Annotated in this window: 116 protein-coding genes and 3 tRNA genes (2 of these 119 running past the window's edge); 79 read left to right on the top strand and 40 right to left on the bottom strand. The window is 59.6% G+C overall.

What is annotated here, in order from left to right:
- On the bottom strand, nt 1–239 hold the start of the coding sequence (locus ACN0VH_RS06200) for a helix-turn-helix domain-containing protein (RefSeq protein ID WP_278921209.1). Its footprint begins 625 nt before the window's first position; 239 of the gene's 864 nt are visible here — the first part of the coding sequence; its start codon is at nt 237–239; its stop codon lies off the left edge, out of view.
- Between the two features lie 110 nt (nt 240–349).
- Between ACN0VH_RS06200 and ACN0VH_RS06195 the strand changes: the two genes are divergently transcribed.
- The 3 genes from ACN0VH_RS06195 to ACN0VH_RS06185 are packed head-to-tail and all read left to right on the top strand — an operon-like array spanning nt 350 to nt 2414.
- Nucleotides 350–556, top strand: a complete 207-nt coding sequence (locus ACN0VH_RS06195) for a DUF2061 domain-containing protein (RefSeq protein ID WP_278921208.1) — start codon at nt 350–352, stop codon at nt 554–556.
- Nucleotides 549–1493: a fatty acid desaturase gene (locus ACN0VH_RS06190; protein ID WP_417699929.1), complete on the top strand. Its 945-nt coding sequence runs from the start codon at nt 549–551 to the stop codon at nt 1491–1493. Before ACN0VH_RS06195 ends, ACN0VH_RS06190 begins: the two co-directional genes overlap by 8 nt.
- 18 nt (nt 1494–1511) lie before the next feature.
- Nucleotides 1512–2414 (top strand): EamA family transporter, encoded by a 903-nt coding sequence (locus ACN0VH_RS06185; RefSeq protein ID WP_278921206.1) that lies wholly within the window; start codon nt 1512–1514, stop codon nt 2412–2414.
- A 25-nt stretch (nt 2415–2439) separates the two neighbouring features.
- Here ACN0VH_RS06185 and ACN0VH_RS06180 read toward each other — a convergent pair whose 3' ends face one another.
- Entirely contained in the window at nt 2440–3171 is a 732-nt protein-coding gene (locus ACN0VH_RS06180; protein ID WP_417699928.1) for an NUDIX hydrolase, read from the bottom strand.
- Between the two features lie 36 nt (nt 3172–3207).
- Nucleotides 3208–3627: a DUF983 domain-containing protein gene (locus tag ACN0VH_RS06175; RefSeq protein ID WP_278921204.1), complete on the bottom strand. Its 420-nt coding sequence runs from the start codon at nt 3625–3627 to the stop codon at nt 3208–3210.
- A gap of 220 nt (nt 3628–3847) precedes the next feature.
- On the opposite strand from ACN0VH_RS06175, the gene ACN0VH_RS06170 reads away from it, so the two are divergent.
- The 4 genes from ACN0VH_RS06170 to ACN0VH_RS06155 all read left to right on the top strand — a co-directional run bounded on the left by ACN0VH_RS06170 (nt 3848) and on the right by ACN0VH_RS06155 (nt 6013).
- A complete protein-coding gene (locus ACN0VH_RS06170; RefSeq protein ID WP_417699927.1) occupies nt 3848–4366 on the top strand; it encodes an EF-hand domain-containing protein in 519 nt (172 codons plus the stop codon).
- 171 nt (nt 4367–4537) lie between these two features.
- The gene (locus tag ACN0VH_RS06165; RefSeq protein WP_417700006.1) at nt 4538–5149 is read left to right on the top strand and encodes an RNA polymerase sigma factor; all 612 of its coding nucleotides are present in this window, start codon (nt 4538–4540) and stop codon (nt 5147–5149) included.
- On the top strand, nt 5142–5552 hold the full coding sequence (locus tag ACN0VH_RS06160) for a hypothetical protein (protein ID WP_278921202.1): 411 nt from the start codon (nt 5142–5144) through the stop codon (nt 5550–5552). Before ACN0VH_RS06165 ends, ACN0VH_RS06160 begins: the two co-directional genes overlap by 8 nt.
- Complete coding sequence (locus ACN0VH_RS06155) at nt 5549–6013, top strand: periplasmic heavy metal sensor (RefSeq protein WP_417699925.1); 465 nt, start codon at nt 5549–5551, stop codon at nt 6011–6013. Before ACN0VH_RS06160 ends, ACN0VH_RS06155 begins: the two co-directional genes overlap by 4 nt.
- 99 nt (nt 6014–6112) lie before the next feature.
- On the opposite strand, the gene ACN0VH_RS06150 is transcribed toward ACN0VH_RS06155, so the two are convergent.
- Nucleotides 6113–7534: a diguanylate cyclase gene (locus ACN0VH_RS06150; RefSeq protein ID WP_278921200.1), complete on the bottom strand. Its 1422-nt coding sequence runs from the start codon at nt 7532–7534 to the stop codon at nt 6113–6115.
- Nucleotides 7535–7649: 115 nt separating this feature from the next.
- Between ACN0VH_RS06150 and ACN0VH_RS06145 the strand changes: the two genes are divergently transcribed.
- The 5 genes from ACN0VH_RS06145 to ACN0VH_RS06125 all read left to right on the top strand — a co-directional run bounded on the left by ACN0VH_RS06145 (nt 7650) and on the right by ACN0VH_RS06125 (nt 12643).
- A complete protein-coding gene (locus tag ACN0VH_RS06145) occupies nt 7650–7934 on the top strand; it encodes a DUF3572 domain-containing protein (protein WP_278921199.1) in 285 nt (94 codons plus the stop codon).
- Between the two features lie 125 nt (nt 7935–8059).
- A complete protein-coding gene (locus tag ACN0VH_RS06140) occupies nt 8060–8749 on the top strand; it encodes an HAD family hydrolase (RefSeq protein WP_278921451.1) in 690 nt (229 codons plus the stop codon).
- Nucleotides 8750–8997: 248 nt separating this feature from the next.
- Nucleotides 8998–10635, top strand: coding sequence for a trimethylamine methyltransferase family protein (locus ACN0VH_RS06135; protein ID WP_417699923.1), 1638 nt, complete (start codon nt 8998–9000; stop codon nt 10633–10635).
- A gap of 389 nt (nt 10636–11024) precedes the next feature.
- Entirely contained in the window at nt 11025–11624 is a 600-nt protein-coding gene (locus tag ACN0VH_RS06130; protein ID WP_278921198.1) for a heme NO-binding domain-containing protein, read from the top strand.
- Entirely contained in the window at nt 11621–12643 is a 1023-nt protein-coding gene (locus ACN0VH_RS06125) for a GGDEF domain-containing protein (RefSeq protein WP_278921197.1), read from the top strand. Before ACN0VH_RS06130 ends, ACN0VH_RS06125 begins: the two co-directional genes overlap by 4 nt.
- 179 nt (nt 12644–12822) lie before the next feature.
- Here ACN0VH_RS06125 and ACN0VH_RS06120 read toward each other — a convergent pair.
- The 6 genes from ACN0VH_RS06120 to ACN0VH_RS06095 form a co-directional block, all read right to left on the bottom strand.
- Nucleotides 12823–12897 (bottom strand) — tRNA-Glu (locus tag ACN0VH_RS06120).
- Nucleotides 12898–13075: 178 nt separating this feature from the next.
- Nucleotides 13076–13150 (bottom strand) — tRNA-Glu (locus ACN0VH_RS06115).
- A gap of 120 nt (nt 13151–13270) precedes the next feature.
- Entirely contained in the window at nt 13271–15016 is a 1746-nt protein-coding gene (gene recJ, locus ACN0VH_RS06110; RefSeq protein WP_417699922.1) for a single-stranded-DNA-specific exonuclease RecJ, read from the bottom strand.
- Between the two features lie 169 nt (nt 15017–15185).
- A complete protein-coding gene (gene glpX / locus ACN0VH_RS06105; RefSeq protein WP_417699920.1) occupies nt 15186–16172 on the bottom strand; it encodes a class II fructose-bisphosphatase in 987 nt (328 codons plus the stop codon).
- Nucleotides 16173–16405: 233 nt separating this feature from the next.
- Nucleotides 16406–17692 (bottom strand): homoserine dehydrogenase, encoded by a 1287-nt coding sequence (locus ACN0VH_RS06100; protein WP_278921194.1) that lies wholly within the window; start codon nt 17690–17692, stop codon nt 16406–16408.
- A 184-nt stretch (nt 17693–17876) separates the two neighbouring features.
- Nucleotides 17877–18140 carry a hypothetical protein gene (locus ACN0VH_RS06095; RefSeq protein ID WP_417699918.1) on the bottom strand — a complete coding sequence of 88 codons (264 nt, stop codon included), beginning with the start codon at nt 18138–18140 and terminating at the stop codon, nt 17877–17879.
- A 216-nt stretch (nt 18141–18356) separates the two neighbouring features.
- On the opposite strand from ACN0VH_RS06095, the gene ACN0VH_RS06090 reads away from it, so the two are divergent.
- Nucleotides 18357–18944 (top strand): TetR/AcrR family transcriptional regulator, encoded by a 588-nt coding sequence (locus ACN0VH_RS06090; protein ID WP_278921192.1) that lies wholly within the window; start codon nt 18357–18359, stop codon nt 18942–18944.
- Nucleotides 18945–19019: 75 nt separating this feature from the next.
- Here ACN0VH_RS06090 and ACN0VH_RS06085 read toward each other — a convergent pair whose 3' ends face one another.
- Nucleotides 19020–19946 (bottom strand): pirin family protein, encoded by a 927-nt coding sequence (locus ACN0VH_RS06085; protein ID WP_278921191.1) that lies wholly within the window; start codon nt 19944–19946, stop codon nt 19020–19022.
- A 236-nt stretch (nt 19947–20182) separates the two neighbouring features.
- Here ACN0VH_RS06085 and ACN0VH_RS06080 point away from each other — a divergent pair, with 236 nt between their 5' ends.
- On the top strand, nt 20183–20665 hold the full coding sequence (locus ACN0VH_RS06080) for a hypothetical protein (RefSeq protein ID WP_278921190.1): 483 nt from the start codon (nt 20183–20185) through the stop codon (nt 20663–20665).
- A 114-nt stretch (nt 20666–20779) separates the two neighbouring features.
- Here the strand turns inward: ACN0VH_RS06080 and ACN0VH_RS06075 are convergent, their stop codons facing one another.
- From ACN0VH_RS06075 to ACN0VH_RS06065, 3 genes are read right to left on the bottom strand one after another with little or no spacing between them, the layout of a single operon-like run.
- The gene (locus tag ACN0VH_RS06075; RefSeq protein WP_278921189.1) at nt 20780–21382 is read right to left on the bottom strand and encodes a TadE/TadG family type IV pilus assembly protein; all 603 of its coding nucleotides are present in this window, start codon (nt 21380–21382) and stop codon (nt 20780–20782) included.
- Between the two features lie 3 nt (nt 21383–21385).
- Nucleotides 21386–21931 (bottom strand): TadE/TadG family type IV pilus assembly protein, encoded by a 546-nt coding sequence (locus ACN0VH_RS06070; RefSeq protein ID WP_278921188.1) that lies wholly within the window; start codon nt 21929–21931, stop codon nt 21386–21388.
- Nucleotides 21928–23574 (bottom strand): pilus assembly protein TadG-related protein, encoded by a 1647-nt coding sequence (locus tag ACN0VH_RS06065; protein ID WP_278921187.1) that lies wholly within the window; start codon nt 23572–23574, stop codon nt 21928–21930. The genes ACN0VH_RS06070 and ACN0VH_RS06065 overlap by 4 nt, the downstream gene beginning before the upstream one ends.
- Before the next feature lie 445 nt (nt 23575–24019).
- Between ACN0VH_RS06065 and ACN0VH_RS06060 the strand changes: the two genes are divergently transcribed.
- The 16 genes from ACN0VH_RS06060 (at nt 24020) to ribD (ending at nt 40585) form a co-directional block, all read left to right on the top strand.
- Nucleotides 24020–25450: a Glu/Leu/Phe/Val family dehydrogenase gene (locus ACN0VH_RS06060; protein WP_278921186.1), complete on the top strand. Its 1431-nt coding sequence runs from the start codon at nt 24020–24022 to the stop codon at nt 25448–25450.
- 346 nt (nt 25451–25796) lie between these two features.
- Nucleotides 25797–27050, top strand: a complete 1254-nt coding sequence (locus ACN0VH_RS06055; RefSeq protein WP_417699916.1) for a sarcosine oxidase subunit beta family protein — start codon at nt 25797–25799, stop codon at nt 27048–27050.
- A 69-nt stretch (nt 27051–27119) separates the two neighbouring features.
- Complete coding sequence (locus tag ACN0VH_RS06050) at nt 27120–27389, top strand: sarcosine oxidase subunit delta (protein ID WP_417699915.1); 270 nt, start codon at nt 27120–27122, stop codon at nt 27387–27389.
- Nucleotides 27386–30334, top strand: a complete 2949-nt coding sequence (locus tag ACN0VH_RS06045; protein ID WP_417699914.1) for a sarcosine oxidase subunit alpha family protein — start codon at nt 27386–27388, stop codon at nt 30332–30334. The genes ACN0VH_RS06050 and ACN0VH_RS06045 overlap by 4 nt, the downstream gene beginning before the upstream one ends.
- Nucleotides 30327–30872, top strand: a complete 546-nt coding sequence (locus tag ACN0VH_RS06040; RefSeq protein WP_417699912.1) for a sarcosine oxidase subunit gamma — start codon at nt 30327–30329, stop codon at nt 30870–30872. The genes ACN0VH_RS06045 and ACN0VH_RS06040 overlap by 8 nt, the downstream gene beginning before the upstream one ends.
- 36 nt (nt 30873–30908) lie before the next feature.
- Nucleotides 30909–31247 carry a hypothetical protein gene (locus ACN0VH_RS06035; RefSeq protein ID WP_278921181.1) on the top strand — a complete coding sequence of 113 codons (339 nt, stop codon included), beginning with the start codon at nt 30909–30911 and terminating at the stop codon, nt 31245–31247.
- A gap of 144 nt (nt 31248–31391) precedes the next feature.
- Nucleotides 31392–33419 carry a DNA primase gene (gene dnaG, locus ACN0VH_RS06030; protein ID WP_278921180.1) on the top strand — a complete coding sequence of 676 codons (2028 nt, stop codon included), beginning with the start codon at nt 31392–31394 and terminating at the stop codon, nt 33417–33419.
- 126 nt (nt 33420–33545) lie between these two features.
- Nucleotides 33546–35537, top strand: a complete 1992-nt coding sequence (gene rpoD / locus ACN0VH_RS06025; RefSeq protein WP_278921179.1) for an RNA polymerase sigma factor RpoD — start codon at nt 33546–33548, stop codon at nt 35535–35537.
- A 99-nt stretch (nt 35538–35636) separates the two neighbouring features.
- Nucleotides 35637–36191 carry a thiol-disulfide oxidoreductase DCC family protein gene (locus tag ACN0VH_RS06020; RefSeq protein WP_417699910.1) on the top strand — a complete coding sequence of 185 codons (555 nt, stop codon included), beginning with the start codon at nt 35637–35639 and terminating at the stop codon, nt 36189–36191.
- Nucleotides 36192–36285: 94 nt separating this feature from the next.
- Nucleotides 36286–36603, top strand: a complete 318-nt coding sequence (locus ACN0VH_RS06015) for a hypothetical protein (protein WP_278921178.1) — start codon at nt 36286–36288, stop codon at nt 36601–36603.
- 157 nt (nt 36604–36760) lie between these two features.
- On the top strand, nt 36761–37171 hold the full coding sequence (locus ACN0VH_RS06010; protein WP_417699909.1) for a hypothetical protein: 411 nt from the start codon (nt 36761–36763) through the stop codon (nt 37169–37171).
- Nucleotides 37172–37268: 97 nt separating this feature from the next.
- Nucleotides 37269–37721 carry a hypothetical protein gene (locus ACN0VH_RS06005; protein WP_278921176.1) on the top strand — a complete coding sequence of 151 codons (453 nt, stop codon included), beginning with the start codon at nt 37269–37271 and terminating at the stop codon, nt 37719–37721.
- A 112-nt stretch (nt 37722–37833) separates the two neighbouring features.
- Complete coding sequence (locus ACN0VH_RS06000) at nt 37834–38265, top strand: hypothetical protein (protein WP_278921175.1); 432 nt, start codon at nt 37834–37836, stop codon at nt 38263–38265.
- A 29-nt stretch (nt 38266–38294) separates the two neighbouring features.
- The gene (locus ACN0VH_RS05995) at nt 38295–38717 is read left to right on the top strand and encodes a secondary thiamine-phosphate synthase enzyme YjbQ (protein WP_278921174.1); all 423 of its coding nucleotides are present in this window, start codon (nt 38295–38297) and stop codon (nt 38715–38717) included.
- 120 nt (nt 38718–38837) lie between these two features.
- Nucleotides 38838–39302, top strand: coding sequence for a transcriptional regulator NrdR (gene nrdR, locus ACN0VH_RS05990; RefSeq protein ID WP_278921173.1), 465 nt, complete (start codon nt 38838–38840; stop codon nt 39300–39302).
- A gap of 185 nt (nt 39303–39487) precedes the next feature.
- The gene (gene ribD, locus ACN0VH_RS05985; RefSeq protein WP_278921172.1) at nt 39488–40585 is read left to right on the top strand and encodes a bifunctional diaminohydroxyphosphoribosylaminopyrimidine deaminase/5-amino-6-(5-phosphoribosylamino)uracil reductase RibD; all 1098 of its coding nucleotides are present in this window, start codon (nt 39488–39490) and stop codon (nt 40583–40585) included.
- A gap of 134 nt (nt 40586–40719) precedes the next feature.
- On the opposite strand, the gene ACN0VH_RS05980 is transcribed toward ribD, so the two are convergent.
- From ACN0VH_RS05980 to ACN0VH_RS05970, 3 genes are all read right to left on the bottom strand, one after another.
- Nucleotides 40720–42765 (bottom strand): capsule polysaccharide biogenesis protein, encoded by a 2046-nt coding sequence (locus ACN0VH_RS05980; RefSeq protein ID WP_278921171.1) that lies wholly within the window; start codon nt 42763–42765, stop codon nt 40720–40722.
- A 4-nt stretch (nt 42766–42769) separates the two neighbouring features.
- Nucleotides 42770–43903, bottom strand: a complete 1134-nt coding sequence (locus ACN0VH_RS05975) for a polysaccharide biosynthesis/export family protein (RefSeq protein ID WP_278921170.1) — start codon at nt 43901–43903, stop codon at nt 42770–42772.
- Nucleotides 43904–43997: 94 nt separating this feature from the next.
- Complete coding sequence (locus ACN0VH_RS05970) at nt 43998–45290, bottom strand: capsule polysaccharide biogenesis protein (protein WP_278921169.1); 1293 nt, start codon at nt 45288–45290, stop codon at nt 43998–44000.
- Between the two features lie 231 nt (nt 45291–45521).
- Between ACN0VH_RS05970 and ACN0VH_RS05965 the strand changes: the two genes are divergently transcribed.
- From ACN0VH_RS05965 to ACN0VH_RS05945, 5 genes are all read left to right on the top strand, one after another.
- Nucleotides 45522–46109: a riboflavin synthase gene (locus ACN0VH_RS05965; RefSeq protein WP_278921168.1), complete on the top strand. Its 588-nt coding sequence runs from the start codon at nt 45522–45524 to the stop codon at nt 46107–46109.
- Between the two features lie 106 nt (nt 46110–46215).
- Complete coding sequence (gene ribB / locus ACN0VH_RS05960) at nt 46216–47337, top strand: 3,4-dihydroxy-2-butanone-4-phosphate synthase (RefSeq protein ID WP_278921167.1); 1122 nt, start codon at nt 46216–46218, stop codon at nt 47335–47337.
- 1 nt (nt 47338) lies between these two features.
- On the top strand, nt 47339–47890 hold the full coding sequence (locus tag ACN0VH_RS05955; RefSeq protein WP_278921166.1) for a 6,7-dimethyl-8-ribityllumazine synthase: 552 nt from the start codon (nt 47339–47341) through the stop codon (nt 47888–47890).
- Nucleotides 47887–48369, top strand: coding sequence for a transcription antitermination factor NusB (gene nusB / locus ACN0VH_RS05950; RefSeq protein WP_278921165.1), 483 nt, complete (start codon nt 47887–47889; stop codon nt 48367–48369). Before ACN0VH_RS05955 ends, nusB begins: the two co-directional genes overlap by 4 nt.
- Nucleotides 48370–48517: 148 nt before the next feature.
- Nucleotides 48518–48847 (top strand): hypothetical protein, encoded by a 330-nt coding sequence (locus tag ACN0VH_RS05945; RefSeq protein ID WP_278921164.1) that lies wholly within the window; start codon nt 48518–48520, stop codon nt 48845–48847.
- 514 nt (nt 48848–49361) lie between these two features.
- Here the strand turns inward: ACN0VH_RS05945 and ACN0VH_RS05940 are convergent.
- On the bottom strand, nt 49362–49550 hold the full coding sequence (locus tag ACN0VH_RS05940; RefSeq protein ID WP_278921163.1) for a DUF6324 family protein: 189 nt from the start codon (nt 49548–49550) through the stop codon (nt 49362–49364).
- A 262-nt stretch (nt 49551–49812) separates the two neighbouring features.
- Between ACN0VH_RS05940 and ACN0VH_RS05935 the strand changes: the two genes are divergently transcribed.
- Nucleotides 49813–49889, top strand: a tRNA-His gene (locus ACN0VH_RS05935).
- 78 nt (nt 49890–49967) lie between these two features.
- On the opposite strand, the gene ACN0VH_RS05930 is transcribed toward ACN0VH_RS05935, so the two are convergent.
- The 8 genes from ACN0VH_RS05930 to ACN0VH_RS05895 form a co-directional block, all read right to left on the bottom strand.
- Nucleotides 49968–51194 carry a recombinase gene (locus ACN0VH_RS05930; protein ID WP_417699906.1) on the bottom strand — a complete coding sequence of 409 codons (1227 nt, stop codon included), beginning with the start codon at nt 51192–51194 and terminating at the stop codon, nt 49968–49970.
- A complete protein-coding gene (locus ACN0VH_RS05925) occupies nt 51184–51450 on the bottom strand; it encodes a hypothetical protein (protein ID WP_417699905.1) in 267 nt (88 codons plus the stop codon). The genes ACN0VH_RS05930 and ACN0VH_RS05925 overlap by 11 nt, the downstream gene beginning before the upstream one ends.
- On the bottom strand, nt 51447–52166 hold the full coding sequence (locus ACN0VH_RS05920) for a hypothetical protein (protein ID WP_417699904.1): 720 nt from the start codon (nt 52164–52166) through the stop codon (nt 51447–51449). The genes ACN0VH_RS05925 and ACN0VH_RS05920 overlap by 4 nt, the downstream gene beginning before the upstream one ends.
- Nucleotides 52167–52173: 7 nt before the next feature.
- The gene (locus tag ACN0VH_RS05915; protein WP_417699903.1) at nt 52174–52434 is read right to left on the bottom strand and encodes a hypothetical protein; all 261 of its coding nucleotides are present in this window, start codon (nt 52432–52434) and stop codon (nt 52174–52176) included.
- Nucleotides 52431–52709, bottom strand: a complete 279-nt coding sequence (locus ACN0VH_RS05910) for a hypothetical protein (protein ID WP_417699902.1) — start codon at nt 52707–52709, stop codon at nt 52431–52433. Before ACN0VH_RS05910 ends, ACN0VH_RS05915 begins: the two co-directional genes overlap by 4 nt.
- 98 nt (nt 52710–52807) lie before the next feature.
- Nucleotides 52808–53062: a hypothetical protein gene (locus tag ACN0VH_RS05905; RefSeq protein WP_417699900.1), complete on the bottom strand. Its 255-nt coding sequence runs from the start codon at nt 53060–53062 to the stop codon at nt 52808–52810.
- On the bottom strand, nt 53052–53333 hold the full coding sequence (locus ACN0VH_RS05900) for a hypothetical protein (RefSeq protein ID WP_084300872.1): 282 nt from the start codon (nt 53331–53333) through the stop codon (nt 53052–53054). The genes ACN0VH_RS05905 and ACN0VH_RS05900 overlap by 11 nt, the downstream gene beginning before the upstream one ends.
- Before the next feature lie 309 nt (nt 53334–53642).
- Complete coding sequence (locus tag ACN0VH_RS05895) at nt 53643–53906, bottom strand: helix-turn-helix domain-containing protein (RefSeq protein WP_417699898.1); 264 nt, start codon at nt 53904–53906, stop codon at nt 53643–53645.
- Nucleotides 53907–53993: 87 nt separating this feature from the next.
- Between ACN0VH_RS05895 and ACN0VH_RS05890 the strand changes: the two genes are divergently transcribed.
- The 6 genes from ACN0VH_RS05890 (at nt 53994) to ACN0VH_RS05865 (ending at nt 56883) form a co-directional block, all read left to right on the top strand.
- Nucleotides 53994–54215 (top strand): hypothetical protein, encoded by a 222-nt coding sequence (locus tag ACN0VH_RS05890; protein WP_027242535.1) that lies wholly within the window; start codon nt 53994–53996, stop codon nt 54213–54215.
- Complete coding sequence (locus ACN0VH_RS05885) at nt 54212–54535, top strand: hypothetical protein (protein ID WP_417699897.1); 324 nt, start codon at nt 54212–54214, stop codon at nt 54533–54535. The genes ACN0VH_RS05890 and ACN0VH_RS05885 overlap by 4 nt, the downstream gene beginning before the upstream one ends.
- Nucleotides 54532–54777: a hypothetical protein gene (locus ACN0VH_RS05880; protein ID WP_417699896.1), complete on the top strand. Its 246-nt coding sequence runs from the start codon at nt 54532–54534 to the stop codon at nt 54775–54777. Before ACN0VH_RS05885 ends, ACN0VH_RS05880 begins: the two co-directional genes overlap by 4 nt.
- Nucleotides 54777–55424, top strand: coding sequence for a hypothetical protein (locus ACN0VH_RS05875; RefSeq protein WP_417699895.1), 648 nt, complete (start codon nt 54777–54779; stop codon nt 55422–55424). The genes ACN0VH_RS05880 and ACN0VH_RS05875 overlap by 1 nt, the downstream gene beginning before the upstream one ends.
- 185 nt (nt 55425–55609) lie before the next feature.
- Nucleotides 55610–56191: a hypothetical protein gene (locus ACN0VH_RS05870; protein ID WP_417699894.1), complete on the top strand. Its 582-nt coding sequence runs from the start codon at nt 55610–55612 to the stop codon at nt 56189–56191.
- Nucleotides 56188–56883 carry a hypothetical protein gene (locus tag ACN0VH_RS05865; protein WP_417699893.1) on the top strand — a complete coding sequence of 232 codons (696 nt, stop codon included), beginning with the start codon at nt 56188–56190 and terminating at the stop codon, nt 56881–56883. Before ACN0VH_RS05870 ends, ACN0VH_RS05865 begins: the two co-directional genes overlap by 4 nt.
- Nucleotides 56884–56898: 15 nt before the next feature.
- Here ACN0VH_RS05865 and ACN0VH_RS05860 read toward each other — a convergent pair whose 3' ends face one another.
- Nucleotides 56899–57327, bottom strand: coding sequence for a hypothetical protein (locus ACN0VH_RS05860; protein WP_417699892.1), 429 nt, complete (start codon nt 57325–57327; stop codon nt 56899–56901).
- 243 nt (nt 57328–57570) lie between these two features.
- On the opposite strand from ACN0VH_RS05860, the gene ACN0VH_RS05855 reads away from it, so the two are divergent.
- The 24 genes from ACN0VH_RS05855 to ACN0VH_RS05740 all read left to right on the top strand — a co-directional run bounded on the left by ACN0VH_RS05855 (nt 57571) and on the right by ACN0VH_RS05740 (nt 77309).
- Nucleotides 57571–57933, top strand: a complete 363-nt coding sequence (locus ACN0VH_RS05855) for an HNH endonuclease signature motif containing protein (RefSeq protein WP_417699891.1) — start codon at nt 57571–57573, stop codon at nt 57931–57933.
- Between the two features lie 139 nt (nt 57934–58072).
- On the top strand, nt 58073–58555 hold the full coding sequence (locus ACN0VH_RS05850) for a P27 family phage terminase small subunit (RefSeq protein WP_417699890.1): 483 nt from the start codon (nt 58073–58075) through the stop codon (nt 58553–58555).
- Nucleotides 58552–60387, top strand: coding sequence for a terminase large subunit (locus tag ACN0VH_RS05845; RefSeq protein ID WP_417699889.1), 1836 nt, complete (start codon nt 58552–58554; stop codon nt 60385–60387). The genes ACN0VH_RS05850 and ACN0VH_RS05845 overlap by 4 nt, the downstream gene beginning before the upstream one ends.
- On the top strand, nt 60387–61694 hold the full coding sequence (locus ACN0VH_RS05840) for a phage portal protein (RefSeq protein ID WP_417699888.1): 1308 nt from the start codon (nt 60387–60389) through the stop codon (nt 61692–61694). Before ACN0VH_RS05845 ends, ACN0VH_RS05840 begins: the two co-directional genes overlap by 1 nt.
- A gap of 12 nt (nt 61695–61706) precedes the next feature.
- Nucleotides 61707–62300: an HK97 family phage prohead protease gene (locus ACN0VH_RS05835; protein ID WP_417699887.1), complete on the top strand. Its 594-nt coding sequence runs from the start codon at nt 61707–61709 to the stop codon at nt 62298–62300.
- Nucleotides 62301–62387: 87 nt separating this feature from the next.
- Nucleotides 62388–63668: a phage major capsid protein gene (locus ACN0VH_RS05830; protein WP_417699886.1), complete on the top strand. Its 1281-nt coding sequence runs from the start codon at nt 62388–62390 to the stop codon at nt 63666–63668.
- A 66-nt stretch (nt 63669–63734) separates the two neighbouring features.
- Nucleotides 63735–63980, top strand: coding sequence for a DUF7302 family protein (locus tag ACN0VH_RS05825; protein ID WP_417699885.1), 246 nt, complete (start codon nt 63735–63737; stop codon nt 63978–63980).
- 4 nt (nt 63981–63984) lie between these two features.
- Nucleotides 63985–64563: a head-tail connector protein gene (locus ACN0VH_RS05820; protein WP_417699883.1), complete on the top strand. Its 579-nt coding sequence runs from the start codon at nt 63985–63987 to the stop codon at nt 64561–64563.
- Entirely contained in the window at nt 64563–64901 is a 339-nt protein-coding gene (locus tag ACN0VH_RS05815; RefSeq protein WP_417699882.1) for a phage head closure protein, read from the top strand. The genes ACN0VH_RS05820 and ACN0VH_RS05815 overlap by 1 nt, the downstream gene beginning before the upstream one ends.
- Before the next feature lies 1 nt (nt 64902).
- Nucleotides 64903–65388: an HK97-gp10 family putative phage morphogenesis protein gene (locus tag ACN0VH_RS05810; protein WP_417699881.1), complete on the top strand. Its 486-nt coding sequence runs from the start codon at nt 64903–64905 to the stop codon at nt 65386–65388.
- Nucleotides 65385–65747 (top strand): hypothetical protein, encoded by a 363-nt coding sequence (locus ACN0VH_RS05805; protein WP_417699879.1) that lies wholly within the window; start codon nt 65385–65387, stop codon nt 65745–65747. Before ACN0VH_RS05810 ends, ACN0VH_RS05805 begins: the two co-directional genes overlap by 4 nt.
- A gap of 85 nt (nt 65748–65832) precedes the next feature.
- On the top strand, nt 65833–66273 hold the full coding sequence (locus ACN0VH_RS05800; protein ID WP_027240267.1) for a phage tail protein: 441 nt from the start codon (nt 65833–65835) through the stop codon (nt 66271–66273).
- Nucleotides 66270–66641 carry a hypothetical protein gene (locus ACN0VH_RS05795; protein WP_417699878.1) on the top strand — a complete coding sequence of 124 codons (372 nt, stop codon included), beginning with the start codon at nt 66270–66272 and terminating at the stop codon, nt 66639–66641. Before ACN0VH_RS05800 ends, ACN0VH_RS05795 begins: the two co-directional genes overlap by 4 nt.
- A gap of 11 nt (nt 66642–66652) precedes the next feature.
- A complete protein-coding gene (locus tag ACN0VH_RS05790; protein WP_417699877.1) occupies nt 66653–66958 on the top strand; it encodes a hypothetical protein in 306 nt (101 codons plus the stop codon).
- On the top strand, nt 66959–72109 hold the full coding sequence (locus ACN0VH_RS05785) for a phage tail tape measure protein (RefSeq protein ID WP_417699875.1): 5151 nt from the start codon (nt 66959–66961) through the stop codon (nt 72107–72109).
- On the top strand, nt 72109–73020 hold the full coding sequence (locus tag ACN0VH_RS05780; RefSeq protein ID WP_417699873.1) for a hypothetical protein: 912 nt from the start codon (nt 72109–72111) through the stop codon (nt 73018–73020). The genes ACN0VH_RS05785 and ACN0VH_RS05780 overlap by 1 nt, the downstream gene beginning before the upstream one ends.
- Nucleotides 73021–73032: 12 nt before the next feature.
- On the top strand, nt 73033–73941 hold the full coding sequence (locus ACN0VH_RS05775; protein WP_417699872.1) for a pyocin knob domain-containing protein: 909 nt from the start codon (nt 73033–73035) through the stop codon (nt 73939–73941).
- Between the two features lie 12 nt (nt 73942–73953).
- The gene (locus ACN0VH_RS05770) at nt 73954–74277 is read left to right on the top strand and encodes a hypothetical protein (protein ID WP_417699870.1); all 324 of its coding nucleotides are present in this window, start codon (nt 73954–73956) and stop codon (nt 74275–74277) included.
- Between the two features lie 4 nt (nt 74278–74281).
- A complete protein-coding gene (locus ACN0VH_RS05765) occupies nt 74282–74716 on the top strand; it encodes a hypothetical protein (protein ID WP_417699868.1) in 435 nt (144 codons plus the stop codon).
- The gene (locus tag ACN0VH_RS05760; RefSeq protein ID WP_417699866.1) at nt 74716–75030 is read left to right on the top strand and encodes a phage holin family protein; all 315 of its coding nucleotides are present in this window, start codon (nt 74716–74718) and stop codon (nt 75028–75030) included. Before ACN0VH_RS05765 ends, ACN0VH_RS05760 begins: the two co-directional genes overlap by 1 nt.
- Before the next feature lie 69 nt (nt 75031–75099).
- The gene (locus ACN0VH_RS05755; RefSeq protein WP_417699865.1) at nt 75100–75825 is read left to right on the top strand and encodes a lysozyme; all 726 of its coding nucleotides are present in this window, start codon (nt 75100–75102) and stop codon (nt 75823–75825) included.
- Nucleotides 75822–76157 carry a hypothetical protein gene (locus ACN0VH_RS05750; RefSeq protein WP_417699863.1) on the top strand — a complete coding sequence of 112 codons (336 nt, stop codon included), beginning with the start codon at nt 75822–75824 and terminating at the stop codon, nt 76155–76157. The genes ACN0VH_RS05755 and ACN0VH_RS05750 overlap by 4 nt, the downstream gene beginning before the upstream one ends.
- A 4-nt stretch (nt 76158–76161) precedes the next feature.
- A complete protein-coding gene (locus ACN0VH_RS05745; protein WP_417699862.1) occupies nt 76162–76347 on the top strand; it encodes a hypothetical protein in 186 nt (61 codons plus the stop codon).
- A 155-nt stretch (nt 76348–76502) separates the two neighbouring features.
- Nucleotides 76503–77309 carry a DNA adenine methylase gene (locus ACN0VH_RS05740; protein WP_417700004.1) on the top strand — a complete coding sequence of 269 codons (807 nt, stop codon included), beginning with the start codon at nt 76503–76505 and terminating at the stop codon, nt 77307–77309.
- A gap of 141 nt (nt 77310–77450) precedes the next feature.
- Here ACN0VH_RS05740 and ACN0VH_RS05735 read toward each other — a convergent pair whose 3' ends face one another.
- The 3 genes from ACN0VH_RS05735 to ACN0VH_RS05725 all read right to left on the bottom strand — a co-directional run bounded on the left by ACN0VH_RS05735 (nt 77451) and on the right by ACN0VH_RS05725 (nt 82010).
- Entirely contained in the window at nt 77451–80444 is a 2994-nt protein-coding gene (locus ACN0VH_RS05735; RefSeq protein ID WP_417699860.1) for a TrlF family AAA-like ATPase, read from the bottom strand.
- Between the two features lie 188 nt (nt 80445–80632).
- Entirely contained in the window at nt 80633–81205 is a 573-nt protein-coding gene (locus ACN0VH_RS05730; RefSeq protein WP_417699859.1) for a hypothetical protein, read from the bottom strand.
- 145 nt (nt 81206–81350) lie between these two features.
- Nucleotides 81351–82010 carry an SOS response-associated peptidase gene (locus tag ACN0VH_RS05725; RefSeq protein WP_417699857.1) on the bottom strand — a complete coding sequence of 220 codons (660 nt, stop codon included), beginning with the start codon at nt 82008–82010 and terminating at the stop codon, nt 81351–81353.
- 496 nt (nt 82011–82506) lie between these two features.
- On the opposite strand from ACN0VH_RS05725, the gene ACN0VH_RS05720 reads away from it, so the two are divergent.
- From ACN0VH_RS05720 to ACN0VH_RS05710, 3 genes are all read left to right on the top strand, one after another.
- Nucleotides 82507–83655, top strand: coding sequence for an SH3 domain-containing protein (locus tag ACN0VH_RS05720; RefSeq protein WP_417699856.1), 1149 nt, complete (start codon nt 82507–82509; stop codon nt 83653–83655).
- Nucleotides 83643–85118 (top strand): hypothetical protein, encoded by a 1476-nt coding sequence (locus ACN0VH_RS05715; RefSeq protein WP_417699854.1) that lies wholly within the window; start codon nt 83643–83645, stop codon nt 85116–85118. The genes ACN0VH_RS05720 and ACN0VH_RS05715 overlap by 13 nt, the downstream gene beginning before the upstream one ends.
- Before the next feature lie 616 nt (nt 85119–85734).
- The gene (locus ACN0VH_RS05710; protein WP_417699852.1) at nt 85735–86175 is read left to right on the top strand and encodes a Rap1a/Tai family immunity protein; all 441 of its coding nucleotides are present in this window, start codon (nt 85735–85737) and stop codon (nt 86173–86175) included.
- A 903-nt stretch (nt 86176–87078) separates the two neighbouring features.
- Here ACN0VH_RS05710 and ACN0VH_RS05705 read toward each other — a convergent pair.
- Entirely contained in the window at nt 87079–87381 is a 303-nt protein-coding gene (locus ACN0VH_RS05705; protein WP_417699850.1) for a DUF6476 family protein, read from the bottom strand.
- Here ACN0VH_RS05705 and ACN0VH_RS05700 point away from each other — a divergent pair.
- On the top strand, nt 87380–88417 hold the full coding sequence (locus ACN0VH_RS05700; RefSeq protein ID WP_278921161.1) for an RluA family pseudouridine synthase: 1038 nt from the start codon (nt 87380–87382) through the stop codon (nt 88415–88417). The two genes, ACN0VH_RS05705 and ACN0VH_RS05700, sit on opposite strands and share 2 nt — an antisense overlap.
- 152 nt (nt 88418–88569) lie before the next feature.
- Entirely contained in the window at nt 88570–89466 is an 897-nt protein-coding gene (gene rpoH, locus ACN0VH_RS05695) for an RNA polymerase sigma factor RpoH (RefSeq protein WP_278921160.1), read from the top strand.
- 913 nt (nt 89467–90379) lie between these two features.
- Here rpoH and ACN0VH_RS05690 read toward each other — a convergent pair.
- The 3 genes from ACN0VH_RS05690 to ACN0VH_RS05680 form a co-directional block, all read right to left on the bottom strand.
- Nucleotides 90380–92200, bottom strand: a complete 1821-nt coding sequence (locus tag ACN0VH_RS05690; protein WP_278921159.1) for a M3 family oligoendopeptidase — start codon at nt 92198–92200, stop codon at nt 90380–90382.
- A 192-nt stretch (nt 92201–92392) separates the two neighbouring features.
- Nucleotides 92393–93358 carry an alpha/beta fold hydrolase gene (locus ACN0VH_RS05685; protein ID WP_417699848.1) on the bottom strand — a complete coding sequence of 322 codons (966 nt, stop codon included), beginning with the start codon at nt 93356–93358 and terminating at the stop codon, nt 92393–92395.
- The gene (locus tag ACN0VH_RS05680) at nt 93358–93648 is read right to left on the bottom strand and encodes an SCP2 sterol-binding domain-containing protein (RefSeq protein WP_278921157.1); all 291 of its coding nucleotides are present in this window, start codon (nt 93646–93648) and stop codon (nt 93358–93360) included. Before ACN0VH_RS05680 ends, ACN0VH_RS05685 begins: the two co-directional genes overlap by 1 nt.
- Nucleotides 93649–93777: 129 nt before the next feature.
- Between ACN0VH_RS05680 and ACN0VH_RS05675 the strand changes: the two genes are divergently transcribed.
- The 5 genes from ACN0VH_RS05675 to ACN0VH_RS05655 all read left to right on the top strand — a co-directional run bounded on the left by ACN0VH_RS05675 (nt 93778) and on the right by ACN0VH_RS05655 (nt 99020).
- Complete coding sequence (locus ACN0VH_RS05675) at nt 93778–94347, top strand: tetratricopeptide repeat protein (RefSeq protein WP_417699846.1); 570 nt, start codon at nt 93778–93780, stop codon at nt 94345–94347.
- Nucleotides 94348–94411: 64 nt separating this feature from the next.
- On the top strand, nt 94412–97399 hold the full coding sequence (locus ACN0VH_RS05670) for a helicase-related protein (RefSeq protein WP_417699845.1): 2988 nt from the start codon (nt 94412–94414) through the stop codon (nt 97397–97399).
- A 6-nt stretch (nt 97400–97405) separates the two neighbouring features.
- On the top strand, nt 97406–97780 hold the full coding sequence (locus tag ACN0VH_RS05665) for an RNA-binding S4 domain-containing protein (RefSeq protein WP_278921154.1): 375 nt from the start codon (nt 97406–97408) through the stop codon (nt 97778–97780).
- A 64-nt stretch (nt 97781–97844) separates the two neighbouring features.
- Complete coding sequence (gene fdxA, locus ACN0VH_RS05660) at nt 97845–98183, top strand: ferredoxin FdxA (protein ID WP_122072740.1); 339 nt, start codon at nt 97845–97847, stop codon at nt 98181–98183.
- Between the two features lie 324 nt (nt 98184–98507).
- The gene (locus ACN0VH_RS05655) at nt 98508–99020 is read left to right on the top strand and encodes a CarD family transcriptional regulator (RefSeq protein WP_232400241.1); all 513 of its coding nucleotides are present in this window, start codon (nt 98508–98510) and stop codon (nt 99018–99020) included.
- 112 nt (nt 99021–99132) lie between these two features.
- Here ACN0VH_RS05655 and cobS read toward each other — a convergent pair whose 3' ends face one another.
- The gene (gene cobS, locus ACN0VH_RS05650; protein ID WP_278921153.1) at nt 99133–99891 is read right to left on the bottom strand and encodes an adenosylcobinamide-GDP ribazoletransferase; all 759 of its coding nucleotides are present in this window, start codon (nt 99889–99891) and stop codon (nt 99133–99135) included.
- A 102-nt stretch (nt 99892–99993) separates the two neighbouring features.
- Between cobS and cobT the strand changes: the two genes are divergently transcribed.
- Nucleotides 99994–101010 (top strand): nicotinate-nucleotide--dimethylbenzimidazole phosphoribosyltransferase, encoded by a 1017-nt coding sequence (gene cobT / locus ACN0VH_RS05645; RefSeq protein ID WP_278921152.1) that lies wholly within the window; start codon nt 99994–99996, stop codon nt 101008–101010.
- A 185-nt stretch (nt 101011–101195) separates the two neighbouring features.
- Here cobT and ACN0VH_RS05640 read toward each other — a convergent pair whose 3' ends face one another.
- From ACN0VH_RS05640 to ACN0VH_RS05630, 3 genes are all read right to left on the bottom strand, one after another.
- Complete coding sequence (locus ACN0VH_RS05640) at nt 101196–103076, bottom strand: monovalent cation:proton antiporter-2 (CPA2) family protein (protein WP_417699844.1); 1881 nt, start codon at nt 103074–103076, stop codon at nt 101196–101198.
- A 188-nt stretch (nt 103077–103264) separates the two neighbouring features.
- Nucleotides 103265–104485, bottom strand: coding sequence for a PAS domain-containing protein (locus ACN0VH_RS05635; RefSeq protein ID WP_417699843.1), 1221 nt, complete (start codon nt 104483–104485; stop codon nt 103265–103267).
- Between the two features lie 62 nt (nt 104486–104547).
- Complete coding sequence (locus tag ACN0VH_RS05630) at nt 104548–105003, bottom strand: Lrp/AsnC family transcriptional regulator (protein WP_278921149.1); 456 nt, start codon at nt 105001–105003, stop codon at nt 104548–104550.
- Between the two features lie 159 nt (nt 105004–105162).
- On the opposite strand from ACN0VH_RS05630, the gene hppD reads away from it, so the two are divergent.
- Nucleotides 105163–106263 (top strand): 4-hydroxyphenylpyruvate dioxygenase, encoded by a 1101-nt coding sequence (gene hppD / locus ACN0VH_RS05625; protein ID WP_278921148.1) that lies wholly within the window; start codon nt 105163–105165, stop codon nt 106261–106263.
- 107 nt (nt 106264–106370) lie between these two features.
- Here the strand turns inward: hppD and ACN0VH_RS05620 are convergent, their stop codons facing one another.
- Nucleotides 106371–108968, bottom strand: coding sequence for a hypothetical protein (locus tag ACN0VH_RS05620; protein ID WP_417699842.1), 2598 nt, complete (start codon nt 108966–108968; stop codon nt 106371–106373).
- Between the two features lie 176 nt (nt 108969–109144).
- Between ACN0VH_RS05620 and ACN0VH_RS05615 the strand changes: the two genes are divergently transcribed.
- The gene (locus ACN0VH_RS05615) at nt 109145–109864 is read left to right on the top strand and encodes an SIMPL domain-containing protein (RefSeq protein WP_278921146.1); all 720 of its coding nucleotides are present in this window, start codon (nt 109145–109147) and stop codon (nt 109862–109864) included.
- Between the two features lie 136 nt (nt 109865–110000).
- On the opposite strand, the gene ACN0VH_RS05610 is transcribed toward ACN0VH_RS05615, so the two are convergent.
- On the bottom strand, nt 110001–110623 hold the end of the coding sequence (locus ACN0VH_RS05610; RefSeq protein WP_278921145.1) for an O-acetylhomoserine aminocarboxypropyltransferase/cysteine synthase family protein. 670 nt of this gene lie beyond the right edge of the window; 623 of the gene's 1293 nt are visible here — the last part of the coding sequence; its start codon lies beyond the right edge, outside the window; the stop codon is at nt 110001–110003.

Below are 110623 nucleotides of genomic sequence, written 5' to 3'. Positions count from 1 at the left end.
CGGTCCGATAGAGACAGCAGCCAGTCGGCAGAGACCCCCAGCACCGCAGCGCAGGCGCCGACCACATGGGCATTGGGCAGCCGGGCCCCGTCATTCTTGAGTAGCTGCGAAATGGTGGAGCGATCCACCCCGGTGTCGCGCGCCAGGGCGCTTTGGCTCAGCCCGCTTTCGCTCAGGGCCCGGTTGAGGCGGAGGCGAAACTGTTCGGCACGGCGGCGTTTGTCAATTTTTTGCGGCATATGCAGATAATTATCACCATTGATGGGAAAAGTTAACCATATTCGGAATTCTTCACCGTGGTCCGGGGCGCTACGACTGCTGGCATGGCATCCGCAGGAGAAAGAGCAACATGGAAACCCGCAGGCGATCACTGGTTAAGGCCTTGGTCTGGAACGCAATCGGGTTTGCGACCATGACGCTCGTCGGGGTGGTGGCCACTGGATCTGCCAGTCTTGGCGGGATCATGGCGCTGGCCAATACTGCGCTGGGGTTTACCTGCTACGTGATCTATGAGCGGGTCTGGACCCGCATCACCTGGGGGCGGGTAAATGTCTGATCCGCACCGGAGCGTGGATTGTGCAACAGCCCTGCCGCGCGGGGTGGAGTGGGGCACGCTTGTTCTGATACTGGCCTGTTATGGGCTGTGGCTGCTGGTGTTGTTCCTGCTGCCGGGGCTTGGGCTGGGGCTGAGCGTGCTCTGTCTTGGGGGGCTGGCGGCGCTGCATTCCTCGCTGAGCCATGAAGCGCTGCATGGGCACCCGTTTCGTCGCCCCGGTTGGAACGAGGCGCTGTTATTCTTGCCGCTGTCCCTGTTCATCCCCTATGGCCGGTTTCGCGACACCCATCTGGCGCATCACCGGGATGATCGCCTGACCGATCCCTATGACGACCCCGAAAGCAACTTTCAGGATCCCGAGGTCTGGGCCCAGATGCCGGGCTGGCACCGGTTGCTGCTGCAGGCGAACAATACCTTGCTGGGGCGGGTGCTGTTGGGTCCGTTTGTGGGGCAGATTTGCTTTATGATCGGGGATTGGCGCCTGATGCGGGGGCAGGACCGCAACGGGGAATATCGGGCTGTGCTGCGCGATTGGGGCCTGCATGGAGTGGGCCTGGGTGTGGTCATCACCATCACCCTGGCAAGCCCGACGCCGCTCTGGGTGCTCTTCCTTGGCGGCTATATCGGGTTGGCCTTGCTCAAGATCCGTACATTTCTGGAACATCGCGCCCATGCCGAATGCCACAGTCGCACCGTGGTGGTTGAGGATCGCGGCCCGCTGGCCTGGCTGTTCCTGCACAACAATCTGCACATCGTCCACCACATGTACCCGGGCGTCCCCTGGCATGCGCTGCCGCGGCTCTACCGCGAGAACCGCGATTTGTTTTTGTCGATCAACCAGGGCTATCACTATAAAAGCTATGGCCAGGTCTTTCTGCGGTATCTGTTACGCAGCAAGGATCCTGTGCCACATCCGCTCTGGTCATCAGAAGACTAGCGGATCATAAAGGCAGCCATGCTGACCTGGATTCCCGTGACAATTGCCGCTGCGACCTTTCAGACCTTTCGCTTTATGCTGCAAAAGGTGCTGAGCACGGTCACCCTGTCGCCGGGCGGTGCTACCTTTGCCAGGTTTGCCTATTCGGCACCCTTTATCATCGCAGGGCTTGCGGCCTATCTGGTTGCCAGCGGACAAAGCCTGCCGCATCTCGGCGGGCTGTTCTGGGGCTTTGCCCTGGTGGGTGGCCTGTCACAGATCCTGGCGACGGTCTGCGTGGTGGCCCTGTTCAAACAGCGTAATTTTGCGGTTGGCATCACCTTCAAAAAAACCGAGGTCATCCAGACAGCCCTGCTGGGGCTGGTGGTTCTTGGGGATGGGATCAGCGCTTGGGGCTGGGTCGCAATTCTGCTGGGGCTGGGCGCAGTTCTGGTGCTGTCCCGACCACCGGATGCCACCGGGGCCTGGTGGCGACATCTGACCAATTTGGCCTCTCGGCTGGGGCTGGGGGCGGGGGTGCTGTTTGCCTTTTCTGCCGTCAGCTATCGCGGTGCGGCGTTGCAGTTGGGGGATCTGCCGGCCGTGTTTCGCGCGGCGGTCACGCTGGCCTCGGTGGTCAGCCTGCAAACCCTGCTGATGGTGGTCTGGCTGGCCTGGCGCGAACAGGGGGAAATCACCCGTGTCTGGCGGGCGCGGCGGGTGGCGATCTGGGTGGGGTTGACCAGCCTGGGCGGTTCGTTTTGCTGGTTCTGGGCCTTTGCCCTGCAGAACGCCGCCTATGTCAAGGCGCTGGGGCAGGTAGAGCTGCTCTTGTCGGTGCTGGCGTCCCTTCTGTTTTTCAAGGAAAAGATCAGCCACCGTGAAATTACCGGTATGGCGCTGTTGATCCTGTCCATTCTGGCACTGGGGCTGGCCCTGTAATCCTGCCCCGGCCAGCCGCCCCGCGTTATTCTGAGCTGGGCATTGGTCTGCCCTTGAGACGCAGAAACAGGCTTTCTTCATCGTTGTTGCAGAAATAGGGCACACTGCGCGGTGGGGTGTGGTCCTTCAATCGGCCGGTGACTTCGGCCAGAACCACCTCGGTTATGAAGGGCAGATCAAAGCTGCGCACCTTGTTCAGCGGTATCCATTGCAGATGTGACAGTTCATCCGACGCACGCGAGAAATCATCCAGATCGCCGCTGATCTCATCCGCGTCGACCAGGAAGAACCGGGCATCAAACCGCCGGGGGCGGCCGGGCGGGGTGAGCGCGCGAAAGACAAACTGCAGCGCCCGAGCCGAGGGCAGATGGCCGGTGGCGGCAAAGCCGCGCCAATCCTCGGCGATCGTGTCCTTCCATGTGCCGGGATGGCCCAGAACCAGCCCGGTTTCTTCCCAAAGTTCGCGGATGGCCGCAATGGCCAGGGCATGATCCAGCCCGGTGCTGGCCTGATCGGCCAACCGGTCGCGGCAGATCGCGGGCAGCGGCTGGGCAAGCGGCACCGTGGCATCGGCCAGATCGACAGCGCCGCCGGGAAAGACGAATTTGTTGGGCATGAACACGGCTTTGGAGCCACGCTGCCCCATCAGAACCTTTGGATTATCGCCCATCCGGTCGCGCAACGCGATGATTGTTGCCGCATTGCGGATCGCGCTGCGGTCTTCGGATGTCACACCCTGCAATGCAGTCTTGCTCATCGGCCGGTTTCTCCCTTTTGCGTCTCCTAGGGGATGTTAGTCCTTGGTATCAAAGCCATACATCCGGCGGGCCCATTGATAGGCAACCACCACCCCTTTTAGTCTGGGCAAAAGATAGAGAGAAGAGACAATGCAGCCAATGGAGAATACTGAAAACGTTACGAGAGGTTCGGGACGCCAGGTGAAATAGACCACATGCAACAGCGGGGCCATGATATGGCCCACCAGCAAAATGGTCAGATAGGCCGGCCCGTCATCCGCCCGAGCCTGGGACAGATCCAAGCCACAATGATCGCAACGATCATTCATTTTCAGATAGGAATGCAGCACCGCGCCCTTGCCGCAATCAGGGCAGCGGCGCCGCCAGCCCTTGGCCAGGGCAGGCCAGGTGGCGCGGTCGGGGCGACTATGGACAGCGGCAGATACAGCAGCGGGGGAGGCCTGAGACTCGGTCATAGGTAATCCTGTTCTTGTGGCGCAATCATCGCCTGTCTGCCTGGCGATGGAAAGCCCGCGCAAATCGCTGCGGCCCGATGCCGCGGCGCCGGCAGGGTCGTATGCGCGCCGCCATTTTGCACAATTTTGCGCCGGGCGCGACGGAAAGCGCCGCATGGCGCGTTTAGTCTGGGTCTTGGGCAGCACAGGGCTGTCTTGGGCCAAACAGGAGATCAGAAACATGTCACGGATCAAGATTCAGACCAAACCTATTGTCGCCATTCTGGCCACAGCAGCGATGCTTGCGGCGACAACCGCCATGGCAAAGCCGGGTTTTGGTCCGATGGGACCAAAGGCTCAGTTCGAAGAGCTGGACAGCGACGGCAACGGCGAGATCACCAAGGCAGAGATGGCGGCACATAAGGCCGCGCGCTTTGGTGCAGCTGACAGCAATGGTGATGGCAAGCTTTCTGCAGAGGAGTTGCACGCCAGGGGCCAAGAGCAGCTGGCGAAACGGGTTGCGGCGATGATCCGCCATATGGATCAGGATGACGACGGTCAGCTGAGCCAGGCGGAAATGGGTAAGCGCGGCGATCATGGTGACATGTTTGCGCGGCTGGACCGCGACGATAATGGCAGCATCTCGCAAGAGGAGTTTGGCAAGATGAGTCATCATCGCGGTGGCAAGCAGAGGGCAGGACATGGTAGTGGCCATGATGGGTGTTCTGAACACAGAGCGGATGAGACAAATCAGGATTGATTGAAACAGGGTGTTGCACTTTCCCCCGATAGCTCTTGGCTGGTCTCTCTTGCGGGGCAGGGCCAGTCAGGGCCCTGCCCCGCAAAGGGGCGCGCGGTGAGCGGGCCTGCGACAGGGCCCGCGCCGCGCGCCGTTGCCGACCCTGTTGTGGACGCTGCCCCGTCAGATGCGATTTCTGCGGTGCGGTCGGCTGCGACGACGGGGGGGGCAACAGGGGCAACTGCAACGGATGACGCGTTGCTTGTGCTCTATGCCAATGGTGATCCTCAGGCCGCCGCCGATCTGCTGGCAAGGCTGGGGCCGCGTGCCTTTGGTGTGGCGCAGCGGGTTCTGGGAAACCGGGCCGAGGCCGAGGATGTCACCCAGGAGGCAATGATGCGTCTATGGCGCATGGCGCCGGACTGGCAGCCAGGGCAGGCACGGGTTTCAACCTGGCTTTATCGGGTGGTGATGAACCTGTGCATTGATCTGAAGCGGCGCCAGCGCGGCGGCCATGTGGATCTGGACGCCATTCCAGAACCGGTGGATCCGGCCCGCTCTGCGCCGGATCAATTGCAGGAAAACGCCCGCCAGGACGCGCTGCAACAGGCGCTGATGCAACTGCCAGAGCGCCAGCGCCAGGCCGTGGTCCTGCGCCACATCGAAGAACTGACCAACCCGGAGATTTCCGGGATCATGGAGATTAGCGTCGAAGCAGTCGAGAGCCTGACGGCGCGCGGCAAACGGGCGCTGGCAAAGATCCTTGCCAACCGCCAAGAGGAATTGGGGTATCGCGATGTCTGAAGGTGACAAAACTCTGAGTGAGATGGCGGATCTGGAGGATCTCTTTGCCGATGCCCGTCAGGCACGGCCCACCTTGCCGTCCGATTTGCAGGCAACCATCCTGGCTGATGCACATAGGATGCAGCGCGACCAGAGCATGGTCACGCCCAGCACCGGCAGCGCGAATGACCCCAGGACAAGACAGCAGCGCCTGTGGCGGCAATTCACGGCGGCGATTGGGGGCTGGCCCGCGCTGGGCGGGTTGGCAGCGGCGTGCCTGGTGGGGCTCTGGCTTGGGCTGGCGCCGCCTGTTTTCTTGCCCGATCCGGTGGCGGGCCTGGCCACGGCCTCCAATGCGCCGCAGCTGCTTGCGGATCTTGATTATGACGTGAGCTTTCTGATGAGCGATGAGGTATTCGAATGAGCCAGACACCAAAACCCGGCCTGCGCCCCTGGCTGAAAATCGTGTTGGCGCTGTCGCTGGCTTTGAACCTGGCGGTGATCGGGTTGGGCGCAGGGGCGGCCTGGCGGTACCATGATGCGCCGCATGGCTCCAAGCATCGCCGCGACAAGCCACCGATGCTGGGGCGCTTTATCTTCAAGGACATCGGCCGCCAAGAGATGCACCGGTTGCTGAAACAGCATGAGGGGGACAGCCAGAGCGCCGCAGATCGGCGCCGCGCCGAGATGGACCAGATGATTACGCTGCTTCAGGCAGAAAAGCTGGACCGGATGGCGGTTGCGGCGGTGCTCGAGGCACATATCGTTGAGACCCATCAATTTTTGCGCCTTGTTGTCGATGTCTGGGGGCAGCGCCTGGAGGGACTGAGCCTGACAGAACGGCGCAGGCTTGCCGAGCGGATGCAACATCAGTTGGAGCGCTGATCTCCAGCCCTTTGCAAATCATATGATGCTGCATCGCCAGATCCGATCCACGCCCGGCATGGTTTTGTCTGCGATTGCTGGCTTTACTGCTGCCTGCCGTCAGGCCGCCACTGGAGAGGGTTTGCCGAGGGTGACCTGATTGCGCCCGGCATTCTTGGCATCATACAGGGCCCGGTCTGCCTGCGAAATCATATCAGTGACGCTGATTGTGCTGCGGTCCTTGGCGGCGGAGGCGCCGCAGGCATCGCGGCCAATCACTGCGCCAATGCTGATGGTAACGTCGATCGGGGTGGCAAGGCCGGGCACATGAAAGGGTTGACTATTGATGGCATTGCACAGGGCCACAGCCGCCATGCCCGCAGTGATTTCATCGCCGCCGGGCAGCACAATCATGAACTCTTCGCCGCCGACACGGGCGACCAGATCGACGGGGCGCATCTGCGCCTGCAGCCGCCGGGCGGCTTCGATCAGGACGGCGTCTCCAGCGGGGTGGCCATATTTGTCATTGATCCGCTTGAAGTGATCCAGATCTGCCAGCATCAGGGCAAAGCTGCCATTGCTTTCGATGGCGCGTTTGGCAGTGCGGTCCAGAAAGGGTTTGGCATAGCGGCGATTATACAGCCCGGTCATCGGGTCCTGCACCGCAGCCCGTAGCCCGTTGCGAACGCTGTCGCGCAGTTGATCATTGCGGGATTTATACTGAAGCTGTGTGGTCAACCGCAACGCCAGTTCGTCAACATCAAACCCCGCCTGCAAGACGTCATGGGCACCACGGTCCAGCGCCTCGGCGGCGATGACCGGATCCGCCGGGTTGGGCACCGCGATGACCACCGATTTCCGGGTAGAGGCGCGGGCGCGCAGGTCGGCCAGCAGTCGCAGCCCGGGGCCCGCAGATGTTTCGTTCAGCTCGATGATAAAGACATCCGCGACCGGGGCGCTCATCATCAGTTTGATATCGTTCAATTGGTGGCACTGTAGCGTATAGGGTAGTTTTTCACCCAATCTTTCCGCCCAGGCCTGCGCGGTTTTGGTATCCTGCGCCACCAGGGCGACATTTGCCGTGCTGGGCTGTGCATGGCCTGCACGGTCCGACAGAGGCAGCACAAACCCATGCGAGGCATCGCGCTGCATGTGCAGTTCTTCGTTGGTGCTGCGGGCACGCAGCAAACTGCGAATGCGGGCCTGCAGGATGACATCATCGACGGGCTGTGGCAGCACATCGTCAATCCCGGATGACAACGCGTTCAGACGCTGTTCAATCGCATTGGACTGGGTGATGGCGATGACGGGAATATCGGCAAGCATATCATCCTGACGCAGCGCATTCTTAACATCCGCGGCGGTACCGTCGGGCAGGGTCATGGCGGTCAGCACCAGATCAGGGCAGCTGTGGCGCGCGGCCTCAAGGGCATCGGCAACGCAGTCGGCCTGTTCCACACCATAGCAGGCTTCCGTCAGCTGAACCTTCAGCATAATACGGTTGGTAGAAATACCATCTATGACTAGGATCGTTCCTTGCACGCGGGTCGCCTTTCAAGCCTTGTACTCGCTACACTGGAAGTTTCCGCTAGACAGGTTAATAAACTGTTTCGGATTTTTACTAATTTGACGAGACCATGTCAGGAATAGGACAACTATGCAGATCTCCGCTGATCAGGCCGAAGTCATTGGACTACAGGCTTTGGCCTGGCTGATGGCAAATGATGAATTGTTTCCGGTGTTTATGGGGGCAACCGGCGCCGCAGAGGCGGATTTGAAGGCGCAGGCCGGTGATCCTGAGTTCCTCGGCTCGGTGCTTGATTTCTTAACTATGGACGATGCCTGGGTGGTGCAGTTCTGCGATCAGGCCAATTTGGCCTATGAAACGCCGATGCTGGCGCGGATGGCGCTTCCGGGTGGCGCGCAGGTTCACTGGACCTGAGACCACTGTCGATTCTGGGCAAAATTCCAACATGGGCAAATTTCCAAAAGGTTGCGACTAAGGGCTTGCACCAGGGGTGTTTGCCGATACGGTTCGCGCCAGATCACAACGCGCAAGGATAAATGATGCCGGTAGATGCCTTTCTCTTTGACAAGGACGGGACGCTGTTTGAATTCAAGGCCACCTGGAATGCCTGGGCGGCAGATATGCTGGGTCAGCTGAGCCAGGGGGACGAGGCCCGCGCCGAGGCGATGGCCCAAGTGATCCGTTTTGACCGCGCCGCCGGCGGCTTTCATCCCGATAGTCTGGTGATTGCCGGTACCAATGGTGAGGTGGCGGCGGTGCTGGCCCCCTTTGTCCCGCAGATGAGCGAGTCCGAGTTGGAGCGCTTTCTGGCCAAAAGCGCCGGATCAGCCGCGCTGTGCGAAGCTGTGCCTCTGGCGGCGTTCCTGGATGATTTGCTTGCGCGGGGCAAGGTGCTGGGAGTCATGACCAATGACGCAGAGACCTCGGCCGTCGATCAGTTGGAGCGCGCCGGGGTGTTGGACCGTTTTGCATTTGTTGCGGGGTTTGACAGTGGCCATGGGGCAAAGCCGGACGCGGATCCGCTGTTGGCGTTTTGCGCCGCGACTGGTGTGGCGCCGGGGCGCACCGCCATGGTGGGCGATAGCCTGCATGATCTGGTGGCGGGCGCCGCGGCAGGCATGACCTGCATTGGGGTGCTGACGGGCATGGCAGAACACAACGATTTAGCACCCCATGCGGATGTGGTCTTGCCACATATTGGCGGAATCCCGGCCTGGCTCGACCGGTAGGGCCTGCCCTCAGATGACCTGAGAGATATATCGGCGGCGTCTTTCCCTTTGTCTGGGGGAGGGGCGATCTGTGTGGAACTGGGCACATCTGTACAGAAAAGGGATATCTCTGCGTGATATGGTTCATTTGCGACATGAAGTGTCGTAATTGGGCAGGTTCGCCGGGTCGAGATTGGGCCTGCTAAAGTTGCCCGGGGCGCAGCATTCAGCGGGCGATCCCAGCGCTGGCACTTGCACAGGAGGCTTTCATGACCCGCGAAACAGATCCATCAGGTGGCAGTTCCGGGGGCTCTGCGGCAGCGGGGCCCAGCGACAACCTGATCGCGCGTGCTACTGGAAAGCGCAACAGTCGACGCGGCGGCGGGCGCGCGGGCGCGGCGGCGCGGCGTGGGCAGGCGGCGCTGCAGCAGATGCCCTGGTCCATTCCGCAAAACATTGATCCCCCCATTGAGCCGCTCCGCCCCGAAGGGGTTGCAGCCATTCACGACGGGGCCATGCGCATTCTCGAAGAGATCGGCGTTGTTTTCCTCAACCCAGAGGCGCTGGCGCTCTTCAAACAGGCCGGCTGTCAGGTTGAAGGTGACCTTGTGCGCATGGATCGGGGCTTTGTGATGGAGATGCTGGCGCATGCGCCGCCCGAGTTCACCATCACCCCTCGTAACCCGGCACGCAGTATTCCTATTGGCGGCAAGAACCTGCTGTTCGGCAATGTCTCCTCGCCGCCCAACTACTGGGATCTGGATCTTGGCAAGAAGGTTGCCGGCTCTCGCGAGCAGTGCCAGAATTTGTTGAAATTGACCCAGTATTTCAACTGTATCCACTTTGCTGGCGGCTACCCGGTAGAGCCAGTGGATATCCATGCCTCGGTGCGGCACCTTGACGTGCTTTATGATAAGTTGACGCTGACCGACAAGGCAATGCATGCCTATTCGCTGGGCAAAGAGCGGGTGGAGGACGTGATGGAGATGGTGCGTATCGCTGGGGGGCTCAGCGATGCGGAATTCGAGGCCAAGCCACGGATGTACACCAATATCAATTCCACCTCGCCGCTAAAGCATGACTATCCGATGATTGATGGCTGTCTGCGACTGGTGCGGCGGGGGCAGGCGGTTGTCGTGACGCCCTTTACCCTGGCCGGGGCAATGGCACCGGTGACGATGGCGGGGGCTGTGACGCAGTCTCTGGCTGAAGCTCTCTGTGCGATTGCGTTGTTTCAATATGTGCGCCCCGGCACCCCCTGCGCCATTGGCACCTTTACCTCGAATGTAGATATGAAATCAGGCGCACCCGCCTTTGGTACACCGGAATATATGCGCGCTACCCAGATGACCGGGCAAATGGCGCGCTACTATGGGCTGCCGATGCGCTCTTCCGGGGTCTGTGCCGCCAATGTGCCGGACGGGCAGGCCATGTGGGAGACCTCCAATTCGCTCTGGGCAGCGGTGCAATCCGGCACCAACATGGTTTATCACGCGGCCGGCTGGCTAGAGGGCGGACTGATCGCAAGCCCGGAAAAATTCATCATGGATTGCGAGGTCTTGCAGCAGATTCAGCGCTATATGCAGCCAGAGATCTGCGCCACCGGAGAGGATGATATCGCCCTGGATGCAATCCGAGAGGTGGGACATGAGGGGCATTTCTTTGGCATCCAGCACACTCAGGATCGGTATGCGAGCGCCTTTTATCAACCTTACCTGAGTGACTGGCGCAATTATGAGGCCTGGGAGGCAGCCGGAGCGGTCTGGACGCCAGAGCGTGCCAACAGGCTCTATAAAGACATCCTGGCCGAGTTCGAACCACCCGACATGGAAGTCGCAACCCGAGAGGCGCTGCAGGATTTTGTCGCCCGGCGTAAATCGGAAGGCGGCGCACCCACCGATTTCTAGCTGGCAAGAGCGCCCAGCCCTGTGCGGCTGGCTGATCCGTTTCTGTATCGACACGGGTGTCTTGTCACTTCTTTGGGAGCGGGTGATTGTTTTTCTTTCTCAAACGAGTTTATCGCGGTATGACGCGTTCCAGTTGACGGGGCGGTCTGTTCTGCTTGCCTGGCCTAGGCTTATGGCAGCAGAGAGGAGCCCGGATAAGTATTTGCAATTTCAAGGTGATCTATTTTTTTCAGGTTGCAATAGAACGCTAGGATAAGGGGGCGTAATTACGTGTGCCAACCAGATGTTTTCGCAGGATTTCCCCCTGAAGTTCGGTAAAACTTTAGTTGTTGGGTGTATATTAACGATACGGCGCCATTTATGGGCGCAGTGTAACAAGGGGCCAATTTATGCATGGTCTGATCAACAGAGCTATTCAGGCGTTTGTCGTCAGTACCTACGGGGAAGACCGGTGGGCTAGTATTATGGAGTCCGCTGACCTTGGCTTTACAGAGTTTGAAGCCATGCTGTTCTATACGGACGCGCAATCCACCAAGATGCTCAGAGCGCTGGAGCGCTCGCAGGAGCGGCCCCTGTCTGAAATTCTGGAAGATACCGGTACCTTTTTGGTGTCCAACCCCCAGGTTGAAGCCCTGCGCCGTTTGCTTCGGTTTGGCGGGGTAAACTATGTTGAATTCCTGCATTCCTTGGATGATCTGCCTGATCGGGCGCGATTGGCGGTGGCGGATCTGCATCTGCCCGCGCTTGAACTGGTAGAAATCTCTCCGGGGCAGTTTGAATTGATATGCCAGCCTGGCTTGCCTGGATTTGCCTTTGTGCTGATGGGCGTGTTGCGGGCCATGGCAGATGACTACGGTGATCTGGTGATCTTGGACTATCGTGGCACCCAGGATGGCACTGACGAGGGCGCAGAGGTGATTTCGATCACCCTAGTGGAAACCGATTTTGCCGAAGGGCGGACCTTTGATCTGGGGGCACATAGCCTATGATGAATGACGCTGAACTTCTGAAGATCATGGATCTCCTGTGCCCAATGCATGCGGTCGTCGATGCTGCTGGGCGCTTGGTTTCCGTCGGCCCCACATTGAAGAAACTGCGCCCCGATCTAGACTGGTCGGGCAAGCGGTTCTTCCGTATTTTCGACATGACACGCCCGCGCCGGGTGCGTTCGATGGATGACCTGGTCAAGACGGTCGGCACGAAACTGCATCTCCAGTTTCGTGACAGCCCCCAAACCGGCCTGAAAGGCATGTTGATCCCGCTGCCGGATGGGAAGGGCGCGCTGATAAACCTGTCTTTTGGGATTTCAGTGCTTGAGGCGGTGCGCGACTACGATCTGACCAGCGCGGACTTTTCGCCCACGGATCTGACCATCGAAATGCTCTACCTGGTCGAAGCCAAATCTGCCGCGATGGAGGCGTCTCGTCAGTTGAACCTGCGCCTGCAGGGGGCAAAAATTGCTGCCGAGGAACAGGCCTTTACCGATACGCTCACCGGGTTGAAGAACCGGCGCGCCATGGATCACATCCTTGAGCGGCTGATTGGATCGGGCACGGATTTTGCCTTGATGCATGTGGATCTCGACTTCTTCAAAGAGGTCAACGATACGCTGGGCCATGCGGCCGGGGATGCAGTCTTGCAGAGCGTCGCCAGGGTCATGGTAGAATGCACTCGCCAGTCCGATACGGTTGCTCGTGTCGGTGGTGATGAGTTTGTCATTATATTTGAAGGTGTTAATGAGCCAAAAGTTCTTGCAGGGCTGGCGAAGAGACTGATCCGCCTACTGGAAGAGCCAGTGCCCTATGGTGGCAAGATGTGCAAGGTTTCAGCCAGCGCTGGCACCACTTTGTCGACGTGGAATTCTGGCACGGTGGAGGCTGCAGCCATGTTGCATCAGGCTGACCTGGCGCTCTATGCGGCCAAGCGGGCGGGGCGGTCGCAGCATCTCTTTTATGAAGAGGGCATGCAAAAAGGTGACCCAGAAACGGTGGCAAACGGCGTGCACTAGTGGCGAGGCGATGCCCAGGCAGCGCGTCAGATGCGGTCCGTTTTAATCTGACAGGTTGCTAGGCTTTGCTGCGCGTTGTCGTGGCCCCGGCTATGGCGTGCCGCGCAGCCCTGCAGGCAGGGGCAAAGCGCAATACAACACTGCTGTTACCGCGTTTATTCTTAATCAGAGTGGGGAAGTGGCAGCCCGTAGGGGAGTCGAACCCCTCTTTTCAGGTTGAAAACCTGACGTCCTAACCGATAGACGAACGGGCCACTGTTTCGTGTGGCTGTATTACTTAGTCATAGCCGGTGGCGCAAGGGGCAATTTTGGTAAATCGGCGTTTTTTCTGCAGCGCGGTAAGTGTTTGAATAAAAGCCATATATGCCAAGAAGCATGGCAAATATCATGCCAGGTGCGCCAGATTGGCATTTTGCTTCAAGGGTGGAATAGTGGCAGCCCGTAGGGGAGTCGAACCCCTCTTTTCAGGTTGAAAACCTGACGTCCTAACCGATAGACGAACGGGCCACTTGCTGTGGAGCGGTGTTTAGTTTCTCTATGCCAAAGCCGCAAGCTAAAAAAGGCATCAAAAGTAAGTTTTTTTGGTGTGGGTAGATTTCTTTCCGTTTAGCCCCCTTTGAGGCAGGATTATTGGGTTTCGGCGGCGTCTTCCAGGCGCAGTTGCGGGCTTTGGCGCCCGCCCCAAGAATTGATTTCAAGCCGACCGGCAAAATGGAATCGCGCCCCGCCATGGTCCAGCAGGCGCGGGCCAAGGGCGGTGTCAAAGGCACCAAAGCAGATCGCATCCAAAGTGCCGCCAACCCCATCCGTCAGCGAAAGCTTCAGGTGGGTCTCGCCGATGCGTTTGGCAAAGCGAATTGCCAGATCGGGAAAGCCGTAGCGCGGTGCCGCAGCACCTGCCCCAAAGGGGCCGGCCTGCTCGATCTGCTCGATCAGATCAATCGTGGCGGCCCCGGGCATCAACATGCCATCCAGCTTCAGATCCGACGGCCCAAGCTGATCCGCGCCCTGTTTCGCCAAAAGGTCGCTCAGCCGTGCCATCGCCGCCTCCAGCTTGTCCTGCGCAAGGGTAAGGCCCGCCGCCATCTTGTGCCCCCCACCTTTCAGCAGCAAATTTTCGGCTGCTGTGCGTTGGATTGCGGCGCCAAGGTCGATACCGCTGACCGACCGGCCAGAGCCCTTGCCCTCGCCATTGTGCAGGCCAATGACCACGGCGGGGCGGCCTGCGGCCTCTTTCAGGCGTGACGCAACGATCCCGACAACACCTGGATGCCAGCCTTCACCGGCGGCCCAGACCAGCGGCGCGTCAAAGCCGCGTGCCTCGGCCTGTTCCATGGCGGCGGCACGCACCGCGTTTTCGATATCCCGCCGTTCGGTATTAAGCTGATCCAGTCGCTCGGCCAGGGCGGCGGCCTCATGCGGGTTGTCCGTCGACAAAAGCCGCGCCCCAAGGTCCGCCTTGCCGATGCGGCCTCCGGCATTGACCCGCGGCCCAAGCAAGAAACCCAGGTGATAGGTCGAGGGGGCGGCATCCATCCGCGAGACATCCGCCAGCGCCACCAGGCCTGGGCGTTGCCTGGCCCCCAGCACCTTCAGCCCCTGACGTACCAGCGCCCGGTTGGCACCAATCAGCGGCGCCACATCCGCCACTGTGGCCAACGCCACCAGATCCAGCAGGCTCAGCAGGTCCGGCCCTGCCGCAAGTCCCTTTTCGCGGGCCTGGCGGCGCACCTCGACCAGCATCAGGAACACCACGCCAGCAGCGCAGAAATACCCCAGATCACCCGTTTCATCCTGGCGGTTCGGATTCACCACCGCAACGCAGTCAGGCAATGTTTCACCGCCAAGGTGATGGTCCAGCACGATGACATCTGCGCCCTTGGCGGCGGCAATCGGCCCATGCGAAAGGGTGCCACAGTCGACGCAGACGATCAGATCATGGTCCCGTGCCAGGCCAGACATGGCCTCATCATTGGGCCCATAGCCCTCGTCGATGCGATCGGGAATATAGAGCGTGGCCCGCAATCCCATGTCGCGCAGCCAAACCAGCAAGAGCGCAGCAGAGCTGCCGCCATCAACGTCATAATCGGCAAAAATGGCGATGCGCTGTCGCATCTCCACAGCCTGCAGAAAACGGGCGGCTGCCAGTTCCATATCCTTCATATGGCGTGGATCGGGCAGCAATTCTTTCAGCTGCGGCGTCAGAAAGCCGACCGCCTCATGGGCGGGCACGCCGCGCCGGGCCAGGACTTGACACAGCGGCGTCGGCAGGCCGGTCTGCTGTACCATATGTTCCGCCGCGCGCTCCAGATCAATGCCCAGCCCCAGCCAGCGACGCCCAGTCAGCGATGCCTCTACCCCAAGAAAACTCATGGATGGCTCCTCATCCTCGTCTATGAAAAAGGGCCGGACCCGCCTGGATCCAGCCCTTCATTTGGCCAAAAATATCCCCGCCGGAGGCCGTGGCGCAAGCCACTTCTTTGCTGGCGACAGCCACTCTGGACAGACCGCCCAACCTGGCTGCGGTGACGGGCCTGTTTTATCAGGCTTCCAGCGCGTCCACTGGCGTGCGGTATGACATGCGCCGTACCGATCCGGTTTTTGATCGCATCAGCAGGGTGGTGGTTTCCACCCAACCGGGCTGGCGTTTGATTTCCGGCAGCAAAGAGCCACCGGTCACGCCAGTCGCGGCAAAGATCACATCCTGGGTCACCATTTCGTCACGGGTATAGATCCGGTCGAGATCGGTGATGCCTGCCTTGGCGGCGCGGCCTTTTTCGTCCTCGTTGCGGAACAGCAGGCGGCCAAAAATCTGCCCGCCCATGCATTTCAGCGCAGCCGCAGCCAAAACGCCCTCAGGGGCGCCGCCCTGGCCCATGTACATGTCGATGCCTGTGATTGCCGATTCGGCGCAGTGCATCACGCCGGCAACATCGCCATCGGTGATCAGCCGGATCGCCGCGCCGGTTTCACGCACTTCGGCGATCATCGCATCATGGCGCGGGCGTTCCAGAATGCAGACGGTGATATCGGCAGGGGCGCAGCCCTTGGCCGCTGCCAGGGCTTCGACCCGCTCACGCGGGGACATATCCAGCGAGACAACGCCTTCGGGGTAGCCGGGGCCAATGGCCAGCTTGTCCATATAGGTATCGGGGGCGTGCAGCATCGAGCCGCGCGGCCCCATGGCAATCACGGTCAGCGCGTTGGGCATGTCCTTGGCGGTCAGCGTGGTGCCTTCCAGCGGGTCCAGCGCGATATCCACGCCAGGGCCGGTACCAGAGCCAACCTCTTCGCCGATATACAGCATCGGGGCCTCGTCGCGCTCGCCTTCGCCGATAACCACGACACCTTTGATGTCCAGCAGGTTCAGCTGTTCGCGCATGGCGTTGACGGCGGCCTGATCTGCGGCCTTTTCGTCGCCGCGCCCGATAAGCGAAGCCGAGGCGAGTGCGGCCTGTTCTGCCACTCGGGCAAGGCCAAGTGACAGCATGCGATCATGAAATGGGGCGTCTGTGGTGGTCGAGGTCATACTCAATATCCTGTTACAATCCGGGCGGGTTGCCTGTCGAATACCCCTTTGCGGGGGCGGCGGGCAAGGGATGATAGCGATAGCTAGGGCGGGAAGGCGCGCGTTGTGCCCCGAATGGAGCATTTTTGCGCGCCTTTACTAGGGGATGGGCCGGTTTGCGGCCCAATTGAATGTTTTATGACCTGGTTTTGGATCCAGGCTTTGACAACCAGACGCGCGCGCAGCGAGCCCGGTCAGAGCTCTTCGATGCGCAGGGCGACAGGCGCGCCGTCAACAACGCCGGTCTGGGCAAGGGTCTCGATTGCGACGTCCAGCGTGGCAGAGGTGGTCTTGTGTGTCACGATCAGCACCGGAGCTGTGGTTTCCGCGTGGCCGTATTGGCGCATCCGGTCGATGGAAATCCCTGCATTGCCAAGCGCTGCGGCCACTTTGGCCAGGGCACCGGGTTTGTCCTGCAGCGCCAGACGCAGGTAATAGGGGGCGGGAAGGCCGGTCTGGGCCGCTGGGATTTCCTGCAAAGAGCTGGCTGGCTGACCAAAAGTTGCGATGCGTAGCCCGCGCGCCAGATCGCAGATATCGCCAAGCACAGCGCTGGCGGTGGGGCCTTCACCGGCACCGGGGCCCTGAAGCACCACCTGTTCGATCGCGTCGCCTTCGATGACCACCATATTGGTGCCGCCTTCCAGCTGCCCCAGCGGCGAGTCAGCAGGCACCAGGCAGGGGGTCATGCGCTGTTCCAACCCACGGGGGCTGCGCTGTGCAACGCCCAGCAGCTTGATCCGATAGCCCATGTCGGCGGCATGGCGAATATCGTCGATGGCGATGCGCTGAATGCCCTGAAGTTGCACATCCTCAAAGGCAGGCTTGCTGCCAAAGGCAATAGAGGAGAGCAGCGCCAGCTTGTGGCCGGCATCAATGCCGCCAACATCCAGATTGGGATCGGCTTCCAGATAGCCCAGGCGACCGCATTCTTCGAACAGGGTGTTGTAGCCCTGGCCGGTGGCCTCCATCCGGGTCAGGATATAATTGCAGGTGCCGTTCATCACCCCCATGATCCGGGTGAACTGATTGCCTGCCAGCGCCTCGGTGAGCGTTTTGACAACCGGGATGCCGCCGGCCACGGCGGCTTCAAAGCGGATCACCTGGCCGGCTGCCTCGGCCTGTTCTGCCAGCGCCTGGCCGTGGATGGCCAGCAACGCCTTGTTGGCGGTAACCACATCCTTGCCAGAGGCCAGCGCGGCCTCGGTGGCATCTTTGGCGGGGCCGTCGTCGCCGCCCATCAGTTCGACAAAAACGTCAATATCGTCACGCTTGGCCAGGGCGACTGGGTCGCTCTCCCAGGCGTAGCCGGTCAGGGCAACACCGCGGTCCTTGTCGGCGTCGCGGGCCGAAACCGCCGTGATCACCACAGGGCGACCGGTGCGCATCTCCAGCATTTCAGCCTGGCGGCGGACGATTTTCACCACCCCCACGCCAACCGTGCCCAAACCTGCAATCCCAAGACGAAGCGGTTTTGTCATAGCCGGAGATCCTTTTCGTATCCATCTGTGTTGACCCGCCTTAGCGGGTTCAGGGAAGGGGTGCAACGGCGCTGGCGGGATAGCTGGGGAAATCAGGTCTCAAGCGGGATATAGACGGCGCAAATAGCGGCGCAAAGCGGGCAAGCCTATGCTGTCAGATCTTCGTTGTTCCTGGAGGGCCTGGTTACTGTGAGGCGCGGCGCAGGGCCTCGGCGCGGCGGTCCAGTCGGTCGCTGCGCGCCTTGAGTGTCTCTTGGAGCTGTTCTGCCGCGTCTTCTGGGGTGGCCTGAGGGGCGATCAGGTCTTCTATCGGGCGTAGGGGCGGGTAGGCTGCGGCGCGCAGCTCTGGTGTCAGGCGATTGTTCAGCTCGGGCACGTTGCTGCACCCGGCAAGAGATGCAAGTCCGAGGCTGGCGCCAAGCAGGATCAGGGGCAGGGGGCGATGCATGACATTTTCCTATTGCTTGCCTCTTGATGCACAATCAACCGACAAGGTACAAGCTGGCAGCGTGATTTATCCGCTGCTGCGGCCCACTGAAGTCTGCCTGTCCATTGGGCTGGCCTGCCCTTTGAACCGGCCTCAATATTGGGTCCCACCCAATGTCTTTGGGGTCGGAATGCAGCAGGGTCTTTTTTCTGAACAAATGTTCAGTTATCGTGAGGCATGGCACGTACGCAGGGTTCCCATTCTGACATCACCGGCCCGCGCATTCGTAGCGCGGCACTGCGGCTGTTTGCGCAGCATGGCTATGCAGCGGTGTCGATGCGCCAGATCGCCAAAGAGGTCGGTGTACAGGCAGGGGCCTTGTATAATTACACCCCCGACAAGCAAAGCCTGCTGCATTCTCTGATGGATCGGCACATGCGGGAACTGCTGGCGGCCTGGCAGGTCGAGGCGGGCGATGGTGACGCGCTGAGCCAGCTTGAGCGCTTTGTCCGTTTCCACATCCGCTTTCACATGCAGCGCCCGGATGCGGTTTTTATTGCCTATATGGAACTGCGGAATCTGACGGAAGAAAACTTCGCTGCCATTGAAACCCTACGGCGCGCCTATGAATACGCGTTAGAGGCAGTGCTGAAGCAGGGGGTGGCCAGTGGGCAGTTCACCATTCCCGATACCAAGATCGCGACCTTGGCGGTGATTGCCATGCTGAACGGAGTGATGACCTGGTATCGTAGCGGTGGCCGCCTCTCGCTGGAGGAGGTGGAAAGCGTCTATTGGGATATGGTGCGCAAATCGGTCACCGCCTGAACCGGCACATTGCACATGGTGCAAGGGCGAGGCAGCAGCGGCAATACCGCTGATCTTGCCGCTGCTGCTCTTGCATCAATGTGCGGGGGCGATGAAGGTGCCGTTGCGCAGATCCTTGAAAGCTTGCTGCAGCTCGGCGCGGGTGTTCATCACGATTGGCCCATGCCAGGCTACCGGCTCTTGGATCGGGGCACCTGAAATCAACAAAAAGCGCAGGCCTTCCGGGCCGGCCTGCACGGTGACCTCATCGCCGGTGCCAAATCGCACCAGGGTCCGGTTGCCAGACATATCCCGGATATTGAGTTCCTGGCCGGCAACCTCTTTTTCTAGCAGCACGCCCTGCGGGATTGCCGCATCGACAAAGGCCCCGGCCCCTTCGAAGACATAGGCAAAGGCGCGCCGGTAGGTGTCGATCTTGAAGGTCTTGGTCACCCCGGCAGGCACCGATATGTCCAGATATTGCGGATCCGCAGCGATGCCATCGACGGGGCCGCGTTTGCCCCAGAACTCGCCGGTGATCACCCGCACATGGGTGCCGTCGTCATCGGTGATTTCGGGGATCTCGCGGGCGGCGACATCCTGATAGCGGGGGGCGCACATCTTCTGGTCAGAGGGCAGATTTCCCCAGAGTTGAAAGCCATGCATCTGGCCCTGCTTGTTACCGCGCGGCATTTCCTGATGCAGGATGCCCGACCCGGCAGTCATCCACTGCACATCGCCAGCGCCCAGGCTGCCGGCATTGCCGAGCGAGTCGCTATGAGAGACCTCGCCGGACAGCACATAGGTGATGGTTTCAATGCCGCGATGCGGATGCCAGGGAAAGCCCTGCTGATAGTCTGCCGGGTCTTCGTTGCGGAAATCGTCAAACAGCAAAAACGGGTCCAGCTCGCTTGGGTCCTGAAAGCCAAAGGCGCGGTGCAGTTTCACGCCTGCCCCTTCGAGTGTGGGTTGGGCCTGACGGGTTTCCAGAATGGGTCTGGGGGATGTGGGGCGAAGCGACATGGGGGTTCTCCTGTACGGGACACTGCCGTTTCTGGGGCAGGGCTGGACTACATCTAGGCCGGGAACCTTTGTTGCAAAACACCCAAGAGACCACCGTTGCTGTGCAGGGATGCACAGACCGTCGGGCCCCGTCCGTGCCTGACTGTCGGCGGGGCTGTTCGTGGTGGCAAAAGCAGGCTATGTCCAACGCAACCAAAGGTCCGGGCAGGACCCGGACGATGGCAGGAGAGCGATAAATGACGGATGAAGTCTTGGTAACAGTAGAGGCCTCGGGGCTGCGCCGGATCATGGGGGTGGCCATGCTGGCGGTGATCGGCGTGACCCTGCTCTATGTGGCGGTTGCAACACCGCCGTCGCTGGCCTGGCTGGTGTTTCTGCTGCTTGTCGGACTGGGGGCGCTTTGGTTGTCGGTGCGGATGTGGCAGGCGACGGCCCACCAGATCGAACTGACCGAAGAGGTGCTGCGCTGCACCGATGGCACCGTGATCGCGCAGGTTGCCGATATTGAAACGATTGATCGCGGCTTTTTTGCCTTCAAGCCATCAAACGGATTTTTGATCCGTACCAGTGCGCCAGGCGCACGGATCTGGCTGCCGGGGCTGTGGTGGCGCGCCGGGCGACGGATTGGCATTGGCGGGGTGACGCCAGGGTCGCAGACCAAGACCATGTCGGAAATTCTGGCGGCGATGATCGCCAAGCGTAGCATGGGACCGCTGTAGGACATACTGCGCTAGAGCGGCTACCGGTTTGCGCATCGAATACATGCGCCATCATACAGGGAGAGCCAGTCGCACGACAGGAAGTCGCACGATAGGAAAGGGGCGTGAGAAGCCTTAATCCAGGGCATCCGAGCCATCATCATGACTGCCGCCCCCACCGTCGTTCTGGTTTTCGAACAGCACCTGCGGTGCAAAGCGGGGGCGGGTGAAGACAAAATTGTTGATGTCCAGGTTCGGCAGTCCAACGCGAAAGGCGGGAACCATCTCGTTGCGGGTTTCCACCAGGATAACGCGTTCCTGATCTGGCATGCTGGGCAGGCTCTCTTCGACGACACTGATGGTATCATCGGTCCATTCCACCAATGAGGTGCCGCGCACCTTGGACCAGTCGACATAGTAGCGGTTATCGTCTTCATTCCAGCGCACCACAGATACGCGCAGGGTGATCTGGGAATCCGAACGGATCAACAGCTTGGCCATTTCATGCATGCTGTCGATATAGGTTTCGTTCAGTTCGGCCGTCTCGCGAGAAATCAAATCCGAGATGGTATAGGCTGCCTTGAGGTTGACGGTTTCCTGCCGGAAGGCATCAAAGAAGGTGTAGATAGCGGTGAAGGCCCATAGCAAGAGTGGCGCGAAGATCACAAATTCGACCGTTACGGTTCCCTCTGCACGGCGGGCAAAGATGCGGAGGCGTTTTGTCAGGAAAGAATGCATGGTCTATCTCGGCTCCTGAACAAAGGCGGATACGGCGATAAGGCTGACCAACCCCTCCGGGTCGTCGTCGACGAGATCCTCGCCCAGGCCCCAGGCTGAAATCATCGGTCTAAAGCGCATGCAGGCGCGGATCAGCATCAGCTCGTTTGACGCTCCATCCTGAGAGAACCCACGTACCGGCAGGATTTCTTCGGGTTTGCTGATGCAGTCAGGCTGCGGGTCGACGCCTTCCCAGTCAAAGGGATCCAGCTGGACCAGTTCCAGCCGCAGCGAGGTTGCGCAATTCTCGGTATAGCCAGACAGTCGGCAGATCTGGTCGCGCACCACATCGTGCTGGGGCGCGGCGCCGGTTGTTAGGCGAATTTCGCGTACCGCGATATCCAGCGCGCGTTCCAGCTGGGATTGGCGCAGAATGACCATGCCCATCTCAACGGTGGAAATTAGGAACATGAAGAACAGCGGCATCAGCAGGACAAACTCGACCGTCACGGTCGCCTCGGAGCCGCTGCGGAAGCGGCGCAGGACGCGGGCTGTTGTTGCGGCGATCATTGTGTCAGCCTCAGCTGGCGGATGGAGGTCGCGATCGAGGCAAAGGCGTCTTTGATCTCCAGCCCATCTACATCAAAATAATGCGCACTGGTGCTGGCACAGTCGCGCAGGACCGCAACGCCGTCACTGGGTGCTTCAAAGCCGATGGTATAGACAATAATCCCTTTGGCCTTGGCGGCGGCGCAGATGTTGCGGGTGCGGGCATTCTTGGTCCCATTGCCGTAGGTGGAATAGATGCCATAGTACCATTTGTTGCGGGCGTCGTAGAAATCCATCCAGTCGTCAAAGATATAGCGGTAAAGGTATTTAAGCGAAGTGCGCGCAAAGAGCTCGCTGTACGTGAGGCTGGCAACAACTGGTGGATTGTCCTGGGGATCCGCGTTTTCTGACATCGTGCGGCAGCTATTGCCGTACCGGTCACAGTCATAAAAGGTATCATTGCCCGTGCCTATGGGGTGGTCTGCCCACTTGGCGCCATAGGGCAGGTGCCAGTAATAGCGACCATAGTATGCATCATAGGTGGAATACACCTTTAGCGAAGCGCTGTTGGTGCCATAGCGGATATCGTCGCGCCCCACGATGGTCGAGAAATAGACACCCGAGGCCCCATCGCGGTGATCGTCGTCGACATAATACTGCGAGGTATTTTGCCCATCGGTCATCAGCACGATAATCTTGATGGTATCTGAATCGGTATAATCTGCTGGCCGGGCGCTGAAATCATTTGGTACCGAAGCGTCCTGTCCCGTTGACAGATTCTGGATGGCAGGGCGGGCGCTGGGGTCCAGCAGGGTGGTGCCCCATTTCATGCCAATATCAATCGAGGTATTGCCGGCCGCCGAGAGGTTGCCAATGAAGGTCTTCAGCACATCAGCGTCTTTTTGCAGCGGCAGAATTTCGCGCGAGGCTCTGTTTTCGCAAACCGGATCCTTGATCAGGCGCGGTGTGCTGTAATAGGTTCGCCTGTCGCGATTGCTCTCGCCCCAGGGGGTGAAATGCATAGAGCGTTTCAATGTCTGGTTGGTGGGAAGCGCCGCCTGATTGAAATCAGACCCCTGAAAATTGATGCAGTTCGAATAGGGGTTTTCACCAACCGTTGAATATTCACCAATTAGATCATCAGGCAGCGACACCTGGGTGGCATAGGGCACAATTGAAATCGACATCTTTCCATCGGTGGTATTGGCCACCATGGTATCAATGAAGTCTTTGGCCGCGATCTTCAGATTGGTAAGGCGGCTGTTTGATCCCATCGAGCCAGAAACATCCAGCACCAGCGAAATCTCCAATCCGTCGATGCTCTCTTCTGCCTTTGAGGCAGCGTAGATCGGCATATCAGCGCCGCCGGAGTATTTTAGCCACTGGGCCTCGAATGTACTGTTGATGGTGGCTTTGACTCGTTTGTAACCCAGCCCGGATTCCACCTCTGGCGGGCTGTAGTGATCACCTAGGCCCGCCTTTGTCAGATAGTCCTGAACCACCACGGCAGGGGGCTGGGTCTGGTCAAGGTCGGCCGCAGCCAGCACCGCACGGTCGAGGGTGTATTGCAGAATGGTTCGGTCGCGTTCCAGTCGCATCAGGTCCACGCCGATACCGCCGATCGCCAACATCGCCACCAAAAAGGCCATGGTCGGGTAGGCCATGACGCCACTGTCCTGGCGGCGAAAGTCCCGCAATCTGTTGCCGCACTGGTGCAGGGCAACAAGCGGAAGTGCGGTAGCGGTTCTAAAACACTGGTGGGTCATCAACAACAACCTCTTCGCCCCCAAAATAGGGACATAGGAGTGGAACGGGGATGGTACTCTTCATATTTGGTTTGGGAAGATGGCGGAAATTGGGCGTGTCCAAGTCAATTTGGTTTCAATTTACTTAATGTGGGGATGGGTCTGCGACCTGATGACAGCCTCAACGAGGGGGCTGGTTCGAATCAGTGTGGCCCTAGATTTGCCAAAACCTAATCGCGCAACCTTCGAATATTGAATAATTTTTAGAATGAAATGGTCAAAAAGGTCGCACTCGTTAAACATCCATGCGTAGAGTTGCGCTAACGATGGGAATGAGTCGTTGGAAGAGTACGGAGAACCGCAAATGAGCAACCTGCAAGAACCAAGTTTCCGTGAGAGTGTTGACCTCATGTTCAATCGGGCCGTCGCCCTGATGGACCTGCCGCCAGGCTTGGAGGAAAAGATTCGGGTTTGCAATGCGACCTATACGGTGCGATTCGGGGTGCGTCTGCGCGGCGAAATGCATACGTTCACTGGCTATCGCTCGGTGCATTCCGAACATATGGAGCCGGTCAAGGGCGGCATCCGTTACGCCATCAACGTGCATCAGGACGAGGTCGAGGCGCTGGCGGCGCTGATGACCTATAAATGTGCTCTGGTCGAAGCGCCGTTTGGGGGCTCCAAAGGGGGCCTGTGCATTGATCCACGCAAATACGAAGAGCATGAGCTGGAGCGCATCACCCGCCGCTTTGCCTATGAGCTGGCCAAGCGTGACCTGATCCACCCCTCTCAGAACGTGCCTGCGCCCGATATGGGCACGGGCGAGCGTGAAATGGCCTGGATTGCGGACCAGTATGCGCGCATGAACACCACCGATATCAACGCCCGCGCCTGTGTCACTGGTAAACCGTTGAACGCGGGCGGCATCGCCGGCCGGGTAGAGGCAACAGGACGCGGCGTGCAATATGCCCTGCGTGAATTCTTCCGCCATCCCGAAGATATCGCCAAGGCGGGTCTTGAGGGCAAGCTGAAGGGCAAGCGCATCATCGTTCAGGGGCTTGGCAATGTGGGGTATCACGCCGCCAAGTTCCTTAGCGAAGAAGATGGCGCGCTGATTACCGGCATCATCGAGCGTGATGGTAGCCTGTATCGTGCCGAAGGTCTTGATGTCGAGGCAGTGCATAACTGGATCGCCAAGCACGGTGGTATTTCCGGCTACCCGGACGCCAAGCTGTCAGAGGACGGCGCTGAGCTTTTGGAGCACGAGTGCGACATCCTGATCCCAGCGGCGCTGGAAGGGGTGATCAACCTGACCAACGCCAATCGTGTGCAGGCCCCCTTGATCATCGAGGCCGCCAATGGCCCGGTGACTGCGGGCGCTGACGAGATCCTGCGCGAAAAGGGGACGGTGATTATTCCGGATATGTATGCCAATGCCGGTGGTGTGACTGTTTCCTACTTCGAGTGGGTCAAGAACCTGAGCCATATCCGTTTTGGCCGCATGCAGCGTCGCCAGGAAGAAGCGCGTCACCAGCTGGTGGTGGATGAGCTGGAGGCCATTTCGGAGAGCATGGGCAATAAATGGAGCCTGAGCGACAACTTCAAGCAAAAGTACCTGCGCGGTGCTGATGAGCTGGAGTTGGTACGCTCGGGGCTCGATGACACCATGCGGATTGCCTATCAGTCAATGCGCGAGGTTTGGCATGACCGGGACGATGTGACCGATCTGCGCACCGCCGCCTATCTGGTTTCGATCACCAAGGTGGCCGCCAGCTACCGGGCCAAAGGACTTTGAGGTCAGCCGGTCTGGCCTAGGTCGAAATCATCATGACGAAAAGCGGCGCGCCAATGGTGCGCCGCTTTTTTGTCTTGGTTTAGCGCGCTGCGCTGTGCCGTCTGCCTGCGGGGCTGGCCTGTTCTGTTTGTCTCTTTTGGTGGGCAATCACTACTGGACATAAGTGCCCATTATGGGGTCAAGTGCAGGCAGGAGCTTGCCGGTTGCCGGTTTCTTTCAATCGGGGGCTAGGCCTTTTGCGGTATTGGGGCTAGCAATATCACAGGCTTATCCTGGGTCGACCAGTGGCAGGCTGCCCGGGTATGGCACTGGGCAAAGCGGCGATAGCCAAGGGGAGAAATATGCGATGCGGTTTTCGGGATGGCGGGTGCTCAAAGAGGGGCTGACCGGCAACAGGGGCTGGGGCCCGCAGTGGCGCGACCCGGAGCCCAAGCGCGAATATGACGTGGTGATCATCGGTGGCGGTGGCCATGGGCTGGCCACGGCCTATTACCTGGCCGCGGAACACGGGATCACCAATATTGCGGTGCTGGAAAAGGGCTATCTCGGCGGTGGCAATGTCGGGCGCAATACCACCATCGTGCGGGCCAATTATTATTTGCCGGGAAATTCCGAATTCTATTCCCATTCGCTGCGGCTCTGGGAAGGGTTGGAGCAGGAGCTGAACTACAATGCGATGATGTCGCAGCGTGGCATGATCAACCTGTTTCACAACGATGGCCAGCGCGATGCCATCGTGCGCCGCGGCAATGCCATAATCAATCAGGGCGACGACGCCGAGCTGCTGGATCAAGATGCAGTGCGCAGGCTGGTGCCCTATCTGAATTTCGACAACAACCGTTTCCCGATCATGGGCGGAATGTTGCAGCGCCGTGCCGGGACCGCGCGCCATGATGCTGTGGCCTGGGGCTTTGCCCGTGGCGCCGATATGCGTGGCGTCGATCTCATTCAGAACTGCGAAGTCACCGGCATCGACGTCGAAGGCGGCAGGGTCACCGGGGTGCAGACCGCGCGTGGCCCGATCCGCGCCAAGAAGGTGGCGCTGGCGGCGGCTGGGCGCAGCTCTCAGGTGGCGGCCCTGGCGGGGCTGACGCTGCCAATCGAAAGCCATGTGCTGCAGGCTTTTGTCACCGAAGGGATCAAGCCGCTGGTGGATCATGTCGTCACCTTTGCCGAGGGGCATCTTTATATTAGTCAGTCCGACAAGGGTGGCTTGGTCTTTGGCAGCTATCTGGATTTTTACAGCTCTTACGCGGCGCGTGGCAATCTGCCGATGGTGGAACATACGATGGAAACCTGCCTGGCCATGGTGCCCGCCATCAGCAAGGCGCGGTTGTTGCGCAGTTGGGGTGGGATCATGGATATGACGCCGGATGGATCCCCGATCATTGATCACTCTCCGATTGCGGGGCTCTATCTCAACTGTGGTTGGTGTTACGGCGGGTTCAAGGCGACGCCGGGATCGGGCAATGCCTATGCCCATCTTATCGCGACAGACCGGCCACATGGGGCGGCGGCAAAGTTCCGGTTGGATCGTTTCAGCACAGGCCATGGATTGATGGACGAGGAGGGGACCGGTGCGCAACATAATCTCCACTAGGTTCTTGGGGCTTCGGCTGGATGCCTCCGGCGGAGGTATTTTGGGTAAGATGAAGCAGGAGCGTCAGACATGAGGATCCACTGTCCGCTATGCGGCGCGCGTGATCGCCGGGAGTTTTCCTATAAGGGAGCGGCGCTGGTACGACCGCTTGCGACGGCTGAGTCGGAGGCCTGGCACACCTATGTGCACCTGCGGGAAAATCCTGCGGGGCCTTTGGCGGAGCTTTGGTATCACGAGATGGGCTGTGGCAGTTGGCTGCAGGTGACCCGCGATACCGTGAACCATACGGTTTCAGAGGTGGTTCTGGCCCGGGATGCAGCATTGGGGGCGGGCGTATGAGGATTGCTGGCAAGGGGCAGGGCGCGGATGCCAAGACGGTGAACTTCACCTTTAATGGGCGGCATCTGATGGGGCGCGCCGGGGAGACGCTGGCGGCGGCTTTGCTGGCCAATGATATTCATCTGGTGGCCCGCTCGTTCAAGTATCATCGCCCGCGCGGCATTCTGACGGCGGGCAGTGAGGAGCCGAATGCGCTGGTCACGCTGGGCGCGGGGCCGGTGCAGGACCCCAATCAGCGGGCGACCACTCAGGAGCTTTATGAGGGGCTGGAGGCGCGCAGTCAGAATTGCTGGCCCTCGGTCGAGCATGACGTGATGGCGGTCAACAATCTTGCCGCGCCGTTTCTGGGGGCAGGGTTTTATTACAAGACCTTCATGTGGCCTGCGGCCTTTTGGGAGAAGCTTTATGAGCCGATGATCCGTCGCGCGGCGGGGCTTGGGGCCTTGTCGGGGCTGGCGGATACGGACCGCTATGAAAAGGCCTATGGGTTTTGTGATCTGCTGGTGGTTGGTGCCGGGCCTGCGGGGGTGATGGCAGCTTTGACGGCAGGACGCGCGGGTGCGGATGTCTTGCTTCTGGAGGAAGACAGCTGCCTAGGTGGGCGTCTTTTGGCGGAAGAGGAAGAGATTGACGGCAAGCCGGCGCAGATCTGGCTGCAGGAGGCCGAGGCTGAGCTGCAGCAGCTGGACAATGTACGGATCATGCGGCGCACAGCGGTGACCGGGGCCTATGATCACGGCACTTATGGCGCGCTGGAGCGGGTTGGGCATCATCTGCCACGGCAGCATTCGCTGAAGGGCAGCCAGCGCCCGCGGGAGTGTTTCTGGCGTATCGCGGCAAAGCACTGCATCCTGGCGGCGGGGGCGATCGAGCGCCCGGTGGCCTTTCGCAACAATGACCGGCCCGGCATCATGATGGCGGGGGCGGTACGCGCCTATCTCAACCGGTGGGGTGTCGCACCGGGAGAGCGGGTGACGCTGTTTTCCAACAATGATGATGCCCATCGTACCGCCCGCGACCTGGTCGCTGCCGGGGTGCATCTGGCCGCAGTCATCGACAGCCGTCATGATGCGCCCGACAGTGACCTGTATCCGGTGCTGAAGGGGGCGCAGGTCTGCAATACCAGTGGGTCCAAGCGGTTGGAGAGCATCACTGTGCGTTCCGTGCGGGGGGAAGAGCGGATCCAGAGCGATTGCCTTGCCATGTCGGGGGGGTGGAACCCTTCGCTGCATTTGACCTGCCACCTGAATGCGCGGCCCAGTTGGCGGCGAGAGCTGCTTGCCTTTGTGCCGCAGGTCGGCGCGGTGCCGGGGATGCGGGCAGTTGGTGCCTGCAATGGCAGTTTTTCCACCCATGCTGCGCTGCGCGAGGGGGCGGCGGCGGCTGATGCTGTATTGGCAGAGCTTGGGCTGCGAGTGACTGCGGCGGCGCAATTGCCAGAGGCCGAGGATCAACCCTACCGCATTGCGCCGCTTTGGGCGGTGCCGGGCAAGGGGCGGGCCTGGCTTGATTTTCAGAATGACGTCACCGTGAAGGATGTCACCCAGGCGGCGGATGAGAACTTTCGCTCTGTCGAGCATATGAAGCGCTACACCACCCAGGGTATGGCAACCGATCAGGGCAAGAATTCCAATGTGGCGGCCCTGGCGGTGCTGGCAGATGTCACCGGGCGTTCCATCCCCGAGACCGGTACCACGACCTTTCGTCCACCTTTTGTTCCGGTGGCCATCGGTGCCATGGGGGCCGGGGCGGCGGATCAGGGGTTCAAACCGCAGCGCTTTGTACCCTCGCATCTGGTTGCCGAGGAGCGCGGCGCCAGCCAGTTGGAGGTGGGGCTTTGGTACCGTGCGGCCTATTTCCCCAAACCCGGTGAAACCAACTGGCGTCAGGCCTGTGATCGAGAAATCATGTCGGTGCGCCAGTCGGTGGGGGTTTGTGATGTTTCCACCCTGGGCAAGATTGATATCCAGGGACCGGATGCGGCCAAGCTGCTGGATTTCGTCTACACCAACACCTTTAGCACGCTCAAACAGCGGCGCGTGCGCTATGGGCTGATGCTGCGTGAGGACGGGTTTGTCATGGATGATGGCACCTGCGCGCGGTTGGGGGATACACATTATGTGATGACCACCACCACGGCAGCGGCGGGTGAGGTCATGGCGCATCTGGAGTTTATCACCCAGGTGCTGCACCCGGAATGGGATCTGCGCTTTACCTCGGTGACGGAAAACTGGGCGCAGTTTGCCATTGCGGGGCCAAAGTCGCGGCTCCTGCTGAACGATCTGTTGGATCAGCCGCTGGCGCCTGCCGACTGGCCCTTCATGGCCTGTGGTGCGGTTACCGTCGGCGGTATCCAGGGGCGGCTGTTCCGGATCTCTTTCTCGGGAGAAGAGGCCTATGAACTCGCCCTGCCGGCCAGCTACGGCGACAGCCTGTTTCGCACCCTGCTGGAGCGCGCCGAGGCGCTGGGCGGTGGGGCCTATGGGATGGAGGCGTTGAATGTGCTGCGGATCGAGAAGGGCTTTGTCACCCATGCCGAAATCAATGGTACGGTGACGGCGCAGGATCTTGGCATGAAGGCGATGATGTCACAGAAGAAGGACTTCATCGGCAAGGCCATGGCACAGCGTCCCGGCCTGGTGGCGCCAGACCGCATGCAGCTGGTCGGACTGAAGCCTATCGGTGCGGTCCAGGAGCTGAGCGCGGGTGCCCATCTGTTTGACCCGGAGGCCCCGGTGGAGCGGATCCAGGATCAGGGCTATGTCACCTCGGTAGGGTTTTCGCCGCTGCTGGGGCATATGATCGCCTTGGGCTTTTTGAAACGGGGCGCATCGCGCATTGGTGATGAGATCCGGCTGGTGGATCACATGCGTGGAATCGATGCGCTGTGTCAGGTGGTGGAACCGGTGTTTTTTGACCCCGAAGGAGAACGGATGCGTGGTTGACCTGCTTGCAAAAACCGCTTGCGACGGCTTGGCGCCGTTGAACATTGGCACTGTCTGCCTGCGGGAGGGGCCGACTGTTCCCATGACGACCCTGGCACCCTATCGCGGCCAGCAGGCGGCGTTGGATGCCGCGTTGCAGGCAGCGCATGGGCTGGGTTTTCCGCCCATTGGTGGCTCTTGTCAGAGTGGCGATGCGCGCGCGCTTTGGTTTGGCCGGGATCTGGGGCTGCTTATGGGGATTGAGCCAGAGGCGACATTGGCGCAATATGCCGCCCTGACGGACCAAAGCCAGGGCTGGGCCGTGATGCGGCTAGAGGGCCAGGGGGGCGAAGAGGTGCTGGCGCGGCTCTGTCCGGTGGATCTGCGGCTTTCGGCCTTTGGTGTCGGTGCGGCCCTGCACACCGAGGCAAGGCACATGCAGGCGTCAATTTGTCGGATCGAGGAAGATTGCTTTCAGATCATGGTGTTCCGCTCTATGGCGCGAACAATGTACCATGATCTCAAAACAGCGATGGAAGCGTGGGCAGCGCGCGGGTAATCTGCCTCAACCATCAACTGATTCCGGGAGCGATCCATGATCCGCATCACCCTTGCCGCTGCTCTTTTGGCAGCGCCTGCCTATGCAGCTGAAAACAAAGAAGATAGCTGCAAGTACCAGGGCCAAGTCATGGCCGCAGTTCAGGCCGCGCGGCTGGACCGGGTTTCCCAGGCGGATGTGGAGCAGGTCATCCTGGACAGCAACCCAGAGTGGCCCGAGCAGTATTCCAAGGCGATCCCGCAGCTGACTGCGCATATCTATGCCATGAAGCGCCGCGATGTGAAGGCAACCGAGTTTGGCCCCCTGATGGAACAGCAATGTCTGGAAAACTGGGATCAGATTCAGGCGATGAAGCAACAACTCAAAACAAACTGATCCCCGGAGCCCGTTTTCCACGGCGGGCTGCCAACCGTGGGTGAAACTGGCAACTGCTGTTGTCGGTTTCTCAGAATGGCCCCTAATTCGCCGACAATACTGTCCCTGTACTGCCCCTGTCGGCACAGCTGAAAACGAACTGATATGTCTTTGACACCTGGATTCATGGATGAATTGCGCAGCCGCGTCAGCATTGCGGATGTTGTCGGGCGCAAAGTCATGTGGGATCAGCGTAAATCCAATGTCGGCAAGGGGGATCTTTGGGCTCCTTGTCCTTTTCATCACGAAAAAAGTGCTTCTTTTCATGTGGATGACCGCAAGGGGTATTATTATTGCTTTGGCTGTCAGGCCAAGGGCGACGCGCTGAAATTCATCCAGGAAACCGAAAATGTCGGTTTTATGGAGGCGGTGGAAATCCTGGCGCGCGAGGCGGGTATGGAACTGCCGGCGCGCGATCCAAAGGCCCAGCAGAAACAGGACCGCCGCACTCTGCTGATTGATGTGATGGAACAGGCCGTGCAGTTCTTCCGCCTGCAACTGAAGACTGGCAATGGCAGCATGGCGCGCAGCTACCTGCAGCGGCGCGGGTTGACGCCACCAGCGCTGGAACGCTGGGAAATCGGCTTCGCGCCGGACGGCTGGCAAAACCTATGGGATCATCTGCGCGGCAAGAATGTGCCCGAAGATCTGATCCTTGCCGCCGGTCTGGCCAAGGCCTCGACCAAGGGGGGCAAGCCCTATGATACCTTCCGCAATCGGATCATGTTTCCGATCCGTGATGCCCGCGGCCGCGCCATTGCCTTTGGTGGTCGCGCCATGGACCCCAATGATAACGCCAAGTATCTGAACTCCCCCGAAACGGATCTCTTTGATAAGGGGCGCAGCCTGTATAACCACGCGCCCGCCCGCGCCGCCGCCGGCCGGGGAACGCCGCTGATTGTTGCCGAGGGCTATATGGATGTCATTGCCCTGTCCGAGGGGGGCTTTCAGTCCTCGGTGGCGCCGCTGGGCACGGCGGTGACGGAAAACCAGTTGCAGATGCTGTGGCGCATGGCGGATGAGCCGATCATCGCGCTGGATGGTGATACCGCCGGGCTGCGCGCCGCGATGCGGGTGATCGACCTGGCGCTGCCGCTGTTGCAGGCGGGTAAATCGCTGCGTTTTGCCATCATGCCGGATGGGCAGGATCCGGATGATCTGATCAAGGCCAAAGGCCCCGAAGCGGTGCAGGCGGTGCTGGATCAGGCGATGCCGATGGTCAAGCTGCTGTGGCAGCGCGAAACCGAAGGCAAGGTGTTTGACAGCCCCGAGCGCAAGGCGGCGCTGGACAAGGCACTGCGTGAAAAGATCAAACTGATCCGGGATCCTTCGATCCGCAAACACTATGGCGATGATATTCGTGATCTGCGTTGGGAACTGTTTCGCGGTAATCGTCCCGAAGGCGCGGACCGTGATTTTCTTACCCCACCGGGCGGTGACAGCTGGAAGAGCGGCAGCGGCAAATTTGGCCGCAAGGGGGGCTTTGGCGATGGCACGCGCAAGCCCTGGAAGGGGCAGGGGGCAACACCTGCGCCCATGGCCAGCACCCGCAGTTCTGTCGTGGTGGCGGCTGATGACGCTGGCCTTGTTCGGGTGCGCCAAGCCGTGGTACTGGCGGTGGCCATTTCAACGCCAGATGTGATTGGGGAATTTGAAAGCAACCTGGAGAGGATGCCCTGCCAGGATCCCGATCTCGGGCGGCTGCGCGATCAGGTCTTGCGCTATGGTATTGATGCACCACAGACCCTGAAACAGCGCATCCTGGAAAACCTTGGCCCCCAGGCCCTTGAAAATCTGATGACCCTTGGCCATGTGGCTATTATCCCCTGCCTGCGCAGGCCCAGTGATTTTGACGCCGCGCGCCAAACCCTGGCCGAAGAATTCGCCAAACTGGAGGCCGTGCTGGGATTGGATGCTGAACTTGCCGAGGCCGAAGAGGACCTGACTGGCTTGGCGGATGAAGCCTTGACCTGGCGCCTGAAACAGGCGGCAGAGGCGCGAAACCGAGCCGTACGCAGTGAAAACGAGGACAAGGCCAACTTTGATGTGGGCGAAAACGGCGCGCGCCTCGACCGCGAGGAACTCGACGCTTTTGGCGCCCTTTTGGACAGGATTGGCTTCTCTGAGAAGTGATTCGTGGCATCCGCGAGTCGTTTTGCTAAGGAAGAGCCAAAGAAAATTCGCTAAACCGGGTGACGAATCACACGATCGCGCTAATGATTCGGCATCCGAATCGCCCAGCCTCTTAGGGAGCAATGAATGGCCGCCAAAGATAACGACGACCGTAAGCCTGACGATCAGGACGCTGAAATCACGCTGGATATGAGCCAGGCCGCGGTCAAGAAGATGATCGCTGAAGCCCGTGAGAAAGGCTACATCACTTATGATCAGCTGAACCAGGTGCTGCCGCCCGATCAGGTCAGCTCGGAGCAGATCGAAGATGTGATGTCGATGCTGTCCGAGATGGGCATCAATATCATCGAAGATGAAGAAGTCGACGAGGACGACCAGAAAGGGTCAACCGAACTGGTCTCTGCCGATAGCCCGCGTGAGGTTGCGGTTGCTGGTACTGCTTCGGAAAAACTGGATCGTACCGATGACCCCGTGCGCATGTACCTGCGCGAGATGGGCACCGTCGAACTGCTAAGCCGCGAAGGCGAAATTGCCATCGCCAAGCGGATCGAGGCTGGTCGCAACACCATGATTGCGGGCCTGTGCGAAAGCCCGCTGACCTTTCAGGCCATCACTATCTGGCATGATGAACTTCTGTCCGAAGACATTCTGCTGCGCGATGTGATCGACCTTGAGGCGACCTTTGGCAATCAGCTGGATGAAGAGGGAGACGCGGAAGAACCGGTGGTTCCGGTAACGCCGGGGGCTGCTCCGGCCGCCCAGCCTGCCAAGGATACCGGACCCGAACTCGACGCGGACGGCAACCCGATTGCCGATGACGATGAAGATGACGAAGACGAGCAGGCCAATATGTCCCTCGCCGCGATGGAAGCGGCGCTGAAGGATCGCGTTCTTACCACATTGGAGCGGATCTCGACCGATTTTTCCCAGCTATCGGAAATGCAGGACAGCCGGATTTCGGCCACCCTGAACGAAGACGGCTCTTTCACCAAGGGCGACGAGGCAACCTATCAGTCCCTGCGCTCTGAAATTGTTGAGCTGGTGAACGGGCTGCATCTGCATAACAACCGGATTGATGCGCTGATCGACCAGCTGTACGGCATCAACCGCCGGGTCATGCAGATTGACAGTTCCATGGTGAAGCTGGCCGACCAGGCCCGCATCAACCGTCGTGAATTTGTCGAGGCCTATCGTGGCCGAGAACTGGATCCGAACTGGCTGACGGAAATGGGCGAAAAGCCGGGCCGTGGCTGGCAGATGTTCATCGAGCGTTCGACCGAAAAGGTCGAAGAGCTGCGCGCCGACATGGCGCAGGTGGGCCAGTACGTCGGTCTGGATATCTCGGAATTCCGCCGCATCGTGCAGCAGGTGCAAAAAGGCGAAAAAGAGGCCCGTCAGGCCAAGAAGGAAATGGTCGAGGCCAACCTGCGTCTCGTGATCTCCATCGCCAAGAAATACACCAACCGCGGGTTGCAATTCCTCGACCTCATTCAGGAAGGCAACATCGGCCTGATGAAGGCGGTGGACAAGTTCGAATACCGTCGCGGCTATAAATTCTCGACCTACGCGACGTGGTGGATCCGTCAGGCGATCACCCGCTCGATCGCCGATCAGGCGCGCACCATCCGTATTCCGGTGCATATGATCGAAACCATCAACAAGCTGGTGCGCACCGGCCGTCAGATGCTGCACGAGATCGGCCGCGAGCCGACGCCGGAAGAGCTGGCCGAAAAGCTGCAAATGCCGCTGGAAAAGGTCCGCAAGGTGATGAAAATCGCCAAGGAGCCTATCTCTCTCGAAACCCCGATCGGGGACGAGGAAGACAGCCAGCTGGGCGATTTCATCGAGGACAAGAATGCCGTGCTGCCTTTGGACAGCGCCATTCAGGAAAACCTCAAGGAAACCACCACCCGCGTGCTGGCGTCGCTCACCCCGCGTGAAGAACGGGTTCTGCGGATGCGTTTCGGCATCGGCATGAACACCGACCACACGCTGGAAGAGGTCGGCCAGCAGTTCAGCGTGACCCGTGAACGGATCCGCCAGATCGAGGCCAAGGCGCTCAGGAAGCTGAAGCACCCCAGCCGCTCGCGCAAACTGCGCAGCTTCCTTGATCAATAAGTTCAGAAGGCGCTCCCGTTGGGGGCGCCTTTTTTCTATGAATGCGGGCGCCAACGAGTGGGCTAAGAATTGCCTGCTCAATTGGAAACGTTCGGCCAATTGAGCAGCCCAGCGTCGCCGCTGGGCGTACCTGGGGATAGCTGCCTGAACGATGTCGATACCCATATAAGTGTCTCCAGACCTAGCGCAGAGCTTCTGGCTACAGACCTCATCGTCTTTGATGGGGAATGTGTGCTGTGTTCGCGTTTCTTGCGCTTCATGCTGCGCCATGACAGGGCGCAGCGCTTTTCCTTTGCCACGGCGCAGTCAGACCTGGGCCAGCGACATTTCCGCGATCTGGGCCTGCCGCAGGACAGGTTTGAAACCATGCTGGTGGTTGTGGGTGGCCAGACCTATCAGCGGCTGGATGCCTTTGCTGCCGCAATGCGGGCTTTGCCGGGGGGCTGGCCTTTGCTTGGGATATGCCGCTTCCTGCCCGCCCGTGTTAAAGATCTGCTGTATCATGCTGTGGCCCGAAATCGGTATCGCCTGTTTGGCCGCCACAGCGCCTGTCTGGTGCCGGATGCGGATTTGCAGGCGCGGTTTCTCGATTGGGTCCCGGCAGGGGCGGTGCCGGTCGCAAAGCCCGGGCGCGACGGGGACACCTCAAGTTAACCATTCGTTAACCTTTCCCCTTGTCGCGGGGCCGTTGGCGCGTTTACACTCTTCTTGCACTTGTTGTCTTACATGCACCGCCTTTGGGGGACCGATGTCTGCAAATCAAAACCTGACCACGGCGCTGGAAGCGCTGGAAGCGCTGGAAGATCAGCTCAGAACGCTGCAAACTCTGACCAATGCCAATGAATTCATGGTTGCCGCGCTGAAAGAACAGGGCGATGCCCTCAAGTCGATGGAGCCGGAACCGGCGCGCGATTTGCTGCGCTCGCAGGCGCGTGAACGGTTCAGCCAGGATCATGGCAGCGCCCCGGATGAGGCAGTTCTGAGTATCCTGGAGCAAAGCCTGGGTAAGGGGCTGGGCGCAGAAATTATTCCGTTTCCCGGCCCGGCTGCGCGGAAAGCGGACTAGGCCTGAATTGTCGCGCGGCAAATGCCGGTTGAATGCCTCTTGGCGTGATGGCGCATTGCATGCGCATTTTGCCAGTCCTGCTGTGTTCTCGGGGGTGTTCCCCTTGGAACACGCGGGCTTTTTTCCTATGTATGTGGCAAGCAAGGGAAAATGATTGATGAAAAAGCAACTTATCGCCACCGCATTGACCGCAGCCCTATTGGTGCCCGTCAGCGCTGATGCCTTTACCACACCGCGTGGCGTGCGGGTGAACCCAGTGGATGATGTGGTCTTTGAAGTCATTCCGAAAAGCTCTGGCAGCTATGGTGATTTCTGGTGTGGCGCATCGGAATATGCCCGCCGGGTCAAGGGGGCAGGCTGGCGTGATCTGGTCTATGTGGTGCGCGGGCGCGGCGACAGTGTTACCACGGGGCGGCGTTCTGCAGCGCAATTCACCCTGTCACCCGACAAGGTCGATCTTCCCCCTGCGCCACAGGGATGGCTGGCCCTCGGGATCAAGCCGGGTGATCGTATGTCGGTGCAACAGGCCCGCAACTATTGTGATCAGTTTCCGGTTCGATCCAACTGATCTGGCCAAAAAGATGTTGAAATGATTTCCCACGCCCTAAATGATCAGCTGCAAGGGGAACGACGCAACGTGCCCCGGTGTTGATTTAGGGGCTACAATGAAATGTGCCACAACAACGGCTGTCGTCGGTTCAGGCGGTTGGTCAGTCCGCTTTAAGGTGGCCCTGTGCTGCGCGGTTGGCCTGACCCTTGCGGCCCCGGCAGAGGCCTTTACCTCCAGAGATGGCAGCCGGGTCAATCCTGTATCTGATGCGATTTTTGAAGTTATCCCGCGCAGTGGCGGCGCAGGGCGGCTGTACTGGTGCGGGGCGGCAGATTACGCCCTGCGTGCGCATAAGGCCCCCTGGCAGGCACAGCTGACCATTTCACGGGCGCTCGCTGCGAGCGAGACAACAAACCGGCGCTCGGCGGTGCAGTTCACCCTGCAGCCCGCGCTGGTTGATGGGTTGGAGGCGCGCCCATACGGCAGCGTCAATGGGTTGGCGCGGGGCGATACCATGTCGGTGCGCGATGCGTTTGATCTATGCAATCAGCTGCCGGTCGGATTTTGATGGCTGGCATGATGGGCAAAGGGGCAGGTGGCGCTGGCTGGACGTGCGATCTGGTCCTATACCGATCTGACACCAACTGGCGTGATGCCAAGGGGGAACTGTGAGAAACAACATGCGAACGAGGCTGCGCAAAGGTACAACGCGGGCAGCTATCCTGCTTTTTCTGGGCGGGGTTCCGATGGGGGCACAGGCCTGGTGGGCCTGGAACCGACATGAGGTCTTTCCGGTTTCCGAGGGCGTCTGGGAGGTCGTCAGTCAGGTTGGATCTGGGGCGCAGGATTATTGGTGCGGGATTGGCGATTTTGCCCTGCGCGAGCTGCGCACCAAGGCAACTCAGCGGATCTACATCTGGCAAGGCATCGGGCCTTCGGTGACCCGACCGGGCCGCAAATCGGTTCAGTTTTCGCTGACGCCGCCACCGGGCGGCGACACCCAGCCGCGCCTGTCGCTGAGCGTGAAGGCCGTTGGTGACAACCTGAATGCGGCGACGGCGCGCAACTATTGCACCGACCGGCTGGAAGATCTGTTCTATCCCATTAACTGACAGCGCGACCTGGGCAGTGGTTCTGTAGCATGCAGCATGAATTTGAAATCCGCACCCAGGGTGCTGGTCTCTACGAGTGTACCGCGGATCTGCGGCACTGGTTGGCCGGTGTTGGCGGGCTCCGTTCGGGGCTGCTGACGCTGTTTGTGCGCCATACTTCCTGTTCACTTCTGATCCAGGAAAACGCCGACCCCGAGGTGCAAACAGATCTGCAGGCCTTTTTTAGCCGGTTGGTGCCTCCTTCGGATCATCCCTCGATGCGCTATCTGCGCCATACCTATGAAGGCCCTGATGATATGCCTGCCCATATCAAGGCGGCGATGATGCCGGTGAGCCTGTCGATCCCGTTCAGCGACGGTAGCCTGGGCCTGGGCACCTGGCAGGGCGTATATCTGTTTGAACACCGCCAAGCGCCCCACCAGCGCAAAATTCTGGCGCATCTCAGCGCGTGACTTGGCTGATTTAGCGGTTGAATTTCTCCTCTACCCAATTCCTAGCGGCTGCCCTATAGTTGTGGATAAATGTGCGCAACTAAGCACAATTAACGGGTATTGGGATAAGGGGATCGGCAAATGCGCTGTCCGTTTTGCGGGAATATCGACACTCAAGTAAAGGACTCGCGTCCCGCCGAGGATCACGTTTCGATCCGTCGGCGCAGGTTTTGTCCGGCCTGTGGCGGTCGCTTCACGACCTATGAACGGGTGCAGTTGCGCGATTTGGTCGTGGTGAAAACCAACGGCAAGCGGGAAGATTTCGACCGGGACAAACTTGAACGCTCGATCCGTATTTCAATGCAGAAACGCCCCATCGACCCAGAGCGGATCGACCAGATGATCTCTGGTATTGTGCGGCGGTTGGAAAGCATGGGCGAGACGGATATCTCTTCCAGCAAGATTGGTGAAATCGTGATGGAAGCCCTGGCCCGGATTGATACGGTGGCCTATGTGCGCTTTGCCAGCGTTTACAAGAATTTCCAGGCTGCGGATGACTTCGAAGATTTTGTCCATGAGCTGCGCCCTGATGTCCCTGGTGATTAACCTAGGCTAAGAGGGCCGACACTGACGACACGCAGCAGGCCCGGGGCTTGCTGCGTTTTTTCTGCGGGCTATTGTTACCCCTATGATCCGGTTGCGGGGGCAGGGGAACTCGGCCTGATGCTGCACTTCTCATCACTGGGGTGTGGGGCTATGTAGGGGCAAGATCAGAAATAGGCGGTGATCAGGTGGCAGATACAGATACACGGTATATGGCGTTGGCGCTGTCGTTGGGGCGGCGGGGGCTGGGCAATTGCTGGCCCAACCCGGCGGTTGGCTGTGTGCTGGTGCGCGAGGGACGGATTGTCGGCCGCGGCTGGACCCAGCCCGGCGGCCGCCCCCATGCCGAGGTCGAGGCGCTGACCCAGGCCGGAGAGCTGGCACGGGGTGCTACAGCCTACGTCACGCTGGAACCCTGTTCGCATCAGGGCAAGTCTCCGCCCTGCGCTGACGCGCTGATCAAGGCGGGGATTTCGCGACTGGTCGCGGCGATTGGTGATAGTGATCCGCGGGTTTCAGGCCAAGGGTTTGAGAGGCTGCGCCAAGCCGGGATCGCGGTCACTGTCGGGGTTCTGGCAGAGGAGGCCGCGCGCGATCACGCTGGGTTTTTCTTCAAGACGGAACTGGGCCGCCCCTTGGTGACGCTGAAGCTGGCCAGCAGTTTTGATGGCCGTATCGCCACAGGATCTGGCCAGAGCAAATGGATAACCGGTCCCGAGGCCCGCCGTGAAGTCCATGCCATGCGGGCGCGTCACGATGCGGTCATGGTCGGGGCTGGTACGGCGCGGGCGGATGATCCGTCGCTGACGGTGCGCGATCTTGGCGCTGCCCATCAGCCGGTGCGGGTGGTGGTGTCACGGCACCTCGATCTGCCGTTGATCAGTAAATTGGCCACCTCTGCCGCAGAGGTGCCGTTGTGGCTGTGCCATGGCGCTGGCGCTGATGTTGAACGCAGGCAGGCCTGGGAAGGGCTTGGCGCGCGGCTGCTGCCCTGTGCCAGCCGCGGTGTTCAGTTGGATCCACAGGACCTGTTGCAACAGCTGGGCCACGCCGGGCTGACGCGGCTCTTTTGTGAAGGTGGCAGCGCGCTTGCGGCCTCGCTCTTGGCTTTTGATCTGGTGGATGAGCTGATTGGCTTTACCGCTGGGCTGGGTATTGGTGCCGAAGGTCTGCCGTCGATTGGCGCGCTGGGGCTACATAGTCTGGAGGCCGCAAGCCGGTTTGATCTGATCGAGACCCGCGCGGTTGGCGGCGATGTGCTGCACCGCTGGCGCCGCCCGACCTAACGCTGCCTGACCTGACACTGCCCTGCCTGTTGCGACGTGACCTGCGGCATCACAGGGGCTAGGGCATGGCGGGCAAAAGTGGGGATCGGATTTGAGCGGCCAAAACAGGTGACATCGGATGAACGCGGCTAGCTTTAGCCACGTCGCCATAGATGCGCATAGGTGGCAAAGGCCCCTTGAAGTTTGGCCAGCCCCCGGTTGCCCAGCCCCGCCTGTGGCAGGGCGCCAGATATCAGCCGCTCGACCACCACTTCGGGCGGGCAGGGTTGGCGTGTGACCGGATCAAAATAGCGCGGATAATCAATCAGAACCGCATGTGCCAGCCCCAACAGATCTGGGCGGGCCTGGCGCCAGGGCGGGGCGGGGCGGTGGTCCCGTGTCAGCCCCCAGCCGGCATAAAAGGGCAGACCCAGGGTGGTTACCTTGATGCCGCGCAGCAGTGCTTCAAACCCCAGCAATGAGGTCATGGTCCAGACCTCCTGCACCACATCCAGCAGCGCCATGGCATCGCAGTTGCTGGCCACCACATCGGCAAGCCCCTCGGGGATCCCTTTTGCTGTCAGGCCGCCGTTGCGCAGGCCTGCTTCGACATCGGGATGGGGTTTATAGATTATGATGGCCTTTGGGTTGGCCTTACGGGTGGCGCGCAGCAACGCCAGGTTGGTATTGATGCGGCCACATCCGGCAGTGATCGAAGCATCGTCTTCCACCTGACCTGGCACCAGAATGCAATGCCCGGCGGGCAGATCGGGCAGGTTGGTCTGCATATCGGTCAGGTTGTATTTTGACAGGCTGTGGCGGATCAGCTGCTGGACCAGGGCTTCGGCGCGCATGGCCTCAGCCGGGCCAAGATCGGCGCGTTGCGTGATCAGGTCATCCAGATCACTGGGCTGGCGCGGATCGTAGTAGATGCCCTGCCGGTCCACCACCAACGAGAGCGGCGGCACCAGATCGGCCCCCAACCCGCGCGAGCGCAGAAAGCCATCCTCGACCCGGCTGGCCCCGGCATGGGTTTCGGCATCGGCCTTGCTGGCCCAGACCATCCAGTTGCGGCCGGTCTTGCGTGCGGTTTCACAGTCTTCGGTGAAATGTAGTTTCTTGTGCTGGCCAAAGAAGCCCTGCAGCGGTTTGCGTTTCCACAGCCGCATGCCCGAGGCGCTCCAGCCGGCGCGATCCTGACGCCAGGCGCGGGTGCTGGCCTCCAACGTGTCGATCACCCGCTCCAGTTGACAAAGCTGATCACTAAAGGGGTCGTACCAGGTTGGATAGAGAAACATCGCACCAGAAAACAATTGCGCCCGCGTCAGCCTACGTTGGCGGCGCGCCAGGGGCTCTTCGTCTTCGGTCAGGCCCCAGCCGGCATAGAAGGGCTGGCCAAAGACGCGGGGCCTGTGCCCGGCCAGGATGGCCTCGAACCCCAGTTGAGACGAAACGGTATAGACCGCAATCGCCCCTTCCAGCAGCGGCCAGGGGGAAACCGGTGCGCTGAACATCTCTATCCGGCCCTGGGCGTCCTTGTTGGTGAAATGCCCCGGTCTCTTGCCGGCAGCTGTTTCCGGGTGGGTCTTGATCAAAATGCGCGCGCCGGGGTGTTCTTGCTGCGCAAAGACCAGCATCTCGCAAAAGCGGGCGCGGTTGGCCTTGGAGGCGGTCACGGAGGCATCGCCGCGCAGCTGGTCCACCACCAATACATAGCCGGGATCCGGCACCGGCGCGCTGGCGGAAAAGGCGTTGTATTTGCTGAGGTGGGCATCTTCTATACGGCCAATGGCGTTGCGGGCGCGGCGCATCATCTGGCTGTCGTCCAGCGGGTGCGTCGCCAGAATCTCCTCCAGATCAGAGGGTTGCGCGGGATCAAAATGCACCCCCTTGCGATCCAACAGCAGCCCCAGAGGGGGCTCTTTGCTGGCGCGGCCTGGGTGGATCGAGCGCAGGAAGGCGTCTTCGACATGCAGCAGGCTGACACCGCGTTTTTCGGCGACGGCCCGGCCGCGATGGGCGGTGGGAGAGTTGCCCCAGATGCCGACCAGATCGTCTTGCTGTGGCAGGCCGAGGCGGGTGTGATAGCCCGCCAGATCCAGAATGCGCCGAATTCGGGGTTGGGTGAGAAAGCCACCATTGTAAACAAAAAGCCGGGAGCCTTGGCTCCCGGCTTGGGGTCTGTCTGTCTGTCTGGTCATATGCTCAGCCGCCAAACAAGGTATCCACACTGGCAAGTGGCGTCAGCGGGCTGGCCAGGAGCGAGATCGTCTTGGTCCACTGTGCATAGGGCGCTTCGGTTACATAGAGCGTGTCTTCGTCGCGGACCACAAAGTCGCGCGCAATAAACAAACCGTTGGGTTGGGTTAGATTCAGCACGTAGACCATACGCTGGGCGCCGATCAGGTCGTCCCGGCCCAGCACCTGATTGGCAATGGCGGCTGGTTCGTTGCGGAAGATAAACACCCCAGTCGGATCAGAGCTGGTTGAAATCAATCCGCCCACCTGGGCAATCGCCTCAAGCGCCGAAAGATCCTGACTTTCAAATGGTACCCGCGCCTGGGCGCTGGTTGCCCCAAGGGCGGTGAAAGAGCGGCTGTCTGATTCCACCAGAATGCGGTCTCCGCCGCGCAGGGCGATGTCCAGCTCGGGGTGGTTGAACAGATCCTGGAACCAGATCTTGCCCTGCTGTTCGCCACGGATCACCGTCACTTGAGCAATTTCGGGTTCGATTGCGACGCCACCGGCGCGCGCCAGCATGGTCGACAGGGTGCGGGTGGGGCGTTCAATTGGATAGACACCCTGGCCACCGACGGCACCGGTCAGGCTGACGGTAGAGCCATCGCCTGCCACGCGGCGCACCTGAACCTGTGGGTCCGGTGTCTGATCTTCGAGCTTCGCGGTTATGACCTCCCGCAGTTGTTCGGGGGTATTGCCAGAGGCGCGCAGGCGCCCGGCATAGGGCACAAAGATATAACCCGCACTATCCACCTGCACCTCTTCGAGTGCGGTGGCATTGGTGGCTTCATTGGCTAGCAACCCGTCATCGACGTTTTCCCAGATGGTCAGCCCCAGCACATCGCCAGGGCGGATGGTATCGGAGGTGAGCTGACCAGCCGTCACAAAGCCGTCGGAAAATCCAAGGGCGGGAACCACAGCGGTGGCACGGGTAACACGGTCATTGACGGATACGATAAAGGCGTCGCCTTCTTTCTGAACCGACCCCGCAAATATTTGGCGTTTACTGGGGCCGACTTTTGGCAAGCTACAAGACGCCGCCAGCGTCAGTGCAGCAAGAATCGCCACGGGCCGCACCCAGGAAAGAGGGACGTTTTTCACTGCTCGGTCTCCTCGACCTATTATTGTTTTGCCTCAGTTTTTTGGAAAGACTAGTGCAGTTTTCTGATAAAATCCAGTGTTGCAGTCAGCGCGCTTAATTGACCACAGACAACTGTTGCCGAGGGGCCGCTGTGCCATGGCGCAGTGCATCATAGGGATCATGCGGCGACAGCATCATGTCCACCACATGACGCAGCAGTTGCCGCCGTCCTGAGCGCGAATAATATCCCCCCGGCACCTGCGAGGTTTCCAGCAGGTAGCGGCGATATTCTTTATAGGCGCGATTGTCGGGGCGGGCAGGGCCTGCAAAGAACTGTGCCAGTGGCTGATCCGAGGTGAATTCAGCCTTGTCATACACCGCCGCGCCAAACACCTTGAGCGGAATACCGCGCCACAGAACCTGCTGACCGGCGGTTGAGTTCACCGTGACGGCGGTGCGGGCCTCGTTCAGCAGCGCGGCCAGCTTGCCGCCGCGCACATAGTGGATCCGGTCTTGAATACCATGCATCCGCGCGAGGCGCCGCAGTTCCTGTCGGATGGGGCTGCGGCCATCCTCAAGCGGGTGGGCCTTGATCACCAGATGGTGGTGACGTGGTGCCCCGGCAGCAAAGCCGATGATCACCTCGGTCAGGAAATCGGTCATGCTGTCAAAGGGGGAATGCATCTGGAATGAACTGTCATGGGCCAGTTGCAGCAACGCCAGGTGATAGGGAAATCCACCATTGCGGATGCGGCGGGTGGCCAGCCGCCGTTCCAGTGCCTGTGCAGGCATCAGGATCAACCGTTTGAGGTGGAGCTGAAATTCGCGGGTAACCGGCAGCGCGCGATGCGGTTGAAAGTTTCGGTACTTGCGGTTCCAGAACATCACAAACCAGTGGTACAGCGCGCCGTAGAACACATGCTGGCGCATGTCCCCCCAATGGGCCGGTGGCAGCGGCGCCTCGAGGTCTGAACGCGCCAGTGCTGTCTGCATTTCAGCCACATCGGTTTGCATCAGGCGCGAATGCCCATTGGTCCCCTCGCGCTCATAGGTCACCCAATAGGGGCGCAGGTAGCCCTCTTCAAACACATGGACCCGCAGGCCGCAGGCGCGGGCGGCTGCGATGGCCTGGGCGTGGATCGGGCGCGTATCGCCATAAAGTACGATATCGGTGATGCCCTTGTCGCGGCAGGTCTGCTCAAAAAACGGCTGCCAGTCCGACAGCGTATCGCGAAAGGGAATGTATTGCGCGCGGTTGCGCCAGAAAGCCTGATCGCCGGCATTGAATCCAATGCGCCAGACGCCGCAGCCTGCGGTGCGCAGCATCTTGCCCAAAGCGTTGAAGAACGGTCCGTGCGGCCCCTGCAGGAACAGGAAAATGCGTCTATCTTGGCTATGGGCTTGCATCAGGGCACAATAACATTCTGAGTTTAGGATCTGGTTTGCCTAGCAGGGCACTGGGGCGAAACTATGGCTGGCACTACTGCGGCCTGCCCCGTGCCATAGCGGCTTGCGCGGGCCATCGCAATCTATTGCGCCGGGTGCCACGTGTTTGCAGGGGCAGGGGCCTTGTCGCGGCCTGTCGGCTCGGCTACCTCTGGGCCAGGATCCCTGCCGCAACCATAGGAGAGCAGCCAGATGTTCACCGGTATTATCACTGACATTGGAACCATTGCCCAGCTTGATCAGCAGGGCGACCTGCGCGCGCGGATCACCACCGGCTATGACACTGCAGGCATTGATCTGGGCGCCTCTATCGCGTCGGATGGGGTTTGCCTGACGGTGATCGAGCTGGGCTCTGATTGGTACGATGTGCAGATCTCGGCTGAAACGGTGTCCAAGACCAATATTGGAGCCTGGACGGTTGGCAAACGGGTGAACCTTGAACGTGCGCTCAAGGTCGGCGATGAGCTGGGCGGGCATATCGTTTCGGGCCATGTCGATGGTGTTGCCGAGGTTGTGGCGATGCAGGAGGAGGGTGATAGCACCCGTGTGACCCTGCGCGCCCCGGCTGCGCTGGCGCGGTTTATCGCCCCCAAGGGATCGGTTGCGCTGAATGGCACCTCGCTGACGGTGAACGATGTGACAGGCTGCGACTTTGGCATCAACTTCATCCCCCATACCAAAGAGGCGACCACATGGGGGGACGTGGCGCTGGGCGATCAGGTGAATTTGGAAATCGACACCCTCGCCCGCTATGTCGCACGTCTGAACGAGGCAGGCTGACGCCACCGCTTGTGGGGCTGGCCTTTGCATCACGACTGGGCTATTTCGCCTATGTACCCCGATGGGCGATGGGCTCTGCGGGCATCTGTAGTGAAAGGCTGTGAACATGAGCTTTGAAACACCGGGGCCGGTCGAGGCCCGTTTGCGCGCGGCGATCAGCCCGATTGAAGAGATCATCACAGAGGCCCGCGAGGGGCGGATGTTCATTCTGGTCGATCACGAAGACCGAGAGAACGAAGGCGATCTGGTGATCCCGGCGCAGGCTGCAGATGCAACTGCCATCAACTTCATGGCAACCCACGGACGCGGCCTGATCTGTCTGACATTGCCCGCCGAACGTATCGAGGCGCTGGGCTTGCCGATGATGGCGATGCATAATTCCTCGCGCCATGAGACCGCCTTTACCGTGTCGATCGAGGCGCGCGAAGGCGTGACCACAGGCATCTCTGCGGCGGATCGTGCGCTGACAGTGGCCACCGCGATTGATCCAGAAAAAACTGCGGCTGATATTGCCACGCCGGGCCATGTCTTTCCGCTGCGCGCCCGCCGCGGTGGCGTGTTGCAACGGGCAGGCCATACCGAAGCGGGCTGCGATGTGGCGCGCCTGGCCGGGCATTATCCTGCCTCGGTGATCTGCGAGATCATGAATGAGGATGGCACCATGGCGCGGCTGCCCGATCTGGTGGATTATGCGGAAAAGCACGGGCTGAAGATTGGCACCATTTCCGATCTGATCACCTATCGTTCACGCAATGACAATCTGGTGGTGGAAACAAGCCGCAGCACCGTGACCTCTGAATTTGGTGGTGACTGGGAGATGCGGCTGTTCACCGATCAGATTCACGGTGTTGAGCATGTGGTGCTGATCAAGGGTGATATCTCCAGTGGTGGTCCGGTGCTGACCCGCACCCATGCGCTGCACGAAGCCTCGGATGTTCTGGGGCTTGGCCCCAAGCCGGTGCGCGAACTGCCCCGCGCGATGGAACTGATCGCAGATGAAGGGCGCGGTGTCGTCTGCCTGTTCCGCGAGCCACGCCATGCGCTCTATGCGCCCGAAGATGAAGGCCCGCGTACCATCAAGCAAACCGGTCTTGGGGCGCAGATCCTGTCAGAGCTGGGGTTGGATGAGCTGGAGCTTTTGACGGATTCGCCTGCCACCACCTATCTTGGGCTTGATGCCTATGGGCTGTCCATCGTAGGCACCCGCCCGATCCTGAAGGAGTCCTGATATGGCCGGACACGAACAGCACTACATCATGCCGCGCCCCGAATTTGACAAACCGGTCAAGCTGGCCATTGTCATATCGCCCTACTACAAGGACATCGCCGACAATATGCTGGCAGGGGCGCAGGCCGAGATCGAAGCCGTTGGCGGCAGCTTTGAAGTGATCGAAGTTCCCGGCGCGTTGGAAATTCCAACCGCGATCGCCATTGCCGACCGGAAATCAAACTTTGATGGGTTTGTGGCACTGGGCTGCGTTATTCGCGGTGAAACCACCCACTACGATACGGTCTGCAATGACAGCAGCCGCGCCATTCAATTGCTTGGCCTGCAGGGGCTGTGCATCGGCAACGGTATCCTGACGGTGGAAAATCGCAAACAGGCCGAGGTGCGCGCCGATCCCGATGATCAAAACAAGGGGGGCGGCGCGGCTGCTGCAGCCTTGCATCTTATTGCGCTGACGCGTAAGTGGGGCGCCCAGACCAAGGGAGTCGGCTTCAAGGCGCCTTCCGAAGCCATTCAGCTGGCTGGCACAGAAAACGGACCCCGCACAGCATGACCCATTCGGACAGCGCCCCCAAGGGCAATGGCAAAACTCAGATGAAATCCGCCGCCCGGCTATATGCCGTTCAGGCACTGTTTCAGATGGAACACAGCGATCTGACCTTTGACAAGGTGATTGCGGAATTTGAAAATCATCGCTTTGGTGCCACCTATGACGGCGATGAAATGGCCGAGGGTGACACTGGCCTGTTTCGCAAGTTGTTGAAAGATGCGGTGAATTTTCAGGCGAAGATTGACCAGATGACCGATCGCGCCCTGGTGGCGAAATGGCCCATCGACCGGATCGACCCCACCCTGCGGGCGCTGTTTCGCGCTGCCGGGGCCGAATTCACCCAGTCGCAAACGCCGCCCAGGGTGGTGATCAACGAATTTGTAGATATTGCCCGCGCTTTCTTTCCCGAAGGCAAAGAGCCTAAATTCGTCAATGCAGTGCTGGATCATATGGCCCGCGAGGCAAAGCCCGAAGCTTTTTAACGGGCCGTTCACCCCCGGAAAAAACACACGGATGCGCGCCCCTTGGGGCGCGTTTTTGCTTTCGGCCATTTCCCGCCTGTATGATACAAGCGCTGGACCTTGCAGGGCAGAGTGCTAGAGTATCCATTGAAACATGGATGAGGTGGTCATGCCCAAGCTGGTGAAACTCTACATCAAGAATGTTGTCATTGGATTTGCGATCGCGGCAGGCTTTGTGGCGATGTTGCTCTGGTTCAATGTCATGAATCTCTGGGGGCTGGTCAGCCAGTCCAGCGACGGTATTCTGGCGGTCTTTCTGCTGTGGTTCATGAACGGAATCGTCTTTGCCGGGGTGCAGTTTGCCTGGGTGATCATGGCGATGGCGAAAAAGGACAGCGGCCCCCGTGGTGGCACGCCTATCGCCCATTCGTTTGAGCCGATCCGCATCAAGGCAGAGGCCCCATCGCCGCAAAACCGCCCGCGTCAGCGTCGCCGCTAGGCTGCCCTAGGGGCCAGCATCTGGACCGACTTGCGGGCGTTGCCTTTGTGTGGCGATGTTTGCTTGAAAATAAACCATGAAAACCGCGCATCGATGTTCCGGTGCTGCGGTTTTTTGCGGCTCGGCCGTGTGTTTCGCGGCGGTTGATCATGACTGGTCGCACCTTGCGCGCTGCCGTGATGTTCAATGCGGGATGAGGGAATGTGACGGGACCACCAAACAGACGTGCGGTTTTGATTCCCGGGGACCTGTATGTACAGGTGGGCACCAGATAAACGGACCAGGGTCCGAACAGAGCCAGCTCCCGTGGAATTGCTTAAGGCCACTGGAATGCTGCCGGTCACTGAAAGGGCAGAACCCGCCACGCCCTGTAGGTAGTACCCCGCTGTCGGCAAAGCAAGGGGCAGAGGGAAATCAGTTGATCACTATGGGCGCGCTATGGAAAGCCGCTGAGGCTGGACAGCTGGCTTTCTGGTTTGTCTGGTGCGGTCCTGGCCGACTGCGAGATTTCGTTTCAGCCAGTGACCAGGCGTGCTGCCTGGGCCGCCGCACGTAGTTCCTCGGCAATTTCTTCGGCTTCTTCCGGATCAAAATCCATTGGGATCTCGACGCCATCGGCCTCAATAAACAGTCGCACCATGCCCAGGTCGGTTGGACCGATCTGCATGTTTGCTTCGATGTCGCGTTCGCTATTGATACCCATTTTGCACTCCTGTCGCGGCGGCCTATTGCCAGTCTTGGTGCTAGCCCGCGCAAGCGTGAAAGGCAAGCCGCCACAGCGGGCAGCGCGGACAGGCAGGCTTGCGTCGTCAGTCACTTGGTCGCAACGGAAGGGCAAGCTGGGTTGAAAACTGGCGCGGGGGCGCTGCTTGGCCCCGTAGACGAGAATTTCATCAAACAAAGCTGGAAACTTGTGATATAATCCCCTTGCGCTTCGGTTTTCTCTAGGCTAAATCGCCCCCAGTGCCGCCTTAGCTCAGTAGGTTAGAGCGCCTGATTGTGGATCAGGAGGTCCCCCGTTCGAGCCGGGGAGGTGGTACCACCAAAACAACAACTTACCAGATCTTGCAAAAATAGTTGGAGAGTTGTTGGAACGTCTTTTCTAAAATTATGATCCAACTCATCCAGAGTTCCTGAGTCGCGCCACCTTGTTTGCGCTTTCTGACCTCAATCTAGAGTAGCGATTTGTGGTCTGCGCTTGCAAGTGCTGAGCCGCGTCGCGAAGTTCATGCTCGCTGACGCCAAGTGATTTTGCCTCGGTAACAGCACCGGCTCGAATATCCATCATCATGATTTCCTCGGGAACCTTCGCGATCTTGCGCATACGCTTCCACGCCTGGTTCCAACCGCTCGCGGTGTAGGGCAAGCCGCCACTGCGCTTGGCTAGGAGTATCGGCCCCACTGGGTTATCCGGTCGAATTTCCAGTAGGCGGGTTCGAACCTCTGGCACGGCAGTCAGGTCGAATTCGTAGGGTTCTGGCATAGAGGCCTTGGTTTTTGAAATGAGCTTGGTCATCGAGGTCAGGTCTGTATCGAACATTTCCCATGTCAGCCCGTCTTGCCACTGTCGGCCGTTGCGGATGATGCCGCCTTCGGTCTGGTCTGTTTTTAGCCACTGTCCTCGGACATCGACTGCGCGCAGCGCGAACTCGAACTGGATCATTATGCCCAGTGCAAAGTGATCATAGCCCTGTTCATCCGCTGCTTGAATGATCGCGTAGATCTGTTCACGGGTCGGGGATACCTGTCGGGCTGGGCTGTTTTTGATTTTCACCTCCGCCAGGACACTGGCCACCTGGGTGGCCTCGGGGATGCCCAAAGCTTTACCGTAGCGCGCAACGCGCCTCAGCGTGTTGAAGAACCTATGAATATAGTCCTGAGAGCGTTCTTTCTGCACCATGGCTCGTTGGATCATTTTGATACGCTCATAGGTCATATCACCGATCTTTGTGTGGCCTATGGCGTCTTCGATCTTGGTTAGCTGCTCATAATATCCGCCCCTGGTATTTGCCTGAACCTCCTGAATGGGCGAAAAATCGTCCGTCTTGTAGCGGGCAATCAGGTATTTCCATATTTGGGGGTCCACCTTGGGTTGGTCCTGCTCATCGTACCATTTGAGCAACTCGCGGGTCAGCTCGCGGCACCGTTGGGCGCGACTGGCTTGATGCCGATCGTTGGGGTTTCCTGGCGGATCTAGCTTCACGCTCTTTATGGCATATCCTGCCTTCACGTATTTGGGTGGGCACTTCCATTGCGCATATTTCCGCGCGGGATTCTTTCCGCTCCAGCTGATGCTAGGCGCATAGAGCGGGTCGGAACCGTCCCACAAAGCTTCTTTATAGAGCACTGAAGTTTACCTCCTTCTCGGGATTGCGAGCATCAGCACTGATAGCAATATCGTCGCTCAGCTGACGCCGCCGGTTTATCCATGCATCAACATCAGCTTTCACATAAAGGTTGGTGATCCGGTCGGTTTTGGGAAAGCCATCATTTTCCAGGATGTCCCGCTTTTGCCTGAACTTGTTGAGGGACCAGCCGATGCGGGCGGCTGCCCATTTGACAGACCCGTTCAGGCTGATTTGATCCATAGTTGGGTCGCTCAATTGTAGTTCTCCTGTGCCGCTGCGCTATTGGCAGCATCTATTCTCTGTTTGGATTTGGAGCTGTTGGGGTCTTGGCCTATTGCGTGATCGCCCCATTGGGTTGCCATTGCTTTGGCGATACCTGGAAACGTCTTGCTGCGGATCTGCCAGCGGAGTTCGCCCGGCGGGGCGCGGTGGATGGCTGACCAGTGCTTGTGGGCCTCTGTGCCCTTCTCAGGTGGTGTCAGCTTGTTTGTCGGGGTGAGCTTGGGCAGTCCGCGCAAATAGAGGCCGGTCGCCTTAAAGGCGGGCTCTCCAAACCACCAGGGCTGCACATGCTGTGCGGCGGGCTGAAAGTTCTTGATCCGCTGTTTTGCGTGTTTGTGCATCACGGGATTTTCGACCGCAACGCGCGCGATCGGCGCATTCCAGCAGGCTGAAAACAGCGCGGCACCTTCATCCAGATCAGCCCACATCTCTGCCAGGCTGCGCCCCTTTGGGGGCTGGTGCAGCCAGCGCACGCCGCTGTTGCACAGCCGGGTGCAGGGCGGGTGCATTACGGCCAGCAGATCCCAGCCCAAGTCCAGCACCTCGCGCACATCGCATTGCATGTGGCGGTTGCTGCGATCGGCAGAGGGCAGCAGATCACAAGACCAGGCGTCATGGCCGCGCTCAAGAAACGCCCGACGCACCGCGCCGCTGGTTTCGCAGCCGATCAGAACTTTTAGTTGTTTCATGGTGGTCCTAGTCTTTTCCTGCGGCACGGCGCATGCGGCGGATACTGCGCCGCATGATGCCGGCGCGTTCCTCCCGCAGGGCTGCAAGAGATTTTTCCTTGCGCTGGATCCGGTTGTGCAGCCGGGCAAGGCGTTCAAATTCTTCCGGGGTGGCGTGGTGCATCCAGGGCGCGCCAAGGCCAAATGGCTCTTCCTTCGGCGCGGCTGGCGTGTCGGCCTGTACAGCAGCCGCTAGTGCCCGGATCAAGTCTTGCGGGGTGTGTTTCATCGGCATTTATCCATGCTTTCTGGGGCTTGGATGCGGCCAGACCAAATCAGGAAATCGGTGTGCATATTCTCAAACCGCTGGCGCGCAGCGGTGTCGGTTGCAAGCTGGCGGCGGCTTTTGACCTGGCAGACCGTGCGCAGATGTTCGGTCGCGGCTGTCGGGCTGAACTGGCCACCAGGAAAGCCATTGCGGGTGGCGGCGTAGCGTTGAAAGGCCACGTCATGGGCCAGCATGGCAGCGCGCATCGGGGTCTTGTTCTGGGTGATCTGCTGCATGGGTGCCTCCTGTTGTCTTGCTGGGGCGCGGTGGGTGTCCGTGAGTGGCGCGCCCCATTGGGCAGCGCTCATGCTGCCGGTGTCGGGCATAGGGAAGATTACTGAGCGAGCGGGGTTTTGGTGGCCGTGGCGATCCAGGCTGACAGCGCGGCATAGCCATCGCTGCCAGTTTTGCAGATCCCAAAGAGTTCGGCCCGGTGGGTCAGGGTCTCTGGTTCCCACCAGTCCTGTGGATCATCGCTTGGCGGTGTGATGGTGCCGCCGAGGTCAAAGAACCGCAAAAGCCGCTCAACGCCGTGGTATTGCTTCAAATCCAGCGCAGCCGCGTGGATTGCAGGGAAATCAAGCGGCATGGGGCGGCTGGCCACAATAGCCCTTTGTTGCGATCAGGTCGCGGACCCTCTCAGCGACACGATCTAGGGTTTGATCGATCGGCTCTGGCGTTGGTGGCGGGCAGTCCACGATATGCTGAGGCCGCAGCCTGCTGGGATCAAAGCTTTGCCCGCGCTCAGCCTTGAGTGCGGCCCAGGCCGTGGTGAATACGGTTGTGTCGCTGAGGAAATCCTCTGGGTGAGAGGCGATCCCGCGGGCGGTCTGAATGACTTCTTTTGGAAGGTCTTGCATCTAATTCTCCTTCGGTTGATAAGGATTTGTATAATTCACAAAAAGTGGATAATGCAACACAAAAATCACAAAAAGTGGATTTTTGAGCTGGCGATGGGAAATCGAAGGGTAAAAAAATGATGCTTCTGGAGGGAGAAGCTAGAGATTGACCTAGGTAGTTTGGATTGTGTAGTGAGAACAAAAAGAGAACATGGAGAGGGTGAAGTATAGCATGAAGGAAATCGACAAGCGTCTGGATCGCATGATTGAGATTTCAGATTTGCTTGGAATGTCTCTAGATCAGGTGGTAGCTTACATGGGCAGATGTGATCAAAGAACCTTTGAGGCTCTTTCTGACAGCCCGTCACGTCTTCCCCGATATATGAAATCTAAAGTTAAGCCATAGGTTTCACAAAGCTTTTCTGCGCTGTCAACGGGTATGCGGCGCAAACCTTTTTCCCAATTGTTTACCTGGGTCGAGTTGAAGCCATGCTTCTCGGCCCATTCTTTTTGGGTGTTCTCTTTGCCAAAGACAGCCCGGATTTGAATAAGCCGCTCGGCGATTTCGGGATAGGATTTGCTATTTGTGTTCATGCTTCGTTGAACCACATTTTGTGAATTTTGAGCAAACCACAAAATGTGATCTTGATTTGATCCACAAAAGGTGGATATTGCTGTCGCATGAACAATATTTCCCAAATAGCTGATATCATCGGCCGCAAAGTTATCGCTGAGACGCTCCAGGTTGGTAGCACTGCAGTCAGCAACGCTATTGCTAGGGGCGCTTTCCCGGCGTCGTGGTATTTGAGCATTCAGGCGCTCTGCGAAGAGAGGGAGTTGGAATTCGACCCTTCTTGGTTCTCCATGATCCGTCCCAGCAAGGTAAAGGGAGCCGCCGCATGAGCCGCCCGCGTCTAACGCTGATTGTAAGCAATGATCCATCATGTGCTGAGGCTGGCACGCCCCAGGTGCAAAGCTCTTGGTCAAAACAGTTGGATCCTTACCGGCTGAAGGCCGAGGCACCGGACCTGTGGTCCAGCTACTTCCGCGCCCGGTTCAACAGCCCGCGCGAGGTGGCACTGTTTTGCGATGTCAGCTTTCAGACCGCGCTGAACTGGTGGGGGGCGGTGACGTCCCCGGCCAGCCATATCGCGCTGCTGGTGATCCTGACGGATCCGCAGGCGCCGGAGTTCTTCCAGACACAGATGGGGCAGGCGGCATGAGCATCCGGATGCAACGCATTGCCTATCAGATCTGGTGGATGACCCGCGCGACCGCAGGCGACTGCACCCTGGCCGATCTGGCGCGCTTTACCGGTGCCTCTGCGAATACCTGCCGCAACATCTGCATGCACCGGGGCTGGGGCAATCGGTATCGCCGCCGGGTGACCGATCGTCGCCGTATGGCCCCGCTCGAGGCCGCGCAGGCCTGCGAGGTCTATGACCTGCTTGAGGCCTTTGTCTGATGGCGCTCCCGCATCACCTGCAGCCGGTGAATATCAGCGACCTGCCGGACTACCCGCTGTCCTGCGATGACCGGCTGGACAGCCATTTCTTCATGGCCTGGGAGCGGCGGCGCTGGCTGGCCTCGGACATGCGGCTGAATGCTACGCCGGAATGCCGGGCGCTGTTCTTTGATCTGATCAATATCGCCTATGACAACAGCCCCGTGGGCACCCTGCCGATGGATCAGAATATTCTGGCCAAACTGCTGATGATTGATCCGGGGCATTTTGGCTCGCTGTGCAAGCTGGACTATGGGCCGCTTTACAAGTGGGAGGCCTGCCGCTGCGACAATGGCGATATCCGCCTGATGCACCCGATGGTGCTGCGCAGCCTGACCGAGGCCATGGCCCGGCGCCAGGACCACCGGGCGCGCAATGACGCGGCCAACTCGGCCAAGCGGCTGCAGCGGCTGCGCATCACGGTGTCGGGCTATCACGCGGACCTCGCCAAGAACGATGCGGCGGTGCGCTGGATGGATGAATGGCTGGTGAAAGAGGGCTGCGAATACCGCAGCGCCGCCTGGATTGAGCGCTCGATGCAGGCCTGGTCGAACCACATCTTTGACCTCGGGCGCTCCGGGGGCGCGTTTCAAAACAGAGGATCCTGACACTGTCCGACAGTGTCCAAGACTGTCCGATGGACAGTTCAAGACAGTCTCGGACAGTCTCAGACTGTCCTGCACGACATAGACAAAGACAAAGACAAAACATGACAGCAGGACGGTTGCGCCCCAGTTGCAGCGCCCAGCCTGTGGATAAGTCGGAATTGCAGAGAAAGAGGAAGGGCAGAAAGATGGATGCCAAAGATCAGGCCGCAGGTGAACGCCGGGTGAAGGACCACCTGATTGAGCCGTTGAAGAAGTTGGGGCTGGCGAAACCCACCAGCCTGACAGTGGCGCAGTTTGACGCGATGGTCGCGGATCTGGGCGGCAAGCTGGCCTATATGTCGGAACTGAACCTGCAGGCGCTGGCCGAGCAGGTGGCCAATATGCCCGGCGGCAAGGATCGGGACCGCTTTCCGATCGCGGCCAAGATCCTCGGCTGGGCTGCCGAGATCCAACCGCCGGCCGATGATGCCTCGCCGCTGTTTCGGGCGGTTTTTGCCCATGCCCTCGGCCAGCGCGCCTTGGCAGAGGGCTGGGCGCCTGAGTTGCTGGCCGAGTTGCGCCGGGTCCGCGTCTGGCCGCGTGAGTATGATCTGCGTCAGGTGCAGGATCGCGCCGCTGATGCGCGCCGCCGGGTTCAACGGCTGGATGAGCAGGTGGGGCGGGGCGAGACACTGAGCCATCAGGATCAGACCTTTCGCCAGCGCCGTGCCGCCGCCGAGGTCAAATGCCGACGCATTGCAGCGCTGGCCACAGAGGTGTCGGCATGAAGGACTTTGTTGTGATCGTAAGCCCGAATGGCGCGGCCCGGCTTGAAGCCGAAGCTGTTCGTTTGGCTGAGATCAAAGCCCGCAGCGCTGTGCCAGAGATCTGCGGCGATGCTATCCCGCAGGCCCCGGCGCGTGGTGCGTTTCGGGTGTTTGAGCCTCAGGCCCTTTATCCTGATGCAGAGGGCGGTTTCGAGGCCAAGCCTGCAGGATATCGCGGGCACAGTGCCATCCAGCGGGCAGATGTGTTTGATGTGATGGCAGCCAAGGCAGCGCGGCACAACAAGCCGTCACCGCTTTCTCCTGGACAGGTAGCCATTGGCCGCTATTACCGCGATCTGGTTGAGCGCCACGCTTGCGCAGGCCTCAAGTGTTCCTCGATCGAGGCGGTACGATCTGGCAGCGGTGGTCGCGGCGGCGACTTCATGGATGCTGTTCTGCGCGATCGCGAAGAGATCGAACACCTGCGCCGCCGGATTGGCATGGGATCCGCCATGGTGGTCCGCCGCATCCGCCCCTCAAAGCGTGGATCTCGCGCCAGCATTTCTGACCGGCGTTTGGTCGATATGGTCTGTCTCGAAGATCGCGCCCTCAGCGATGTGCTGAAGGCGCATGGCTGGTCAGTCTATGGGGCGACATCGCAGGCCGTTGCCAAGGCATTGGGGCAGGCATTGGAGAGGATGAGGGGCGGCTAAGCGCAGCTAGCGTATTCAGTTACTTACAGAGATATGTTTGTCATATACATCGCGTAGTGCCTTAATTGATGGCGGTCGATAAGAAAACCATGGTTCCTTCCAAACCCTGTTCTGGTCTCTTGTAAAACCTTCTGTCTCCACGACCCCATAACCGGGCTCGCCGGTTGTATCGTTAACGGCGATAGCATTTAGCGGAGGTAGTTTTTCCTGCTGGCAATAGTACCCTATAACCCCAAGATGTCTTCCAAGGGTCATCCCGGCTTTTGGATCCATACCCATCTGTTTTGCGAGATCTCCATATGTGATCAGTCCTGGTTTCCAGCCGCTCCATCCAGCGCCTTCTTCATATTCTCCTGAAGGCTTGAGAACTGCGTGAGCGGTTAGGATTAACCATATCTGTTGTGATCTAACTGGAACCCGATCACCGCGAGAATATTCTTTCATGTTATTTCCTTTTCTAGTCCGATTGTCCCAAAATGATCATAAGGCGCCATATTGATCAATATGTCCCATATGGCACACTTTGATTTGCGTGGCAACTGTTTCCTATAGCCTGTGCCCTGTTAAAAGGATGGGTCGTAAATCCCCCCTTGACGCTAACCTCATCGGCATGCGAGTAGATTTGCATCATCAATAAATGCGCCCACGGGAAACCGGCGGGCGTTTTTGCGTTCTGGGGGCCAGCGAATGACAGCCCGAAGCGACTATCACCACCTTTACAATTTGTCGGCCTGGCGGCGTCGGTTGCGTCCGCAGCACCTGGAGCGGGAACCGCTGTGCCGGGCCTGTCTGCGGCGCGGCATCCTGAACGATGGCTCGCTGACCTCGGCGGGTGCGGATCAGACCAATGCACGGCGGCGGTTTCTGGTGGTGGATCACCTGATCCCGCATCGCGGTGACCGGGGCTTGTTTCTGGATCCGGGCAACCTGCAGACGCTGTGCCCGGATGACCATGACCAGAACAAGCAGCGGCTGGAAACGCGGGGCTTCTCGCAGGAACGCGGCAGCGATGGCTGGCCGATCGATCCGCTGCACCCGGCCAATCAGTAGACCGTTGCCCACCCCGTAATGGGGAGGGGGAGGGTCGGCAGGAAAATCCCTTTTGGTGGAAACCGGAGAGGGAACCTTTCTGTGTGCAAAGCCGTAATTGAATAGAAAAAACCACAGGTTATGGGAAGGACGTCACGACATGGCACGGGGCCGCAAGCCAGCAGAGGAAAAGGTTGTTCCGCTCACCGATGAGGGGGTGCAGCCGCATAATCTGCAAGAGCGCGCCCGCGCCCGGCTTGAGGAACTGCGCCCCGAGGGTCTGACCGGCCAGCTGCGCTGGACCTTTGACCGGTTGGCGCTGCCGCTGTGCCATCCAACTGTCGATCGGCTGAAACCCCAGCACCTGCAGCCTTTTGTGCAGCTGTGCAAGGCGGTGGTGCGCCATGACCGGATTGAGCTGGAGCTGGAAGAGCTTGGCGAGACCTATGTGAGTGAGACCCGCAACGGTACCCAGATCAAGGCGCGGCCAGAGGTGGCGCAGCTCAATGAAACCTTCCGGCAGATCCGGGGGCTGGCAAATGATTTTGGCATGACGCCTGCAGCCGAACGCGGGCTGTCGGGCGGCGGTCAGATGGGGTTTGACTTCCCTGATCCAAATAGCCCCGAGGGGTTCATGACGTGAGCGATGTCGTGGTGCGGATCAGCTATGAGGAGGATCCGGTCACTGCCTGGGCGCAGGATGTTGTCGCTGGCGCAATCACTGCCGGGCCATATGTACGGGCAGCGGCTGAGCGGCATCTGCGGGATCTGATCGAGGGGCCAAAGCGCGGCCTCAAGTGGGATCTGGTGGCGGCGCAGCGGGCGATCAGTTTCTTTCCCCAGGTGCTGCGGCTCAATGGGGGCCAATTTGAGGGGCGGCCCTTTCATCTGCATCCCAGCCAGGCGTTCCGGATCGGGTCGCTGTTTGGCTGGAAGAAGTTCAGCGCCACCCACGGGGCCTGGCTGCGCCGGTTCACCCGGTTCTATGATGAGGAAGGCAAGGGCAACGGCAAGTCGCCAATGCTGGGCGGCATTGGTCTCTATATGATGGTGGCGGATGGCGAGCCGCGCGCCGAGATCTACGCGGCGGCTGCGAAAAAAGACCAGGCGGGCATTCTGTTCCAGGATGCGGTGGCGATGGTGGATCAGTCGCCGGTGCTGAAACGCCGGGTGAAACAGCTTGGGGAAAACCCGGTCTGGCAGCTGACCTATGTGGGCAAGTCGGGCGACAAGCGCAAGTTCAAGCCGCTGTCGGCGGAAAAGGCGCAGTCGGGGCCGCGCCCCCATTGCGCGCTGACCGATGAGGTGCATGAGCATCCCAACCGGGATGTCATTGATATGCTGGAGCGGGGCTTCAAGTTCCGCAAGCAGCCACTGCTTTGCATGGCGACCAATTCGGGCACCGACAAGAAATCGATCTGCTGGGAAGAACACCAGCACGGGGTCAATGTGGTGACCGGGGTGCATGAGGATGACAGCACCTTTGCGTTCATCTGCGCGCTGGATGACGGTGATGATTGGGAAAACGACCCCAGCTGCTGGGTGAAGGTGAACCCGCTTTTGGGGGTGACGATCGAGGAAGACTATCTGCGGGGCGTTGTGAAACAGGCGCGGATGATGCCGGGCAAGCGCAACGGCATTGCGCGGCTGCATTTTTGCCAGTGGACACAATCGGTGAAGGCGGCGATCAAGCGCGAGGCCTGGGTTGCCTGTCATGGTGACGTGGATGCAAAGGCCTTGAGCGAAAAAGGATACCGCTGTTTTGGCGGGCTGGATTTGAGCCAGGTGCGGGATTTTACCGCCTTCACCCTGACCTGGGTGCTGGATGCCACCAAGGACGCTGAAAAGCTGGTGTCAAAGACCTGGTTCTGGACGCCAAAGGACACGCTGCTGGAGCGCGCAGGCCGCGATCAGGCGCCCTATGATCTCTGGGCCGATCAGGGCCACATCGAGGCGATCCCCGGCGAGCGGCTGAAATACCCCTGGCTGGCGGATGCGCTGGCGGATCTGAACGCGCGTTATCTGCCAGAGGTGATTGCCTGCGACCAATATGGGTTGGAACGGCTGAAGGACAGCCTGACGGAAAAGGGGCTGCTGCTGCCAAGTGAGGTACATCCGCAGGGGTTCCAGAAGCGGATCCTGGACAAGGTGCCGGATCCGACCAAACCGGGGGAAGAGGTCGAGATCTATCTGTGGATGCCAGATTCGATCAACAAACTGGAAAACGCAATTTACGATGGGCGGCTCATGGTCGCCAAGAACCCGCTGCTGGACAGTATGGCGGCCTCGGTCACCTACGCTGAGAACCGCACCGGGCACCGGATGTTTGACAAGGAAAAGGCCCATGGCCGGATTGATGGCATGGTGTCGCTTGCGATGTCGGCGGGCATGGCGCTGTGCCGGGATCGTGGCCTGCCGGAACAGTCGCCCTGGGCCGATGATGGCTATTCAATGGAGGATGACCTGTGGGATTAATGGGCAGATTACGCCGTGACCGGGCTGTGGCTGAGGTGGCGACAGAGGATCGCGCCCAGGTATTGATGGACAGCAATGCCGCCAGCATCGCGGATGTTCTGAATGGTGCTGCCTCTGAGGGCGTGACCATGAAAGAGGCGCTGTCGATGCCGGCGGTCTGGGACGCGATCAACTTTTTGTCGGCGGCGATGGCGGGATTGCCGATCGAGGTTTTTGAAAAAACCGATGAAACGGGCGGCGACAAGAAATTGACCGGCGGTGTGGCGGATGTGCTGGGGGCGGCGGTCAATGACAGCACCACCTCGTTCAGCTGGCGCGAGACCTTCTTTGCCCAGGTGTTTGGGCCGGGGCGCGCCTATAGCTACATCGAGCGTGACCGGCGCGGCGAGGTGATCAATCTGTTTGCGATGGAGTATGAGCGGGTCACGGTGCGCAAGGTGAGGGGGCGTCTGTTTTATGACTATATGGAGCCATCGGGGCGGGTGAAAACCTATGCCGGGAAGGACGTGATTGATATCGCCTATATGCTGAAACCGGATCATGTGAACTGCCATAATCCGGTGATGACCTGCGCCAGCGCCATCCGTCAGGGGCTGAATGCCAACCGCTATGCGCTGACGGTTTTTGGCAAGAATGGCGTGCCGCCCTATGTGCTGAAAGGCCCGTTTACGGCGGCCAAGGAAATGATGCGGGCGGCGGCGGATCTGATGAAGGTGACGCGGCGATCGGCAGAGGATGGCAAGCCGATCCTGCCGATGCCTGCGGGGCATGACCTGGTGCGGCTGGGGGATGACCCGGAAAAAATGCAGCTGACGCCGGTGCAGATCTTTGCGGTGGGGCAGGTGGCGCGGATCTATCAGCTGCCGCCGGTGTTTTTGCAGGAGCTGAGCAAGGGCAATTACAACAATATCGAGCATCAGGATTTGCACCTGGTCAAACATACCCTGCGGCGCTGGGTTGAGAAGTTTGAGCAGGAGCTGACGCTGAAGATCTTCGGGCGCGGATCCAGGCGCTATGTGAAGCTGGATCTGGACGGCATCATGCGGGGCGATTTTAAGACCCGGATCGAGGCGATTGTGAAGGCGGTTCAGAACGCGCTTTTGACCCCGAATGAGGGGCGCGAGATGATGAACAAACCACCGCTGGCAGGGGGCAATACCCTGTTTATCCAGGGGGCCACGGTGCCATTGGAAATGGCGGGCACGGCCTTCAACAAGAATGCGCCCCCGGCAGGTGACGGCGACGGTGCGGATGGCGATGGCGACACGCCACCGGGTGAGACCACAGAGACAACAGAAACCGACTAACAGGAGGCCGCGATGAGCGAGCTGAAACGTGAGGTGCGCTATTGCGCCCTCGCGCCCGTTGAGCTGCGTGAGGCTGCGGGCGACCAGATCAATGTGACCGGCTATGCCGCTGTCTTTGGCGAGGCGACGGAGATCGGCCCGCTGGACAGCTGGGGCTGGTCCGAGGTGGTGGAACGGGGGGCCTTCACCGATGCACTGCAGCGTGGTGACGATGTGACCTTTTTGATCAATCACCGGGATCTGCCGCTGGCGCGCACCAGCTCCGGAACGCTGACGCTGACTGAGGATGAGCGCGGGTTGCGGGTGGATACGGCGCTGGACGCCAGTGATCCGGACGTGATGCGGATCCTGCCAAAGATGCGGCGCGGCGATCTGTCAAAGATGAGCTTTGCCTTTCTGGCGGAGAAAGAGACCTGGGATGAAACCGGCGATCACGCGGTGCGCAGCATCCAGTCGGTGCGCCTGTATGATGTCTCGATCGTGACGGACCCGGCCTATGAGGGCACCGAAATCGGCCTGCGCTCAAAGCAGTCGGCACTTGGCGGCAGTGGGGATCTGCACCGTCGCCAGATGCAAATGCGGATGCGACTGGCCAGCTCTCGCTGAACGCGCATTCCGCCGCCCAGATACATCACGCGTCCAGGGCAGGCGCAGCTTTCCAAAACCAAACTCCCAAAACCAAAGGATGACCCCATGAGCAAGATCAAGGAACTGCGCGAGCGCGCCAAGAAAATCGAAACCGAAGCGCGCTCCATTCTGGACAGCGTGACGGACAAGACGCCAAAGGCCGAGGCAGAGGCGGCGCATCAGAAATTTGATACCATGATGGATGAGCGCGACGGCGTGGTGGCGCAGGCCGATCGTGAAGAGCGGGCCTATAAGGCGGCGCAGCAGGAAGAGCAGCGGCGCGAGACCCAGGAGCGCGAAGAGCGTGAATCGCAGCGCCCCGGTCAGGAAGAGCGCCAGCACAGCCCGGCGCAGGGTGTTGGGGATGAATACCGCGAGGCCTTCCGCCAGTATCTCGCCAATGGGGCCGATATGTCTGAACTGGACCGCGAGGCGCGCGAGGCGCTGCGGGCGGGGGCGCAAGAGATCCGGGCGCAGAACACCGGCACCGGGGCGCAGGGCGGCTTTCTGGTGCCAACCACGCTGGCCAATACCATCAATATCGCCGCTGCCGCCCATGGCCCGATGATGGATGGGACGATTGCGACCGAGATCAATCTGGCCAATGGCGCGCCGTTTGATATGCCCATGGTGGATGATACCGACGCGGAAATGGATCCCCATGCCGAGGGCGCTGAAGGCGTGGATGACAACAGCGGCGACATTGTGATCGGCAAGACGCAGCTGCTGGCGCATGTGATGAAGACGCCCTGGATCAAATGGTCCTTTGAGCTGGCGCAGGATTCCAGCTTTGGCTTTGAGGCGCTGCTGGGTCAGTTGATCGGGGAGCGCATCGGGCGCACCGGCAACAGGTGGCTGACGGTGGGTGCTGGCGGCAATGAACCGCTTGGCTTTGTCACGGCCGCGCCGGTCGGCCATGCGGCAGCAGCGGCGGCGGTGCTGACCTTTGATGACATCATCGAGCTGGAGCATTCGGTCGATCCTGCGTATCGCACTGGCCCCAAGGTGCGGTTCCAGATGCATGATCAGTCGGTCAAGGCGCTGCGCAAGATCAAGGATGCCAATGGCCGCTATCTCTGGTCTGACGGTGACGTGACCAAGGGTGTGACGCCCTCGCTGAATGGCAAGCCGGTGTCGTTCAACCAGGCGATGGCGCAGATTGGTGCCTCGGCCAAGCCGATCTCCTTTGGGGATTTCTCGCAATATTATGTGCGCAAGGTGGGCAATCCGCTGATTGGTGTGGCGCGCGAGAAGTTCTTTCCCAACCTCGGGATCATGGGGGTGCATCGCATTGACGGCGCGCCGGGCCAGACCAAGGCCATCAAGACGCTGCAGATGGCGGCCTGATCTGGCGATGTTGAGGCGGTCCCTTTGGGGGCCGCTTTCCTGTTTCTCATTCCAAGGGTGCTTCCCATGAAAATCAAGATCATTACCAGCTGCGGCGGTGTCGCTTGCAGCTTTACCGCTGGCACAGAGCTGACCGTTGCTGATGCTGTCGGCCAGGATCTGATCAATGCCGGTTATGCTGAATTGCTTGACGCCGAGGCGCAGCCGGTTGTGGCGGTGTCCGAGCCCACCGAGCCCACCGAGCCCACCGAGCCCACCGAGCCCACCGAGCCCACCGAGCCCACCGAGCCCACCGAGCAAACTGAGGAGTGATCCGATGGCTTTGACGCGGCGTGTTGCACCGGGGCTGCCGCCGGTGGATCTGGCCCGGTTGCAGGCGCATATGCGGCTGGAGGCGGGGGAAGATGATGACCACCTGCAGCACTGCCTGGATGTGGCGATCGCGCAGTTTGATGGGGCGGATGGCGAGCTGGGCCGGGCGCTGATGGATCAGACCTGGCGGGAGACCTTCTCGGCTGTGCCGGGGAATGGCCAGGGCGTAGCACTTACGTTGTTGCCGGTGCGCGAGATTGTCCAGGCTGAGATCCGCGATGCCGCTGGAACCTGGATCGCGGTTGACGGCGTGACGCTTGAAGATCTGGAGGGCGGGCGCAGCGGGGCGTTTGCGCCGTCCTGGGGCGCGCCGGGGCATCATCACTTTCCTCTGCGGATCGATTATGTGGCGGGCTATGGGGCTGTGCCTGGTGTGGTGCCCCTGCCGATCTGCCATGCCATCCTGCTGTTTGCCGCCCATCTCTATAAGGCGCGCGAACCTGTGAGTTTTGAGGGCACGCCGGTCGAGGTGCCACTGTCGATCGCGCGGCTGGTGGCGCCGTTCAAAAGCTGGTGGATGTGATGCGGATTGCTGAGCGGGATCGGCGGATCACCATTCTGCAGGCCTCATTTGAGGAAAACGACGCGGGGGAAATGGTGGCAACGGGGTGGGATGAATACGCGCGCCCCTGGGCGGCGTTTGCGCCTGTGTCCGATGGCGAGCGGCTGCGGGCAGCGGCGGTGGAGCAAAAATCGGATGCCCGGTTCGTAGTGTCCTGGTCGGCGCGGCTTGCGGCAGTCACTGGTGCCTTTCGGCTGCGCTTTGATGGGGAGGATTGGCGGATCAGCGGCATCAAGGAATTGGGGTTCCGCAACGGGCTGGAAATCACCGCGTGGCGGGTCAAAAAGGCGGGGGGCTGATATGGTTGCGAAACTGCGCATTGAAGGGTCTGGCGATATCGAGCGCGCCCTGGTGCAGCTGACGCGGGGCCAGTCCAAGGCCTCGGGGCGGCGGGCGCTGAAGAAGGTTCTGAAGCCGGTGGCGCAAACGGCTGAAGGCATGGCGGGCGGCAAGTTCAAAGTCGCGGTGACCAGCAAGCTGGACAAGGGCCAGAAGCAGGGCGCTCGGGGGGATCAGACCCGGAGCCGGGTGGCCATGTATGTGGGGCCGGTGCAGGCGGATGGCAGTCATTCGCCGCATGCCCATCTTTATGAGGATGGCACCGCGCCGCGATACCAGCACTCCTCCGGCAAGTTTACCGGCGAGATGCCGGCCAATCCCTTCCTGCGGCCTGCCTGGGATCTCTATGCACCCAAGATGCTGGAGACTCTGGGTCTGGAGATCCGCAAGGATATCGAAAAAACACTAGAGCGGGCGCGCCGCAAGGCTTTGAGGGCGGGTAAATGAGCATGGAACGCGAGTTGAAAGACCTGCTCAAGACGCTTGGGGTGCCCGTTGTCTGGGGCCTGTTTGGCAGTGATGTGGGCTTTCCCCGGATCAGCCTCGTGCGGGTTGGCACGGTGACGCGCTATGCGCTGCAGGGCCGGGCGGATGTGGAAACCGCGCGGGTGCAGGTGAATATCGATGCGCTCTCATATGGTGAGCTGATCTCGCTGGGGCCTCAGGTGTCCCACCTTCTGACAAGTTATCGCAGCGGGTCGGTGATCCGCTGCAAGGAACTCTCGCGCCGGGACGGATCATCCGCATCCGGCGGGGAAGTGGTCCGGCGTCAAATGCTGGATGTCCAGGTGCGCTACCGCACCTGAACCTGCCAGGCGTGATTGCGCCTGGCCTATTAGGCATGGCTGGGTGACCGGCTGAATACTCTGACAATCTGAAAGGAATAAGCCAATGGCAGAAAATGTCATTCCGGGCGATCTGTGCGATGTCCAATGGTCCGAAGACGGGGTCGCCTGGGAGGTGATCAAGGGGTGCAAGACCGTCGGCATCCCCGAGGAAAGCCCGGAATATCGGGACCGGACCTCGCTGGACAGCCCAGGCCGCAACAAGGAATACGGCGTCGGTCTGACCGACACGGGCGAGCTGACGCTGTCCTGCTTCTATTCGGCAGATCTCTATGAAAAAGCGCTGGCGCGCAAAGGCAAGGTGATCTTCTTCAAGGTGGATCTGCCTGCTGTGGACGGCGAGCAGCTCACCGGGGATGCCTTTGATTACAAGGCCTTTGTGAACCCGTCGATCCCGTCGGTGGATGTGGATGGTGATCTGATGACCGACCTCAAACTGCGCCCAACGGGTGTGGTTGGATGGACCAAGGGGGATCCAGTCGTATGATCCGCAGCGCAAGTATGAAGCTGGGTAAAAAGACCCTGAAGCTGAAGTTCTCGACCCGTGCCCTGATCCGCATTGAAGCGGAAAACGGCGGCCAGTCTTTTGATACCCTGCTGGATCAGCTGATCACCGGATCTGGGGGTGTCACCCTGATGGCCTCGGCTTTGGGGGCGGGGCTTAATGATGGCAAGGGCATCGATCGCGACCAGGCCCTGGACCTGATTGATCAGGCGGGCGGGGTTCGCAAGATGATCCCGCTGGTTGGCGAGGCCATTGGCGCTGCCTTTGAGGTCAAATCCGCTGAGGATGAAGCGGATGAGGCAGACGGGGTTGGTGAGCCGGGAAAGGGGGAGGCCGCCGCAGAGGCGTAGATTGGGAGGCCTTGTTCTCGACGTGGTGCGGGTTGGACCTGCACCACGGCGACTTCTGGGATGTCACCCTGCGGGAATACGATCTGATTACCACCGCCAAGATCAAGGCCAAGGATCAGGAGTTCAAGGCTTGGCGGGTTCTCAATCAGGAGCTGGGCATTCTGGTGCAGTTTGCCTTCCACGAGCCTAAGAAAATGCCGGACTTCACCAAGGCGGCTGAGCCTGCAAAACCGGCAAGCCGGGATAGATCGCAAGATCTGGACAAGCTGCGCGCGGGTCTGATGGCGCTGCACTTTCAAAGTAAAAAGGGAAAATAGATGGCCATTATTGGTGCGCTCCGGGGGCTTTTGTCGCTGGAATCCACAGCCTTTGAAAGCGGTGCCAAGCGTGGCATTGCGGCCATGGGCAACGTCGAGCGGCGCATGGTGCGGCTCGGGAATACGGTTGAACGCCAGGGGCGTCGGCTGGCGCTTGGCCTCACGGTGCCGATGGTGGGTGCTGCGGCGCTTGCGGTGAAATCCAGCCTCAAGATTGTGGATGCGCAGGCCAAGATGGCGCAGTCGCTGGGGACCACGGTGCAATCGATGCAGGTTCTGGAGCGGGCGGCGGATCTGTCGGGGGTCTCGATTGGCGAGGTTGAGCAGGCCACCATCCAGCTGACCAAGCGGCTCAGCCAGGCGGCGGCGGGCAGTGGTCCTGCGGTGAAGGCGCTGGACCGGCTGCACCTCAGCGCCGAGGCCCTGCAGCGGCTGCCGCTGGATGAGCGTCTGGCCAGGATCCAGGGGGCCATGGCGCAATTTGTGCCAGAGGCAGAACGCGGTGCGGTGGCCTCGGAATTGTTTGGCAGCCGGGCGGGTTTGATCTTCACCCGCATTGACAGTTCTGCGCTGCGTCTGGCGACGGATGATGTCACCCGCTTTGGCGTGGCAATTTCTGAGGTAGATGCAGACCAGATCGAGCGCACCAATGACGCGCTGTCGCGCATGGGGGTTGTCGGTCGCGGCATGGCCAATCAGCTCACGGTGGCGCTGGCCCCGTTTCTGGAAGAGCTGAGCGACAAGGCGGCCAGCGTGGCTGAGTGGTTTGCCAATCTGAGCGATGGCACCAAGGGGCTGATTGCCAAGGGGGCAGCCCTGACGGCGGTGCTTGGGCCTTTGGCGCTGGGGTTTGGCCTGGTGGTGAGACTGGCGATCCCTATGGGGGTGGCGGTTGCGGGGCTGGTTACCAGCCTGGCACTGGCGCCGGTGCAGCTATTGGCCGCTGCCAAGGCCTCTGTTGCGCTGGAACTGGCACTTGGGGCGACTACCACCAGGGCGGCGCTGGCCAGTCTTGCCATCAAGGGTCTGACGCGGGGGCTTGGCCTGTTGCGGGTGGCGGCACTGGCGACCGGCATTGGCGCGCTGATTGGCGTGGCTGCCGGGATCTATCAGGGCTTCACCCAATCGGCACAGGCTGCTGAGGATTACGCACTTGCAATTGAGGGGGCAGCGGCGGCGCATGACCTGCTGGAGCGCGCAACCGACCGGTTCTATAGCAATATGACGGCCAAAAACGCCGAGGCCATGCGCCGCGCAGCTGAGGCGGCGCGCGATGCCACCCGGCAAGCGCTGGAGGCGGCGAAGGCTGAATTGGAGGCGGCGTCTTTTACCACCAATTTCTTTGGGGCCAGCCTCTATGAGACCGATCGCATGGCCAAGGCCCGCGCGGATATCGACGCCCTGTCTGGTGCCTTGGCTGAGGCCGAGGCGCGGCTGGACGCGGCGGCTGTGGCGGCAGAGCAGACCGCAAAACACGCGGGCGATGCGGCGGATAACATCGATGCGGCGGCGCGTGCCACGGATCCGCTGACGCAGGGGCTTGGCGGCGCTGCGGGGCAGGCGGCGGCACTGCGCGGCTATCTCTCTGGCCTGCCTGGGGCACTGGCGGGGGCGCAGGCCAATATCGCGGGTCTGAAGGCTGGCATGGCCGTTCTGGCAAGTGGTGGCGGCGAGGCGGCTGCCAATGTTGCCAAATACCGCGCAGAGCTGGTCGCGGCCCTGCCGCCATTGGAGGAGATGCACGACGGCCAGCGCCGCAACGTGGAAGAGGGGATCAATCAGCAGGTGCGCCTGTTTGAGGAAAACCAGCGCCTGAGCGGAGAGTACCGCGCGCAGATTACGGCCCTGAACAAGGTGAGTTCTGCCGGGGGGGCTGCCAGCAAGAGCGCGCTGGCAGGGTTGCAAAAAGAGTTGCGCGACCGGCGCGCCCTGGTGGGGCTGACCGATCAGCAGCGCCAGAAACTGGAAGCGGTGCGCGCGGTTCAGCAGAAACTTGGCCGCGAAGGTGCGGGGATCGGCAAGGCGCAGATCGAGGCGCTGGCGGATCAGGTGATTGAGCTGGACCGGGTGGATGCGGCCCTGGAGCGGGTGCGGGATCAGCAGGAACGCTGGGCGGAAAACATCACCCGCACCGCGTTTGAGGGCGGCAGCCTGAGTGACACGATCAAAGGCATGCTCAAGGATATCGCCTATCAGTTTGCCCATTCAAAGATTGTGCTGCCGGTGGTGGCCTCGGTCTCGGGGATCCTTGGGCTTGGTGGCCTGGCCTTTGGCGGCAGTGGTGACGGTGGCATGGGCGCTGCGGGCGGTGGCGGTGGTCTTGGCGGCTTGCTGGGTGGGGCTGGCAGCCTCCTGAAACTGACGGGCGCAGGCGGTGCGCTGTCGGGGGTTGGTTCGGGTCTCTTGGGGGTGTTCTCTGGCGGCGGTATTGGCTCCAGCTTTGCCAATCTCGGCGGGCTGCTTTCTGGCGCGTCTGGCGGTTGGGGGGCGCTTGGGGCTGCGTTGCCGGCGCTTGGCATTGTCTTTGGCGGGATTGCCCTGCTGGCCAAGGGGCTGAGCCGCAAATACGCGGGCAGCGGCATTCGGGGCCACTTTGATGCCAATGGCTTCAATGGCTCGCAGTTTGATTTTTACAAAGGCGGGTTCCTGCGTTCCAACCGGACCAACTACAAAGGCCTTGCCTATGAGTTTGAGCTGGCGCTGGATAACAGTATGGCCGGGCTGACCTCTGGGCTGGAGACCATGGCCGAAACCCTCGGCCTCAGCACCGATGCGCTGGACGGCTTCAGCGGCGCAGGCTTTACCATCTGGACCCACGGCAAGAATGCGCAGCAGATCCAGGCGGAGCTGGAGGCGCAGATCAAGGCCACGGGCAATTCCATGGCCTCGCTGATCCTGGGCACCAACAGCTTCAGCCGCGCCGGGGAAAACGCGCTGGAAACGCTGGCGCGGCTTTCGGGCAGTCTGCTGGCCTTCAATGATGTGGCAGAGCTGCTGGGGCATCGCGCGTTCAATCTGTCGCTGGAGGGCGGGGATAACGCCTCGGCTCTGGTGGATCTCTTTGGCGGGGCCGAGGGCATGAATGCGGCGGCCAATACCTATTTTGCCGGGTTTTATTCCGAAGGCGAGCAGACCGATGCCATCCTGGGCCGGTTGCGGGATCGCTTTGAAGAGATCGGCGTTGCGATGCCAGAGAGCCGGGCCGGGTTCCGCGCGCTGGTCGAGGGGCTGGATCTGACCACCAGCCACGGGCGGGAACTTTACGCCAGCCTGCTGCAGATGTCGGGGGCGATGGATCAGGTGCTGCCACAGATCGACAGTCTCAGCTTGTCGATGTCGGGCATGATGGATGAGATTGGTGGCGAGATTGGCCTGCAGATCGAGACCGCGCGCGATATGGCGGCGGATGCACGGGCTGCGGCCACACTCTGGGCGCGCACGGCGGACAGTCTGCGCGACTACCTGTCTGGCCTGGGCACCTCTGAGCTGGGCGGGGCCAGCCGTGAACAGGCGGCGGCAGCACAGCAGCACCGGTTTGATGAGGCTTATGAGGCGGCGCGCGGCGGCGATCAGGAAGCGGCGGCAAGCCTGTCTGGTCTGGCGCGGGACTATCTGCGTTCGGCCCAGGATACAGCCAGATCTGATCTGGAATATCGCCGCATTGCCGCGCTGGTGCAGGGTAAGCTGAACCTTGTCGCCGGGGTCGCTGAGCTGGAAAGCGGCAATGATGAAGTGCTGGCCGCGCTTTATGAACAGCAGATCGAGGTTCTGAGCGAGCTTGGCAGCTTCCTGCAGCTGAAGGGGCTGACAGGCGATCAGGTTGGCGAGCTGAGTGCCGGGGTTCAGGCGCTGCATGCCGATTGGGATGGCACGGTCGAGGCATTCCAATCGTCATTGGCGGCGCTGGAGGGGGCGATCACCGATGCGGAGGCCTTTTCCTATGATGATCTGGCGGGGCGGCTTGATGTGGCTGTGGCGCTTGATGACAATGCGCCGCCCTGGCTGCGCCGCCTGGTGGATAGCGCCGGGACGGGGATTGAAGCCACGCTGGATTTTGTCATTCGCCGCGATGATCTGACTGCGGCAGATCGCTGGATCGCCACCAATGCCCTGTCGGAACATGTGGCGACGCTGGACCTGATGTTGGGGCAGGATCTCGATCCCAAAACCCGGCGCCTGGCGCTGACCACCGATGCAGAGATCCGGCGCGATATGCGGCTGAAGCTGGTGCAGGATCTTGATGGGGAGACCCGGTCCCTGTTGCTGACCAAGGCGGCAACGCTCTCGCGCCAGGTGAATGTGGCCCTGACCAACAAGGGCAATGCGGCCATTGGCCGGTTGAACAAGCTGCAGGATCTGATCGGCGGCACGGGCGGCAAGCTCACGTTTGACGGCGGCGTCAGCCTGACCGCAGACCGCGTGTTCAGCGATCTGGTGGCCTCTACCAGCGGGCTGGCGGCCCCGATGACAAGGCTGCAGGACATGCTGGGTTCGCTCAGGGATGCGGTGAATGAAGATGTGGCTCTTCGCAAGGGTCAGCTCAAAATCGTTGGGTTGCAAGGCAGGGGGGTAGAGATCGCCGGGCGGCAGAAAACCCAGTCAGAGAGCACCCTGGCCACATTCGAGGCGCTGCGCCGCCAGTATGGGATCTCTCTGGTGGGGCAGAAACAAAGCGTCGGTCTGGGGCCCAACGGCTATCTGACTTCCTCCTTTGATTATTACGGGGGAACGGCAGGCAACCTGGCGGCCTTCAAGGCGGCGCTGCAGGATCAGCTGGGATCGTCCTCTTATGGCGAGGTCATGCGGCGGGTGAACGCCTCGACCACCAAGAAGAAATCCAAACTGGCACGCTTGCGTGAACAGATCCGGGGCCTTGGCGGTGTGCCGCAGTTTGCCGCCGGGGGTGTGCATGCCGGGGGCTGGCGCGTGGTTGGCGAGCGCGGCTGGGAGCTGGAGAATACCGGATCCAGCCGGGTGATCAGCCATTCCGATTCCAAGGCCATGCTGGACAATCGCCGGGTGGTGGAGAGCGTTGACAATCTGGCGCGCCAGGCCGGGGTGCAGGGCCAGAAGGTGGAGCTGCTGATCAAGACAATCGCGCGTGTGGTCGAGGGCTGGAATGATGCAGGCCTGCCAAAAGAGGTGGTATGATGGACTTCAATATTATTGCGCCGATGCCGGTCACGGATGTGGAGCTGGTGGCGTCCAATATTGCCGAGGATGATCATCCGGTCTGGGATGCGGGCGTCACTTATGGCCAGGGGGATCGGGTGATCTCTCTGGGGACGCACCGCATTTATGAGAGCGTGCAGCCCGGCAATCTGGGCAATGATCCGGTCACGGATGATGGCACCTGGTGGCTGGATCTCAGGCTTGCCACCAAGCGCTGGTCGGCCTTTGACAACCGCCGCTCCAACAAGGCCAGCCGCGCTGATGAGATCACCTATTCGATCGTGCCGACGCGGGACTGTGATGCGATCTCGCTGTTTGGGCTTGCTGCCGGGTCGATGCGGATCGAGGTCTGGGATGGATCCTTGAAGATCTATGATCAGAGTTTTGAGCTGGCGGACTCGGGTCATGTGGTCAGCATGTACACCTATTTCTTTGGTGGCATTTTCTATGCGCGCCAGAAGGTGTTGAACGGCTTTCCGGGCTACATTGGGCACCGGATCGATATAACGATCTCTGCGCCTGGCGGGACGGCTGAGGTTGGTCATATCGTGCTGGGGCGCAACCACATCCTGGGCACCATCATGGATGGGGCCGAGATCGGCCATGTCAGTCACAGCCGCAAAGAGTTTGACCAGTTTGGCGATGAGCTGCTGATCAAGCGCGGCTCTACTCGCAAGGTGACTGTGCCTTTGCGGGTGCCGACGCTGCAGGCACCGCGTGTGATGGATCTGGTGGCCGAGGTGGATGGTCTGGTGACCGCCTTCTATGGCTCCAGCGAATACGCGCCAAACTACGGCATCGAAGATCTTGGCTTTGTCGATGACCACACCCAGCCGCTGGATGCGGCTGGGGATTCAATCTTCACCCTTGTTCTCAAAACCATCAATTAGGATTGCTCAACCATGGCAGCACCCATTGCCCCGGCTTCGCCGCATATTCCGACACGCTCTGCGCCAGAGGCAGATTTTGACGTCAAGATGTTTGCCCTGTTCAAATGGGCCACCGATGATTTTGTCGGCTTCATGGAGGCCTGGCGGGCCTATCTGGAAACCAACAGCACCATTATTGGCGGCGCGCTGAATGGCACCAAGATCGGCCTGGCCACGCCAGCGGCGGGGGCCTTCACGGCGCTGACGGCGCAAAGCCTGGGGGGCGGCGCTGTGCAGGCCAGCGCCACCGACGCCACGGCTGGAAAGCTGCTGAAAACCGGTGCCTTTGGACTTGGGGCGGCGGCTGCACCGGCCTTGGCGGATCTGGATGATCAGTCCATTGCAGTGGGGTTTTATGGCGTGAACGAGACCACTGTTGGGACCCGACCTGATGGGGCGGCCAACTATGCCATGTGTATTTGTACGCGCGCAGGCGGCACCGGGATCGGGCAAATATATATAAACTCCTTCGGTGGCGGCATTTATCACCGCACCTCTGTCGCAGGTACCTGGAATGCCTGGGAGACGATCTTCACGTCATCAACACCGGTTGGCCCGGTCTCTGAAGCTGCCGGGGTTCCCACTGGTGCATTGTTCGAGGGCGGCGGCAATGCGAACGGTAGCTATCTACGCTACGCTGACGGAACCCAGATATGCTGGAAGACCGCTCTGTCAATCGGCCCAGGCGTCACCACCTGGACGTTCCCGGCAGTATTTGGCGGCACTCCGGTCATCATGGCGACGGGCAGGAATGTCAGCGCTGCGCGCACCATCAACATTGGCTCTGTGGGGGATGCTTCGGTTGGTGTTGCCGCTTTTGATGTCTCCGGCGCTGCTGCGTCCAACAACGTCGATCTCTTCTCCATTGGTCGCTGGTATTAAAGGAAAGACCTCATGCACATCACATTTAGCTGCAGCGCCGGTCTGCCCGGCCAGCCTGAAACCACTGCCAGCGTTGCGGGCGATACGCTCACCGTTGACGGGGTGGCCTATGATTTATCGGCGGTGCCTGAAGGCGGCTTTGCCGAGCCGGGCGGCACTCATCCTTTTGCGGGCCGCATCGCGCGCAGCGGTGGCACTCTGACCCTGTCGCTGCTCTGGCGCTATGACGCGGCCACGGCCCAGGCCCATCAGCCCGCCGTTGCGCCAGTCCTGACGGTCGCTGCCGGGGCGGTTCCCGATCCGATCATTCGCAAACCTGTAGAGCTGGAGGCATAGGCCCATGACATTCTCTCTGAAACTCACCACCGCAGAGGAAAGCGCCGCCGAGGATCTGGCGCAGGCAAAGGCCGCAAGCCTGGCGCGGGCGCTGGATCGGCTGACCACTACTGCCTCGGAAATCACGGGGCTGGTACCCCAGGCGGAACGCGACAGCTGGGCCACCAAGGCTGTGGCGGCGCGGGCCTATCTGGCGGATGTGGCCAGCGCGGATCAAGTGGCCATGCTGCAGGCAGAGGCTGCAGTGACCGGCGAGACGGTCGAGGATCTGGCAGCGGCGATCGTTGCCATGGCGGAGAACTATGCCGGCATCGCCGCAAAGCTTGCCGGACAGCGGCGCAAAACCCGCACTGCGATCGAGGCCGCGACAACACCAGCGCAGGTGCAGGCCGCCCTGGTGGCGCTCGATGCGGCGCTGATCACTCTGGGGGAGGGGTGATGACTGAACCGGGGTTGATCGACTGGATGTCGAACCTGCTGGGTGGAGCTGCCACCACGCTGGTGGGGGCCAGCATAGGCCGCTTGATGTGGCATTCCGGCGAGGTGCGCAAAGGCCAGCGGCGTTTCTTTGGCCCGGAGCTGCTCTGGGAAATCCCGGTGGCCATTGGCATGGCGATCATTGGCGAGGCGATTGCCAGCTATATGGGCGCCGGTCCAACCGTGACCACGGGCATTGTGGCGCTGGCGGCCTATATCGGCCCGCGCGGGGCTGAGGTGCTGCTGACCAAATGGCTGGTGCGCGCCAAGCCGTAAAACACCCACAAAACTCGAACCTGAAACCAACCCTGCCTCTGGCGGGGTCTTTTGCATTGGAGAAACGCAATGAAACTGATCTCAAACTGGCGCGCCACTCTGACCGGATCCTGGTCGCTTTGGCTTGTCCTCGCCAGCCTTGTTCTGTTGGGCGGATACTTTCTGGTCCTGGTGAACCCTGAGCTGCTTGGCTGGGATCCGCTGTATTTTGCCATGGCCTCGGCGGCTTGCCAGGTGCTGGCCATTCCGGCGCGGCTGGTGCTGCAGAGCGGGTTGTCCGGGCTTGCCGCGTTCCGCCGGGAGACGGGCGGCGCGGTGCGTCGGCGCACGGTTGGCCTGATCGCGGGCAGTGGCATCGCGCTGACCTCGGCCATTACCTTCATTGGCCAGTGGGAAGGTCTGCGCGTGGATGCCTACCGCGATGTCGTGGGCGTCTGGACCGTCTGCTATGGCGAAACCAAGGGCGTCGTGCCCGGCGATCGCTACAGCAAGGCCGAGTGCGACGCGATGCTGGCGCGCGAGATCCTGGCCTATGAGGCGGCGCTGGATCGATGCCTGAAACACCCGGTGCCGGTGGGGATGAAGATCGCCCTGGTCAGCTGGACCTACAACGTCGGGGCAGGGGCCGCCTGCAAATCGACCCTGGTGCGCAAGGCCAATGCCGGGGATCTGACCGGCGCCTGCGATGAGCTGCCGCGCTGGAACAGGGCGGGCGGGCGCGTCTGGGCCGGGCTGGTCAATCGGCGCGGTGCTGAACGGGCCATGTGCCATCAGGCGCTGAAAGCGGCGGCATGATCCCGGCTGTTCTCTCACGCAATCTGCCCGGCATTGCCCTGGTTGCTGTGCTGGCCGGGGGCGTCTGGACAGTGGCGGATGCCTTCCAGGACCGCTCCCGGTTGCGCGCCGATCTGGCCGCAACCCGGTCGGATCTGGCAACAGCGCAGGCCAGCCTGCACCAGGCCGCCGAGACCGCCCGCATTCACCGCGCCCACCTGGCCCGCGCCGCCGATGAGGCGCGCGCCTGGGTGGCGCTATCAGATGACCTGCAAAACATGGAGGGCCGCGATGCGCCTTTGTCACCTTTGCTTGGTGCTACTGCTCAGCGCTTGTTCCGATCTGGCCAGTGAGCTGGTGATACCGCCGCCAAATGTGCCGGCGGATTTGCTGCAGCCCTGCGCCGGATACACCGGCCCGCTGCCGCAGACCGAAGGCCAGATCTCGGATGCCCTCATTGCCGAGGCAAGGGGGAGACGCTGCGCCAATGCGCGGCTGGCCGCCGTGGGCGAGATCTTGGCCGTGCCCAATTTTGAAGACTGATCCCTCCGCGCCCTAGCGGGGGGATCGGGTGCGCAAACACCCGCTCCCACGCAGCCATCCGTTCAAAGCGGCTGCGCCGACATCACAAATCAGAAAATGTCGCCCGACTCTCGCGAGAGTGGGCACCCCATATTCTGGAATCAGCAATGACAACAATGATAAAGGTGCGCCCTGCCGCGCCCGTCGCCCCCTGGCTTGGGGGCAAAAAGGCCCTGAGTGCCCGTATCATCGAGCGCATCGAGGCCGTCGACCATGCCACCTATGCCGAACCTTTTGTCGGCATGGGCGGTGTTTTTCTGCGCCGCAGCTGGAAGCCGCAGTGCGAGGTCGCCAATGACTTCAATGGTGAAATCACCAACCTCTTCCGCATCCTGCAGCAGCATTTGCCGCAGCTGATGGAGGTCATGCGCTATCAGATCGCCTCGCGCCGGGAGTTTGAGCGGTTGCGCAAAACCGATCCCGCCACCCTGACCGATCTGCAACGCGCAGCCCGGTTTTTGTACCTGCAGCGCCAGGCCTTTGGCGGCAAGCTCGGCGGTGTCTTTGGCGTTGCCACCGACCGTCCGTCCAGGTTCAGCCTGTCCCGCCTGGAACCAATCCTCGAGGCCGCCCATGAACGGCTGGAAAGCGTCATCTTTGAGAACCTCGACTGGTCTGATTTGATCCGCCGCTATGATGGCAGCAAGACGCTGTTTTATCTCGATCCGCCTTATTGGGGTGGCGAAAGTGACTATGGTAAAGGTCTATTTGAACGCAGCGCCTTCCAGGCGATGGCGGAGCAGCTGGCCGGGATCCGTGGCAAGTTCATTCTGTCAATCAACGACTGCCCCGAGATCCGCGAGCTGTTCGCCGGGTTTGAGTTGGAAGAGGTCCGGTTGAAATATACCGTTTCCGCTGGCGGTGCGACGGATGCGGCGGAGCTGATCATCTCAAATTTTGAGTCGCGCGTTGGGTTGATCTGATAGGGCGAAATTAGCTGGCGGGGCGTAGTGGTCCCGCCGGTTCTAAAACGGGCGGGAAGCTGCCGTTCGCTGTCGGTGCAATGTAAACACCTTCAGCAAGGGTAAGCGGACATCTAAGTAGCCCTGCTGCATAGATGCTCTCTAGAGTTGATACTTTAGCCGTCGTTGTACGAAGGCTGGTTTTGACCCCTCAAGAACTTTTACGACATTGGCGTTAGTTCGAGCTTCCTCGATAGCCCCGCATTCGTAGGAGAACTTGTAGTTTTTATGCTTTTCGAGCCTCACATACATGATCTGTTCAGCATCAGCCCCAACAGCCAAGTTGGGGTTGTGTGTAACCAGAATGACCTGACGGTTTTTCTTTGCGTTACGGATGCACTTGGCGAGGACAGAGAATATACTGTCATTATCCAGATTGTCTTCAGCCTGGTCGATAATGAGAGGTGTGTTTTCCATGTCCAAATGGAGATAGAATACGAGGAGAAGAAGCCCCTTCTCGCCTGGAGATAGCTGGGTGAGGTTTTTGTCGCCAAGTCGTAATTCATACATAGTCTCGATGAAATCAAGTGAAAATAGGAAGTCACAGAAGTCCTTTTCCGTCTTGTTTTGCTTGATTTGCTTGGCAAAGTTGTGCTCTTCGACTTTCTGGAGGACCATCTCGCAAAAGCCATAGACAGACTCGAAATCCCCCCAGTCCACTTCAGAAACGAGATCTCGAAGCGCTTTTTCACCATCACCTTGGAATGGGCCTCGAACTGACTTACTGATAAACTCAAAAAATTTGTTGGAAAAGTTAGACGCAAGGACAAAGGACGCTTCAAGGCTGACGTGAAAATTGTCTTCCTCGAAGATTCTAAGTTTGTCCTCGACGCTTTGCTTGAGCTCCGTGTAAAAAGAAAGAACCAACTCTTTCGCTTCAAAGATGCTCTTCGATATTGCCTTTCGCTCGGCTTCTAGCGCGGCAATTTCTGTTTCGAGCTCTTGCTCGATATACTTGATCTGGTTTTCTGTATGATGGATCGTCTTTGGAGCGGGTTGCACCTCATCCCCAAGAAGAGAAGCCTTTTGCTTTTCAAGTTCAGTAATCTTGTGGCGATAGGACTGATATCTCTTACCTGGAGCGCTCAATTGCTCTCTCAAGAGGGACATATTCTGTTTCAATGCCTCGATCACCGCGCCAACATCGGGAATGCTGCCGTAATCTCTCGCTTCTCCAAACCCTTGTTCTTCTGGGAACTGAAGCTCGCTGTCTGCTGAGAGCGCAGCAATTTCTTCCTTGATCGCACCGTAAAGCAGGATGAGCGAGGAAGTGTCAAAGCTGACCGTGATGACTTCATCTGCATTGAGATCAAGTTCCATACAGAGGGCTGCAATACTCTTTTTTTCGCTTTGGACATAAACCCTAAGTTCAGTGATCTTGCTGGTTAGGCGCTTGATTTTTTCTGATCGTTCCTTCGCGCTTGCAAGTTGCCCAGTCAGCTCCTTCCTTCGCGCCTCAAGATCAATAAGAAATTTATTGTACTCTTCTATCTCCTTACTGATAGCTTGCTGTTCAGGACTTTCTTCTGAGGGCTTTTGGACTTCAACCGGTGTGGAAGCTTCGAGTGCCTTGAGCTCAGCTTTGAGTTTTTCAAGCTCCCTTTTCAGCGTGTCCTTGAATTCTGGCTGACTTCGGCTCTTCAAATCGTTTAGGCGATGGTGCAACTCCCGAAGCTTCTGTTTCAGGTCGCTAACCTTTTCTCGGCTTTCTTGGGTCTTGAGCTCTTCTAGTTCCTTAAAACTGCTCTGATTCAGACGGTCTGTCTCTTCGACATGCGAAAACACTACGTTTTCGATTTCGGTTTGAAACTGGCGAACTTCCTGAATTTCGTTGGTCAGTGTCTCAAAATAGTTTTGGGGGAGGTATTTGACTTTCTCGGGTTCGGTGAACCGAACGCCTTCACTGAGGCTCTTTGATACTGTGTTTCCGTCAGCCCAGGTAAGAGTAGCTTCAAAGTTTTCAGCGTACCCTCTCTGCTTGAATTTCACGTTCCCTCGAGAGTTCGCAAGGAATGAAAAGCTTTCCTCTGCTCGGGAATCTCCCAGAAGCCCGAGAATGTCCGCTAGGGCGCTTTTTCCACTCCCTTTGTTCCCAATTATTGCAGTTAGCTCAGGATTGAGCGGGACATCCACGTTTCTGAACCATGAGCCATTCTCGCCCCCGTAGGTTGGAATTTTCTGAATTTTGAGGTGATCAATGAATTTGGTTGCCTCTGAACTCCTGCGCTGAAGAACAGGAGGTTCGTCTCCGATGAACACCCGAGCTTCCGGCTCAAAAAGCGTTTGCTTGAGACCTTCAAAGCTGGGGTTAGCTTTAACCCAAGTTGCCTCATAGCCGGTGACATCACCGCTGAGGCGATCCAAGTCATTGAAGCTGTGAGCATCGCTGGCATCAAAAACAGGCTTCTTCTTTGCCTCGCCTTCCTTGTACCGCTCTGTATCCAGAAAATACTCGGTGCTATCACTTCCACCAAAGAAGCCATGCGCCGCCTTGTCAATCTCTTCAGCAATACTGATTTTCCGCGGTGAACCCGTATCTTGCGACTTCATCCCATCATTCTTTGCCGGAAATATCAAAAGGTAGGGCTGCGCTTCACCAAACGTCTTTGTGAGTGTGTCTCGAATACCTTTTAGGCTCACTGTAGCTTGGTCGTAGTTTCCCTTGGTAGCGAGATCTGCACAGGAAACTCCAACGCCGTGTGTATCGGTAAGGTGAGTTGTGAGGTTTTGCAGAAATGTCGTGATTTTTTCCTGAGGGCAAACCTCCGGGTTATTGTCAAAAACGACGTGCATGTCCGGGCTATTGCCTTCCTTCCCGATAGCATCAGAAAGCCGGAGTTCAATATTCGGAAAGAACACCTTTTTACCTTCGGGAAAGCGTTTGCGGTACTTTTCGACTGCAACGAAATAGTTGTTGCAGCTAAAATAGTCGGTAAGGCCAAATACCTGAACATCCGAGGCTTCAAGAGCATCTAAATAGACATCCCAGGCATCACCGTCCTTGGTTTTGTAATCATTTGCCAGCTTGGTATCAGGCGTATGGAGATGAAGATCCCAACGTCGCCAGAGCGAACCTCGCTTGGAAATAGTCGTCATATTCTACCTACCTAAAAATACTGCCCGCCTAAAGCTCATTCAACCTATCCGATAAGCCGCTGGATGAAAACCGGCTTTGCTTTTATTGTACAGATGGAAATGATGCGTGATGCATGAGCTGTGGGAAATCGAATGCTGCACCGCAACGTGAGCCAACTCAATGAAGGTCAACCAGAGCTGCCGGGCCGTTAGATCCCTCGGATGAACTCCTCCCATCCGTCAGCCAAGGCTTTGTCGACTGCTTGTGTAATTCCCTCTTTCCGATTTTTTCGCAGCGAGTCCCTCGAGAACCCATCATATCCGATATGTTCGTCGGCACCGGCAGCGAGCAGTTCGCACCATTCCCACATGGACGAAACGCTTCTCTCCAGGTCTGGTCGTGTCAGAGACCAGCCTGTTTGCTGACCGTGAAGTATCTTGTTCCTGTGCCTATATGCTGCGCTCGTATCCCGTTTCAGGTCGCGGTAACGGTCTCCGATCATGTCCTTCACTGAGTGATTTGAAAGACGATAGATCGCCCCGATGAATCTGTCGTGGTTGCCGGTCGCCTTTCGAAGGATCGCTGTTCGAATGGCCGCCTTGTGATCACTGACACCTTCTTCGAAAGCCGAGTGTTGGAACAATAAATTCGAAGTCAGCCTCCTTAGTTGTTTCTCCAGCTTCACCCATGAGATCGCGAAAGCGTCCACCGCTCGGGTTTCAGCATCAGACTTTAGCAACAAATCTACCGTGGTAAATTCGAGTGAAACTGTGTTCTTCATATTCGAGTTCCGTTTCCAGTTCAGTTACTTGCAATGATGTTTACATCCATTGATCTGCGTGTCGACAATCTAAAGTCTGCTCTGAGGATGCTGTGCCGCAGTGACCTACTTTACAGGCAAAGTCCGCTATGGGCCGTATTCGCCCTCATCGGTGTGCTGGCAGGATCAAGTCTGGTCCTTCGTCACGCACTGCGAAGCGCTCAACAGGATAGTATTTCACAAGCGTATCTTTTCCCAATCCGGCCACGTCATCGCTGCCACTCAACCATTGGCTGCGTTCTTCAAGGTTGAGCATTACCGGCATACGAGGGTGAAGGCCTGAAAGTCCTTCATTGGCTTCTCGGGTCATAATGGTGCAAGTCAAGACGTCTTGCCAACGAGAGGCCAGGCCCGCGAACCACAGTGTGCTCTCGTTGCCGCCAGACATGATCACATGCGGCTGCTTGTTGGCTTTCTCGCCAGTCCATTCATAGTACCCCCCTGCTGGAATCAGGCAACGTCCGTGACGCCACACAGCGCGAAATGTTGGCTTGTGTTGCGCGGTCTCAATACGGGCATTAAATGTGGTTGCCTTCCAGTCTTTCAGATCCCCGCGATGCCAGGATGGAACAAACCACCACCTGGCGGTTAGGGCCTCCAACGGTTCTTTCGCAAGAATTAGGACGTCCTGCGTAGGCGCGACGTTGTAGCGTCGCGGGGCACGAGGGGGGATTATAACTGGGCGGTGGGGGAAGGGATTGATCTTGGTTTCCGAATGCTCCTGATCAGTCCCGATCAACTCTGGTTCGATAAAGCGGCCACACATGAAACCCTCACTATGTTAGACATCCAATAGATGTACTACATATCATAATCATGGCGCGAATTTCCGCTCAGGGCCGTTCTCGTCGATGAGGCCGACCTGGACAAAGGACGGGGATCTAGCTTTGGTCGGACCAGCGGCGGATGTCGGCACAGCGCAGAAAGCTCCAATTGGGAAGGTCGAAGGCGCTCGGCGCGATTATCGGCCGAGCCGTGCCATACTTGCCATACACACGAAGCGCACCGGATAACATATCCCCCAACCGGTGGTGTTAAAAACGCTCTCACTGCGAGTGCAGGCGCACAGTAGTCTTCCTCTCTGACATCAAGTTGTTGCAACCGTCATTGATTGGGCGTGCATTCTGACACCAAGAACCTTCAGGACGCCTTGTGCGTTTCAAAGCCATTGCATCCAATGCTAAAAATCTTACGCTGATCTTTGCAGTACGTGGTTCCATAGTCTGGATTTAGCGCGTTCTGTGGATGAAAGTGATTCTTGAGTGCGTTATTTGGAGGTAGAAAAATTGCTGCTCGACAACAATGAAACGCGTACCCGCCTGAGGGAATTCGTGTTTTTTAGCAAGGTTCCCGTTTTACTGTTTACGCTCGTTCTTTCTTTAGGGTGCTTTTCAATGGTGCGCGCCCAAGAGCTGGGAAAAACTGCGCAAGTCGTGACTGAACAATTGAATCTCCGCAGTGGGCCGAGCACATCCAACCCCGTAATTCATAAGATGCATCAGGGGACACTGGTAAAAATCTTGGCACGCCGGGACGGTTGGGCCAGGCTTTCACTGGCTGACAACCCATCGGTCACCGGTTGGGCAAGTGCCCGTTACCTCGAGGCGTCTTCCGCGACATTTTCCTCGGGCGCAAATGACTATTTCGCGGAGTTCATTACGCGCTATGGCACCCCGAGGGAGCAGGGCTACCTCCCAGAGCTTGATACCCACTTTGCCTTTTTCTGCGCCAATGGGTTCGGCCTTGCGCTCTTTCGCGAGACGGACGAAGGGGGTGTCGGCTGGACGTCGGACGATTGGTGCGTTCGCGATGTGCTCGCGAAAGACATCGACGGTGACGGCCAGTACGAAATTGTCTATTTTTCCGGCGGAGGAGGCACCGGTTCCTTCGGCATAAAAGAGCGCCATCTCTATTGGCCACCCGGTGTTGCGGAGCCGGCGCGCGGTTACGACTACTTAACCTTGTCGCAAAGTCAGGGAATGGTCCCTGATGAGGACGTCGGAGCCCAATGGGAAGAACATCGCGAAATGCGGTATAGGCAGAAATGCCGCGATAGCGTCTATACGCCGGATTGGCCTGCCGATGCTCTTTCGCGCCCGGTGGTGATCTGTGAGCTCACTGAGCAAAAAACGATTGAGCTGATAGCCTATGGTGGAGGCGGCAACCTCGACGGCAACGCAAACATCGAAGAGTTTGTCAAAGTAAATGCAGCGCGGGGGTTTGAGCTCGTGGGCGCAGGAACGCCCGATGTCCTAAAAGCGCTGTCCCGAGAGCACCTTGAGCGCGCATCTACAGCTCAAGGCGAGGCTCTAGAGAACTTGTCCTTGCAGAGCCTTGACGCTGTGGACACCGGCGTGAGGCAGGAGCTGAGTAAAGAGCGCCAGGCGATGATCGCGGAGTGGCTGAAGTGATCAGGATTCTGGCCGCCGCTCTTTTCCTCATCCTTTCGAGCCCCGCTTTCTCCGCAGCCGTCGTGGAGGAAGCGATTGATGGCAACGCCCGCCTGGATGGCGATCGGGTCTCTACCGAGGGCGCTACGCTCAGTTTCGATTGGAAGGCCGAGATCCGACTTGGGCTTCTCATGGGAGAGCCTGTGGTTTCTGTGCGTTTTATTTGGGCCGATCCGATCGGAATAGTGACCCTACCGCAATTGACGCCAAGCGGGCGGTCCTATCGTCCCGTGCATTTGACGCAGCTCCCGGTGGATCTACGCCAACACCCGCGGCTGCTCAATGTGAAACTTAGAATGACGTTCAGCGACGGGGTAAGCCTGCTTGATCACGTTGCCGATGTGGGAGTGACCGGGCCTCCCGGCCAATGGTCGTTTAACGTGCCGGGCAGTCCGGATTGGGAGCGGCTTTTTCGGGTTCACGGCCAGGATGCTTTTGTTTCAGAAAACACTGCAAAAACAGCGGTCCAAAATGGGTTGAGTCTGGTTTCTGTCGTGTTAGAGGACGCGACGATCAGCCTATATCACTTGCACGAAGACTATGTCCGGCTCTACGGCGCACGCGAGGAGTATCGCGTGCTAGGGACTGCCTACAAGCGTGTGCTTGATGGTCTGCAGCGGAGCTACGGCGTCGATGCGAGCGGAATCTCTGGTGGCTGGACGGACGCCTATTTTGTGGCCGAGAACTCCGGGTTGATCGATAGTCCCAAAGTGTGGGAAGAGCGAGTACGCAAACTTGAACAGGTTTTGATAAAGCTATCCAGTTTGCCCGAAGAGCTTCGCGCGGGTGAAAATCACGGCCCCTATGAACAGGCTGTCGCTGATGCCGATTTGATCCAGAGGGCGGCAGGGCCGGCAGTGCGCGGCTACCGAGCCGAGGGTACAAATCCGGACAGCCAACCGCAGGGACGCGAGCCCATGTTCGATGGCGCATACAGGCTGGCTCTACTGCGAGGCGAGCATTGGATTGTTGACAGTGACAGCGGCGACGCGATCCGAATGCTCTCGACGGATTCCGAAATCCTTGTTGCCGGTCTGATACTGCACCGGGAGTCCTTGTCGAACACACCTTGCCGCGGTGGCAACATCGCGCTTGCGCTGCATGATCCCGTTTCGGAAGCCGAAGTATCCCGTCTGGACATTTCATGTTTTCTGGAAGGGCGCACCGCTTCGGTCAAAGAGGTGGCGGCACCAGACCAGATCTACCCGCGCATAGTGCTGACACTTCCTACACGGGAACCACGTAAATTTACCAAGACGGTTACCTGTCGACATTGCGGTCGCAGTTCCACCAGGACCGGGAAACTGACCGAATACTATCACGCCGATGTCACGGTTGGGCCGGATCTCAGCGTTACCATGGGGCAAGAGATCTCTGATGTTCCTGGGCGCATTTGCCCAGCCCTCGTGTTTTGTCGAAACTAGGATGCTTTGGATCATTCGGGCAGGTGCTCTGACGGTCGGGTCTGCGGTGCTTTGTCATTCGCAAAGCCAGCAATCCCAAGCTAAAGGCAGAGGCAGAGGCACTCGAAATCTCGCATCGCGCCTCATAGCATGAAGTTTGGCGGCTGCCTTTCCGCAGGAAGCGCCACGATTCTGCTAATGGTGCTTTCTGCGCTTCGCTGACCTTGGTGCGAGCGCAGAAGGCGACCTGGTCATCTAAGCGGTTCTGAAGGTACGGTTTCGGGATATCTGGGAGGTTCTTTTGTGCGTGCAACAGAGCCTTCGCTGCACCACGCATGAATGTCGTGATAGGGCTGACAGCAGCCAACCACCGCCCTTGAAGGTTCGCGCGACCATCGCGACGCATGGGCAACGGCAGCTCAGCGCAGATTGCGACCTTTGCAAACTCTTTGAATAGACACGATCTAACGTAGCTCTTCGCTACGGTGCCGTCCGCAGTAGCTGACGTTCGCCGCAAACGCCCACATTCCGCCCTTAGCCCCCACCGGCAGAGATCTACAGACTAAGAAAAGACGAAACCCGATCTATTCGGCATTCGACAGTTTATGTTAGATTCTAAGTAAATCAACACTAGGGTATGATTCCGGTGCTCAAGGCCGCGTTTGAGCGAGAGCATAGGCATTGTGACGAAAGGAAAAATGTGCGTCCTATCCAAATGATCGCAATCGGGTTGCTTGCTGCTTCACCGTCGATGAGTGCCGCGCTTTCCACTGGAGAGGCCTACAACGCTTGCCAGTTAGCGGCCGCACAGAATTGGGAAAGAGGTAGCTCTTCGCTTTGTTTGGGTTTGATTATAGGTGTAAGCGGAATGGCAATGATGAATTGTCAAACGGCAAGGTCTGGGGCTGCACCTTCCGATATCTTGTCAGCGGAAGGTGGGCACTCTTACGCTGCAACCACACAAGCCTTTTTAAACTGGGCTCGGGATAACCCGCAAAATTGGGAGTGGCCCGCCGCAAACGGTGTCGCGGTCGCGCTAAGCAGAACATTTCCTTGCAAAGCAATAGTATCCCCATGAATGGTATCTTGGGAATGGGCGCCTAGATGTAGTTCTCAAACAGATGACCAATCGGCGTGAAAGTTCCTCGCCATTTGGGGTTTAGATGTCGAAGGAAATTTAATGGTCGCAGTACTCCGCAGCATCGGTTGGGCTGGTATCGCCCTGAGCGGTTTCAACGCATGCATAAAACTGTTCGCAGATGAGCACACACTAAGACAGTTGGCCGGAAGCAGCCGTGACTTGGATCTCAACATCTCCGTAGTAGCCTTCTGCCTCATATTTCTGGCACTAGCCGCGATCCTTGAAGAAGTACGCAAGTAGTATTCGAAAGGCGATCTATGCCGCTAGGTGTTTAATCGCCTGCTATTTGCTATCGGCCATATGGAAAGCAGCCTTAACCGTTGGCCATACCTTTCGCATCAAGGTCATTAGTCCATCGCGCGGCGAATGTCGAGTTTGGGCTGGGAGCTTCCGGACAGGACAGATTAGAATGGCTGACAGCTCCAAGGGCGCGCCCTCTCTGCGGGTCTGGGCGACATGGGCAGAAAAGTTGGGGCATGGGCGATTTTGAAGTCGCCCATAGCCGTGATTATTACTCCAAATCAGGTATGCTTAATCTCCAAACATCATTGAAAATAAATGGAAATCATTTGATTGTGGATCAGGAGGTCCCCCGTTCGAGCCGGGGAGGTGGTACCACCCCCCCATCCTTGTTGTAATTGCAGACGGATGCCCGGCTAGGTGGGTGCATGGCCAGGTTCGCTGTCAGGCCGACTGGCAATAGGGCAGACCGGCCAGAGACAGGTTTTCACCCAGCCTCAATCTGCCCGCATGGACCCATTTTGTGGGGCCTCGCCTGTTGGCTGGGAGCGTCGCATGGCGCAGTTTTCGCCCTTGGGACGGGTCGGCAGCCTGTCGTGATTATTTGATGCTGATTTCCTGACGCACCGCATGGCTCTGCGGATCCAGAATCAAGATCTGATTCTGTGTCGTTACCACCGCGATCCAGCCGCTGCCAAAGGTGACCGCCTGCGCTGTTACGCCTGCGGGCAGGGTGATCTCGCTTGGCAAGCTGGGGCCATCGGCAGACAAGCGGATGACAAGCAGTCCAATTACCACTACAAGCCCGCCAATCATCACCACGGTCAGGGTGGTCACCAGTCGACGCAGAAATCTGAGCTGCGCAGGCTCCTCTTGAATTTCAGGCTTGGAAGGATCAGTCATGGGCAGCCGCCAGATTGAGTTTGTCATTGCGGAAAACCCGCCTAAACGGCTTGATAAAGCGGTTTCACGGGATGTGCCAGAGGAAGCGACGCTTTCGCGGACCCGGTTGGCGCGCCTGATAGAGGCTGGCAGTGTGCAAATCGACGGTGTGGTGGTGCAGGATGCCAAGGCCCGCGTCGATGAGGGCGCGCAGGTCATCATCACGGTGGAAGAGGCTGAGGAAAGCCATATCGGCCCGGAAGACATCGCGCTGGATGTGATTTTTGAAGACGATGATCTGATCGTGATCAACAAACCTGCGGGCATGGTGGTGCATCCTGCCCCCGGAACGCCGTCGGGGACCTTGGTCAATGCGCTGTTGCATCACTGTGGGGACAAGCTGTCCGGTGTCGGCGGTGTCAAACGCCCCGGAATCGTGCACCGTATTGATAAAGAGACCTCTGGCCTCTTGGTGGTGGCCAAAACCGATGTGGCGCATCAGGGGCTGGCGGCACAGTTTGAAAAGCATACGGTCGAACGCTATTACCGGGCCATCTGTTATGGGGTGCCGGATGCCAATGATCCGCGGCTGCGCGGGGTCAAGGGCACCAGTTTTGAACCCGGCAACATCTTGAAGCTGACAACGCAGCTGGCACGTCATAAATTTGACCGCCAGCGTCAGGCAGTGCTGTTTCAGGGCGGACGCCACGCGGTGACACGGGCGCGCATTGTGCAGCCCTTTGGCTCGCCGCCCGTGGCAGCCTTGATCGAGTGCTGGCTGGAAACCGGGCGCACCCATCAGATCCGCGTGCATATGACCCATGCCGGCCACAGCCTGGTGGGCGACCCGACCTATGGCGGCAAACGCAAGCTGGCAGCAAAATCGCTGACGCCTGCCGCCATTGCAGCAGTGCAGGGATTTCCCCGTCAGGCGCTGCATGCGGCGGTGCTGGGGTTTGTCCACCCTGTCAGCGGTGCGGCGCTGCGATTTGAGGCCCCGTTGCCCGATGACATGGCAGGCTTGATTGATGCTCTTTCCCAACCTGTTGAAAACTAATAACTAGTTTTGCAACTATCTGTGATATGCGTCACAGATAGTTGCGCCAGCACGGTCTATGGTGTTTCATGTTAGCGCCCCCTTGAAAGGGTGCAAACGCTGACCCATATAACCTAATGTTAAATCCATAAACATCCTGGGAGCGACCGTTAATGGCTAATTATGCAAATCTGCCCGCGCCAACACCTGAAGGCGGTCTCAACCGCTATATGCAAGAAATTCGCAAATTCCCGCTTCTGGAGCCGGAAGAAGAATACATGCTGGCCAAGGCCTGGGTGGAGAAGGAAGATTCCAGTGCTGCGCATCGGATGGTGACCTCGCACCTGCGTCTGGCCGCCAAGATCGCTATGGGATACCGAGGCTATGGCCTGCCACAGGCCGAGGTGATCTCGGAAGCCAATGTTGGCCTGATGCAGGCGGTAAAGCGGTTTGATCCCGAAAAAGGCTTTCGTCTTGCGACCTATGCGATGTGGTGGATCCGTGCCTCGATCCAGGAATATGTGCTGCGCTCCTGGTCGATGGTGAAACTTGGCACCACCTCGGCGCAGAAAAAGCTGTTCTTCAACCTGCGCAAGGCCAAGGCCCGTATCGGCGCGCTGGAAGAGGGTGACCTGCGGCCTGAAAATGTTAAGCGGATCGCCCATGATCTCGGCGTGACCGAGGACGAGGTGGTTTCGATGAACCGCCGGATGTCCGGTGGTGATGCCTCGCTGAATGCCACGGTTGGCAGCGAAGGCGAAGGCACCATGCAGTGGCAGGATTGGCTGGAAGATGAAGATGCCGACCAGGCTGGCGATTACGAGGCCCGCGATGAGCTGGAAGCCCGCCGCGCCCTCTTGGGTGATGCGCTTGAGGTGCTGAATGACCGCGAGAAGGATATTCTCACCCAGCGGCGTCTGGCGGAAAAGGTGCAGACTCTGGAGGAGTTGAGCGCGCAGTATGGCGTCAGCCGCGAGCGTATCCGGCAGATTGAGGTCCGTGCATTTGAAAAGCTGCAAAAGAAGATGCGTGAAATGGCTGCGGCCAAGGGGATGTTGGCACTGCAATAAGGGCGCGACCTTCTTTCCATGTGGATGATCAGCAAAGGCGGGGCCAGATGGCTCCGCCTTTTGTTGTTTGGGATGGCTAAGGCGCGCAGAAATGGCTGGCCTGCAGAAATGGCTGGCCTAGGGGGGGCTGGCTGGTGCTGGCAAGAAGAGGGCTGGGAAGCGCCTAGGCTGGCCGAGAGGGCGGGCGTGGCGGCATCTGGCTTATCTTTTCTGGTTGTCCCGTCGCTGGCCAATATGGCGGGCTGCGACGCCGTTCATGGGGCTGGGGCCTGTCTTGCTGGCTGGCCTCTGTGAAGGCTGGCATGCGGGATGGGGCGTCTTGCTGGCGGCTGCCTGTCGCCACAGGCGGTATTGTGGTCAGCTGAGCAAAATTCGAACGATCAGGCCGAACGATCAGGATTGGCTGGCTGGCTTGGTTCGATAGGGGGCTGGCTGGGCTGGCTGTCTGGCGGGTCCCGTATCGGGACTGGCTGGAGTAGCTTGCTGCGGGCTGCCTGTGAACTGGCGTGCTGCAAATCCTGCCCTCTTTCTAGAATGTATATCGTGGTGCGTCAATATTGTTTTCAGAAAAGATCGTGCAAAATCAAGTAGTTGACTTTTATTGTCGGGTATTTCCTCTAGGGTGAAGCGACAGGGAAACCGTGCCGTGCATGCGTGGTCTTGAGGTTTGATTTCGTTCATAAAATTGCGTCGGTCGTTGATGGCGCTGCAAGAGGGGCACGCTCTGCGGTCAAATAATCCATCCGCATGGCCAGCCGGGGGCACAAAAAAAGATGGCGTGAAAATTCACGCCATCTTCCGGGGGCAAAGGCCTGTGCGACAGGGCTGGAAAACAGAACTTGATCGGGTTGCACGTCTAGGTGGCGGACAAGATCAAATACGTCTGAGCCGGTCGGGCGCAGGAGGAAGGACGTCAGTCCTCCATGGCTTCCAGTTCGTCGATCATGTCGGAAATCATCGATAGCCCCTTGTCCCAGAATTTGGGGTCCGAGGCATCAAGACCAAAGGGCGCAAGCAGTTCTTTGTGGTGTTTGGACCCACCCGCCTTGAGCATGTCGAAATACTTGTCCTCAAATCCTTCTTCGCCCTCGGCGTAGACGGAATAGAGCGCATTTACCAACCCGTCGCCAAAGGCATAGGCGTAGACATAGAAGGGCGAATGGACAAAATGCGGGATATAGACCCAGAAGGTTTCATAGCCTTCCATGAAGTCAAAGGCGTCGCCCAGGGATTCGGCCTGCACCGACATCCACAGCGCATTGATGTCATCGGGGGTCAGCTCGCCTTGGGCGCGGGCCGCATGCAGTTTGCATTCAAAATCGTAGAACGCGATCTGGCGTACCACGGTGTTGATCATATCCTCGACCTTGCCTGCCAGCAGGATCCTGCGCTGTTCTTTGGTTTCAGCCTTTTCCAGCATCTTGCGGAAGGTTAGCATTTCACCAAAGACGCTTGCGGTTTCGGCCAGGGTCAGCGGGGTGGAGGACAGCATTTCACCCTGATCAGCGGCCAGAACCTGATGCACCCCATGGCCCAGCTCATGCGCCAGGGTCATCACGTCGCGCGGTTTGCCAAGGTAGTTCAGCATCACATAGGGGTGCACGTCGGTGACGGTGGGATGGGCAAAGGCGCCGGGGGCTTTGCCGGGTTTGACAGCCGCATCAATCCAGCCCTTGGAAAAGAACGGCGCGGCGATTTCCCCCATGCGCGGATCAAAGGCCTCATAGGCCTCCATCACGGTTTTTTCGGCCTGCGCCCAGTCCACCACGCGGCTGTCTTCCATCGGCAGGGGCGCGTTGCGATCCCAGACCTGCATGCGCTCCAGCCCCAGCCATTTGCGTTTCAGGTCATAATAGCGATGGCTGAGCTTGGGGTAGGCGGCGACCACGGCTTCGCGCAGGGCCTCGACCACTTCGGGTTCGACATGGTTTGACAGGTGACGCCCAGTCTGTGGTGTTGGCATGCCACGCCAGCGATCGACCACCTCTTTTTCCTTTGCCTGGGTATTATGGACCCGGGCAAAGGTCTTGATGTTGTCCTGAAACACCTCTGCCAATGCGCGCGAGGCGGCTTCGCGCTTGCTGCGATCCTGTTCGGTCAGCAGGTTGAGGGTGCCTTCGATGTTCAGCTCTTGGCCGTCGATGGTAAAGGTGAGCCCGGCAATGGTTTCGTCAAACAGACGCTCCCAGGCGTCGCCAACAACCCCCAGATCATGCAGGAATTTTTCCAGCTCGTCTGACAGCTGATAGGGTTTCATGGCGCGGATGCGATCAAACACGGGTTTGTAGCGGGCAAGATCGGCATTGGCGGCAAAATGCGCCTCAAGCGCGGTGTCTTCAATGCGGTTGATTTCCAGCGTGAAAAACACCAGCGGTGTGGTGAAGACGGTGATCTTTTCCTGCATGTCGGACATGAACTTGGCGCGATCAGCATCGGTGGTCAGCTGATAATAGCGCAGGCCCGCATAGGACATGATGCGCCCGGCAATGGCATTGATCTTTTCATTGCGCAGCACACAGGCCAGCAGGCCATCGGCATCCAGCCCGGCCAGATTGCCCTCGTAATCGGCGGCAAAGGCGCTGCATTCCTGCTCCAACCAGTCCAGATCGCGGCGCAGCTCGGGCGCGTCCTCTGCTGCGTAAAGGTCGGTCAGATCCCATTCGGGCAGGTTGCCCAGCTCATCAGAGCCAGAGCTGGCATTGGCATCACGGACGGGGAAGGGGAGTGGCAACATGGGGCCTCCTTGGCGGGCATGTTTGTTTCAGCGTTGCACAACATCTAAGCCCGGCATGGCCGGATCACAAGCAAAGCCCCGCGCCGAAATTCGGGGCGGGGCGGAATTTATGCGCAGCAATTGGTGCAGGTTTGGCCTGACGTCATTTTACCCGCGCTTTGGCATATTGGCCGCAGCACGCGTCGGGATCGGCTAGCGGTATTGATCAAACAGCCGGGTCATCTTGTCAAAGGCTCGGGCGCGAATCTCTGGGGCTTCCATCACGATTTCATGCTGGGCTGGGTCAATCAGATCCAGCTCGCCGCCGGGCCAGCGGGCCATGCGGTCCTGCACGGCGGCGCTGTTGACGATCTGCTCCTGCCTGCCAAGAAATGTAATGCAGGGCAGTGGCGGCGAGGGGCTGTTCGCGAGGGATTCGCATTCTTTCAACCCCTGGGTCAGCCAATTGATCGTTGGCCCACCCAACACCAGTGCGGGCTGCTCGCGCAGCTGGTCAATCATTAGCTGATACATCGCCGGATCATTGGTCAGGGTATTGTTCTTGAAGGGGGCCGTTTCCACATAGTGGCCGACGGTGGTGGTCGGCACCCGCTTGCCCCCAAGGCCCAGACCGGGGGCAAGGCTGCCCAGGAGGCGTGCAATGGGTTTTAGAGCCGGCGGAATCAGGATCCCCCACATGGGGGCGGAAAAGGCGCAGGCCCTGACGGGTAGCCCTTCCATCAGGGCGCGTAGACCAATGGCGCCCCCCATCGAATGGCCAAGCAGGAACCAAGGCTCAGGCAGGTGCAGCTGTTTGGCCAGTTTGACCGTCGCGGCGACATCTTTTTGGAAATCATCAAAGTCGTCGACATGGCCCAGGCGACTGTCCGGCAACATGCGATCCGCCAGGCCCTGGCCGCGCCAGTCAATAGCCAGTGTCGCGTAGCCGCGCGCGCCAAATTCGAGAGCGGCGGGGCCGTATTTTTCAATATATTCAGTACGACCGGGAAAGATCAGCACGGTGCCTTTGGCGGCGGTGTCCTCGGGGGGCAGCCAGTGGCCAACCCGGATGCGGATCCCGTCCTCTGTGGTTGCCCAATGGGCCTGCCCTGTGTCGGGCCCCTGCGCGATCTCGGCAAAATAGGGCGCTGGGGTCAGGTCCATCAGGCTCTTGTCCATCAGGCCAGCGCCGACGCCAGTTGCATCGCGGTGCCCATGTCGCCGTCAATGGTCAGTTTGCCGGACATAAAGGCGCTGGTGGGGTTCATTTCGCCAGACAGAATATCCTGAAAGGTTTCGGCATCCGCCGAGAGGGTCACATCGGCTTCGTCATCGCTGACGCGGGCGCCGGTGCTGTCCAGGACAATGGCCCCCATGCCTTCGATCTGGAATTTTGCCGAGGCCGAGAAATCGCTTCCGGCCAATTTTTCGTTCATGGCGGCAGCGGCCTGTTCGAGTGTTTCGCTCATTGTTACGTCCTTTGATCATCGGTGCGCCGGGTGGCACCAAAACTGAAATTTGGCGCTTTGCGCAATTTTACGTGACGCAGCGATTTCCAGTACTGGAAAATATGTTGCGCAGGGTTACACTGAGCCATCATGATCGCAAATCACCTGAACCTCAAAGCTATCGTGGCGGCAACGCTGTTTACAGTCACTATTTCGCTACCCTTGGCAATATCGGCGGACGAAAAATCCGACGAATCTGCGCTCTTGGCTGCGCTGGTTTCTGCCGATGCCAAGGCGGCCTCGGCGCTCGACCGCGAGTTGCAGGCCCTGTGGCGCAACAGCGGATCGGCAGCGATGGACCTATTGCAATCGCGGGCCAATCGCGCGCTGGAGGCAGGCGATGTTGCTGCTGCCATTGAACATCTGACGGCGCTGACCGATCACGCGCCGGATTTTGCGCGGGGCTGGTATCTGCGGGCGCGGGCCTATCATGTGGCCGGGCTCTATGGTCCTGCGGTTGCCGATCTGGAACGCGCCCTGGCACTGAATCCAAATGATTACAATGCAATCTATGCACTGGGCACCGTGTTTGAGCAGTTTCGCAGGCCCCAGCGCGCCCATGCGGCCTATTTACGGGCCAAGGCTATACATCCCCATCATGAGGAAGTACTCAACGCGCTGGAACGTCTGCAGCCCCAGGTGGCAGGCAAGGATCTTTAGCCGACCTGGTCCCCGAAGTGTCACAATTGACCTGTAGGGGAGGGGCAGAATAGGGGCTGAACTGATGGCAGGCGGATCACGGGTACTTGCGGTTTTGGGACCGACCAATACCGGCAAGACGCATTATGCGATTGAGCGGATGCTGGGCCATCGCACTGGCATCATGGGATTTCCACTGCGGCTTTTGGCGCGCGAGGTCTATGACAAGATCGTCGCCATTCGCGGCCCTTCCGTGGTGGCGCTGGTCACCGGCGAAGAGCGGATCGTGCCGCCGCGGGCCAAATACTGGATCTGCACGGTCGAAGCGATGCCGCCCGGCATGGGCTGTGATTTTCTGGCCATTGATGAAATCCAGCTCTGTGCCGATCAGGAACGCGGCCATGTCTTTACCGAGCGGCTGTTGAAATCGCGCGGCACCAACGAAACCCTGTTTCTGGGTGCCGACACCATGCGCGGGCCGATTGCGGCGCTGGTGCCAGGGGTCGAATTCCTGCGCCGTGAACGCATGTCGGAACTGGTCTATGGTGGCTCCAAAAAGATCAGCCGGATGCCGCCGCGCACAGCGATCGTGGGGTTTTCGGTTGATAACGTCTATGCCATCGCGGAATTGCTGAAACGGCAAAAAGGCGGTGCTGCGGTGGTCATGGGCGCGCTGAGCCCGCGCACCCGCAATGCCCAGGTGGCGCTATATCAAAATGGCGAGGTCGATTATCTGGTGGCCACCGATGCCATCGGCATGGGGTTGAATCTGGATATCGACCATGTGGCCTTTTCGGCCACGTCCAAATTTGATGGCCGCCGGATGCGGCCCCTGATGCCTGCGGAACTGGCGCAGATCGCGGGCCGGGCCGGGCGCGGCATGAGCCATGGCAGCTTTGGCGTCACCGGGGATGCCCGCCCGCTGGACGACCATGTGGCCGAGGCCATCATGGAACACCGTTTTGAGCCGCTGAAAAAGCTCAACTGGCGGTCGTCTGATCTGCAGTTCGGCACCGTCGAGGCGCTGATCCGTTCGCTCGAATCAATCCCCGAGGACGAAGTCCTGATGCGCGCCCGTGAGGCTGATGATCTGGGAGCTTTGAAATTTCTGTCCCGCGATAGCGGCATAATCTCGCGCACAACCAACCCGCAATCGGTGCGTTTGCTGTGGGATGTTTGCCGGATTCCGGATTTTCGTGGTATCTCTCATGGGGAACATGCAGCGCTGATTGGGGGTATATTCGAATATCTGCATGGCGGCGGCGTGGTCCCGGATGATTGGCTGGCCCGCCAGATCAAGCGAATTGACCGCACGGATGGCGATATTGATACTCTTTCCAAGAGGCTGGCCTTTATTCGTACATGGACCTATGTCTCACAGCGTAAAAATTGGTTGCATGACGAAAGCCATTGGCGCGGGGTGACTCGCGCTGTAGAAGACAGGTTGTCAGATGCGCTGCACGAGCGCTTGACTCAGCGATTTGTGGACCGGCGCACATCCGTGCTTCTGCGCCGGCTCAAACAGAAGGAGGCCCTTTTGGCCGAAGTGAATGACAAGGGTGAAGTGACCGTCGAGGGCGAATTTGTCGGACGGTTGGACGGGTTTCGGTTTACGCCGGACAAAAGCGCACAGGGCGCCGAGGCAAAGACATTGAAGTCTGCCTCGCTGCAGGCGCTGGCGCCGCAATTCCATCTGCGCGCCGACCGGTTCTACAATGCACCCGATACCGAGATCGACTTCACCGAACAGGGTGGCCTGATGTGGGGCGACGCTGCGGTTGGTAAACTGGTGGCCGGCGCTGACCCGCTGAACCCGCAGGTTGAAGTCTTTGTTGACGATGCCGCCGGCGCCGATGTTGCGCAAAAGGTCGAACGTCGCTTGCAGCATTTCATCTCTCGCAAGGTGCAGGCGCTGTTTGAGCCGCTTATCAATTTGCAAAAAGACGAAGAGCTGACCGGCCTGGCGCGTGGCTTTGCCTTCCGTCTGGTCGAAGCTCTTGGGCTGCTGCCGCGTCATACCGTGATGCAGGAAGTCAAAGAATTGGATCAGGATGCCCGTGGCGCACTGCGCAAACACGGTATTCGCTTTGGTCAGTTCACCATCTTCATGCCGCTGCTGCTGAAGCCGGCTCCGACGCGCCTGCGTTTGGTGCTGTGGTCGCTTGCCAATGGTGTGCAGGAATTCCCCGAAGCGCCGCCTCCCGGTTTGGTCACCGTGCCTGCCGCCAAAGACGCGCCAAAGGGCTATGATACCATGTCCGGCTACCGCGAAGCAGGCGAGCGGATGATCCGCATCGACATGCTGGAACGTCTGGCCGACATGCTGCGCGCCGAAGACAGCCGAGGCGGCTTTGAGGCCAAAGCCGATATGCTGTCGATCACCGGCATGACGCTAGAGCAGTTCGCAGATCTGATGCAGGGACTTGGCTACCGTGCTGAAAAGGGCGAACGCGCCAAGGTGAAGGCTGCGGCAGAGACCGCTAAAGAGCCCGAAGCTGAGGTATCAGGCGATACAGCCGCCGACGCGCCAGGCGAAACACCGGTCGAAACACCGGTAGAGACACCTGTTGAAGCGCCGGTTGAGACACCAACAGAGACCCCAACCGCGCCCCCAGCCGAAGTTCCTGTCGAGACCCCGACAGAAACACCGGCCGAGACCCCGACGGAAGCACCGGCTGAGGCCCCCTCAGAGGGCGCTGCTGACACCGCTGCCGAGGCCCAGGCTGAGATGGAGGTTTTTTATACCTTTGCCTGGGGCGGTCGTGGTCGCCAGGGCGGCAACCGTGGCGCGCGGCGTAGCGATGCTTCCGGTCAGGACGGTCAGGAACGCCGCGGTGGCAAGCCGCGTGTCGCTGGTGGCAAGGCACGGTCTGGTCAGGCTGGTTCCTCTGGTGAGCGCACCGCTGGTAAATCCGCTGGCCGCCCCGGTGGAAAGCCCGGCGGCAAAAAAGCGGGCCGCCCGCAGCAGCAGGGGGGCAAGACCTATTCCGCCCGCCCGCCCAAGAAGGAAAAGCAGATCGATCCGGACAATCCCTTTGCCGCAGCTCTCATGGGGCTGAAACAGGGCGATTGACCCGGCATGGAGCCGCAGGCTGCTAAACTCCGGGTCGACAAATGGCTTTGGTATGCGCGGTTTTTCAAAACCCGCAGCCTTGCAGCCAAACAGGTCAGCGCCGGGCATTTGCGCCTCAACGGCACCAAGATCACAAAAACGGCTCAGAGCGTCACCCCAGGCGATGTTCTGAGCTTTCCACAGGGGCGACAAACCCGTGTGGTTGAAGTCCTCGCCCTTGGCAATCGCCGCGGTCCGGCCCCCGAGGCACAGGCGCTTTATCTTGATAAAACGCCAAAACAGGACAATGTACCTGTAAACCCCGGGTTTGAGGGAAAAGGGCGTCCTGACAAGAAGACTCGCAGAGCGCTTGACCTTTCCCGCCAGCGGGACTTCACGTGATGGCTTGAAGCTGGGGCGAGTCTGATTTAGCTAGTGGCCAAACAACAAATGGGACCGCACCCACATGACCTATGTCGTTACGGATAACTGCATTGCCTGCAAATACACCGACTGTGTCGAGGTTTGCCCGGTAGATTGTTTCTATGAAGGTGAAAACACCCTGGTTATTCACCCGGATGAATGCATCGATTGCGGCGTCTGTGAACCGGAATGCCCGGCGGATGCCATCCGTCCGGATACCGAGCCAGATATGGACAAATGGGTTGAATTCAACCGCAAGTATTCCGAAATGTGGCCGGTGATCGTGTCCAAGAAAGACCCGATGCCCGGCGCGGAAGAGCGTGACGGAGAAGAGGGTAAGCTGGAGAAATATTTTTCCGAAGCCCCCGGTGAAGGCGGGTAATCCGGGAAATTTCGGATAATTTACGGCGGCTATCCTGCTGAAATCGCTTAAAATGGCCGAATTTTGACCGTTCGGCGCCACTTCACCCCTTGCCCGCCTTTCGGGGAGGGGGTTTTTGTGATATGATAATCATCAGATGTATATGAAACTGGAACTCACCTCACGCAGCACAGTTGATGTCGCGCGCGGGCTGGGGGATTGAATCACGGTGACGATTGATCTCTGGTACCGCACTATTGCGGGGCCGGGGCGCAAGCGTTGCCGTTGTTGTGTCGGATCTCCCTTCGGGGACTAGGCCGACCTCAAGTGCAAGGAAAGACCTGTATGACAAAATCGAAGAAGCTCGCATTCCGTCCTGACGAATTTGTGGTTTATCCCGCCCACGGGGTTGGGCAGATCATTTCGATTGAGGAACAGGAAGTGGCCGGCTTTGCGCTGGAACTTTTTGTAATTACCTTCGAAAAAGACAAGATGACGCTGCGGGTGCCAACCAACAAGGCGATCGAAGTGGGCATGCGCTCGCTCAGCTCTCCGGATGTGATCAATCAGGCGATGAAAACCCTGAAGGGCAAGGCCAAGGTCAAGCGCGCCATGTGGTCCCGTCGGGCGCAGGAATATGAGCAAAAGATCAATTCTGGCGATCTGATCGCTATTGCCGAAGTGGTGCGCGATCTGCACCGCACCGATGATCAGCGCGAGCAAAGCTACTCTGAGCGCCAGCTTTATGAAGCCGCTCTGGAGCGGTTGACCCGTGAAGTTGCCGCAGTGGCAGGCGGCGACGAAATCCTGGCCGCAAAACAGGTCGGCGATGTGCTGACCTCACGGGTTGCCGCCTGATCCGAGTGTTGCCCCTTTGAAACGGTGCGCACCAGATCAGGCTGGGGCTTGAGAAAATAGTCGGGAAGAGGCCCGCAGTCTTATTGGCTGCGGGCCTTTTTGTGGTCGCAGATCAGCTGTAGATGGCGACGAGGGTAAGCACTCCCGCAACTTCACAGAGTTGTTGACAGGCGCCCAGTACATCGCCGGTCTGGCCACCGATCTTATGCTGTGCCAAAGCCCCCAGTCCCAGACAGGTAAGCACGAGCATGGCGAGAACGGCCAGAATATGCGCCCCCAGCAATGGCAGCGCCAGTGCAACGGCAAGGCAAACGCCAAGGCCGACGGCCCGCCGGGGTGGCCGCCCGAGGCTTTGCGAAAGGCCCGACTGGCGGGCATTGGGAAGCCAAAGCATCACAACGGGCATCGCGGCCCGGCTCAGGGCTGCCAGGGCCAGCAGGCTCCAGATCTGCTCCAGTTCGATCAGCAGCGCAATGGCCTGCCAGCGCAGCCCAAGCGAGAGCACCAGCGCCAGAACGCCGTAGCTGCCGATCTGGCTGTCCTTCATGATCTCAAGCCGACGGGCAGGATCAAACCCTCCCCAGAACCCATCGGCGCAATCCGCCAGTCCGTCTTCGTGCATCGCGCCGCTCAACAGTACCTGAACCACCAGCAAGATCCCGGCGGCAAGGGGGGCTGGCAGGCCAAGCGCCAGGGCCAGTAGTGCCAGCAGGCAGGCGGGCAGGGTAACGGCCACCCCGGCCAGCGCAAAGGCCCATGTGGCGCGCGCCTGCCGATGAAAGCTGGCTGCGTTCAGGCGCGGCAGCGGCAACCGGGTCAGTAGCACCAGCGCCAGGGGGATATCCACCAGAGATGTGTCGTTTTTTCTCATTTGCGGGCCTCATGCAGGACTTGTGAAGCCGCGATAAGCCGCTAAACAGGACGAACCAGATTTACCCGCACCTGCGGTTCAGATGCAACGAGGCTTTAGTCAATGCTGCCAACACTTTCTTCCCTTGATGACATGCGCCGCCAGTTGGCACAGGCCAGCGGTGCAGACCAGATGGCGCTTGATGCGGCTGGCCAGCGTAATGGCCAGCTGACCAAACCTCCCGGCGCGCTGGGACGGCTAGAGGATCTGGCGATCTGGTATGGCGGCTGGCGCGGGACGGACCGGCCAGCGATCACATCGCCGCAGGTCATTGTCTTTGCAGGCAATCACGGGGTGACGGCGCAGGGCGTTTCTGCCTTCCCGGCCGAGGTGACCGCCCAGATGGTGCTCAACTTTGAACAGGGCGGCGCGGCAATCAACCAGCTTGCCAAACTGGCCGGGGCGCGCATGGATGTTCATGCGCTGGAGCTGGATACCCCGGTGCAGGATTTCACCACGGGTCCAGCCCTGCCCGAGGCTGATCTGCTGGCCGCCTTGCAGGCGGGCTGGAACGCCGTTGACCGGGAGGCTGATTTGCTGGTCGTAGGCGAGATGGGTATCGGCAATACCACCTCTGCGGCCGCGCTGGCCCTTGCGTTGTTTGGCGGTGACGCGGCAGACTGGACTGGCCGGGGCACCGGTGTCGACGATGCCGGGCTTGCCAACAAGAGCCGGGTTGTCGCTGAAGGTGTGGCGCTGCACCAGGCTGCGATCCGCGATGGGCTGGATGCGTTGGGATGCCTGGGCGGGCGCGAAATCGCCGCCATGGCGGGGGCGATTGCCGCTGCGCGTGTCTTGCATATTCCGGTGATCCTGGATGGCTTTATCTGTTGCGCCGCAGCGGCCTGCCTGCTGCGCACCGATCCAGGTGCGCTGGACCATGCGGTGGCAGGCCATGAAAGCGCCGAAAGCGCGCATCCTGCCCTGCTGAAGCAGCTTGGCAAGGCCCCACTGCTGTCCTTGGGCCTACGCCTTGGTGAAGGCTCTGGCGCGGCGCTGGCAATCCAGGTGCTGAAAGGGGCCATTGCGTGCCACAGCGGCATGGCGACCTTTGCTGAGGCGGGTGTCGCCGCAGGCTAGCCCAAGAGGTTTTGCGCGATCGGCAAAAGCCCACGGCGCAGGCCTTGGGCTTTTGCCTTTCAAAGACCGCAGGCGCAGCCTCTTGGGTGCGTCGCGTTCATTTGTAATCTCGCAACCTGCTCCGCTTAGGTGATGCCGCATGTTTTAGCGGTGCAAGACCAGCGGCCACTTTTGCGCAAGATGTGCTAGCCCTTATCCTTTTTCTCGGCCAGGTCCTGCAGGGCGATTTCCAGATCCTTTTCCATTTCGCGGGCGCGTTCGATATAGGCCTGGTTTTCGCTGGTGGGGATGTCGGCCCGCCAGAAACTTGCCAGCTCGCGCAGGCTTTTGCGGTCATGGGCGTAAAAGGTCTGTTCTGCCTGTGCGGCTTCGTATTCGCTCAGCCCGATTTTTTCCAGAACATAGCGCCCGGCCCGCAGTGAGCTGTCGAACATTTCACGCACGATATCATCCGCACCCGCCTGGTAGAGCGCAAAGACATGGTTGCGATCATAGGCGCGGGCGATGATATGCAGGTCCGGGTAGGTGCGCCGTACATAGCTGACCAGCTTGACGCTTCTTTCGATGTCATCCAGCGCCACCACCAGCACATGCGCCTTGGCAATCCCGGCAGCCTTGAGCAGTTCCGGGCGGGTTGGATCGCCTAGGAAGCTCTTGAATCCGAAGCGGCGCATCAGCTGTACCGCCCGCATGTCATTGTCCAGCAATACGGTCTTGAACCCGCTTGCCCGGACCAGCCGGTTGACGATCTGGCCAAAGCGGCCAATGCCGGCAATGATTACCGGCCCCTGTTCGTCAATTTCATCCGGTTCATGTTCGACCCGCTGATCCTTTACGAAATGGGACAGCAGATCATAGAGAATGAACAGCAGCGGCGTGATCAGCATCGAGAGCGCAATGACCAGCAACAGCTTTTCCGCCAGCGGTGCGGGAATCACATTTTGCTGGCGGGAAAAGGCCAGCAGCACAAAACCAAATTCGCCTGCCTGCGCCAAGCTGAGCGTGAACAGCCAGTGATTGCGCTGTTTCAGACCAAAGGCCCGGCCAATGAAATATAAAATGGCCCCCTTGGCCACAATTACGAGCAATGCCAGCCCCAGCAGATCGCCAGGGTTGGCCAGAAACAGCTTGTAGTTGATGCCGGCCCCGACGGTGATGAAAAACAGGCCCAGCAACAGCCCCTTGAAGGGGGTAAGATCGCTTTCCAGCTCGTGGCGGAATTCAGAGTTGGCCAGAACCACCCCGGCCAGAAAGGCGCCAAGCGCCGGGGACAGGCCCACCAGGGTCATCAGGAAGGAGATCCCAACCACGATAAGCAGCGCCAGCGCGGTATACATTTCGCGCAGCTTGCTGGCATGGATGAAGCGGAATACCGGTTGGGTCAGATAGATGCCAGCCAGCACCACAGCCCCGATCACCCCGAGGGTTGTCAACGTCACGGCCCAGCCGGGCAGCCCGGCAACAAGTGACAGGCTGTCATGGCCCGCAGCGCTCTTTGCCGCGCCTTCAAGGCCGCGTTCAATCGTTCCGTTTTCACCAAGTTGTAGCCCGCCATTCACAGCCAACAGGGGCAGAAAGGCGAGAATGGGAATGACGGCAATATCCTGAGTCAGCAGCACCGAGAAAGAGGCCCGACCACCACCGGTTTGCATCAACCCCTTTTCCGACAGGGTTTGCAGCACAATCGCGGTAGAGGACAGCGACAGCGCCAGTCCGATCGCCAGGCTGACTTGCCAGGTTTCCCCGGCCATCAGCGCGGCCGCCATCAGCGCCAGGGTGCTGGTCAGGACCTGTAGCCCGCCCAGCCCAACCAATTTGTGACGCATCGCCCACAGAGCGCGGGGATCAAGCTCTAGCCCGATCAGAAACAGCATCATGACAACGCCAAATTCGGCAAAATGCTGCAGGTCTTCGGTTTCGGCCCCGACAAGCCCCAGCACTGGTCCGATAATGATGCCGGCCGCCAGATAGCCCAGAACAGAGCCCAGCCCTAGCCGCGCCGCGAGGGGCACGGCAATGACGGCAGCTGCGAGATAGATTGTTGCTTGATATAGAAATGCGTCCATACCAAATGGTATCGCAAGCGGTCCGCGACTTGGCAACGGTTTAAGCGGGCCGGCGGTAAAGCCAAATCTCCGCCCGGCGCATCCCCGCCAAGCGAATAGGGGGGAGGCCAGGGTCAAATGGGAAACGGCGGCCAGGTTTCCCCGCCGCCGCCTGTGCTGCCCTGCATCGCCGGTTTTTTTGGGGGGGGTTACTGATCCATCATGCGGATTTCATTGCTGAGCTTGCTAATATTGTCGAGGCGGCGCGAAATCCGTTCCTGGAAGACCCCAAGCTGGTCGATGATATCCGAAAGGGTCTCGCCTGATTCCGGCAGGCGTGCGCTTTCAATCTTACACAGGACGCGGGTTGAGCTCAGCCCCAGGAACTGGCGATGCATGACCTGACAGGCGCGCATGATACGGTCTGCCTCAAGGTCCACCTCTTCCACGCCTTTTCTGGCCCGATCTGTTTCCGCTTGCACCATATCGGTTAGGTTGCTGCGTTCGGCGTCCATATCGATACTGCCCAGGCCCCGTTGTTCGGTCTGAAGCTGCGCATTGCATTCATTCAGGATGCGGGCCATGCCTTCGACAAAGAGGCTATTGGTGACGGCCAGTTTGATGGCGTTGAAATTGCTGTTTTCTCCCATCACATGGGCTGCAAACCAATCCGACATCTCGCGCGACATCGCGCCATAGTTCTGGGACAGAACAGTGACCGGGCCGCCCGAGGGTTCGATACGAGAGGCAATGACCCGCAGGTTATGCGGGATCGTGTGCATGGCGTCGAAATCCTTGACCAGGCCCTGGGTCTCTTCGACCAGGGTTTCAGCATTGGCCATCATCCGGCGCAGATCAGAGATCTTGGCGTCTCTGGGGCGCTCCAGCCCTGCATCCCGGGCCAGCAGTTCTTCGCTCAGTGCATGGGTGGCAAACTGGTGATAGTTTTCGAACCCCTTGCTATGGATCCAATCCATCATCCTTTGGGCGCTGTCTACCGGGCTGAGACCTTCGTTGACTTCTGCCTGGCGCATGTCGTTATAGGCGGCTTTGACTTCCTCAAACAGGGTGCTGCAGGGAGAAATCCGTGCCGACAGGTAGCCCCCCTTGCAGGGCACGACAACTGCAAAAACCCAGTAATACAGTCCGTCTTTGGCCTTGTTCTTGACGTAGGCGCCAATGCTGTCTCCGGCATTCAGGGTATCCCAGAACAGCTGGAAAACACCCTTTGGCATATCCGGGTGGCGGATGATCTTATGTGGTGCGCCGATCAGCTCTTCCCAGCTGTAATTGGCGACACGTTTGAATACGTAGTTACCCGCTTGGATAACGCCTCGCTCGTCGGTACGGGAAAAGAATACCTCGTTCAGAGCGAAGGGGGCGGCGCCTGTCGAGGGGCGAACTTCGATGCGACGGTCTACAAAGGACAAGGGAGGGTTCCACTTCTATATCGTTCAGGTGTGATTCCTACATTGCAAACCTTCATTTACTGTTAAGTCGGCAGGGGCGCGTCGCGTTTTAGCTGCGCCATGACGATCTGGCTTTGCACGCGGGCCACGGCGGGATGCGGCAAAAGAATCTCGTGGATTAACTGATTTAGCGCCTGCAGGTCATGGCAATAGACCCGCAGCAGGTAATCGGCCTCGCCGGTCATGGTCCAGGCAGACGTTATTTCAGGACGGGTGCTGACCAGGCGGCTGAAGCTGGCGGATTGTTCCGGGCCGTGGCTGCCCAGATTGACATGCACAAACCCCTGCACCGTAAGGCCGATCTTGACCGGATCCAGCCGGGCGCAATAGGCTTGGATATAGCCTTCGGCCTCTAGACGTTGGCGTCGTCGGCCTGCCTGGCTGGGGGAAAGGTTCAGCAACTCTCCCAGATCCTGCGCGGTGAGATGTGCATTTTTCTGCAATGCCGCGAGCAGCTTGGTGTCGGTGGCGTCAATCATATGCGGTGTTTTCCCAATTTTTCGCATTGTTGCGTGAATATTCCGCATATGGAAGGGGGTATCGCATGAAGAACGCGCAAAACAAGCATCTCATGTGCGCTATTATCAAGGGGAACAGACACCTAAGCCCGCATCCCGCGACAATTGGAGGAAACCACCATGGGTCCATTTCCGCATAACGCGCCAAAAACAGTCATCAGCGAAGAAAACCCCGCCGGTACCGACGGTTTTGAATTTGTTGAATTCGCCAGCCCTAACCCGCAAGAGCTGCGCGATCTTTTCACCAAGATGGGCTATGAACAGGTTGGCCATCACAAGACCAAAACCGGGGTAGAGCTGTGGCAGCAGGGCGATATCACCTATATCCTCAACGCCGAAAAAGGCAGCTTTGCCGATAAGTTCGTAGCCGAGCATGGCCCCTGTGCCCCCTCGATGGGCTGGCGTGTTGTGGATGCGCAAAAGGCCTTTGACCATGCGGTTTCCAAAGGTGCCGAAGCCTATGAAGGCGACGACAAGACGATGGATGTGCCCGCGATCAAGGGTATTGGCGGTTCGCTGATCTATTTCATCGACCAGTATTATGAAACCTCGCCCTATAACGAGGAATTCGAGTGGACCAAGCAATCCAAGCCACGTGGCGTTGGTTTCTACTATCTCGATCACCTCACCCACAATGTTTACAAGGGCAATATGGACAAATGGTTCCGGTTCTACGGCGATCTGTTCAACTTCAAGGAAATCCGTTTCTTTGACATCGAGGGCAAGTTCACCGGGTTGCTGAGCCGCGCGCTGACCTCGCCCTGTGGCCGCATTCGCATTCCAATCAACGAAGACCGTGGCGAGACCGGCCAGATTGTTGCCTATCTGAAGAAATACAAAGGCGAGGGCATCCAGCACATCGCGGTTGGCGCCGAAGATATCTACAGTGCCACCGACGAAATCGCGGATCGCGGTATCACCTATATGCCGCCACCCCCGGCCGCCTATTATGAGCTGAGCCACGACCGCGTCGTGGGCCATGAAGAGCCGCTGGACAGGATGCAGAAACACGGCATCTTGATTGATGGTGAAGGGGTCGTGGATGGTGGCGAGACCAAGATCCTGTTGCAGATCTTCTCTAAGACAGTGATCGGGCCGATCTTCTTTGAATTCATCCAGCGTAAGGGCGACGATGGCTTTGGCGAGGGCAATTTCAAAGCGCTGTTTGAATCAATCGAGCGTGAACAGATTGCCAACGGAGAGCTGGACGCTGCTGAATAAGCCAGACAATTTACCAGGCTAACAAAAAGCCGGGTCTCTTACATGGGGCCCGGCTTTTTCCGTTTCATTTCCGCCCGTGCAGCCTGTGGCCGGGCAGGGTGTGGGTATCAGTCGCCTGGAAGTTCTAACGTGATGTTTTTGCTTCTCTTTTGGTACTGAAGCTGGTTTTCGCCAATGGCCAGGACAGTGCCCCCGTCCAGGCGATCTCCGGTGCTGACCTGGCGGGTGCGGCCACTGGGCATCCGGATCAGGGCCTGTCGGTTAGAGGGCTTGCCGAAGATCCCGATCAGGTTCACCTGCCGTAGGTTGATGGCATTGGTGAGCGTGGCCTGGCGCGCCACCGAAGCAGAGCTGGGGATGCTGGGCGAGACCGTGCGCGGGGCTGCTGATGCTGCCGTGGCGCTGCTTGCTGCGGCAGTAGTGGCGCGTTGCCGTGTGGCACGGTCTACCAGATTGGCAAAGTTGGCAGGCCTGCTGCGCGGCGCGGTGGACGATGTCACAGCCAGGCTGCTGACGGGCTGATTTTCCTGTTCTTCTGTCTTCAGGCTGGCCGGGCGGGGGCGTGGCCTGACACGGGCCAATTCTGCCCGGCTTAGCCCGCCCAGGACCGCGCGCTCTGCCTGTTCTACCAGATCTGACGGGCGGGGACGGGGGCGGGTTTGCGACAGGGTTGCGATGCGGGCATTTTCCGCCTCGGTGTCGGCTGCGTCAAGCGCGGCGCGGGCGGGGGTGGGTGGCGGCACCACGTCTGGGCGGCCCAGGTAGACCATCACCCCATCTGGGTTCAACGTGCCGTCCGGGGTGGCGGTTACCAACCCGCGATTGTCCAGCTCAAACCCGCGTCCCGCCGCTGCCGGATCGCTTAGCGCATTTGGCACTGTATCGTGCTCCAATCCGGGGGACAGGGGCAGGGCAATCGCATCCTGCGACAGATTGCTGTTGTCGATAGAGGCAACATAGATGTCATCCAGTGTGACCAGCGCAGGCGGCTGGGTGATCTGGGGCACCTGCTGCCAGATGCCTGTCGCTGCATAGAGCGCGGCTGCGCTGCGCGCTGCTTCCCGGTCCGTCTGATCCTCTGCGGCCTCAGCGTCGTCCTGCGGCGTGCTCTCCTCCTCGAACGTATCAAGCACGGGCTGGCCCGTGCTTGCGTGCAGTTGCGGTTCTGTCTCTTGCGGTGTTGGGGCGCCTTGCTCGACAATGCCGGGGTCGGGCTGGTCTGGGATTGCGCTCACCTGTGGGGCGATGCTGACAGGTTCCGTTTCGTTTTCGCTGAGCGGGATTTCCGCGGGCTGGGGCACACCGGCCTCTGCGGGATCAATATTGGCGGCGGGCTCTGGGGTGGTGGCTGATCGCTCGGCTGCGGGGGGAAGTGGCGGTTCGTCTTCAGTCACTTCCAATTGCGTGCGTTCAGAGGCAAAGAAAGATCCGCCCTCTGAGAACAGCGCAAATGCGGCAATAGCGGCCATGGTCAGCAACAGCGCTGCGGTCAGGATCAACCCCAGATACCGCGGTTTACCCTTGGTGCCTTCAGATTCGAGGCTGTTTGCCGCCTGCGCGGCGGCGGGGCTGATGGCGGGGGAGGGCGTTGCGGCGCGGTCACCGGACGGGGATTGCAGGGGCTTGCGGCTGGCCTGTACGGGTTTTGCCGTGCCTGTCCCATCTGCGGGGCGTGGCGGCGCAACAGCAGGGGCGGATTTGCTGCCCACTTTTGCGTTGGGGGCTGCGGCATCAAGTGTTCCACCGCTGCCGGTCTTGTCGGCGGCATTTGCGGCGCGGGCCGGTCCAACCGGTTTTGCCGCTTCGCCCTTGGGATTGGCGGTGGCGGCAGGTGCCGGTTTGACATGCGGCGCTGCAACCGTGGCTGCGATCTTTGCTGTTTTTGCCGTGGCGGCACCAGCATCGGGGCGGCTGGGCGCATCCGTGGGTTTACGGCGACGCGTGCTGAACCCGGCGATTGGACCGCTGTCTGCCTGTGGGGCTGTGTCCGAAAGGCCAGATCCCGAAGCGGGGGCATCTGGGTCCAGTTCTGCCGGTGCCTCGGGCAGGGTCAGCATCGCCTTGGCCGCAGGTGTCTTGGCGTCGCGAAGCCTGTCTTTGCCTTGTGGCTCTTGTGGTTTTGAGGCCTTTGTCTCTGGTACCTTTGGCGCCTTATTCTCTGGCTGGGGCAGTTTTGCGGGGCCGACATCGACCACAGCAATGCCGTCTGGCTCGATCTCTTGATCGCCCAGCGATGGGGCCGGACCAAAGAAGGGCTCTCCGAGGAAGCCGGACCCTCCGGGCACCGCTACAAAGGAGGCTGGCGTAAAGCCGTTTTCCAGCGCAAAGCTTTCGGCCTCTGCCAGGGTTTCATGGGCCACCGCGGCAATATGGGTCTGGCTGCCGTCTTCTGACAGATCAAAGGCCAGGTCGGACACGGCATAGGGCGTAGCCCCTTCCAGCGCGGCACGCGCCACGTCGCGGCGGCGTGCGGGATCCGATACCCCGGTTTCAATGGTCAGGTAGCGGATCTGCTCATTTGGAATGATCAGCTTGCACAGACCATTGCTGTCCAGCGCATCACCCTTGGCGCGCAGGGCGGCAATATCGGCGGTCATAGTGTCACCGCCAAGCGGCACAGACCCCACATTGCGCCAGCCCCCGGCGGCACGATGCAGCAGAACAATACCCTCAGCGGAAAGAGAAAGAGCAAACCCCGGTTTCATAATGCGGTCAAACCATCCAAATCTTAAATGCCCGGACCGCGAGGAGTCCATTCAGGCTGTGTCAGGGCAGACCATAAAGCAGGACTCCGCCGAGTGAAAGGAAAAGAGCACAACCAGCCCTTGTCAGCGGTGATCTGCCACCCCCATCTTAGGCGGGAGAAAAAGGAGCTTTAACAATGAAAACAAAGACAGTTTTGATCACCGCCCTGGCATTGGGTTTGTCCTTGGGCAGCGTGGCGAGAGCGGAGACCCCAGTGGATCGCAATATTGTGGTCACCGGAGAGGGGCAGGTCGAGGTCTCGCCGGATATGGCGGTTATCACTCTTGGCGTGAGCAAAGAAGACGTCGAGGCAGGCGCGGCTATGGCGGCGGTCACGCAGGATATGGCGGCGGTTGTGGCGACGCTGCGTGACGCGGGGATCGCGGCCACGGATATGCAGACACAGCAGATTTCTTTGCATCCGGTCTGGTCCAACCCGCGCGGGCAGGGCACAGAGGAGCCACGCAAGATCACCGGGTTTTCTGCCTCCAATACCCTGAACCTGCGGGTGCGCGATCTGGATCAGCTGGGCACGGTGCTGGATCAGGTTCTGCGGGCCGGGGCCAATCAGTTCCAGGGGCTGCGCTTTGATGTGGCGGATCACGCGGGCCTGGAGGTTCAGCTGCGCGCGGATGCGGTTGCGGATGCCATGGCCAAAGCAGAACAGTTGGCCAAGGCGGCTGGGGTGACATTGGGCCCGGTGCGCAGCATCACCGATCGTCAGCCCGGTGGTGGGCGTCCGATGATGGCCATGGAAATGGCGCGCGGCGGAGCCATGCCAATCGAAGCGGGCGAGCTGAGCTTTACCCATAATGTCGATGTGGTCTTTGATCTGCAGGTGTCGGAAACAAAGTAGCGCAGTAGCGCAGAACCGGCTGCCGGTTCTGCGCACCTAAAACATGCGAAATAGAATGACCGCGACAAGCTCTCGTGATCAAAAGGCCGGGCAATTGCCCGGCCTTTTTCTTGTCAGTGATGGCTGTTGTGCAGTGTCAGCCGCAGGCTTTGGTCAGGGCCTGGTCCAGATCGCGGATCAGATCGGCGGAATCTTCCAGGCCGATGGAAATCCGCACCACATTGGCCCCCGCGCCAGCGGCCTCTTGCTGTTCCGGTGAAAGCTGGCGGTGAGTGGTCGAGGCAGAGTGGATGATCAGCGACCGGGTGTCGCCAAGGTTGGCCACATGGCTGAAGATCTCCAGTGAATCGACCAGTTTGATGCAGGCGTCATAGCCGCCCTTCACTGCAAAGGTGAACAGCCCGCTGGTGCCCTTGGGGAAGCACTTCTGCGCCCGTTCATAGTAGGGAGAGCTTTCCAGCCCGGCGTAGGTCACATAGTCGACCCGGTCGTCCTGCTCCAGCCAGCTGGCAACGGTTATGGCGTTCTCGCAGTGGCGCTGCATCCGCAGCGACAGGGTTTCAACGCCCATCAGTGTATAATGTGCCGCCTGTGGGTTCATCGTCATTCCCAGGTCCCGCAGCCCGATGGCGATGCCATGGAAGGTAAAGGCCAATCCTCCAAAGGTCTCATGGAATTTCAGTCCGTGGTAGGCGGGCTCTGGCGCGGAAAGCGAGGGAAATTTGTCGCTGGCGGACCAGTCGAATTTTCCGCTGTCGA

The sequence above is a fragment of the Pseudophaeobacter sp. genome (assembly GCF_048267565.1).
Classification (GTDB): Bacteria; Pseudomonadota; Alphaproteobacteria; order Rhodobacterales; family Rhodobacteraceae; genus Pseudophaeobacter; species Pseudophaeobacter profundi.
The sequence above is the reverse complement of the archived record's forward strand: the minus strand, read 5'-3'. Positions and strand labels throughout refer to the sequence as shown.

Bases quoted from the DNA above. Each gene is read 5' to 3' on its own strand.
- ACN0VH_RS06080 (WP_278921190.1), top strand. From the start codon at position 20,183: ATGACGGATGAAGTCTTGGTAACAGTAGAGGCCTCGGGGCTGCGCCGG.
- ACN0VH_RS06125 (WP_278921197.1), top strand. From the start codon at position 11,621: ATGATGAATGACGCTGAACTTCTGAAGATCATGGATCTCCTGTGCCCA.
- ACN0VH_RS05860 (WP_417699892.1), bottom strand. From the start codon at position 57,327: ATGAAAGAATATTCTCGCGGTGATCGGGTTCCAGTTAGATCACAACAG.
- ACN0VH_RS05725 (WP_417699857.1), bottom strand. From the start codon at position 82,010: ATGTGTGGCCGCTTTATCGAACCAGAGTTGATCGGGACTGATCAGGAG.
- ACN0VH_RS05815 (WP_417699882.1), top strand. From the start codon at position 64,563: ATGCGGATTGCTGAGCGGGATCGGCGGATCACCATTCTGCAGGCCTCA.
- ACN0VH_RS05620 (WP_417699842.1), bottom strand. From the start codon at position 108,968: ATGAAACCGGGGTTTGCTCTTTCTCTTTCCGCTGAGGGTATTGTTCTG.
- ACN0VH_RS05730 (WP_417699859.1), bottom strand. From the start codon at position 81,205: ATGAAGAACACAGTTTCACTCGAATTTACCACGGTAGATTTGTTGCTA.
- ACN0VH_RS05840 (WP_417699888.1), top strand. From the start codon at position 60,387: ATGGGCAGATTACGCCGTGACCGGGCTGTGGCTGAGGTGGCGACAGAG.
- ACN0VH_RS05865 (WP_417699893.1), top strand. From the start codon at position 56,188: ATGAAGGACTTTGTTGTGATCGTAAGCCCGAATGGCGCGGCCCGGCTT.
- ACN0VH_RS05785 (WP_417699875.1), top strand. From the start codon at position 66,959: ATGGCCATTATTGGTGCGCTCCGGGGGCTTTTGTCGCTGGAATCCACA.
- ACN0VH_RS06000 (WP_278921175.1), top strand. From the start codon at position 37,834: ATGCGAACGAGGCTGCGCAAAGGTACAACGCGGGCAGCTATCCTGCTT.
- ACN0VH_RS05920 (WP_417699904.1), bottom strand. From the start codon at position 52,166: ATGAAACAACTAAAAGTTCTGATCGGCTGCGAAACCAGCGGCGCGGTG.
- ACN0VH_RS05940 (WP_278921163.1), bottom strand. From the start codon at position 49,550: ATGGGTATCAATAGCGAACGCGACATCGAAGCAAACATGCAGATCGGT.
- ACN0VH_RS05980 (WP_278921171.1), bottom strand. From the start codon at position 42,765: ATGACCAGACAGACAGACAGACCCCAAGCCGGGAGCCAAGGCTCCCGG.
- ACN0VH_RS05760 (WP_417699866.1), top strand. From the start codon at position 74,716: ATGACTGAACCGGGGTTGATCGACTGGATGTCGAACCTGCTGGGTGGA.
- ACN0VH_RS05890 (WP_027242535.1), top strand. From the start codon at position 53,994: ATGAACAATATTTCCCAAATAGCTGATATCATCGGCCGCAAAGTTATC.
- rpoH (WP_278921160.1), top strand. From the start codon at position 88,570: ATGGCTAATTATGCAAATCTGCCCGCGCCAACACCTGAAGGCGGTCTC.
- ACN0VH_RS05830 (WP_417699886.1), top strand. From the start codon at position 62,388: ATGAGCAAGATCAAGGAACTGCGCGAGCGCGCCAAGAAAATCGAAACC.
- ACN0VH_RS06060 (WP_278921186.1), top strand. From the start codon at position 24,020: ATGAGCAACCTGCAAGAACCAAGTTTCCGTGAGAGTGTTGACCTCATG.
- ACN0VH_RS05880 (WP_417699896.1), top strand. From the start codon at position 54,532: ATGAGCATCCGGATGCAACGCATTGCCTATCAGATCTGGTGGATGACC.
- nusB (WP_278921165.1), top strand. From the start codon at position 47,887: ATGACCCATTCGGACAGCGCCCCCAAGGGCAATGGCAAAACTCAGATG.
- ACN0VH_RS05955 (WP_278921166.1), top strand. From the start codon at position 47,339: ATGGCCGGACACGAACAGCACTACATCATGCCGCGCCCCGAATTTGAC.
- ACN0VH_RS06145 (WP_278921199.1), top strand. From the start codon at position 7,650: ATGCAGATCTCCGCTGATCAGGCCGAAGTCATTGGACTACAGGCTTTG.
- ACN0VH_RS06075 (WP_278921189.1), bottom strand. From the start codon at position 21,382: ATGCATTCTTTCCTGACAAAACGCCTCCGCATCTTTGCCCGCCGTGCA.
- ACN0VH_RS05680 (WP_278921157.1), bottom strand. From the start codon at position 93,648: ATGAGCGAAACACTCGAACAGGCCGCTGCCGCCATGAACGAAAAATTG.
- ACN0VH_RS05800 (WP_027240267.1), top strand. From the start codon at position 65,833: ATGGCAGAAAATGTCATTCCGGGCGATCTGTGCGATGTCCAATGGTCC.
- rpoD (WP_278921179.1), top strand. From the start codon at position 33,546: ATGGCCGCCAAAGATAACGACGACCGTAAGCCTGACGATCAGGACGCT.
- ACN0VH_RS06130 (WP_278921198.1), top strand. From the start codon at position 11,025: ATGCATGGTCTGATCAACAGAGCTATTCAGGCGTTTGTCGTCAGTACC.
- ACN0VH_RS05870 (WP_417699894.1), top strand. From the start codon at position 55,610: ATGGATGCCAAAGATCAGGCCGCAGGTGAACGCCGGGTGAAGGACCAC.
- ACN0VH_RS06045 (WP_417699914.1), top strand. From the start codon at position 27,386: ATGAGGATTGCTGGCAAGGGGCAGGGCGCGGATGCCAAGACGGTGAAC.
- ACN0VH_RS06190 (WP_417699929.1), top strand. From the start codon at position 549: ATGTCTGATCCGCACCGGAGCGTGGATTGTGCAACAGCCCTGCCGCGC.
- ACN0VH_RS05915 (WP_417699903.1), bottom strand. From the start codon at position 52,434: ATGAAACACACCCCGCAAGACTTGATCCGGGCACTAGCGGCTGCTGTA.
- ACN0VH_RS05795 (WP_417699878.1), top strand. From the start codon at position 66,270: ATGATCCGCAGCGCAAGTATGAAGCTGGGTAAAAAGACCCTGAAGCTG.
- ACN0VH_RS05905 (WP_417699900.1), bottom strand. From the start codon at position 53,062: ATGCCGCTTGATTTCCCTGCAATCCACGCGGCTGCGCTGGATTTGAAG.
- ACN0VH_RS06065 (WP_278921187.1), bottom strand. From the start codon at position 23,574: ATGGCCTACCCGACCATGGCCTTTTTGGTGGCGATGTTGGCGATCGGC.
- ACN0VH_RS06140 (WP_278921451.1), top strand. From the start codon at position 8,060: ATGCCGGTAGATGCCTTTCTCTTTGACAAGGACGGGACGCTGTTTGAA.
- ACN0VH_RS06035 (WP_278921181.1), top strand. From the start codon at position 30,909: ATGATCCGCATCACCCTTGCCGCTGCTCTTTTGGCAGCGCCTGCCTAT.
- ACN0VH_RS05685 (WP_417699848.1), bottom strand. From the start codon at position 93,358: ATGGACAAGAGCCTGATGGACCTGACCCCAGCGCCCTATTTTGCCGAG.
- ACN0VH_RS06160 (WP_278921202.1), top strand. From the start codon at position 5,142: ATGTCTGAAGGTGACAAAACTCTGAGTGAGATGGCGGATCTGGAGGAT.
- ACN0VH_RS05710 (WP_417699852.1), top strand. From the start codon at position 85,735: ATGATTCCGGTGCTCAAGGCCGCGTTTGAGCGAGAGCATAGGCATTGT.
- ACN0VH_RS05945 (WP_278921164.1), top strand. From the start codon at position 48,518: ATGCCCAAGCTGGTGAAACTCTACATCAAGAATGTTGTCATTGGATTT.
- ACN0VH_RS05655 (WP_232400241.1), top strand. From the start codon at position 98,508: ATGACAAAATCGAAGAAGCTCGCATTCCGTCCTGACGAATTTGTGGTT.
- ACN0VH_RS06055 (WP_417699916.1), top strand. From the start codon at position 25,797: ATGCGGTTTTCGGGATGGCGGGTGCTCAAAGAGGGGCTGACCGGCAAC.
- ACN0VH_RS05835 (WP_417699887.1), top strand. From the start codon at position 61,707: ATGAGCGAGCTGAAACGTGAGGTGCGCTATTGCGCCCTCGCGCCCGTT.
- ACN0VH_RS05700 (WP_278921161.1), top strand. From the start codon at position 87,380: ATGGGCAGCCGCCAGATTGAGTTTGTCATTGCGGAAAACCCGCCTAAA.
- ACN0VH_RS05995 (WP_278921174.1), top strand. From the start codon at position 38,295: ATGCAGCATGAATTTGAAATCCGCACCCAGGGTGCTGGTCTCTACGAG.
- ACN0VH_RS05885 (WP_417699897.1), top strand. From the start codon at position 54,212: ATGAGCCGCCCGCGTCTAACGCTGATTGTAAGCAATGATCCATCATGT.
- ACN0VH_RS06015 (WP_278921178.1), top strand. From the start codon at position 36,286: ATGTCTGCAAATCAAAACCTGACCACGGCGCTGGAAGCGCTGGAAGCG.
- ACN0VH_RS05630 (WP_278921149.1), bottom strand. From the start codon at position 105,003: ATGATTGACGCCACCGACACCAAGCTGCTCGCGGCATTGCAGAAAAAT.
- ACN0VH_RS06170 (WP_417699927.1), top strand. From the start codon at position 3,848: ATGTCACGGATCAAGATTCAGACCAAACCTATTGTCGCCATTCTGGCC.
- ACN0VH_RS05825 (WP_417699885.1), top strand. From the start codon at position 63,735: ATGAAAATCAAGATCATTACCAGCTGCGGCGGTGTCGCTTGCAGCTTT.
- ACN0VH_RS05765 (WP_417699868.1), top strand. From the start codon at position 74,282: ATGACATTCTCTCTGAAACTCACCACCGCAGAGGAAAGCGCCGCCGAG.
- ACN0VH_RS05755 (WP_417699865.1), top strand. From the start codon at position 75,100: ATGAAACTGATCTCAAACTGGCGCGCCACTCTGACCGGATCCTGGTCG.
- cobS (WP_278921153.1), bottom strand. From the start codon at position 99,891: ATGAGAAAAAACGACACATCTCTGGTGGATATCCCCCTGGCGCTGGTG.
- ACN0VH_RS05805 (WP_417699879.1), top strand. From the start codon at position 65,385: ATGAGCATGGAACGCGAGTTGAAAGACCTGCTCAAGACGCTTGGGGTG.
- ACN0VH_RS05775 (WP_417699872.1), top strand. From the start codon at position 73,033: ATGGCAGCACCCATTGCCCCGGCTTCGCCGCATATTCCGACACGCTCT.
- hppD (WP_278921148.1), top strand. From the start codon at position 105,163: ATGGGTCCATTTCCGCATAACGCGCCAAAAACAGTCATCAGCGAAGAA.
- ACN0VH_RS05855 (WP_417699891.1), top strand. From the start codon at position 57,571: ATGACAGCCCGAAGCGACTATCACCACCTTTACAATTTGTCGGCCTGG.
- dnaG (WP_278921180.1), top strand. From the start codon at position 31,392: ATGTCTTTGACACCTGGATTCATGGATGAATTGCGCAGCCGCGTCAGC.
- ribB (WP_278921167.1), top strand. From the start codon at position 46,216: ATGAGCTTTGAAACACCGGGGCCGGTCGAGGCCCGTTTGCGCGCGGCG.
- glpX (WP_417699920.1), bottom strand. From the start codon at position 16,172: ATGACCTCGACCACCACAGACGCCCCATTTCATGATCGCATGCTGTCA.
- ACN0VH_RS06050 (WP_417699915.1), top strand. From the start codon at position 27,120: ATGAGGATCCACTGTCCGCTATGCGGCGCGCGTGATCGCCGGGAGTTT.
- ACN0VH_RS06010 (WP_417699909.1), top strand. From the start codon at position 36,761: ATGAAAAAGCAACTTATCGCCACCGCATTGACCGCAGCCCTATTGGTG.
- ACN0VH_RS05665 (WP_278921154.1), top strand. From the start codon at position 97,406: ATGGAGCCGCAGGCTGCTAAACTCCGGGTCGACAAATGGCTTTGGTAT.
- ACN0VH_RS05740 (WP_417700004.1), top strand. From the start codon at position 76,503: ATGATAAAGGTGCGCCCTGCCGCGCCCGTCGCCCCCTGGCTTGGGGGC.
- ACN0VH_RS06155 (WP_417699925.1), top strand. From the start codon at position 5,549: ATGAGCCAGACACCAAAACCCGGCCTGCGCCCCTGGCTGAAAATCGTG.
- ACN0VH_RS06185 (WP_278921206.1), top strand. From the start codon at position 1,512: ATGCTGACCTGGATTCCCGTGACAATTGCCGCTGCGACCTTTCAGACC.
- ACN0VH_RS06175 (WP_278921204.1), bottom strand. From the start codon at position 3,627: ATGACCGAGTCTCAGGCCTCCCCCGCTGCTGTATCTGCCGCTGTCCAT.
- ACN0VH_RS05750 (WP_417699863.1), top strand. From the start codon at position 75,822: ATGATCCCGGCTGTTCTCTCACGCAATCTGCCCGGCATTGCCCTGGTT.
- ACN0VH_RS06090 (WP_278921192.1), top strand. From the start codon at position 18,357: ATGGCACGTACGCAGGGTTCCCATTCTGACATCACCGGCCCGCGCATT.
- ACN0VH_RS05970 (WP_278921169.1), bottom strand. From the start codon at position 45,290: ATGCAAGCCCATAGCCAAGATAGACGCATTTTCCTGTTCCTGCAGGGG.
- ACN0VH_RS06195 (WP_278921208.1), top strand. From the start codon at position 350: ATGGAAACCCGCAGGCGATCACTGGTTAAGGCCTTGGTCTGGAACGCA.
- ACN0VH_RS05640 (WP_417699844.1), bottom strand. From the start codon at position 103,076: ATGGACGCATTTCTATATCAAGCAACAATCTATCTCGCAGCTGCCGTC.
- ACN0VH_RS06095 (WP_417699918.1), bottom strand. From the start codon at position 18,140: ATGCATCGCCCCCTGCCCCTGATCCTGCTTGGCGCCAGCCTCGGACTT.
- fdxA (WP_122072740.1), top strand. From the start codon at position 97,845: ATGACCTATGTCGTTACGGATAACTGCATTGCCTGCAAATACACCGAC.
- ACN0VH_RS06085 (WP_278921191.1), bottom strand. From the start codon at position 19,946: ATGTCGCTTCGCCCCACATCCCCCAGACCCATTCTGGAAACCCGTCAG.
- ACN0VH_RS06180 (WP_417699928.1), bottom strand. From the start codon at position 3,171: ATGAGCAAGACTGCATTGCAGGGTGTGACATCCGAAGACCGCAGCGCG.
- ACN0VH_RS05690 (WP_278921159.1), bottom strand. From the start codon at position 92,200: ATGTTGCCACTCCCCTTCCCCGTCCGTGATGCCAATGCCAGCTCTGGC.
- ACN0VH_RS06135 (WP_417699923.1), top strand. From the start codon at position 8,998: ATGACCCGCGAAACAGATCCATCAGGTGGCAGTTCCGGGGGCTCTGCG.
- ACN0VH_RS05780 (WP_417699873.1), top strand. From the start codon at position 72,109: ATGGACTTCAATATTATTGCGCCGATGCCGGTCACGGATGTGGAGCTG.
- ACN0VH_RS05735 (WP_417699860.1), bottom strand. From the start codon at position 80,444: ATGACGACTATTTCCAAGCGAGGTTCGCTCTGGCGACGTTGGGATCTT.
- ACN0VH_RS05965 (WP_278921168.1), top strand. From the start codon at position 45,522: ATGTTCACCGGTATTATCACTGACATTGGAACCATTGCCCAGCTTGAT.
- ACN0VH_RS05875 (WP_417699895.1), top strand. From the start codon at position 54,777: ATGGCGCTCCCGCATCACCTGCAGCCGGTGAATATCAGCGACCTGCCG.
- ACN0VH_RS05900 (WP_084300872.1), bottom strand. From the start codon at position 53,333: ATGCAAGACCTTCCAAAAGAAGTCATTCAGACCGCCCGCGGGATCGCC.
- ACN0VH_RS05670 (WP_417699845.1), top strand. From the start codon at position 94,412: ATGGCAGGCGGATCACGGGTACTTGCGGTTTTGGGACCGACCAATACC.
- recJ (WP_417699922.1), bottom strand. From the start codon at position 15,016: ATGAGTTTTCTTGGGGTAGAGGCATCGCTGACTGGGCGTCGCTGGCTG.
- nrdR (WP_278921173.1), top strand. From the start codon at position 38,838: ATGCGCTGTCCGTTTTGCGGGAATATCGACACTCAAGTAAAGGACTCG.
- ACN0VH_RS05850 (WP_417699890.1), top strand. From the start codon at position 58,073: ATGGCACGGGGCCGCAAGCCAGCAGAGGAAAAGGTTGTTCCGCTCACC.
- ACN0VH_RS05675 (WP_417699846.1), top strand. From the start codon at position 93,778: ATGATCGCAAATCACCTGAACCTCAAAGCTATCGTGGCGGCAACGCTG.
- ACN0VH_RS06005 (WP_278921176.1), top strand. From the start codon at position 37,269: ATGAAATGTGCCACAACAACGGCTGTCGTCGGTTCAGGCGGTTGGTCA.
- ACN0VH_RS05770 (WP_417699870.1), top strand. From the start codon at position 73,954: ATGCACATCACATTTAGCTGCAGCGCCGGTCTGCCCGGCCAGCCTGAA.
- ACN0VH_RS05810 (WP_417699881.1), top strand. From the start codon at position 64,903: ATGGTTGCGAAACTGCGCATTGAAGGGTCTGGCGATATCGAGCGCGCC.
- cobT (WP_278921152.1), top strand. From the start codon at position 99,994: ATGCTGCCAACACTTTCTTCCCTTGATGACATGCGCCGCCAGTTGGCA.
- ACN0VH_RS05615 (WP_278921146.1), top strand. From the start codon at position 109,145: ATGAAAACAAAGACAGTTTTGATCACCGCCCTGGCATTGGGTTTGTCC.
- ACN0VH_RS05895 (WP_417699898.1), bottom strand. From the start codon at position 53,906: ATGAACACAAATAGCAAATCCTATCCCGAAATCGCCGAGCGGCTTATT.
- ACN0VH_RS06070 (WP_278921188.1), bottom strand. From the start codon at position 21,931: ATGATCGCCGCAACAACAGCCCGCGTCCTGCGCCGCTTCCGCAGCGGC.
- ACN0VH_RS05705 (WP_417699850.1), bottom strand. From the start codon at position 87,381: ATGACTGATCCTTCCAAGCCTGAAATTCAAGAGGAGCCTGCGCAGCTC.
- ACN0VH_RS05820 (WP_417699883.1), top strand. From the start codon at position 63,985: ATGGCTTTGACGCGGCGTGTTGCACCGGGGCTGCCGCCGGTGGATCTG.
- ACN0VH_RS06100 (WP_278921194.1), bottom strand. From the start codon at position 17,692: ATGACAAAACCGCTTCGTCTTGGGATTGCAGGTTTGGGCACGGTTGGC.
- ACN0VH_RS05910 (WP_417699902.1), bottom strand. From the start codon at position 52,709: ATGCAGCAGATCACCCAGAACAAGACCCCGATGCGCGCTGCCATGCTG.